Annotated in this window: 104 protein-coding genes, 3 tRNA genes and 2 pseudogenes (2 of these 109 only partly in view); 74 read left to right on the top strand and 35 right to left on the bottom strand. The window is 69.1% G+C overall.

Going from position 1 to position 115,343, the window contains the following annotated elements; translation table 11 throughout:
- Window positions 1–685, bottom strand: the start of a protein-coding gene (locus tag BR07_RS0111740) for an NADPH-dependent 2,4-dienoyl-CoA reductase (RefSeq protein WP_027505614.1). It extends 1,328 nt beyond the left edge of the window; only the first 685 of its 2,013 coding nucleotides appear in the window; the start codon lies at window positions 683–685; its stop codon lies off the left edge, out of view.
- Window positions 686–708: 23 nt separating this feature from the next.
- Between BR07_RS0111740 and BR07_RS0111745 the strand changes: the two genes are divergently transcribed.
- A complete protein-coding gene (locus tag BR07_RS0111745; protein WP_027505615.1) occupies window positions 709–2,040 on the top strand; it encodes an MFS transporter in 1,332 nt (443 codons plus the stop codon).
- Window positions 2,037–2,633, top strand: coding sequence for a GyrI-like domain-containing protein (locus tag BR07_RS0111750; RefSeq protein WP_027505616.1), 597 nt, complete (start codon window positions 2,037–2,039; stop codon window positions 2,631–2,633). Before BR07_RS0111745 ends, BR07_RS0111750 begins: the two co-directional genes overlap by 4 nt.
- Here the strand turns inward: BR07_RS0111750 and BR07_RS0111755 are convergent.
- Window positions 2,630–3,439, bottom strand: coding sequence for an alpha/beta fold hydrolase (locus BR07_RS0111755; RefSeq protein WP_027505617.1), 810 nt, complete (start codon window positions 3,437–3,439; stop codon window positions 2,630–2,632). The two genes, BR07_RS0111750 and BR07_RS0111755, sit on opposite strands and share 4 nt — an antisense overlap.
- A 20-nt stretch (window positions 3,440–3,459) precedes the next feature.
- Complete coding sequence (locus tag BR07_RS24290) at window positions 3,460–4,137, bottom strand: TetR family transcriptional regulator (protein ID WP_051613323.1); 678 nt, start codon at window positions 4,135–4,137, stop codon at window positions 3,460–3,462.
- 202 nt (window positions 4,138–4,339) lie between these two features.
- On the opposite strand from BR07_RS24290, the gene BR07_RS0111765 reads away from it, so the two are divergent.
- From BR07_RS0111765 to BR07_RS0111780, 4 genes are all read left to right on the top strand, one after another.
- The gene (locus tag BR07_RS0111765; protein ID WP_027505618.1) at window positions 4,340–5,461 is read left to right on the top strand and encodes a ferredoxin reductase; all 1,122 of its coding nucleotides are present in this window, start codon (window positions 4,340–4,342) and stop codon (window positions 5,459–5,461) included.
- A gap of 30 nt (window positions 5,462–5,491) precedes the next feature.
- Window positions 5,492–6,703, top strand: a complete 1,212-nt coding sequence (locus tag BR07_RS0111770; protein WP_027505619.1) for a fatty acid desaturase family protein — start codon at window positions 5,492–5,494, stop codon at window positions 6,701–6,703.
- Window positions 6,704–6,714: 11 nt separating this feature from the next.
- Entirely contained in the window at window positions 6,715–6,963 is a 249-nt protein-coding gene (locus tag BR07_RS0111775; protein ID WP_027505620.1) for a hypothetical protein, read from the top strand.
- Between the two features lie 211 nt (window positions 6,964–7,174).
- Complete coding sequence (locus tag BR07_RS0111780) at window positions 7,175–8,353, top strand: winged helix DNA-binding domain-containing protein (RefSeq protein WP_027505621.1); 1,179 nt, start codon at window positions 7,175–7,177, stop codon at window positions 8,351–8,353.
- Here BR07_RS0111780 and BR07_RS0111785 read toward each other — a convergent pair.
- Window positions 8,342–9,118, bottom strand: coding sequence for a helix-turn-helix transcriptional regulator (locus BR07_RS0111785; RefSeq protein ID WP_027505622.1), 777 nt, complete (start codon window positions 9,116–9,118; stop codon window positions 8,342–8,344). The genes BR07_RS0111780 and BR07_RS0111785 overlap by 12 nt on opposite strands.
- 66 nt (window positions 9,119–9,184) lie before the next feature.
- Here BR07_RS0111785 and BR07_RS24295 point away from each other — a divergent pair, with 66 nt between their 5' ends.
- Window positions 9,185–10,750, top strand: a complete 1,566-nt coding sequence (locus BR07_RS24295) for an AMP-binding protein (RefSeq protein ID WP_051613325.1) — start codon at window positions 9,185–9,187, stop codon at window positions 10,748–10,750.
- On the opposite strand, the gene BR07_RS0111795 is transcribed toward BR07_RS24295, so the two are convergent.
- On the bottom strand, window positions 10,714–11,133 hold the full coding sequence (locus tag BR07_RS0111795; protein ID WP_155957015.1) for a DUF732 domain-containing protein: 420 nt from the start codon (window positions 11,131–11,133) through the stop codon (window positions 10,714–10,716). The genes BR07_RS24295 and BR07_RS0111795 overlap by 37 nt on opposite strands.
- A gap of 40 nt (window positions 11,134–11,173) precedes the next feature.
- On the opposite strand from BR07_RS0111795, the gene BR07_RS0111800 reads away from it, so the two are divergent.
- Window positions 11,174–11,812 (top strand): YoaK family protein, encoded by a 639-nt coding sequence (locus BR07_RS0111800; protein ID WP_027505624.1) that lies wholly within the window; start codon window positions 11,174–11,176, stop codon window positions 11,810–11,812.
- Between the two features lie 6 nt (window positions 11,813–11,818).
- Here the strand turns inward: BR07_RS0111800 and BR07_RS0111805 are convergent.
- Window positions 11,819–11,894, bottom strand: a tRNA-Arg gene (locus BR07_RS0111805).
- 114 nt (window positions 11,895–12,008) lie between these two features.
- On the opposite strand from BR07_RS0111805, the gene BR07_RS0111810 reads away from it, so the two are divergent.
- Both BR07_RS0111810 and BR07_RS0111815 read left to right on the top strand, forming a co-directional pair.
- Window positions 12,009–13,100, top strand: a complete 1,092-nt coding sequence (locus BR07_RS0111810; RefSeq protein WP_155957029.1) for an XdhC/CoxI family protein — start codon at window positions 12,009–12,011, stop codon at window positions 13,098–13,100.
- A 147-nt stretch (window positions 13,101–13,247) separates the two neighbouring features.
- Window positions 13,248–15,284 (top strand): cytochrome c oxidase assembly protein, encoded by a 2,037-nt coding sequence (locus tag BR07_RS0111815; protein ID WP_027505626.1) that lies wholly within the window; start codon window positions 13,248–13,250, stop codon window positions 15,282–15,284.
- Here BR07_RS0111815 and BR07_RS0111820 read toward each other — a convergent pair.
- Entirely contained in the window at window positions 15,281–15,682 is a 402-nt protein-coding gene (locus BR07_RS0111820; RefSeq protein WP_155957030.1) for a GtrA family protein, read from the bottom strand. The two genes, BR07_RS0111815 and BR07_RS0111820, sit on opposite strands and share 4 nt — an antisense overlap.
- Before the next feature lie 47 nt (window positions 15,683–15,729).
- Entirely contained in the window at window positions 15,730–16,392 is a 663-nt protein-coding gene (locus tag BR07_RS0111825) for a TetR/AcrR family transcriptional regulator (protein WP_027505628.1), read from the bottom strand.
- Between the two features lie 125 nt (window positions 16,393–16,517).
- Between BR07_RS0111825 and BR07_RS0111830 the strand changes: the two genes are divergently transcribed.
- A complete protein-coding gene (locus BR07_RS0111830) occupies window positions 16,518–18,056 on the top strand; it encodes an MFS transporter (RefSeq protein ID WP_027505629.1) in 1,539 nt (512 codons plus the stop codon).
- 36 nt (window positions 18,057–18,092) lie between these two features.
- On the opposite strand, the gene BR07_RS0111835 is transcribed toward BR07_RS0111830, so the two are convergent.
- Window positions 18,093–18,533 carry a MarR family winged helix-turn-helix transcriptional regulator gene (locus BR07_RS0111835; RefSeq protein WP_027505630.1) on the bottom strand — a complete coding sequence of 147 codons (441 nt, stop codon included), beginning with the start codon at window positions 18,531–18,533 and terminating at the stop codon, window positions 18,093–18,095.
- Window positions 18,534–18,606: 73 nt separating this feature from the next.
- Between BR07_RS0111835 and BR07_RS0111840 the strand changes: the two genes are divergently transcribed.
- From BR07_RS0111840 to BR07_RS0111865, 6 genes are all read left to right on the top strand, one after another.
- Window positions 18,607–20,421, top strand: coding sequence for an ABC transporter ATP-binding protein (locus BR07_RS0111840; RefSeq protein ID WP_081821243.1), 1,815 nt, complete (start codon window positions 18,607–18,609; stop codon window positions 20,419–20,421).
- A 136-nt stretch (window positions 20,422–20,557) separates the two neighbouring features.
- Window positions 20,558–21,004 (top strand): single-stranded DNA-binding protein, encoded by a 447-nt coding sequence (gene ssb, locus BR07_RS24300; protein WP_051613327.1) that lies wholly within the window; start codon window positions 20,558–20,560, stop codon window positions 21,002–21,004.
- Window positions 21,005–21,146: 142 nt separating this feature from the next.
- Complete coding sequence (ettA, locus tag BR07_RS0111850) at window positions 21,147–22,826, top strand: energy-dependent translational throttle protein EttA (protein ID WP_027505632.1); 1,680 nt, start codon at window positions 21,147–21,149, stop codon at window positions 22,824–22,826.
- Between the two features lie 154 nt (window positions 22,827–22,980).
- Window positions 22,981–27,846, top strand: a complete 4,866-nt coding sequence (locus BR07_RS0111855; protein WP_027505633.1) for an NAD-glutamate dehydrogenase — start codon at window positions 22,981–22,983, stop codon at window positions 27,844–27,846.
- A 61-nt stretch (window positions 27,847–27,907) separates the two neighbouring features.
- A complete protein-coding gene (locus BR07_RS0111860) occupies window positions 27,908–28,339 on the top strand; it encodes an acyl-CoA thioesterase (protein ID WP_027505634.1) in 432 nt (143 codons plus the stop codon).
- Complete coding sequence (locus BR07_RS0111865; protein ID WP_442970320.1) at window positions 28,336–29,007, top strand: hypothetical protein; 672 nt, start codon at window positions 28,336–28,338, stop codon at window positions 29,005–29,007. Before BR07_RS0111860 ends, BR07_RS0111865 begins: the two co-directional genes overlap by 4 nt.
- A 21-nt stretch (window positions 29,008–29,028) precedes the next feature.
- On the opposite strand, the gene BR07_RS0111870 is transcribed toward BR07_RS0111865, so the two are convergent.
- Window positions 29,029–30,642 (bottom strand): glycoside hydrolase family 13 protein, encoded by a 1,614-nt coding sequence (locus BR07_RS0111870; protein WP_027505636.1) that lies wholly within the window; start codon window positions 30,640–30,642, stop codon window positions 29,029–29,031.
- Between the two features lie 214 nt (window positions 30,643–30,856).
- Here BR07_RS0111870 and BR07_RS0111875 point away from each other — a divergent pair, with 214 nt between their 5' ends.
- The gene (locus BR07_RS0111875; RefSeq protein WP_027505637.1) at window positions 30,857–31,288 is read left to right on the top strand and encodes a cupin domain-containing protein; all 432 of its coding nucleotides are present in this window, start codon (window positions 30,857–30,859) and stop codon (window positions 31,286–31,288) included.
- A 10-nt stretch (window positions 31,289–31,298) separates the two neighbouring features.
- On the opposite strand, the gene BR07_RS0111880 is transcribed toward BR07_RS0111875, so the two are convergent.
- Window positions 31,299–31,694 (bottom strand): globin, encoded by a 396-nt coding sequence (locus tag BR07_RS0111880; protein WP_037185780.1) that lies wholly within the window; start codon window positions 31,692–31,694, stop codon window positions 31,299–31,301.
- Window positions 31,695–31,714: 20 nt separating this feature from the next.
- Window positions 31,715–32,668 carry a mechanosensitive ion channel family protein gene (locus tag BR07_RS0111885; RefSeq protein WP_027505639.1) on the bottom strand — a complete coding sequence of 318 codons (954 nt, stop codon included), beginning with the start codon at window positions 32,666–32,668 and terminating at the stop codon, window positions 31,715–31,717.
- A gap of 236 nt (window positions 32,669–32,904) precedes the next feature.
- Here BR07_RS0111885 and BR07_RS0111890 point away from each other — a divergent pair, with 236 nt between their 5' ends.
- From BR07_RS0111890 to BR07_RS0111900, 3 genes are read left to right on the top strand one after another with little or no spacing between them, the layout of a single operon-like run.
- Window positions 32,905–33,627: an HNH endonuclease gene (locus BR07_RS0111890; RefSeq protein WP_231476311.1), complete on the top strand. Its 723-nt coding sequence runs from the start codon at window positions 32,905–32,907 to the stop codon at window positions 33,625–33,627.
- Between the two features lie 18 nt (window positions 33,628–33,645).
- On the top strand, window positions 33,646–33,921 hold the full coding sequence (gene ctaJ, locus BR07_RS0111895) for an aa3-type cytochrome oxidase subunit CtaJ (RefSeq protein ID WP_261769336.1): 276 nt from the start codon (window positions 33,646–33,648) through the stop codon (window positions 33,919–33,921).
- Entirely contained in the window at window positions 33,908–34,390 is a 483-nt protein-coding gene (locus tag BR07_RS0111900) for a DUF5130 family protein (protein WP_027505642.1), read from the top strand. The genes ctaJ and BR07_RS0111900 overlap by 14 nt, the downstream gene beginning before the upstream one ends.
- 82 nt (window positions 34,391–34,472) lie before the next feature.
- On the opposite strand, the gene pepN is transcribed toward BR07_RS0111900, so the two are convergent.
- Entirely contained in the window at window positions 34,473–37,055 is a 2,583-nt protein-coding gene (gene pepN, locus BR07_RS0111905) for an aminopeptidase N (protein WP_027505643.1), read from the bottom strand.
- A gap of 188 nt (window positions 37,056–37,243) precedes the next feature.
- On the opposite strand from pepN, the gene BR07_RS0111910 reads away from it, so the two are divergent.
- Entirely contained in the window at window positions 37,244–37,855 is a 612-nt protein-coding gene (locus tag BR07_RS0111910) for a DsbA family protein (protein WP_027505644.1), read from the top strand.
- Window positions 37,856–37,894: 39 nt separating this feature from the next.
- Here the strand turns inward: BR07_RS0111910 and BR07_RS0111915 are convergent, their stop codons facing one another.
- Window positions 37,895–38,605: a DUF429 domain-containing protein gene (locus BR07_RS0111915; RefSeq protein ID WP_231476312.1), complete on the bottom strand. Its 711-nt coding sequence runs from the start codon at window positions 38,603–38,605 to the stop codon at window positions 37,895–37,897.
- 16 nt (window positions 38,606–38,621) lie between these two features.
- On the opposite strand from BR07_RS0111915, the gene BR07_RS0111920 reads away from it, so the two are divergent.
- Window positions 38,622–39,119, top strand: coding sequence for a ribose-5-phosphate isomerase (locus BR07_RS0111920; RefSeq protein WP_027505646.1), 498 nt, complete (start codon window positions 38,622–38,624; stop codon window positions 39,117–39,119).
- A gap of 39 nt (window positions 39,120–39,158) precedes the next feature.
- A complete protein-coding gene (locus BR07_RS0111925; RefSeq protein ID WP_027505647.1) occupies window positions 39,159–39,956 on the top strand; it encodes an Fpg/Nei family DNA glycosylase in 798 nt (265 codons plus the stop codon).
- A 110-nt stretch (window positions 39,957–40,066) separates the two neighbouring features.
- Here the strand turns inward: BR07_RS0111925 and BR07_RS27360 are convergent, their stop codons facing one another.
- From BR07_RS27360 to BR07_RS0111945, 4 genes are all read right to left on the bottom strand, one after another.
- The gene (locus tag BR07_RS27360; RefSeq protein ID WP_027505648.1) at window positions 40,067–40,882 is read right to left on the bottom strand and encodes a hypothetical protein; all 816 of its coding nucleotides are present in this window, start codon (window positions 40,880–40,882) and stop codon (window positions 40,067–40,069) included.
- 37 nt (window positions 40,883–40,919) lie between these two features.
- The gene (locus tag BR07_RS0111935) at window positions 40,920–41,936 is read right to left on the bottom strand and encodes an iron-containing redox enzyme family protein (protein ID WP_051613383.1); all 1,017 of its coding nucleotides are present in this window, start codon (window positions 41,934–41,936) and stop codon (window positions 40,920–40,922) included.
- An 18-nt stretch (window positions 41,937–41,954) separates the two neighbouring features.
- Window positions 41,955–43,289, bottom strand: coding sequence for an EAL domain-containing protein (locus BR07_RS24305; RefSeq protein WP_197027782.1), 1,335 nt, complete (start codon window positions 43,287–43,289; stop codon window positions 41,955–41,957).
- A gap of 88 nt (window positions 43,290–43,377) precedes the next feature.
- Window positions 43,378–44,211: a universal stress protein gene (locus BR07_RS0111945; protein ID WP_027505650.1), complete on the bottom strand. Its 834-nt coding sequence runs from the start codon at window positions 44,209–44,211 to the stop codon at window positions 43,378–43,380.
- Between the two features lie 229 nt (window positions 44,212–44,440).
- Here BR07_RS0111945 and BR07_RS24310 point away from each other — a divergent pair, with 229 nt between their 5' ends.
- Window positions 44,441–44,857 carry an STAS domain-containing protein gene (locus BR07_RS24310; protein WP_051613329.1) on the top strand — a complete coding sequence of 139 codons (417 nt, stop codon included), beginning with the start codon at window positions 44,441–44,443 and terminating at the stop codon, window positions 44,855–44,857.
- Window positions 44,858–44,912: 55 nt separating this feature from the next.
- Here BR07_RS24310 and BR07_RS0111955 read toward each other — a convergent pair.
- Window positions 44,913–44,986, bottom strand: a tRNA-Gly gene (locus BR07_RS0111955).
- Window positions 44,987–45,178: 192 nt separating this feature from the next.
- Between BR07_RS0111955 and BR07_RS0111960 the strand changes: the two genes are divergently transcribed.
- The 6 genes from BR07_RS0111960 to BR07_RS0111985 all read left to right on the top strand — a co-directional run bounded on the left by BR07_RS0111960 (window position 45,179) and on the right by BR07_RS0111985 (window position 50,269).
- A tRNA-Pro gene (locus BR07_RS0111960) sits at window positions 45,179–45,252 on the top strand.
- 115 nt (window positions 45,253–45,367) lie between these two features.
- A complete protein-coding gene (gene tig / locus BR07_RS0111965) occupies window positions 45,368–46,786 on the top strand; it encodes a trigger factor (protein WP_027505651.1) in 1,419 nt (472 codons plus the stop codon).
- Between the two features lie 241 nt (window positions 46,787–47,027).
- Window positions 47,028–47,624, top strand: a complete 597-nt coding sequence (locus BR07_RS0111970) for an ATP-dependent Clp protease proteolytic subunit (RefSeq protein WP_051613384.1) — start codon at window positions 47,028–47,030, stop codon at window positions 47,622–47,624.
- Window positions 47,625–47,703: 79 nt separating this feature from the next.
- Window positions 47,704–48,369: an ATP-dependent Clp protease proteolytic subunit gene (locus BR07_RS0111975; protein ID WP_027505653.1), complete on the top strand. Its 666-nt coding sequence runs from the start codon at window positions 47,704–47,706 to the stop codon at window positions 48,367–48,369.
- Window positions 48,370–48,594: 225 nt separating this feature from the next.
- Window positions 48,595–49,875: an ATP-dependent Clp protease ATP-binding subunit ClpX gene (gene clpX, locus BR07_RS0111980; protein WP_027505654.1), complete on the top strand. Its 1,281-nt coding sequence runs from the start codon at window positions 48,595–48,597 to the stop codon at window positions 49,873–49,875.
- A 124-nt stretch (window positions 49,876–49,999) separates the two neighbouring features.
- Window positions 50,000–50,269, top strand: a complete 270-nt coding sequence (locus BR07_RS0111985; RefSeq protein ID WP_027505655.1) for a SelT/SelW/SelH family protein — start codon at window positions 50,000–50,002, stop codon at window positions 50,267–50,269.
- Here BR07_RS0111985 and BR07_RS0111990 read toward each other — a convergent pair.
- Entirely contained in the window at window positions 50,266–51,474 is a 1,209-nt protein-coding gene (locus BR07_RS0111990) for an acetyl-CoA C-acetyltransferase (RefSeq protein ID WP_027505656.1), read from the bottom strand. The two genes, BR07_RS0111985 and BR07_RS0111990, sit on opposite strands and share 4 nt — an antisense overlap.
- A 45-nt stretch (window positions 51,475–51,519) precedes the next feature.
- Complete coding sequence (locus BR07_RS0111995) at window positions 51,520–52,341, bottom strand: IclR family transcriptional regulator domain-containing protein (protein ID WP_027505657.1); 822 nt, start codon at window positions 52,339–52,341, stop codon at window positions 51,520–51,522.
- A gap of 107 nt (window positions 52,342–52,448) precedes the next feature.
- Here BR07_RS0111995 and BR07_RS0112000 point away from each other — a divergent pair, with 107 nt between their 5' ends.
- The 3 genes and pseudogenes from BR07_RS0112000 to BR07_RS24315 all read left to right on the top strand — a co-directional run bounded on the left by BR07_RS0112000 (window position 52,449) and on the right by BR07_RS24315 (window position 55,242).
- Window positions 52,449–53,195 (top strand): CoA transferase subunit A, encoded by a 747-nt coding sequence (locus BR07_RS0112000; RefSeq protein WP_037185784.1) that lies wholly within the window; start codon window positions 52,449–52,451, stop codon window positions 53,193–53,195.
- Window positions 53,192–53,836, top strand: a complete 645-nt coding sequence (locus BR07_RS0112005; protein ID WP_027505659.1) for a CoA transferase subunit B — start codon at window positions 53,192–53,194, stop codon at window positions 53,834–53,836. Before BR07_RS0112000 ends, BR07_RS0112005 begins: the two co-directional genes overlap by 4 nt.
- 18 nt (window positions 53,837–53,854) lie before the next feature.
- A pseudogene (locus tag BR07_RS24315) lies at window positions 53,855–55,242 on the top strand (amino acid permease).
- Here BR07_RS24315 and fdhD read toward each other — a convergent pair.
- Entirely contained in the window at window positions 55,211–56,059 is an 849-nt protein-coding gene (gene fdhD, locus BR07_RS0112015) for a formate dehydrogenase accessory sulfurtransferase FdhD (RefSeq protein ID WP_027505660.1), read from the bottom strand. The pseudogene BR07_RS24315 and the gene fdhD sit on opposite strands and share 32 nt — an antisense overlap.
- Before the next feature lie 164 nt (window positions 56,060–56,223).
- On the opposite strand from fdhD, the gene BR07_RS0112020 reads away from it, so the two are divergent.
- The 14 genes from BR07_RS0112020 to proB all read left to right on the top strand — a co-directional run bounded on the left by BR07_RS0112020 (window position 56,224) and on the right by proB (window position 74,046).
- Complete coding sequence (locus BR07_RS0112020) at window positions 56,224–57,213, top strand: iron-siderophore ABC transporter substrate-binding protein (RefSeq protein ID WP_027505661.1); 990 nt, start codon at window positions 56,224–56,226, stop codon at window positions 57,211–57,213.
- A gap of 40 nt (window positions 57,214–57,253) precedes the next feature.
- On the top strand, window positions 57,254–57,634 hold the full coding sequence (locus tag BR07_RS26260; RefSeq protein WP_051613335.1) for a dimethylamine monooxygenase subunit DmmA family protein: 381 nt from the start codon (window positions 57,254–57,256) through the stop codon (window positions 57,632–57,634).
- Complete coding sequence (locus tag BR07_RS0112030; RefSeq protein ID WP_051613336.1) at window positions 57,631–58,551, top strand: PDR/VanB family oxidoreductase; 921 nt, start codon at window positions 57,631–57,633, stop codon at window positions 58,549–58,551. The genes BR07_RS26260 and BR07_RS0112030 overlap by 4 nt, the downstream gene beginning before the upstream one ends.
- Window positions 58,548–59,519 carry a heme-dependent oxidative N-demethylase family protein gene (locus tag BR07_RS24325; RefSeq protein WP_037185707.1) on the top strand — a complete coding sequence of 324 codons (972 nt, stop codon included), beginning with the start codon at window positions 58,548–58,550 and terminating at the stop codon, window positions 59,517–59,519. The genes BR07_RS0112030 and BR07_RS24325 overlap by 4 nt, the downstream gene beginning before the upstream one ends.
- 18 nt (window positions 59,520–59,537) lie before the next feature.
- Window positions 59,538–61,592 carry a S9 family peptidase gene (locus tag BR07_RS24330; protein ID WP_051613337.1) on the top strand — a complete coding sequence of 685 codons (2,055 nt, stop codon included), beginning with the start codon at window positions 59,538–59,540 and terminating at the stop codon, window positions 61,590–61,592.
- Window positions 61,593–61,604: 12 nt separating this feature from the next.
- On the top strand, window positions 61,605–64,253 hold the full coding sequence (locus BR07_RS0112045; protein ID WP_027505663.1) for a valine--tRNA ligase: 2,649 nt from the start codon (window positions 61,605–61,607) through the stop codon (window positions 64,251–64,253).
- A 29-nt stretch (window positions 64,254–64,282) separates the two neighbouring features.
- Window positions 64,283–65,686 (top strand): bifunctional tetrahydrofolate synthase/dihydrofolate synthase, encoded by a 1,404-nt coding sequence (folC, locus tag BR07_RS0112050; RefSeq protein WP_027505664.1) that lies wholly within the window; start codon window positions 64,283–64,285, stop codon window positions 65,684–65,686.
- On the top strand, window positions 65,683–66,081 hold the full coding sequence (locus tag BR07_RS0112055) for a DUF4233 domain-containing protein (RefSeq protein ID WP_027505665.1): 399 nt from the start codon (window positions 65,683–65,685) through the stop codon (window positions 66,079–66,081). Before folC ends, BR07_RS0112055 begins: the two co-directional genes overlap by 4 nt.
- Before the next feature lie 46 nt (window positions 66,082–66,127).
- Entirely contained in the window at window positions 66,128–66,541 is a 414-nt protein-coding gene (ndk, locus tag BR07_RS0112060) for a nucleoside-diphosphate kinase (RefSeq protein ID WP_027505666.1), read from the top strand.
- Window positions 66,542–66,974: 433 nt separating this feature from the next.
- Complete coding sequence (locus BR07_RS0112070) at window positions 66,975–70,361, top strand: translation initiation factor IF-2 N-terminal domain-containing protein (RefSeq protein ID WP_027505668.1); 3,387 nt, start codon at window positions 66,975–66,977, stop codon at window positions 70,359–70,361.
- A gap of 247 nt (window positions 70,362–70,608) precedes the next feature.
- Window positions 70,609–70,920, top strand: coding sequence for a 50S ribosomal protein L21 (gene rplU / locus BR07_RS0112075; protein WP_027505669.1), 312 nt, complete (start codon window positions 70,609–70,611; stop codon window positions 70,918–70,920).
- Between the two features lie 104 nt (window positions 70,921–71,024).
- Window positions 71,025–71,288, top strand: coding sequence for a 50S ribosomal protein L27 (rpmA, locus tag BR07_RS0112080; protein WP_027505670.1), 264 nt, complete (start codon window positions 71,025–71,027; stop codon window positions 71,286–71,288).
- A gap of 188 nt (window positions 71,289–71,476) precedes the next feature.
- Window positions 71,477–72,928 (top strand): GTPase ObgE, encoded by a 1,452-nt coding sequence (obgE, locus tag BR07_RS0112085; RefSeq protein WP_027505671.1) that lies wholly within the window; start codon window positions 71,477–71,479, stop codon window positions 72,926–72,928.
- Window positions 72,925–74,046, top strand: coding sequence for a glutamate 5-kinase (gene proB, locus BR07_RS0112090; RefSeq protein WP_027505672.1), 1,122 nt, complete (start codon window positions 72,925–72,927; stop codon window positions 74,044–74,046). The genes obgE and proB overlap by 4 nt, the downstream gene beginning before the upstream one ends.
- 8 nt (window positions 74,047–74,054) lie before the next feature.
- Here proB and BR07_RS24335 read toward each other — a convergent pair whose 3' ends face one another.
- The 5 genes and pseudogenes from BR07_RS24335 to ectA form a co-directional block, all read right to left on the bottom strand.
- Window positions 74,055–75,233: an MFS transporter gene (locus tag BR07_RS24335; RefSeq protein ID WP_051613340.1), complete on the bottom strand. Its 1,179-nt coding sequence runs from the start codon at window positions 75,231–75,233 to the stop codon at window positions 74,055–74,057.
- On the bottom strand, window positions 75,230–76,009 hold the full coding sequence (locus tag BR07_RS0112100; protein ID WP_027505673.1) for a Sir2 family NAD-dependent protein deacetylase: 780 nt from the start codon (window positions 76,007–76,009) through the stop codon (window positions 75,230–75,232). The genes BR07_RS24335 and BR07_RS0112100 overlap by 4 nt, the downstream gene beginning before the upstream one ends.
- 136 nt (window positions 76,010–76,145) lie before the next feature.
- The gene (locus BR07_RS0112105) at window positions 76,146–76,544 is read right to left on the bottom strand and encodes an ectoine synthase (RefSeq protein ID WP_027505674.1); all 399 of its coding nucleotides are present in this window, start codon (window positions 76,542–76,544) and stop codon (window positions 76,146–76,148) included.
- Window positions 76,545–76,587: 43 nt separating this feature from the next.
- Entirely contained in the window at window positions 76,588–77,865 is a 1,278-nt protein-coding gene (gene ectB, locus BR07_RS0112110) for a diaminobutyrate--2-oxoglutarate transaminase (protein ID WP_027505675.1), read from the bottom strand.
- Between the two features lie 60 nt (window positions 77,866–77,925).
- Window positions 77,926–78,429 (bottom strand): annotated as a pseudogene (ectA, locus tag BR07_RS27605) (diaminobutyrate acetyltransferase); the annotation flags it as partial.
- A gap of 320 nt (window positions 78,430–78,749) precedes the next feature.
- Between ectA and BR07_RS26265 the strand changes: the two are divergent.
- Entirely contained in the window at window positions 78,750–80,291 is a 1,542-nt protein-coding gene (locus BR07_RS26265; protein ID WP_197027783.1) for a hypothetical protein, read from the top strand.
- Window positions 80,292–80,357: 66 nt separating this feature from the next.
- Window positions 80,358–81,002, top strand: a complete 645-nt coding sequence (locus BR07_RS24345) for an SDR family oxidoreductase (protein WP_051613342.1) — start codon at window positions 80,358–80,360, stop codon at window positions 81,000–81,002.
- Here the strand turns inward: BR07_RS24345 and BR07_RS0112125 are convergent.
- The 4 genes from BR07_RS0112125 to BR07_RS0112140 all read right to left on the bottom strand — a co-directional run bounded on the left by BR07_RS0112125 (window position 80,985) and on the right by BR07_RS0112140 (window position 86,575).
- Window positions 80,985–82,733 carry an ABC transporter ATP-binding protein gene (locus BR07_RS0112125; RefSeq protein ID WP_027505676.1) on the bottom strand — a complete coding sequence of 583 codons (1,749 nt, stop codon included), beginning with the start codon at window positions 82,731–82,733 and terminating at the stop codon, window positions 80,985–80,987. The genes BR07_RS24345 and BR07_RS0112125 overlap by 18 nt on opposite strands.
- A 100-nt stretch (window positions 82,734–82,833) precedes the next feature.
- Window positions 82,834–84,921 carry a RecQ family ATP-dependent DNA helicase gene (locus BR07_RS0112130; RefSeq protein ID WP_027505677.1) on the bottom strand — a complete coding sequence of 696 codons (2,088 nt, stop codon included), beginning with the start codon at window positions 84,919–84,921 and terminating at the stop codon, window positions 82,834–82,836.
- Window positions 84,918–85,811 (bottom strand): PfkB family carbohydrate kinase, encoded by an 894-nt coding sequence (locus BR07_RS0112135; protein WP_027505678.1) that lies wholly within the window; start codon window positions 85,809–85,811, stop codon window positions 84,918–84,920. Before BR07_RS0112135 ends, BR07_RS0112130 begins: the two co-directional genes overlap by 4 nt.
- Window positions 85,812–85,822: 11 nt before the next feature.
- Window positions 85,823–86,575, bottom strand: a complete 753-nt coding sequence (locus tag BR07_RS0112140; RefSeq protein ID WP_027505679.1) for an aspartate/glutamate racemase family protein — start codon at window positions 86,573–86,575, stop codon at window positions 85,823–85,825.
- Window positions 86,576–86,714: 139 nt separating this feature from the next.
- On the opposite strand from BR07_RS0112140, the gene BR07_RS0112145 reads away from it, so the two are divergent.
- The 10 genes from BR07_RS0112145 to BR07_RS0112190 all read left to right on the top strand — a co-directional run bounded on the left by BR07_RS0112145 (window position 86,715) and on the right by BR07_RS0112190 (window position 97,770).
- Window positions 86,715–87,128 (top strand): allophanate hydrolase-related protein, encoded by a 414-nt coding sequence (locus tag BR07_RS0112145; protein WP_027505680.1) that lies wholly within the window; start codon window positions 86,715–86,717, stop codon window positions 87,126–87,128.
- 3 nt (window positions 87,129–87,131) lie between these two features.
- Entirely contained in the window at window positions 87,132–88,193 is a 1,062-nt protein-coding gene (alc, locus tag BR07_RS0112150) for an allantoicase (protein ID WP_027505681.1), read from the top strand.
- Window positions 88,190–89,539, top strand: a complete 1,350-nt coding sequence (gene allB / locus BR07_RS0112155; protein ID WP_027505682.1) for an allantoinase AllB — start codon at window positions 88,190–88,192, stop codon at window positions 89,537–89,539. The genes alc and allB overlap by 4 nt, the downstream gene beginning before the upstream one ends.
- 45 nt (window positions 89,540–89,584) lie before the next feature.
- The gene (locus tag BR07_RS0112160) at window positions 89,585–90,901 is read left to right on the top strand and encodes an aspartate aminotransferase family protein (protein ID WP_027505683.1); all 1,317 of its coding nucleotides are present in this window, start codon (window positions 89,585–89,587) and stop codon (window positions 90,899–90,901) included.
- Entirely contained in the window at window positions 90,898–92,376 is a 1,479-nt protein-coding gene (locus BR07_RS0112165) for an NAD-dependent succinate-semialdehyde dehydrogenase (RefSeq protein ID WP_051613385.1), read from the top strand. Before BR07_RS0112160 ends, BR07_RS0112165 begins: the two co-directional genes overlap by 4 nt.
- Entirely contained in the window at window positions 92,373–93,059 is a 687-nt protein-coding gene (locus BR07_RS0112170) for a GntR family transcriptional regulator (protein WP_231476313.1), read from the top strand. Before BR07_RS0112165 ends, BR07_RS0112170 begins: the two co-directional genes overlap by 4 nt.
- An 82-nt stretch (window positions 93,060–93,141) precedes the next feature.
- Window positions 93,142–94,326 (top strand): M24 family metallopeptidase, encoded by a 1,185-nt coding sequence (locus tag BR07_RS0112175; RefSeq protein ID WP_027505686.1) that lies wholly within the window; start codon window positions 93,142–93,144, stop codon window positions 94,324–94,326.
- A gap of 5 nt (window positions 94,327–94,331) precedes the next feature.
- Window positions 94,332–95,558 (top strand): aminotransferase-like domain-containing protein, encoded by a 1,227-nt coding sequence (locus BR07_RS0112180; protein WP_027505687.1) that lies wholly within the window; start codon window positions 94,332–94,334, stop codon window positions 95,556–95,558.
- A complete protein-coding gene (locus tag BR07_RS0112185; RefSeq protein ID WP_027505688.1) occupies window positions 95,555–96,787 on the top strand; it encodes a M20 family metallopeptidase in 1,233 nt (410 codons plus the stop codon). Before BR07_RS0112180 ends, BR07_RS0112185 begins: the two co-directional genes overlap by 4 nt.
- Window positions 96,784–97,770: a D-2-hydroxyacid dehydrogenase gene (locus BR07_RS0112190; protein WP_037185708.1), complete on the top strand. Its 987-nt coding sequence runs from the start codon at window positions 96,784–96,786 to the stop codon at window positions 97,768–97,770. Before BR07_RS0112185 ends, BR07_RS0112190 begins: the two co-directional genes overlap by 4 nt.
- Here BR07_RS0112190 and BR07_RS24350 read toward each other — a convergent pair.
- A complete protein-coding gene (locus tag BR07_RS24350; RefSeq protein WP_081821249.1) occupies window positions 97,705–99,051 on the bottom strand; it encodes a DUF3533 domain-containing protein in 1,347 nt (448 codons plus the stop codon). The two genes, BR07_RS0112190 and BR07_RS24350, sit on opposite strands and share 66 nt — an antisense overlap.
- Window positions 99,052–99,126: 75 nt before the next feature.
- On the opposite strand from BR07_RS24350, the gene BR07_RS0112200 reads away from it, so the two are divergent.
- Window positions 99,127–99,777 (top strand): TetR/AcrR family transcriptional regulator, encoded by a 651-nt coding sequence (locus BR07_RS0112200; protein WP_027505690.1) that lies wholly within the window; start codon window positions 99,127–99,129, stop codon window positions 99,775–99,777.
- A gap of 1 nt (window position 99,778) precedes the next feature.
- Here the strand turns inward: BR07_RS0112200 and BR07_RS0112205 are convergent, their stop codons facing one another.
- Window positions 99,779–100,882: an NADH:flavin oxidoreductase/NADH oxidase gene (locus BR07_RS0112205; RefSeq protein ID WP_027505691.1), complete on the bottom strand. Its 1,104-nt coding sequence runs from the start codon at window positions 100,880–100,882 to the stop codon at window positions 99,779–99,781.
- Between the two features lie 156 nt (window positions 100,883–101,038).
- Between BR07_RS0112205 and BR07_RS0112210 the strand changes: the two genes are divergently transcribed.
- The 10 genes from BR07_RS0112210 (at window position 101,039) to holA (ending at window position 110,608) form a co-directional block, all read left to right on the top strand.
- On the top strand, window positions 101,039–102,316 hold the full coding sequence (locus BR07_RS0112210) for a glutamate-5-semialdehyde dehydrogenase (RefSeq protein WP_027505692.1): 1,278 nt from the start codon (window positions 101,039–101,041) through the stop codon (window positions 102,314–102,316).
- 41 nt (window positions 102,317–102,357) lie between these two features.
- Window positions 102,358–103,239: an AAA family ATPase gene (locus tag BR07_RS0112215; protein WP_027505693.1), complete on the top strand. Its 882-nt coding sequence runs from the start codon at window positions 102,358–102,360 to the stop codon at window positions 103,237–103,239.
- Window positions 103,240–103,242: 3 nt separating this feature from the next.
- Window positions 103,243–104,685 (top strand): vWA domain-containing protein, encoded by a 1,443-nt coding sequence (locus tag BR07_RS0112220; RefSeq protein WP_027505694.1) that lies wholly within the window; start codon window positions 103,243–103,245, stop codon window positions 104,683–104,685.
- Between the two features lie 58 nt (window positions 104,686–104,743).
- A complete protein-coding gene (nadD, locus tag BR07_RS0112225; RefSeq protein ID WP_268788579.1) occupies window positions 104,744–105,490 on the top strand; it encodes a nicotinate-nucleotide adenylyltransferase in 747 nt (248 codons plus the stop codon).
- Complete coding sequence (gene rsfS / locus BR07_RS24355) at window positions 105,487–105,942, top strand: ribosome silencing factor (protein ID WP_051613344.1); 456 nt, start codon at window positions 105,487–105,489, stop codon at window positions 105,940–105,942. The genes nadD and rsfS overlap by 4 nt, the downstream gene beginning before the upstream one ends.
- A complete protein-coding gene (locus BR07_RS0112235; protein WP_027505696.1) occupies window positions 105,939–106,580 on the top strand; it encodes a histidine phosphatase family protein in 642 nt (213 codons plus the stop codon). The genes rsfS and BR07_RS0112235 overlap by 4 nt, the downstream gene beginning before the upstream one ends.
- Entirely contained in the window at window positions 106,580–107,302 is a 723-nt protein-coding gene (gene octT, locus BR07_RS0112240) for a diglucosylglycerate octanoyltransferase (protein WP_027505697.1), read from the top strand. Before BR07_RS0112235 ends, octT begins: the two co-directional genes overlap by 1 nt.
- Before the next feature lie 77 nt (window positions 107,303–107,379).
- Window positions 107,380–108,099, top strand: coding sequence for a ComEA family DNA-binding protein (locus tag BR07_RS24360; protein ID WP_051613345.1), 720 nt, complete (start codon window positions 107,380–107,382; stop codon window positions 108,097–108,099).
- On the top strand, window positions 108,096–109,622 hold the full coding sequence (locus tag BR07_RS0112250) for a ComEC/Rec2 family competence protein (protein WP_027505698.1): 1,527 nt from the start codon (window positions 108,096–108,098) through the stop codon (window positions 109,620–109,622). The genes BR07_RS24360 and BR07_RS0112250 overlap by 4 nt, the downstream gene beginning before the upstream one ends.
- The gene (gene holA, locus BR07_RS0112255; protein WP_027505699.1) at window positions 109,619–110,608 is read left to right on the top strand and encodes a DNA polymerase III subunit delta; all 990 of its coding nucleotides are present in this window, start codon (window positions 109,619–109,621) and stop codon (window positions 110,606–110,608) included. Before BR07_RS0112250 ends, holA begins: the two co-directional genes overlap by 4 nt.
- A 137-nt stretch (window positions 110,609–110,745) precedes the next feature.
- On the opposite strand, the gene rpsT is transcribed toward holA, so the two are convergent.
- Window positions 110,746–111,006: a 30S ribosomal protein S20 gene (gene rpsT, locus BR07_RS0112260; protein WP_027505700.1), complete on the bottom strand. Its 261-nt coding sequence runs from the start codon at window positions 111,004–111,006 to the stop codon at window positions 110,746–110,748.
- Between the two features lie 266 nt (window positions 111,007–111,272).
- On the opposite strand from rpsT, the gene BR07_RS0112265 reads away from it, so the two are divergent.
- From BR07_RS0112265 to BR07_RS0112275, 3 genes are read left to right on the top strand one after another with little or no spacing between them, the layout of a single operon-like run.
- A complete protein-coding gene (locus BR07_RS0112265; protein ID WP_197027785.1) occupies window positions 111,273–112,937 on the top strand; it encodes a circularly permuted type 2 ATP-grasp protein in 1,665 nt (554 codons plus the stop codon).
- A complete protein-coding gene (locus BR07_RS0112270) occupies window positions 112,937–113,908 on the top strand; it encodes an alpha-E domain-containing protein (RefSeq protein WP_027505702.1) in 972 nt (323 codons plus the stop codon). The genes BR07_RS0112265 and BR07_RS0112270 overlap by 1 nt, the downstream gene beginning before the upstream one ends.
- 8 nt (window positions 113,909–113,916) lie before the next feature.
- The gene (locus BR07_RS0112275) at window positions 113,917–114,747 is read left to right on the top strand and encodes a transglutaminase family protein (RefSeq protein WP_081821251.1); all 831 of its coding nucleotides are present in this window, start codon (window positions 113,917–113,919) and stop codon (window positions 114,745–114,747) included.
- Here the strand turns inward: BR07_RS0112275 and BR07_RS24365 are convergent.
- Window positions 114,731–115,343: the end of an AAA family ATPase gene (locus BR07_RS24365; RefSeq protein WP_051613346.1), read on the bottom strand. Its footprint extends 821 nt past the window's final position; 613 of the gene's 1,434 nt are visible here — the last part of the coding sequence; its start codon lies beyond the right edge, outside the window — the gene reads right to left on this strand; it ends in the stop codon at window positions 114,731–114,733. The genes BR07_RS0112275 and BR07_RS24365 overlap by 17 nt on opposite strands.

Genomic DNA, 115,343 nt, shown 5'->3' on the forward strand with positions numbered 1-115,343 from the left:
ACGTCTGACCGTTCTCGACCAGATCGGCCAGCGAGATCCGGAACGAGAGCAGGAAGTCCGGTCCGACCGCTGCTCTGATGCGACGCACGATCTCCACCGGAAGGCGGCGCCGGTTCTCGGCGGACCCGCCCCATCGATCGGTGCGACGGTTCGTCCTCGGTGCGAGGAACTGGTTGAGGAAGTAGCCCTCGCCGCCCATGATCTCGACGCCGTCGTAGCCTGCGCGCTGCGCCAGGCGCGCGCACCGGACGTAGTGGCTGATCTGCCGTTCCACGCCCCGATCGGTGAGGCCGCGGGCGCGGAACGGGGTGATCGGCGACTTCCCACCCGACGCACTCACCGAGAGCGGATGGTAGGAGTAGCGGCCCGCGTGCAGGATCTGCAGCACGATCCGACCACCCTCGCGGTGCACGGCATCGGTCACGCGTCGGTGGCGACGGGCCTCGAGACGGTTGGTCAACTTGGCCGCGAACGGAAGCAGCCAGCCGGTGCGATTGGGGGAGTAGCCCCCGGTGACGACGAGTCCCACACCACCTCGGGCGCGCTCGGCGAAGTACGCGGCGAGCTTCTCGACGTCCTTCGCCCGATCCTCGAGTCCAGTGTGGATCGAGCCCATCATCACCCGGTTGGGCAACGTCGTACGACCGACCGTGATCGGCGACAGCAGAACAGGGAATTCGGTCATCTCGGCACCCTATGCTGCGAGACATGGTGGTCGTGGGCGCGCCCGGTGTCGTGACGAAGAAGCAGGTGCTGGCGTGGGGTTTCTGGGACTGGGGCGGCGCCGCCTTCCAGGCCGTGATCCTCACGTTCGTGTTCTCGGTATACCTGACCGACTCGGTGGGTGCCGATCTGCCCGGCGGAGTGTCCGCCACGTCGTGGTTGGGGTGGTCGCTCGGCATCGCCGGAGTTCTGGTCGCGGTCCTGGCTCCCGTCTCCGGTCAGCGCAGCGATGCCAGAGGTCGCCGCAAACGGCTCCTCTTCGTACTGTCGACCGCGACCGTCGTGTGCATGGCGGCACTGTTCTTCGTGAAGGACGACTACCACTACCTGTGGCTGGGCCTGATCCTGCTGTCCGTCGCCTCGGTGCTCTTCGAGGTGGCGCAGGTGCCCTACACCGCGATGCTGCGTCAGGTCTCGACGCCCGACAATCTGGGTCGGGTGTCCGGATTCGGCTGGGCAATGGGCTATTTCGGCGGCATCGTCCTGCTGTTGATGTGCTACTTCGGGTTCATCGCCGGCGCCGGCGACGAGCGCGGCCTGCTGGGCATCACCACCGAGGACGGCCTCAACATCCGGCTCGTGGCGCTGCTCGCGGCGGTGTGGTTTCTCGTGTTCTCGCTTCCCGTGCTCTTCGCGGTTCCCGAACTCCCCGTCACCGACCCCGAGGCGGCGGCCGCGCGAGCCGGCTACCTCGAGTCGTACCGCGTGCTGTGGCGCGACGTGTCCGAGCTGTGGCGCACCGACCGCCGCACCGTGTGGTTCCTCGTCGCGAGTGCTCTGTTCCGTGACGGTCTGGCCGGGGTCTTCACCTTCGGAGCGGTGTTGGCCGTCACCGTGTACGGCATCTCCAGTGCCGACGTGCTGCTCTTCGGGGTCGCCGCCAACGTCGTCGCCGCACTCGGCGCCGTCGTCGCGGGGCGTGTCGACGACGTGCTGGGGCCCAAGCTCGTCATCGTCGTCTCGCTCGTGTCGATGATCGTCGCCGGGCTGGTCCTGCTCGCCGTCTCGGGTCCCCTGATGTTCTGGATCTTCGGACTGATCCTGTGCCTGTTCGTCGGACCCGCACAGTCGGCGTCGCGCACCTTCCTGACCCGCATAGTCCCGCCCGGCCGGGAAGGCCAGATGTTCGGCCTCTACGCCACGACGGGACGCGCGGTCTCGTTCCTCGCTCCAAGCCTCTTCGGACTCTTCGTCTTCCTCTTCGACGCGGATCGGGCCGGCATCATCGGCATCGTGCTGGTGCTGGCGGCCGGGCTACTGGCCCTGCTCCGCGTCGCGGCACCCGAGGGTGATCGGGGGAGGGACGCGGCGGCGTGAAGGTCGACCACAAGAAGGAGATCGCGACGTACAGCGCTCGACTCGGGGTGTTCGACGTGGTCGAGGTGCCGCCCCTGCAGTACCTCACGATCGACGGGGACGGTGATCCGAACACGACCGCCTGGACCGACGCGGTGTCGTCTCTGTATCCGCTCGCGTACGGCCTGAAGTTCCTCGCCAAGCGTGAACTCGGCAGAGACCACGTGGTGATGCCGCTCGAAGCGCTGTGGTGGGCGGACGACTGGGCGTCGTTCACCCGCGAGCGGGACCCGTCGCGATGGCGATGGACCGCGATGATCATGACCCCCGACTGGATCACGGCCGAGCATCTGGAGACCGTCCGCGAACAGAAGGCGGGCCCGCGGACAGGCGACGTGCGCCTGATACGTCTCGACGAGGGGCTGTGCGTGCAGACGCTGCACGTCGGGTCCTACGACGACGAGGCGCCGGTGCTCGCGCACATGCACGACGTCGTCGTCCCGGCGCACTCGCTCCGGATGACGGGACGTCATCACGAGATCTATCTCGGCGACCCACGGCGTGTGGTGGCCGACAAGCTGAGAACGATTCTGCGACAACCGGTCACGCGCTAACGCGCGAGGACCTCGTCCGCCAGTCGGTCCGGATCGTCCTCCGGCACCCAGTGGCTGACACTCAATTCGACGAACTCGTAGGGGCCGGTGACGTGCTGGGCGCACCGCTCGGCGGCGGCGCGGCCGACCGCGGTGTCCTGGTTACCCCACACGTAGGTGGTCGGCACCTCGACGGACGGGAGATCCGCGAAGTCGCGCGTCATGGCGCGGTACCACTCCAGCGCGGCGGTGAGCGTCTCACGCCGGCCGACCACCGGAAGATGCTGCGAGACGATCGTCGGATCGGCGGCACCGGAGAACATGGCGATCAACCGGCGGGCGTCGTCCTCGAGCAGCAGATCCTCCGCCTTGCCGGGCTGACGGAAGAGAGTCATGTACTCGCTGCGCTTCTTCTGGTCCTCGTCTTCGCGGATCGCCCATCCGAAGGCGGCCGGGTGCGGGACGGACACTGCGGTGAGGGTGCGCACGCGATCCGGATGCAGCGCCGCGACGTACCAGGCGACGATCGACCCCCAGTCGTGCCCCACGAGATCGACTGCCGCGAAGCCCAGTTCGTCGAGCATTCCGATGACGTCGGCGACCAGCAGGTCGACGCGGTAAGCGTCGGTACCGGTCGGACGGGCACCGGGGGAGTACCCGCGCTGGTTCGGCACGACGACGTCGCGGCCCGCGTCCGCCATGCGGATCGCCACGTCGCGCCAACTCGCGGACGTCTCGGGAAAACCGTGCAGGAGAAGGGCCGGGCGGTCGCCGGGGGTTCCGTAGCGGTCCGCGTCGAAGGTCAGGTCACCGACTGAGATCTGCATGGGGAAAGGCTATCGGGTCCTCACGCTCCGAGTGCGGCTGCCGACGTCCGTGCGCCGCGGACGTTCCGAGGCTGCCACTGGCCCATTCCCAGCATGATCACGCGCAGCTGGGACAGCGCGCGTTCGACGATGTCGCGTTCGGCCGCGCCGGCGGGCGTCACCTCGACCAGGTCCACCACCGTCGCCAGCATCGTGTTGACGATGAGGTCGGCGACCATCTCGAGATCGTCGCCGGGCCACGACGACAGGGCGGGGGTCCGGGACAGGTCCTGGGTGAGCTCGTGCACGATCATTCGCAGCTCGGTCTCGATCGCGCGCCGGACCTCCACCACCCCGCCGGACCGCTCGCGGATCAGGAAGCGGAACTGGACGTCGTGTTCGCGGATCTCGCCCACCAGCAGTTCGAGCGACTCGCGCGCGTTGTCCGCGGACGGGTGACGACGGACGTCGCGCAGGATCTTGCGAAGGACGCGCATGCTGTCCTCGACGACCGCGACTCCGAGGTCCTCCATCGACGCGAAGTGGCGGTAGAACGCCGTCGGCACAATTCCTGCCGCGCGCGTGACCTCCCGCAGGCTCACGCTGGAGAAACTGCGGTCCGCGATGGCGTCCAGCGTTCCGTCCACGAGTGCCCGCCGGGTGCGTTCCTTGCGTTCGGCCCTGCTGGCCGTCGTGGAACCTACGGAATTCTCGGACATTCCTCGACATTAACCGACAACGGTGTATGGGTGTGCACTTCCGCCGCCCGAGAGCCTGGCGGGTCACTGCTGCTCACGGTACGTGTCCGTCGTCACATTGGCCTTGAAAGTTGCCGGTACGGGCTGTCACACTCGGTTCCAGTGAACGAGTGTGCACTGGAGAAGTGATCCGGTCACCGGCCCGTCATTCGAGGAGGACGACTTGAGCATCGCCACCACCCCCACATCGCGCGGCCGTCGCAGTTCGCTGCTGTCCAGGTTGCGGCCCCGGTTGCTCGAGACGCTGACGACGCCGCACGCGGTCGATCGGTACCTCGAACTCGTCGACCCCATGATGACTGTCGACGACATGCGCGCCGAGGTGGTGGCCGTCCGTCACCAGACTCCCGACACCGTCACGCTGACGCTGCGCCCCACGTGGCAGTGGAAGGGGTTCTCCGCCGGCCACTTCGTGCAGATCGGCGTCGTGGTCGACGGCGTCCGGCACACGCGTTGCTACTCCCCGGCAGGTACCGCCGGAACCGACGACGACACGATCGAGCTCACCGTCAAGGCTCAGCCCGACGGCATCGTGTCCAACTACCTGGTCGCCTCGGCGAAGCCCGGTCTCGTGGTCAATCTCGCGCCGGCCACGGGCACCTTCGAGCTCCCGAGCCCGCGGCCGGACCACGTTCTGCTGATCAGTGGTGGAAGCGGCATCACCCCGGTGATGTCGATGCTGCGCACGCTGGTGCACGAGGGGTACACCGGACGCGTGGCATTCCTGCACTACGCCTACACGGAGAACGACGTCTGCTACCGCGCCGAACTCGACCGCATCGCGGCCGAGAACGACAACGTGGACGTTCTGTACGCGTACACCGATCAGCAGAACGGTGGTCATCTGCACGGATTCTTCGACACCGAGCACCTGAACGCCGCAGCACCCTGGCACGCCTCGGCGCAGACGTTCCTGTGTGGTCCGCCCGGGTTGATGAAGGGTGTCAGGTCGGTGTTCGACGACCTCGGGCTCTCCGAGTCGTTGTTCTCGGAGGAGTTCGTCACCGCCGTTCCGGTCGTCGACGGGGATGCCTCGGGAACCGTGTCGTTCTCGGGTTCGTCCGTCGAGGCGGAGAACGACGGCGCCACCCTCCTGGAGCAGGCCGAGAATGCCGGGCTGACACCGGAATTCGGCTGCAGGATGGGAATCTGCTTCACCTGCACGGCAATCAAGAAGTCGGGATGCACCCGCAACGTCAAGACCGGTGAGCTCGACTCCGATCCGGACAACGAAATCCAGCTCTGCATCTCCGTCCCCGTGGGCGACGTCGACATCGACGTCTGACCCATCCACATACTCGAAGAGGAGGTCACCATGTTCGGACTCTCACTGTCCTTTCTCCCGTTCATCGGTTCCAGCTCGGCGCCCGACACCGCGACGTCCGGCGTCGACGTGATGGACGAGCCGGGAACCGACGGACCTGTCGTCCTGAGCTACGAAGCCGTGGAGGAACTCGGACGCAAGCTCGACGACCTGCGCGCCCGCACCGTCGCGGATCTGGGTCAGGAGGACCGCGACTACATCTTCAAGATCATCAAGGCGCAGCGCGGACTCGAGGTCGCCGGTCGCGGACTGATGTACTTCGGCTTCTTCCCGCCGGCCTGGATCGCCGCCGTCAGCGCCCTGAGCCTGTCGAAGATCCTCGACAACATGGAGATCGGCCACAACGTCATGCACGGCCAGTACGACTGGATGCGTGAGCCGGGCCTGAACTCCAAGGTCTTCGAGTGGGACAACACGTGCCCCGGTGACCAGTGGCGCCACTCGCACAACTACATGCACCACACGTACACCAACATCCTCGACATGGACCGCGACATCGGTTACGGCATCCTGCGGATGGACAGCGCGCAGAAGTGGAACCCGTACTACCTGGGCAACCCGATCTACGCGTTCCTGCTCATGACCTTCTTCGAGTGGGGCGTCATGATGCACGACCTGGAGGCCGAGAACGTCATCCAGGGCAAGCGCAAATGGCACGACGTCAAGCCCCTGCTCGAGGGCTGGTGGAAGAAGGCCGGACGACAGGTCCTCAAGGACTACATCGTCTTCCCCGCGCTGACCGGGCCGATGTTCGTCCCGACGCTGGTGGGCAACTTCACCGCCAACATCGTCCGCAACGTGTGGGCCTACTCCATCATCTTCTGCGGCCACTTCCCGACGGGCGTGCAGACGTTCACCGTCGAGGAGACCGCGCAGGAGACCCGCGGCCAGTGGTACGTGCGTCAGATGCTCGGCTCCGCGAACATCGAGGGTGGGGACCTGTTCCACATCATGTCCGGCAACCTCTCGCACCAGATCGAGCACCACCTTTTCCCCGACCTGCCCGCGCACCGCTACCCGCAGATCGCACCCGAGGTCAAGGCGCTCTGTGAGGAGTACGGCCTTCCGTACAACACTGGTGGCTTCTTCCATCAGATCGGTACTGTGTGGGGCAAGATCTTCCGACTCGCCCTTCCCGACCGGTTCACCGGTGTGGACAAGGTGACCGGTGTGATCATCGAGCGCGAAAAAGCTGCAGCCTGAGAGGTAGTGCCATGGTCGGCAAGTTCGAACGCAACAAGGACACCGTGCAGGAACTGACCGAGTCCGCGGCGACCCACGTCGGACGCATCGCGGTCATCATCGCCACGGCAGTCCGCGACGTCACCCGCGAGATCGGTGACCTCGTCACCGACGGCATCGAGATGAGGGAAGCGTCGCGCCGGGCACAGTCCGACACGCGCACCTTCGAGGTGATCGAGGGGGACTTCGAGGAGTCGTCCAGGCGGTCGAACGGTCGCTGACCCGGAGCCTCACGACGGCGCCGCACCCATGACGGGTGCGGCGCCGTTGTCGTGTGTGGGTGCCGGCTCGGTCGTTGCCGTTGGGCTGGGCTTCGCGCACCGCGGTTCGTCCCGTGCACTCCCCATCGGGGGAGCACCACGCGAACTGCGCCGCGGGGTATGTGCGCCCGGCATGGGTGCGCACGGCGGCGGGGTCGGTCACACTGTCCCGATGAAGGTGACGGACGAGGAGCGGCGCAAGATCCTGGTGCACCGGCATGCCGTGGGTCTGGGGTCGTCGCTGACGCCCGAGGACGTGGTCCAGCGCATCGTCGCGCTCCACGCCACGGATGCGGCGAGCGTGTCGTTGCAGGTTCTGGCGCGATCGACCACCGCGACCCTGGACGACGTGCGCGACGCTCTGTACACCCGCCGCTCGCTGGTGCGGGTCATGGCGATGCGCCGCACCCTTTTCGTCATCGACAAGCAGTTCATGCCCGTCGTGCAGTCCGGTTCGAGCGCCGGGGTGGCCAGAACCCTGAGAACGCGTCTGGCGAAGCAACTCTCGACCCTGCCCACCGACCCGGTGATCGATGATGTGCCGGCGTTCCTCGACCATCTCGAGTCGGGTGTCGATGCGGCACTGGCTGCGTCGGGCACCGCGACGGGAGCCGAGTTGTCCACCGCCGTACCGGAACTGCGCACCGCGTTCCTCCCGACCACGGACAAGAAGTACGACGTCCGTCGCTACGTGACGTCGTCGCTGCTGACGTTGCTGTCGGTGGAGGGGCGCATCGTGCGCGTGGAACCGCGGGGGAACTGGACCTCGCGCCACCACACGTGGGCACCGGTGAGCGCGTGGTGGCCCGACGGTGTGCCGCCGATCGAGGAGGCGGATGCGCGAGTTCGCCTGGCGCGCACCTGGCTGGAGGCGTTCGGTCCGGCGACTCCCGAGGACCTCCAGTGGTGGACCGGATGGAACAAGGGTCACACCGTCAAAGCCCTCGCCGCTCTCGACGTCGAGGAGGTCGAGCTGTCGTCGGGTGGGGGAATCATGCTGCGCAGCGGCGACATCAGCGGTGCCGACGGGGGTGTGGCGCTGCTGCCCGCGCTGGATCCGACGCCGATGGGGTGGAAGGATCGGCGATGGTTCCTGCCGGACGAGTACCGACCGGATCTGTTCGACACGTTCGGCAACGTCGGCCCCACGGTGTGGTCGAACGGCCGGGTGGTCGGCGGTTGGGCCGTACGCGGCGCCGGTGAGGTGGTGTTCCGGTTGTTCGAGAAGGCCGACGAGGAGCAGGTCGCGGCGGAAGCTGCACGTCTCGAGGCCCATCTCGACGGCGCGTCCATCACCCCGACCTTTCCGACTCCGCTCGAGAAGGCGCTGCGGACAGGATCAGGGAACTAGGCCTGCACGCCGGGCGGCGTGCGCGGCTTCGTGTCTGGTCGACGCGTCGAGCTTGGCCATGATCGACTTCATGTAGCTCTTGACTGTGGACACGGTGAGGCCGAGCTCCTCGGCGATGGCGATGTTCGACCGGCCCAGCGCCACCAGCGACAACACGTCCCGTTCGCGGGCCGTCACGTGCGGAGCGGACGGTATCGGTGCGGCGGGTTCCAGGAAGGCGCGCATCGAGTCGAGCACGGACGTGAGCTCGGGTGCGTCCGACCGTGCCGCGACCGCCCGCAGCCGCGTGTACGTCTGACGGACGTCCTCGCGCAGCCGGTCGGCATCGCGCCGCGCCTCGTCGACGGCGAGGTCCTGGCCCAGAACCCCCGCTTCGAGGGTCAGCACGTCGAGCACGCGATCCCCGATGTGGCCGGCCGTGTGCATCGCGCCGTAGAGCACGCCGACGGCTGTCCGCCCGACGACGACTGGGGCGGCGATCATGGCGCGCAGGCCCTCGGCGGAGATGATGGCGTCGTATCGGTGGCTGATCTTCGGAGTCCGCATGTAGTCGTCGAGCGCGACGGTGCGATTGACCTGCAACACCTTGCCGCCGAGACCGTGACCTGCCTCGAGTTCGACACCGTCGAGCGCCCCGACGGACTGCCCGGCGAAATGGCGCAGCGTCAATCGCCGTCCCGCGGTCATGACTCCGCCGAAAGCGAGCGTGACGCCCGAACCGGCGCGCAACCGGTCCACGGCGGCGTCGAAATGTGTGTCGATCATGGTCTCCGTCTTCCTACCCTCTTCGGAGGGTATCGGGCCGCGAGTGTTCCGCGCCACACTCTCACCATGACGACCTTGACCGACGATGTCGCACGCCTGCTGGCGACCTACGGATCCGCCGACGCCGACCTCGCCGCCCTGCTGTGCGACGACCACGACCCGGCGGCGATCGCGTTCACCTTCATCGAAGGCGATCTCACGGCGCGCGACCTCACCTACGGCGAGCTGCACGAGCTGTCGGCGCGATTCGCGACGGGCCTCGCCGAGATGGGCGTCGGCCGGGGTGACCGCGTGGGAGTGTTGATGAGCAAGCGGCTCGAACTGGTCGTCGCCCTGCTCGGGCTCTGGCGACTCGGCGCGGTGCACGTCCCGCTGTTCACCGCCTTCGCTACTCCGGCGATCGCGATGCGCGTCGAGGCCGCGCAGGCGCGCGTCGTCATCACCGAGACCGACCAGCGCGAGAAGCTCGACTCGATCGAGGGCATCACGGTGATCGAGACGGGGGAGGGCTTCGACGCTCTGGTTCGTGAGCACGAGCCGATGGCGGCCTCGGTGGCCGTGGGCGGCGACGGTGTGATGATCCAGCTCTTCACCAGCGGCACGACGGGAAAGCCGAAGGGCGTGCCGGTGCCTGTGTCGGCGCTGGCGTCGTTCGTCGCCTACATGACCTACGGCCTCGACGTGTCCGAGGACGACGTCTTCTGGAACGCCGCCGACCCCGGCTGGGCCTACGGGCTCTACTACGCCATTCTCGGCCCGATGGCGATGGGCCGTCGCAGTCTGATGCTGCACGCCGGCTTCACCCCCGCGCTCACGGTCGCGGTGATGCAGAAGTTCGAGGTCACCAACTTCGCGGCGGCGCCGACGGTGTACCGGAGCCTGAGCAAGGACCCGTCGGTCGGTGGCATCACGTTGCGACGGGCGTCGTCGGCGGGGGAGCCGCTGACGCCGGACGTTCTGGTGTGGTCGGAGACGGCGCTCGGCGTCCCGGTGCGGGATCACTATGGCCAGACCGAGCACGGAATGGTCATCGTCAACGCCTGGCACGACGCGGTGCGTGAGCCGCTGATCCCTGGTTCGATGGGAAAGCCGTTGCCGGGCTTCACCGCCGGAGTCGTCGAGGATCAGATCGGCTTCGAGGTGGCGGGCAGCCCGCTGATGTGGTTCACCGGATACGTCGACGCTCCCGACAAGACAGCCGAACGGTTCACCGACGACGGGTCCTGGTACCTGACGGGCGATGCCGGACGCATCGAGAACGGCTCCTACTTCTTCTCCGCGCGTAACGACGACGTCATCATCATGGCCGGCTACCGGATCGGGCCCTTCGACGTCGAAAGCGTTCTCGTGGAACACCCGTCGGTCATGGATGTGGCGGTGGTGGGCCAACCCGACGACATCCGCGGAGAGGTGATCGAGGCGTACGTCGTTCTGGCGGAGGGCGTCTCGGGTACCGCCGAGTTGGAGTCCGAGCTGCAGCAGCTGGTGAAGTCCAACTTCGCCGCGCACGCCTACCCGCGCACGGTGCACTTCGTCGACGCACTGCCCAAGACGCCCAGCGGCAAGGTGCAGCGCTTCCTGCTGCGCCGGAGCCGTCAGCCGGGCAGCAGCGCTCGGAACTCGGGGCAGTAGGCGCCGATCGCGGTACCGACGATGGCGCCCGCGGCGCTCTCGTCCCATGTGCCGCGGCTGCCCGTCGTGACGGCGTCCACCTCGGCGATCACCGGCTGCCCCTGCTGCAGTTCGGCGCAGATGCCGCGTCCGAGAATCTTCATCGTCTCCGGGTCGGTGTACTCGATGGCGCCACTGTCCAACCCTGCGATGAAGAGGTCGTCCGCGGCGACGGCGTCGGGCCCCGTCGGCACGGAGGGACCGGCCACCGACGGCGTGCTGGGCGCCTCGGACGTCGAGGTCGCCGGAGCCGGGTCGTCGGCCGGGGGGGTCGCCGGGTCACCGCCGCACCCCGCCACGCTCAGAGTCGCGAGGAGGAGAAGGGTAGCGGTGCGGCGGGTCACCGGTGCGACGTTACCGCTCTCGTGGTGATCCAATGACCGCGTGAAGCGCACCCACGACCGCCGCCGCGATGCCCACGTGGCGCTGGGTCTCGCCGCTGTGGCGGGCTTCGTCGACGCCGTCGGCTTCCTCGCTCTCGGCGGCTTCTTCGTCTCCTTCATGACGGGCAACACCACTCGGGCGGCCGTCGAACTCACTGCGGGACATCTCGGTGCGGCGTCCGTCGGGCTCGTGGTGATCGTGTCGTTCGTGGGCGGGGTCGTCACCGGGTCGCTCGTCGGCGACCTCGCCGGCCGGCGTCGTAAGACCGTCGTCCTCCTGCTCGTCGCGGTACTGCTGGCGGCGGCCGGCGTCGTGCACCTCGGCGGCGGCGCGACCCTGGTGTCCGCTCTGATCGTGGCGGCAGCGATGGGCGCCGAGAACGCGGTGTTCGAGCGGGACGGCGGCATCAGCCTCACGTACATGACCGGGACGCTCGTGACCATGGCACGCACGATCGCCGCTCGGATCCAGGGGCGCAGCTCGGAATCCTGGGTCCGCCCGCTGTTGATGTGGGCGGCGCTCGCGGGCGGAGCGATTCTCGGCGCCGCGGCCTTCGCGATCGTCGGACTCGGCGCACCCGTGGTGGCGCTGATCGCGGTGCTCGTGGCTGCCGTCGTCGTCTTCTCGATGGGCGAATGAGCGCCGTGGTGCCCCCGGCAGGATTCGAACCTGCGACCAAGGGATTAGAAGGCCCTTGCTCTATCCCCTGAGCTACGGAGGCGTGCAACGGTGTCCGATGCGCCGTCGAGTGTAGCGAGGCGCTGCGCCCTGCCCGGGCCGGAGGTGCGGCTTAGACTTCTCGCTCCGAGGGAAGGCAGCAGGCGTGCAGGACGTGATGGACCAGGTGCTCGCGGCATGGCGCGCGGGGGAGTCGGTGGGCGTGGGCACCGTGGTGCGCACGTTCCGATCGGCACCGCGTCCGCCGGGTGCGTCGATGGCTGTGCTCGCGGACGGCAGAGTCGTCGGGTCGGTGTCCGGTGGCTGCGTCGAGGGCGCGGTGTACGAGGCCGCGCAGAACGGTGAGGCGGGTCTGCATCGCTACGGAGTCAGCGACGACGATGCGTTCGCGGTGGGTCTGACCTGCGGGGGCATCCTCGACGTCTTCGTCGAGACCGTGTCCCGATCGACCTTTCCGGAGTTCGGCGCGGTGGCGTCGGCGATCGCGGAGCACCGGCCGGTCGCGGTGGCCACTGTCATCGAGCACCCCGATGCTGCGCGGGTCGGTTCTCGCCTGGTCGTCGACCCGGTGGCGGCGTCCGGCACGCTCGGGTCGCCCCGCGCGAATGCCGCGGTGATCGACGACGCCCGTGGTCTTCTCGAAGCGGGCCGCACCGACGTCCTGCACTACGGCCCCGACGGTCAGCGGCGCGGCGAGGGAATGACGGTGTTCGTGAACTCCTTCGCGCCCCGTGCTCGCATGATCGTGTTCGGTGCGATCGACTTCGCGTCGGCGGTGGCGCGTCAGGGTGCGCTGCTCGGCTATCGCGTGACCGTCTGCGATGCGCGGCCGGTGTTCACGACAACCGAGCGATTCCCGACGGCCGACGAGGTGGTCGTCGAGTGGCCGCACCGCTACCTCGAGCGACTGCTGGCCGAGGGTGAGATCGACGAGCGCACCGTGATCTGCGTACTGACCCACGACCCCAAGTTCGACGTGCCGCTGCTCGAGGTGGCGTTGCGGCTGCCCCGCGTCGGCTACGTGGGGGCGATGGGGTCGCGGCGGACCCACAACGATCGGGTCGCGAGACTGCGCGAGGTGGGAATCGGCGACGACGAGCTCGCGCGACTGTCGTCCCCGATCGGGCTCGACCTCGGCGCCCGGACACCGGAGGAGACGGCGGTGTCGATCGCGGCGGAGATCGTCGCGAGGCGGTGGGGCGGGAACGGACGGCCGCTGGGGGAGCGCGAGGGACGCATTCACCATTGACGCCCCTCGCGAGTACGTCCGAACTGCTGCTGCAGCACGGAGGATCACGACGTTTCCGGCGTACTCGCCGGAGGGGGTGACGTGTGAGTTGCGCGTCTACTACGTCCCGTAGGTGCTGCGATGCCGGTCACCTCCTACCCTGGAGGTATGGCAACGACTGAGGCACCGCGTTCCGCGACCGCGGAACCGGACGGTGGGGCGCGACGAGCCGGATCGGCAGGCGTGTTCGCGAGTGCCGGACTGATCGCCGCGGTGGTGGCCGGCCTGATCGTCGCGCTGTCCGCATCGCAGGCGTTGGTCCTGCTCGGCATCCCGGATCCGGGTCCGGTGACGACGTACGGTCTGCCCGCTGTGCGCGCGCTCGGGGAGGTCGCGGCCGTCATCGCCGTGGGCTCTCTGCTGCTCGCAGCCTTCCTCGTGCCGCCGCAGAGATCGGGCGTCCTCGACATCGACGGCTATCGCGCGCTGCGCACCGCGTCGTCGGCGGCAATCGTGTGGGCGGCCTGCGCGATCGTGCTGGTGCCGCTGACCCTCTCGGACACGTCCGGTCAGCCGGTGTCCGAGGCGCTGCGTCCGGAGAACCTGTGGTCGGGCCTGTCGCAGATCGAGTTGGCCCGCGCGTGGCAGTGGACCGCGATCATCGCGATCCTGCTCGCACTCGGGACACGTGCCGTGCTGCGGTGGTCGTGGACGCCGATCCTGCTGGTGGTCGCGCTCGGCTCGCTCATGCCTCTCGCACTGTCGGGGCACTCGTCGTCCGGTGGATCGCACGACGTCGCCACCAACAGCCTCATCCTGCATCTTCTCGCCGCGTCGCTCTGGGCGGGCGGACTGTTCGCCGTCCTGGCGCACGCCCGTCGCGCCGGCGCGCACACCGATGTCGCGGCGCGCCGCTTCTCCGCGGTCGCCACGGTGGCGTTCGTGGTCATGGGTGTCAGTGGAGTGGTCAACGCCTTCGTCCGCGTCGAGCCCGCAGATCTGTTCGACACCACCTACGGCCGACTCGTACTCGCCAAGGTCGTCGCCCTGGTCGTCCTCGGCGTGTTCGGCTACACCCAGCGTCGACGGGCCCTGCCCGCGCTCGCCGCGGACCCGACGTCGCGCGCGAATCTCGTGCGTTTCGCCGGTGCCGAGGTACTGGTCTTCGCGGCCACGATCGGGCTCGCGGTCGGACTCTCCCGGACACCGCCCCCGCTGGGGAGCGCTCGGGAGCTGACGCTCACCGAGGCGGAGTTGGGGTACGACCTCACCGCGCCCCCGAGCCTCGAGCGTTTCCTCTTCGACTGGCGGTTCGACCTGATCTTCGGCACCGCCGCCGTCGTCATGGCCGTCGTCTACCTCCTCGGCGTTCGTCGACTGCGGGCCCGTGGCGACGCATGGCCGGTGGGTCGCACGATCGCCTGGGTCCTGGGCTGCGCGACGCTGCTGTTCGCGACGTCATCGGGTGTCTACCGCTACTCGATGGCGATGTTCAGCGTGCACATGGGCTCGCACATGGTGCTGTCGATGCTCACCCCGGTGCTGCTCGCGCTCGGCGGCGGCGTGACCCTGGCCCTACGGGTGCTGCCGGCGGCCGGCCGGGACGGTGTGCCGGGACCGCGCGAGTGGATCCTCGAGGCCCTGCACAGCCCGGTGTCCCGGTTCCTCACCCAGCCCCTGGTCGCGGCCGTCATCTTCGTGGGTGGCTTCTACGCGCTCTACCTCGGCGGCATCTACGGCGCGACCGTCGACTCGCACGGCGCCCACCTGCTGATGAACGCGCACTTCCTGCTGAGCGGCTACCTGTTCTACTGGGTCGTCATCGGCGTCGATCCGGCACCGCGTCGATTGTCGCCCGTGACCAAGCTGGCGATGGTGTTCGGATCGCTGCCGTTCCATGCCTTCTTCGGTATCGCGCTGATGAGCACCGAGACGGTGATGGGCCAGACCTTCTTCCGCGGCCTGTCGCTGCCGTGGAACTCCGACCTCCTGGCGGATCAGCGACTCGGCGGCGGCATCGCGTGGGCGACGGGCGAGATCCCGCTGATCCTCGTCATGCTGGCGTTGCTGGTGCAGTGGTCCAACACGGACCGGAAGGAAGCAGTCCGCACGGACCGGGCGGCCGATCGCGACGACGGTGCGGACCTCGCGGCGCACAACGCGATGTTCGCGGAGCTGGCGCGCCGCGAGCGTGAGCGCAGTTAGAAGACCAGACCGCGCAGGGCGAGGAAGCGGAGCCCGCCGACGAGGGCGGTGACTCCGACCAGGATCAGGGCCGACAACGCGGCGCCGGCGGTCGGCAGTGCGACGTCGAGCGCTGTCAGCGCTGCGGTGCTGGCGCCCAGACCGATGAGTGCCAGTCCGCCGCCCTCCCACTGCGCGGTGAACCAGCCCACCCGATCGGCGGCGTGGAACGTGAGACGGCGGTGCAGTTCGTTGGCGAGAACGGTCGACGCCACTGCTCCGACGGCATTGGCTACGATGGAACCCTCGCTGTGCATCGCGACGAACACGGCGACGTAGAGGACGTTGCTGAGCCCGCCGACCAGTGCGAAGCGGACCAACTGGGGGAACGCTCCGTCACTGCGCAGCGCCACCAGCATCGGATGCCCGGGGTGCGAGGGAAGCACGGGGGAGACCACGTTGTCGATCACGACGCCCTCCCGTGCAATCTGCTCTTGACGCTGACGATCTCGTCCGGTGTCAGCGCTCGACCCGGCAGGGGCACCGACCTATCCGGCACCGCCGCGAGGGAATCGATCACCAGGGCGAAATAGCGTCGCCAGTTGTCCTCGTCCACCTCGTCTGCAACCTCGGCGCCGGCCACGATCATCCGCACCAGGGTGAAGAGGTCGCCGGGCTGCACGTCCGGGCGGAGCTTCCCGGCCTTCTGGGCGCGCTGGATGAGAGTGTCGATGGTCGGTTCGAGCTTGGACCGGACTGCCGCGATGCGGTCGAGGCCGTCGTCGCACCCGAGGACGACGTGACCGAGACCACGGTCCGCGGCCATGTGTCGACACATGAATTCGAAGAAATCGACCATCGCAGCCCAGGGATCGTCGGCCTCCGCGGCCACCTCTGCGCGGCTGAGCACGTCGACCAGACGCTGCTCGAGGATGCCGTCGATGAGTTCCTGTTTGTTGGCGAACCGCCGGTACACGGTGCCCACACCCACCCCGGCGCGCGCAGCGACGTCGTCGAGCGTGATCTCGAGACCCTTGCGTGCCAACAACTCTCGCGCACAGTCGATGATCTTGAGCTTGTTCCGCTCGGCGTCCGCTCGAAGCGGCTTCGCCGCTGTGGTGGGTTTCACAGTCCGTTTCGTCCTGGTTCGTCGGTTAACCGGAGGGCATACCTCCGCATCGCTGCTATCGTCTTGCTATCCGGAGCGTACGCCTCCGTATAGCTCCATTTCACGCCGTACCGAAGCGAGGATCAATGTCTTCCACCACATCCGACGTCGGAAACGTCCAACCGACGATTCGGTCGAGCGCGCACGACGCGCCCGACCGCACTCGCTGGCTCATCCTGGGCGTACTCGGCCTGGCCCAGCTGATGGTCGTGCTCGACGCGACCGTCGTGAACATCGCGCTTCCCGCCGCACAGCTCGATCTCGGCTTCGACAACGCGGACCGCTCGTGGGTGGTCACCTCCTACGCTCTGGCATTCGGCAGCCTCCTGCTGCTCGGTGGTCGACTGAGTGACCTCTTCGGTCGCCGCACCACCTTCCTCGTCGGACTCGTCGGCTTCGCGGTGATGTCCGCCGTCGGCGGCGCAGCCGTCAACTTCGGCATGCTGGTCGCGGCCCGTGCGGGACAGGGTGTCTTCGGCGCCCTGCTCGCTCCCGCAGCGCTGTCCCTGCTGACCACGACGTTCACGGATCCGAAGGAACGTGCGAAGGCGTTCGGCATCTTCGGCGCGGTCGCCGGTGCCGGCGGCGCCATCGGCCTGCTTCTCGGCGGTGTGCTCACGGAGTGGGCGAACTGGCGCTGGAGCCTGTACGTCAACTTGATCTTCGCGGGAATCGCGTTCGTCGGCGGCTTCCTCCTGCTGGCCAAGCACCGCGCCACCGAGCGTCCGGTACTCGACATCCCCGGCACCCTCACCGTGTCCGCGGCGCTGTTCTCCATCGTCTACGGATTCGCGCACGCCGAGTCCGACGGGTGGAGCAACGCGGTGACCATCGGTTTCCTCGCGGTCGGTGTGGTCCTGCTCGGTGTCTTCGTCTACCTGCAGACGCGGGCGACGCATCCGCTTCTCCCGCTGCGCATCGTGCTCGACCGCACCCGCGGCGGCGCGTACCTCGCGGTGTTCGTCATCGGTGCCGGCATGTTCGCGGTGTTCCTGTTCCTCACGTACTACCTGCAGAGCACGCTCGGCTACACGCCCATCACCACCGGGTTCGCGTTCCTGCCGATGATCGCGACCCTCGTGGTCACGGCCACCGTCGCGACGTCGGTCATCCTGCCGCGCTTCGGGCCTCGCGTTCTCATGTCCGCCGGCATGCTGATCGCGTCGGCCGGCATGGCCCTGCTGACCCAGATCTCGATCGACAGTTCCTACGCCGCGCACATCCTGCCGAGCCTGCTCGTCATGGGCGTGGGCATGGGCGCCACGATGGCCCCGGCCATGCAGGGCGCCGTGTCCGGAGTCTCGCCGGACGACGCCGGCGTCGCCTCCGCGACCGTCAACACGATGCAGCAGATCGGCGGATCCATCGGTACTGCGCTGCTCAGCACCATCGCGGCGACGGCAGCGACGAACTACGCGACCGACAACCAGGCGGCCGTGGCTCAGGCCGCGGATCCGCAGGCCGCCGCGACGCTGCTCCGGATGAACGCGGAGATCGCCAGCTACACCACGACGTTCTGGTGGGCGTCGGGCATCTTCCTCGCCGGCTCGGTGATGGCAGCGCTGCTCGTCCGCTCGGGCAAGCTGCCCGACGGACCCGAGGGTGCCACCGTCGTCTCTCACTGACGTACACAGTCACCGGATCCGGTGCAGAGAACCGTGTCAGACGCGGTTCTCTGCACCGGATTCGTCGTGGATGCGAGTGAGCAGGTCGGTGAGGGTCGCTCGGTCGTCCGCGCTCAGGCCGGCGAACATCGCCTCGGACGCGCTGCGCTGCGCCTGTGCGATGGTGTCCGCGAGTGCCCGCCCCTCGTCGGTGAGGTCGAGGAGAACCGCGCGACGATCGGTGGCATCGGCGTGCCGTGCGACGTAGCCGGCCGACTCCAGCGCGTCGACGACATCGGTTGCCGATCGGGGTGCGATGCGTAACCGTTCCGCCAGATCTCCGGGCCGAAGTGGTCCCGCCGCGCCGGACAGCACGCGCAGTGCCCGTCCGTGTGAGGGCGAGAGTCCGAAAGGTTCGAGTGCGGCCATGTGGCGGCGCCGCATCGACCTGGCCACCATCATGACCAGATCGGCCGGGTCCTTCTCGTGGGAATGCACGGGACGATACTAGCGTTGCAGCGGTCGACCTCATAATGAGGTAACCTCAGTTCTACCCGATCAGGGAGGTCATATGCGTTCCTCCACCACACCGGCAAGGCCGGTGCAGTCCCCCGTGACATCTGCGGACCACCAGCCCGCACCGCTCGGGCGCGTCGTCGCCCTCTTCCGGCCCTATCGCGGCCGGGTCGCCGCGGTGAGCGCGGTCATCACCCTCAGCGCCGTCGTGGCACTGGGATCGCCGCTGCTCCTGCGCGACATGCTCGATCACGCCATCCCGAACGCCGACGTCACGCTGGTGACGATCCTCGCGGCCGGCATGATCGCGATCGCCGTCGTCACCAGCTGTCTCGGCGTCGCCCAGACCTGGATGTCCAACAGCATCGGGCAGGCCCTGATGCATCAGCTCCGCGTGCAGGTCTATTCGCACCTGCAGCGTCAGTCGCTCGGCTTCTTCGCGCGCACCCGCACCGGCGAGGTGCAGTCGCGCATCGCCAACGACATCGGCGGCATGCAGTCCGTCGTCACCAACACGGCCACGTCGATCGCTCAGAACGCGACCACCGTCATGGCCACCGTCGTCGCGCTCTTCCTGCTCGACTGGAAACTGGCCCTCTTCTCGCTCGCCATCCTGCCGGTGTTCGTCCGCATCGCTCGGCGGGTCGGCGACGAGCGTCGCCGTATCTCCACCGTGCGACAACGCCTGCTCAGCGATCTGTCCGTCCAGGTGGAGGAGTCGCTCTCGGTGAGCGGCATCCTGCTGGGCAAGACGACCGGCGCGTCGTCGGTCCTCACGAATCGGTTCACCGAACGCTCGTCCGAGGTCGCCGACGTCGAACTCCGCTCGATGATGGCGGGCAAGTGGCGCATGGCGACCATGTCGATCAGCTTCGCCGCAATGCCGGCCCTGGTCTACTGGTTCGCCGGCATCACCATCGGCAACGGCAGCGCGTTGACGGTGGGAACGCTGGTCGCGTTCACCACCCTTCAGACTCAGCTGTTCCGCCCCACGATGATGCTGCTCAACACCGGCGTCGAGGTGCAGAGCTCCCTGGCTCTGTTCGGCCGAGTCTTCGAGTACCTCGATCTCCCGGTGGACATCGACGAACCCGCCGTACCGACGCCGATCGATCCGACGGCCCGACGCGGTGAGGTGCGCTTCCGCCACGTGGGCTTCGACTATCCGGGTGCGGCACATCCGACGCTCACGGACATCGACCTCACGGTCCCCGCCGGGAGCACCCTGGCGATCGTGGGAGCGACCGGCGCCGGCAAGACGACACTCGGGTATCTGACGGCGCGGCTCTACGATCCGACGTCCGGGTCGGTCGAGGTCGACGGTGTCGATCTCCGCGATCTCTCGCTCGCCGACGTGTCTGCGACGGTCGGGGTGGTGTCGCAGGAGACCTATCTCTTCCACGACACGATCCGCGAGAACCTCCGCTTCGCGCGGCCCGACGCCACCGACGCGGACATCGAGAATGCCGCTCGCACAGCGCAGATCCACGATTTCATCGCCTCGCTCGACGACGGCTACGACACGATGGTGGGGGAGCGTGGCTACCGGTTCTCCGGCGGCGAGAAGCAGCGCCTCGCCATCGCGCGCACCGTACTGCGCAACCCGCCCGTCCTCGTTCTGGACGAGGCCACCAGCGCCCTGGACACCACCACCGAACGTGCTCTCGCCGACGCGATCGACCAGCTCGAGCAGGACCGCACCACCATCGTGGTGGCCCACCGACTCTCCACCGTGCGGTCGGCCGATCGCATCGTGGTGCTCGATCACGGGCACGTCGTCGAATCGGGAACCCACGACGAGCTCGTCGCCCGCGGCGGTGCCTACGCCGCACTGCTGGAGGCGTCCGGCGACTCGCTGGTCACTGCCTGACCACTCCTCTTGTCAACCCCCGCGGCGCTCCTGTGGACGGCCGTCCACAGGTGCTCGCGGGCCCTTCTGTCCGCGCTGCGAGCGGCGCAGAGTCGGGGGCGCGGTCGGTACCGGATCGACTGCGAGAGGGGGAACGATGTACGAGTCGTATCTGACCGTGGTGGGCACCGTCATCACCGATCCGATCAAGCGCACCACGCCGTCCGGCGACGAGGTGCTCAGCTTCCGCGTGGCCAGCAATTCGCGCCGCATGGACCGCGAGAGTGGGGAGTGGCAGGACGGGGACACGCTCTACGCCTCGGTCAGCTGCTGGCGACGTCTCGTGTCGGGGGTCGGAGCGTCGCTGATGAAGGGCGATTCGGTCATCGTCTTCGGGCAGGCGCACACCAACGAGTACACGACCAAGGAGGGCGTGGGCCGAGCCGATCTCGAGATCCGAGCCACCGCGGTGGGACCCGATCTCGCTCGGTGCCACGTCAAGGTGGACCGGCCGCGTCAGGCGGCCGAGCGGCAGGAGTCCGGCGAGACCGTCGCCGAGGCCGCGGTGGACACGGCGGAGCCCGAGCCGGTGCCGGTGGGCTGACCGCGAACGGTTTCACGGGCACCGGTCGGTCCCGGTAGACTTCCGCGTCGAGCACATCTCCCAGTTGTCGGCCCCGTCGTCGGCATCTCAGCCGGCGCGATCCGCCCGGCACACACGCTGGTGAGCACATCGAGAGGAACTCGTGGCGGAATTCATCTACACCATGAAGAAGGTGCGCAAGGCGCACGGCGACAAGGTCATTCTGGACGACGTGACGATGAGCTTCCTGCCGGGAGCGAAGATCGGCGTCGTCGGCCCCAACGGCGCCGGCAAGTCTTCGATCCTCAAGATCATGGCCGGGATCGACCAGCCCGGAAACGGTGAGGCGTTCCTCGCGCAGGGCGCCACCGTCGGCATCCTCATGCAGGAGCCCGAGCTCGACGAGAACAAGACGGTTCGCGAGAACGTCGAGGACGGTCTCGGCGAGACGATGGTCCAACTCAAGCGGTACAACGAGATCGCCGAGCTGATGGCCACCGACTACTCCGACGAGCTGATGGAGGAGATGGGCGAGCTGCAGGAGAAGCTCGACCACGCCGACGCGTGGGAGATCGACTCGCAGCTCGAGCAGGCCATGGACGCACTGCGCTGCCCGCCGCCGGACGAGGGTGTGACCCACCTGTCCGGTGGTGAGAAGCGTCGTGTGGCGTTGTGCAAGCTGCTGCTGAGCAAGCCGGACCTGCTGCTGCTCGACGAGCCCACCAACCACCTCGACGCCGAGTCGGTTCTCTGGCTCGAGCAGCATCTGGCCGCGTACCAGGGTGCCATCCTGGCCGTGACCCACGACCGGTACTTCCTCGATCACGTCGCGCAGTGGATCTGCGAGGTCGACCGTGGTCGCCTCTACCCCTACGAGGGCAACTACTCCACCTACCTGGAGAAGAAGGCCGAGCGTCTCGAGGTCCAGGGCAAGAAGGACCAGAAGCTGCAGAAGCGCCTCAAGGACGAACTCGCCTGGGTCCGCTCCGGCGCCAAGGCTCGCCAGGCCAAGAACAAGGCACGTCTCGATCGCTACGACGAGATGGCGGCCGAGGCCGACAAGATGCGCAAGCTCGACTTCGACGAGATCCAGATCCCCAACCCGCCGCGCCTCGGCGACGTCGTGGTCGAGGTCAAGAGCCTCGACAAGGGCTTCGACGGCCGCGTGCTGATCAAGGACCTGTCGTTCACGCTTCCGCGAAACGGCATCGTCGGTGTCATCGGCCCCAACGGCGTCGGAAAGACCACGCTCTTCAAGACCATCGTCGGTCTCGAGGAGCCGGACGGCGGCGAGGTCAAGATCGGTCAGACGGTCAAGCTGAGCTACGTCGACCAGAACCGCTCGGGCATCGACCCGGCGAAGACGGTCTGGGAGACGGTGTCGGACGGCCTCGACTTCATCACCATCGGTACGCAGGAGTTCCCGTCGCGGGCGTATATCAGCTCGTTCGGGTTCAAGGGCCACGACCAGCAGAAGGCTGCCGGCGTGCTGTCCGGTGGTGAGCGCAACCGCCTGAACCTGGCGATGACGCTCAAGCAGGGCGGCAACCTGATCCTGCTCGACGAGCCCACCAACGACCTGGACGTCGAGACCCTCGGTTCACTGGAGAACGCCCTCGAGGAGTTCCCCGGTTGCGCCGTCGTGATCTCGCACGACCGGTGGTTCCTCGACCGGACGTGCACGCACATCCTGGCGTGGGAAGGTGGCTTCGGCGACAACGAGGCCGCTTGGTACTGGTACGAGGGCAACTTCGAGGGCTACGAGGCCAACAAGGTCGAGCGCCTCGGTCCCGACGCCGCTCGCCCGCACCGCGTGACGCACCGGAAGCTCACGCGCGACTGAAATGTACTGGTAAGTAACCTATTTTCATCGCACGCCACGTCACCGCGGTGTTCGGCTCCCGGCCTCGCGAGGCTAGGGTCGGGAGCCGAACCCCACGGACAACGTCGCCCCGACCGGTGGATCCGCCGCTCGTGGTGATCGAAAGGCGACAGCGATGACTTCAGCGGGAGAGCACTCCGAGGCGGCAACGGCGCCGAACTCGGTGCTCGATCGGGCGGACGACCTCCGCGCGGTGTACTTCGGGCACGTCGATCTGGACGTGTTGCGGACCACCACGGGAGCCGACCCGACCGCGGTGGTGCACCGACATCTGGAGCTCGCCGAGCGTCGTGATCCCGGCGTCGCCTCTCTCGCCCTGCACCGCGGACCCGACAGCACCGTCGGCGTGGCCCTGCAGATCGTCACCGACGACATGCCGATGCTGGTCGAGTCGGTCACCGCCTGGCTCACCGGAGCCGGCATCGCGGTCGTCGAGGTGGTGCACCCGATCCTGCGCGTCGTGCGCGACGAGTCCGGCGCGCTCCTCTCCATCCGAGGCGGAGCCACCCCGTCCGATGTCGAGACCGGCGATCTCGCGGACGGCAGCATCCTCGAATCGTGGATCCACGTGGCTCTGCACCCCGCGGCGAGCGAGGAGGCCTTCGCCTCGCTCGAGAGCTCGCTGGCCGACGTGCTCGCCGACGTCCGTCGCGTCGTCGACGACACCGAGGCCATGCAGCGTCGCCAGCTGGAACTGGCCGATCGTCTGGAACGACCACGCCGCGGAGACGCGGACGGAACCGAGTCCGTCACCCCCGAGGCGCGGCACGACGCCGCCCGCCTGCTGCGGTGGTTGTCCGAGGGCAACTTCCGCGTGCTCGGCAGCCGCCGGTACACCGCGACGGAGGCGGGTCTCGAACCCGTCGCCGAGTCCGCGCTGGGCATCCTGCGATCCGACGATCCGGGCGCCGTCGCGGGCTTCGACCTGCCGATCGACCGAGTGGTCGCTCGCGAGGACCTTCTCGTGCTCACCCGCGCCTCGAGCTCCACGTCGGTGCACCGCGCCGTGCACCCCTACTTCGTCGGTGTCCACGACCTGGACGACGAGGGAAACACGGTGGGAGAGCACCGGTTCACGGGGCTGTTCACCATCTCCGCACTGCACGGCAACGTCCTCGACATCCCGGTCGTGGGTGATCGCGTGCGCACCGTCATCGAGCGCGCCGGGCACACCCTGTCGTCGTACTCCGGCCAGGCCATGCTCGAGTCGATCCAGTCCTTCCCGCGCACCGAACTCTTCTCGGCGGACAGCAGGTCGCTCTTCGACACCATCTCGGCCGTGGAGCGCAGTGCCCTGCGCCGCGAGGTGCTGCTCTTCCTGCGCCGCGACGGGTACGGCCGGTTCGTGTCGGCGCTGGTCTACCTTCCGCGCGACTCCTACACCACCCGCCTGCGTCTCGAGACCCGCAGGATCCTGCTGCACGAGCTCGGCGGTACCGACGTCGAGTACGAGGCACGCGTCTCGGACAGCCCACTCGCGTTGGTGCACTTCACTGTTCGCTTCGACGGACAGAGCGCGGACGCCGTCGACGTCTCGGACGCCAACCGCGACCGCATCCGGGCCCTGATCGCCGACGCCACCCGCACGTGGGATGACGCTCTGCGTGAGGCGGCCGCGGCCGACCCGTCGGTGTCGCCCGACAACGCGGCGCGCTATGCCGTCGCCTTCCCCGAGGCCTACAAGCAGGACTTCGACGCGGACCGGGCGCTCGTCGACATCGCTCGACTCGACGCGCTCGTCGGCGACGACATCGACATGTGCCTGTACCGCCCGCGCGACGCCGAGGCGGGTCACTGGCGTTTCTCCCTCTACGTGACCGGCAGCGAGGTCTCGCTGAGCCAGGTGCTGCCCGTCCTGCAGAGCCTCGGTGTGGAGGTGGTCGACGAGCGGCCGTACGCCGTGGTGCGCAAGGACGGAACGCGCTGCTGGATCTACGATTTCGGCCTGTCCGCGGAGCCCGAGGTCATCGAGGGCGCCGAGAACCAGACGAGTGTGGTCAGCCGACGATTCACCGACGCGTTCGCTGCCGTGTGGAACGGCCACGCGGAGGCCGACCGCTTCAACGAACTGGTTCTGCGGGCCGGTCTCGAGTGGCGCCGCGCGGTGGTGCTGCGGGCGTACGCGAAGTACCTGCGCCAGGCCGCATTCCCTTTCAGCCAGACCGGCATCGAGGGTGTTCTCCTCGCCAACCCGGTGACGGCTCGACTGATCGTCGACCTGTTCGACGCGCAGTTCGATCCCGCCTCGGCGTCCGAGGAGCGTGCCGACGAGATCGCGTCGGAGCTCGCCGAACTGATCGATCAGGTGGTCAGCCTCGACGCCGACAGGGTGCTGCGTGCCCTGTTCACCCTCGTGCGAGCGACGCTGCGCACCAACCACTTCGTCGTCGACGAGCAGGGTCGCGAGCGCGATTTCCTGTCCCTGAAGTTCGACCCTCGCGGCATCGACGTGCTGCCCAAGCCGCGCCCGCGTTTCGAGATCTTCGTGTACTCGCCGCGCGTCGAGGGCGTGCACCTGCGCTTCGGCACGGTCGCGCGCGGTGGTCTCCGCTGGTCCGACCGGCGCGAGGACTTCCGCACCGAGGTGCTGGGACTGGCCAAGGCGCAGGCCGTCAAGAACGCGGTCATCGTGCCGGTGGGGGCGAAGGGCGGCTTCGTCGTCAAGCAGCCGCCGTCTCCGACCGGCGATGCTGCGACCGACCGCTCCGCGACCACCGCCGAGGGGAGAGCCTGCTACCGCATGTTCATCGCGGGGCTGCTGGACGTCACCGACAACCTCGACCGCGCCACCCGCGCCGCGATCCCACCGCAGCGCGTGGTGCGACGTGACGACGACGACTCGTACCTCGTGGTGGCGGCGGACAAGGGCACTGCCACGTTCTCCGATCTCGCGAACGAGGTGTCCGCCGAGTACGGCTTCTGGCTCGGTGACGCCTTCGCCTCGGGCGGGTCGGTGGGGTACGACCACAAGGCGATGGGCATCACCGCCAAGGGTGCCTGGGAGAGCGTGAAGCGTCACTTCCGCGAGTACGGCATCGACACGCAGTCCGACGAGATCACCGTGGTCGGTATCGGTGACATGAGTGGCGACGTGTTCGGCAACGGGATGCTGCTCAGTGAACATCTCCGCATCGTCGCCGCGTTCGACCACCGGCACATCTTCCTGGATCCCGCACCCGACGCGGCCGCCTCCTTCGCGGAGCGACGGCGACTGTTCGAACTGCCGCGCTCGTCGTGGGCGGATTACGACACCTCCCTGATCAGCAGGGGTGGCGGAGTACACGAACGCACCGTGAAGTCGGTACCGGTCAGCGCCGAGGTGCGCGCGGCTCTCGGACTGGCGGACGACGTCACCGCCCTGTCACCGCCCGAACTGATGCGCGCCATCCTCACGGCGCCGGTGGACCTGCTGTGGAACGGCGGCATCGGCACCTACGTGAAGTCGCGCACCGAGAGCGATGCCGACGTGGGCGACAAGGCCAACGACCCGGTGCGCGTGAACGGTGCGGACCTGCGGGCGCGCGTGGTCGGAGAGGGCGGCAACCTCGGGGTGACCGCGCTCGGCCGCATCGAGTACAGCGCCGCGGGCGGCAAGATCAACACCGACGCCGTGGACAACTCCGCCGGCGTCGACTGCTCCGATCACGAGGTCAACATCAAGATCCTGCTCGATTCCACCGTGACGTCGGGTGACCTGGCCGCAGAGGACCGGGAGTCCCTGCTGGCCTCCATGACGGACGAGGTGGGCGCCCTCGTTCTCGAGGACAACGTCGCGCAGAACGAGCTGCTGGGTGTCTCACGGGCACACGCCCCCGAACTGCTGGGCGTCCACGCTCGACTGATCGCCGACCTGGTGGCGTCGGGCCGGGTGGACAGGTCGCTCGACGCGCTGCCGACGAAGTCGGAGATCTCGCGGCGCCTGCAGAACGGCCTGGGTCTCACCTCGCCCGAGCTGTCGACTCTCATGGCTCACGTGAAGTTGGCGCTGCAGGAAGACCTGCTGGCATCGGATCTGCCGGACAACGACGTGTTCGCCCCGCTCATGACGGACTACTTCCCGACGCCGTTGCGCGAACGTTTCGCCGGTGCCATCAAGGCGCATCCGCTGCGCCGGGAGATCGTGGCCACGCGGGTGGCGAACGAGACGGTCGACCACGGCGGCATCACCTACGCCTTCCGCCTCGCGGAGGACTCGGGAGTCGGGAGCACGGACGCGGCGCGAGCGTTCGCGGCGACGAGCGAGATCTTCGGTCTGCACGACATCTGGGCCGCGATCGCCGCGGCCGACATGCCCACGGACGCGTCCGACGAACTGGTGCTCGAGTCTCGTCGCCTCCTCGACCGAGGATCCCGCTGGCTGTTGTCGAACCGGCCGCAGCCCATCGCTGTCGGTGCCGAGATCACGAGGTTCGCGCGCAAGGTGCGGATCCTGGAATCGCAGCTTCCGACCTGGCTGAAGGGTCGGCAGGCACGCAGCGGACTCGACCGTGCCACGTCCGCCATCGAGAAAGGCGCACCGGAAGAGCTCGCGCACAGAGTGTTCCGGCTCCTCGACGTGTTCTGCCTGCTCGACGTCATCGAGACGGCGGACATCGCGAACGAGGACGACGAGGTGATGGCGAGCCTCTACTACGCCCTCAGCGAGCACCTCGGCATCGACTGGCTGCTGTCTGCAGTGTCCACGCTCGAACGCGGCGACCGCTGGCACTCCCTGGCGCGGTTGGCGTTGCGGGACGACCTGTACTCGTCGCTGCGTGCCCTCACGCTCGACGTGACGGGCGGCGGCGAACCGGGGGAGACGGCGGACGAGATGATCGCCGACTGGGAGTCCACCAATGCCTCCCGGCTCGCTCGTGCCCGAGCGGCCCTGACGGAGATCGGCGAGTCCGGAACGCTGGATCTGGCGACGCTCTCGGTGGCGGCGCGGCAGATCCGCAGCATGGTGCGAGGGGCGGGTGCGCGGACCGACGTCTCGCGTTGACCACGCCCGGGGGACGGACGTGCCCGGCCCGGCGCCGGGCCGGGCCGGATAGGTTGGGGGAGTGACAGACGACGAGCTCATCGGCTTCCACTGCCCCGTCGAGGTGCGCTGGTCGGACATGGACGTGTACCAGCACATCAACCACGCACGCATGGTGACGCTGCTGGAGGAGGCCCGCATCCCGTGGCTCATGGCCGACGGTGTCCCCACCGCGACCCTGCGGAACAGTGCGGTGATCGCCGACCTGCACGTGCGCTACCGCGGCCAGTTGCGCCACGAGGACACGCCTCTCGACGTGTTCATGTGGGTGGAGCAGTTGCGGGCCGTCGACTTCACGGCGGGATACGAGGTGCGCCCGCACGGCGCACCGATGAGTACTCCGCCGGCCATCGTGGCGTCGACGCAGATCGCAGCCTTCGACATCGACACCCAGCGCCTGCGCCGGCTGTCCGGCGACGAGCGTGAGTACCTGCAGCGCTGGCAGCGGCCGTGACGGGTGCGCTGGCCGAGCGGTCGGTGACCGTCCCGGACTCGCGGGACCGGGACGATCTGTCGACCTTCCTGACCCACGCCGCGCGGCTCGACCCGGGCGCGGTGGTGCGCCTCCGGCGCCGCGGTGACAGTCACGTGGTCGCGTGGATCGAGACCGGATTCGACGTCCTCGCCGCCCGCGTGATCCGCGCCCGGGTGCTGCCGTCGGACGTCACCGTGGCCGCGGACGGGCTCCTCTCGGCGATGCGATCCGCCGGACCTGCACCGTTCGATCCCGGCTTCGGCATGGACTCCGCCTGGCGCGGTCCGGTGCCGCCGGACGTTGGGTGGACCCATGTGGACGACGTCCCCGGTCCGGTGTTCGTGGAGCTGGCCGAGCGTGGTGTCGCCCTGGCCCGCGAACACGGAACCGATCACGGCCCGCCCGTGTCGCTGCTCGATCAGGGCGTGGTGACCGTCGAGGCCGACGGCGAGGCGGTGCCCGTGTCGATGCGCATGATCTTCGCGCTCAACGCCATGAAGTTCGTGCCCACGGTGTCCGACTCGTCGCGGAGTGCGGACGACGCGCGCGTCCGGGTGCGAATCGCTCGGTCCTGGATCCGGCTCGACGCCCGCTACGGATCGGTGTTCCGCAGCCGGGGCGCCACGATCCCGCTCATGGTGTCCTGACCGACCCGCACCGCGACTCGCTCAGACGAGCCAGGCCGCCGCGTCGGCCGGAAGCAGCCCGTCCTGCAGCGGTGCGCTGGCGAGCAGCAGCGCTCCCGGCGGCAGGGTGATGGGCTCGGACGTGGTGTTCAGAGCGCAGATGACGCCGCCGCGGCGCCGGAACGCCAGACACCCGGGAGGGCTCCCGTACCACTCGACTCCGGGCTCGCTGAACTCCGGCCGCGCGGCCCGCAGGCTCAACGCCGTCCGATAGAGGCTCAGCATGGACTCCACGTCCTCGAGTTGGCTCTCCACGGTCAGCGGGGCCCACTCGGCGGGAATCGGCAACCAGGTCTCCCGCGCCGTCGAGAATCCGAACGGCGGCTCGGTGCCCTCCCACGGCAGCGGGACGCGGCACGCGTCTCGTCCGCGTTCCTGGCCGCCGGATCGGAACCAGGCGGGATCCTGCAGAGCGGAGTCGGGGAGGTCCGCGTTGGGCAGCCCGAGCTCGGAGCCGTTGTAGACGAACACGACACCGGGGAGCGCCAGCAGGACCAGGGCCATCGCGCGTGCGCGCTGCAGACCCTGCTCACCTCCGCCGTACCGGGTGACCTCGCGGTCGACGTCGTGGTTGGACAGGGTCCACGTCGGCGTGCCGCCGACACGGTCGACCGCGTCGAGCGAGTTGTCGACGGCGTCCCTGATGGCCGAGGCGTCGAACGCGGACTCGGCCAGCCGGAAGTTGAAGCCCAGGGTGAGCTCGTCGGGACGGATGTAGCGACTGAAGCGTTCGTTGTCCTGGACCCACACCTCGCCGACCGTCATCGCGCCGTCGTACTCGTCCACGACCCGGCGGATGGCGCGGTGGATCTCGTGCACCCCGTCGTCGTCGAAACGGGGGTCTCCGTCCTCGTTGCGCATCAGCTCGTTCACGGACAGATCCATGTCCGGGAGATCCGCCGGCTTGGCCATGCCGTGGGCCACGTCGATGCGGAACCCGTCGACACCGCGGTCGAGCCAGAACCGGATCGTCGCCTCCAGGTCGGCGAGCACCTCGGGTTCGGTCCAGTTCAGATCCGGCTGCTCGGGCGCGAAGATGTGGAGGTACCACTGACCGGGTGTGCCGTCCGCCTCGGTGACGCGGTGCCACGCGGGACCGCCGAAGATGCTGGGCCAGTTGTTCGGCGGCTCGGAGCCGTCGCCCTTGCCGTCCCGGAACACGTAGCGGGCCCGCTCCGGGCTCCCGGGCGCCGCGGCCAGAGCGGCCTGGAACCATTCGTGCTGATCGCTCGTGTGGTTCGGCACCAGGTCCATCGTGACCTTCATGCCCCGCGCGTGCGCCTCCGTCACCACGGCGTCCATCGTCTCGAGAGATCCGAACAGCGGATCGATGTCGCGGGGATCGGACACGTCGTATCCGTGGTCGACCATCGGCGACCGCATCACCGGGCTGAGCCAGAGTGCATCGACGCCGAGCAGTTCCAGGTATCCGAGCTTGTCCCGGATGCCACCCAGATCACCGATCCCGTCGCCGTCGGAGTCCGCGAACGAGCGGGGGTAGATCTGGTAGAAGACGGCGTCGGACCACCAGGGGGCCGGGGCGGACGGGCCGTCGGCGGGGGACGGGCCGGCAGACGCGTCGATCGGAGTGCTCACAGGCGCAATAGTGCCAAAGGCCGAGCCGCGAGGGGCGGTGCGCCCGTCACCACGACCCCTCCGGCCTGCCCGGCTCCCACGAGAATCACCACGCGTCCGCTGTTCATGCCATGGGGAGGTCAAGAAAATCGGAACGATCGGCGTGAAAACTACCCAAAGTTTGTTTGGTGGGGTATTTTCAGGCGGAACTTCAAGCGACGGTAAAGGAACCTCCATGACGACTCCTGTTTTCGAAGCCGTGAGTCTCGACTCCGTCGAGCTCCTGCCGGCTCCGATCGATCCTTCGTGGATCCTCGAGGGTGCTCCCGTCGCGCGCAGCGGTCAGTGGTCCTGCAGCCCGGACACCACCACGTCGTCGTGGGTCTGGGACTGCACCGCCGGCACCTTCAACTGGTACTTCGAGCAGGACGAGACCATCCACGTGATCGAGGGCGAGGTCGTCGTCCAGTCCGCGGGCAACGAGCCCCGCGTGCTCCGCGCCGGGGATGCCGCTCTGTTCTACGCCGGCACCTGGGCCGAGTGGCACGTGCCGCACTACGTGCGCAAGCACGCCATCCTGCGCCCGCACATCCCGCGTCCCCTGTGGTTCGCGATGCGTGTCGCCCGCAAGCTGCGGGGCAAGGGTCGCCCCGGCGCCCTCGGCTGAGCGCGCAGCACTACAACGGCGAGTTCACCATCGAGTTCGCCGCCATCTCGATGTAGTCGACGAACTGCTGTCGATGCACATCGTCCATCGTGTCCGAGTCGATCGACGCCAGGGCCGTGTGCATCGCGCGCAGCCAGGCGTCGCGCTCGAACGGCCCGATGACGAACGGCGAGTGCCGCATCCGCAGACGCGGGTGGCCGCGCTCGTCCGAGTAGGTACGCGGACCACCCCAGTACTGCTCGAGGAACATGCGCATCCGGGACTCCGCCGGGCCCAGGTCCTCCTCCGGGTACAGCCGCCGCAGAATCTCGTCCCGCTCGACCTCGGCGTAGAAGCGCGCGGTCAGGGTGCGAAACGTCTCCGCACCGCCGACCGCGTCGTAGAAGGTCTGTGCCGGCTCGGTCATGGCTCCATTGTTCTCCACGATCACGTGCTCATACTCGGGGCGGGTCCGAAGGGCCGCCCGTTGGGGTAGGGCGCCGCGATGCCGGACTCGTCGAAGGCGTCCAGGATCTGACGATGCAACTGGCGCTGCACGGCCCACTGCCGGCCGGGTCGGACCTTGATGGTCAGGCGCAGCGTCACCGTGTCCGACGTGACGGCGTCGACGCCGAGCATCTGCGGGGCCTCGAGAATGTCCTCCTGGAACTCGCCACGCTCGATGGACTCGCGCGCCGTGCGCTCGGCCACCTCGCACGCGACGTCGATGTCGGCGGAATGACTGACGGGGAGGTCCAACACCGCGACGGCGTGACCCTGGCTCATGTTGCCGACACGCAGCACCTCGCCGTTGCGGACGTACCAGAGCGTCCCGGAGATGTCGCGGACCGTGGTGACCCGCAGGCCCACGGTCTCGACCGTGCCCGATGCCTCGCCGAGATCGACGATGTCGCCGACTCCGTACTGGTCCTCGAGCAGCATGAAGATGCCGGAGAGGAAGTCGCGGACGAGGTTCTGCGCGCCGAAACCGAGCGCGACACCCACGATGCCTGCGGACGCGATGAAGGGGGCGACGTTCACACCGACGATGGAGAGCGCGGAGAGCACGAACCAGACCAGGATGCCGACGGAGACCGCCGACTTGAGCACCGAACCGATGGTGCGGGCGCGCTGGTTGCGGCGCTCGTTCAGGATGGTGGTGGTGACGCCGGCGGGGGCACGTTCGCGCAGCGGCCTCAGCAGGGGCGGTTTACCCGCAGCGCTGCGACCCGCGCCGGGTGAGCGGCTGGTGAACCGGTCGATCATGCGGTGCAGGATGTAACGCAGAACCACGGCGAGCAGGGCGTACCCCAGAACCTGGAGCGGGCGTTGGATCAGCCAGTCGCGACCGGTGTCGGAGAGCGAGAGGGCGAGGACGTCGTTCGGGTCGAAGGAATACACCCGAAAAGTCTACGGATCTCCTCGGCGCACGCCACCTGTCACCACCCGTCTCGGCACCCACCCCGCCACCCGTGCGGGGGGACACCCGGAGTTCACCGCGTGGCCGTCGGCCGGACCTCGAATGAGCGTGCGAACGGCACCGATTCGTGATGCACTGTGGTTGGTCTTCACGTGCGGGCGGTGGCTGTCGCAAACCAGTGGTAGTCGCGCCGCGCGCAGTGGTCACTGGAGGTGGCATGAAGAAGAGCGGGACTGTCGCGAAGGTTCGGGCCGGGCATCGACAACTGTCGCCCACCGACGCCGTGCAGGGCGGCGCGTCGGGGGCGCGACCCCAGTCCGAACACCCTGTCGTCTTCGGCGGCGCGTCGTTGCACGCCGTCACCGATCACTCCGATCCGGCCGACGTCGACGGGCACCTCGATCACGAGGACGCCGTCCCCGCCTGGGTGAAGCGGCGCGTACTCCTCCTGAACGCCACGTTCGAACCACTCACCGCGCTGCCCATGCGGCGTGCCGTCGTCCTGCTGGTCTGCGAGAAGGCCGTCGTGGTGCACGACGACGACGACGGTCCCGTCGTTCACTCGGCGGACATCGCTCTGCAGGTGCCGTCGGTCATCCGCCTCCGCTCGTACGTGCGGGTGCCCTACCGGGCGCGCATCCCGATGACGCGGGCGGCTCTGATGCATCGGGACCGTTTCCGGTGCGCGTACTGCGGTTCCAAGGCCGAGACCATCGACCACGTGGTGCCGCGCAGTCGCGGCGGCGGTCACTCCTGGGAGAACTGCGTCGCGTGCTGCGCTTCCTGCAATCACCGCAAGGCGGACAAGATGCTCAGCGAGCTGGGGTGGACCCTGCGCGCCGCGCTGGTCCCGCCGAAGGGTCCGCACTGGCGACTGCTCGCGAGCATCAAGGAACTCGATCCCACCTGGCTGCCGTACCTGGGTGAGGGCGCGGCCTGACACCCGTCCACTAAGGTGATGGGCGTGAGCATCCTCGAAACCGCGCTGATCTTCGGACTGATTCCGTTGGCACTGTTCCTCGCGCTCTTCGTGTTCGCGAAGATCACGTCGACCGATCCCGCGCCGCGTCCCGCCCCCTACCGACTCGGGCAGCAGTGGGACCACGCCCCGGTGCTGTGGTCGGCCACGGACGAGGTGACGCCGTACTCGCAGCACGCTGCGCATTCGACACACGCCGAACTCACCGCGGGTTCGGCTTCGCTGGTAGGAGGCCGGGCAAGTGGCAAGTGGTGAACTCTCGACCCGTCGGATCGACGAGGAGAACCTTCCCGTCGGCCATGTGGTGACCGCGAGCGGTCGAGTCTCCGGTGTGCACCAGGTGGGCACCGTCAACCCCGACCTGTCCCCGTTCGCGACCGACGAGCTGATCCAGCTCGACGAGTCGCTCATCGAGGCCACCCGCCGTACGGGCATCCGCTTCAACGTGCTGGTCGGTGACCTCGGCTCCGACACCGCCGCGGGTGCGGACGCCGCTCTCGCGGGAACGCCCGAGGCCGAGTACTCGGTGCTCATCGCGGTCTCACCGAACCAGCACGCCATCGAGGTTCGTTCCGGTCGAGGCGTCGCCCATCTCGTCGACGACCGCATCGCGCAGCTCGGTATCACCGCGGCCACGGGATCCTTCCGTGACGGCGACCTGATCGACGGCCTCGTCGCCGCCGTGCGCGTCATGAGCGCGGCGATCACCGGCCCGTCCGCCTGACACGGCGCCACCCCGGCACAGAGACAAGGGCCCATCATCCGCGAGGATGATGGGCCCTTGTCCGTGCGCGAGTCAGGTGCGGTCAGGCACCGTCCGCCGCTCGAGCGGCGAGCGACCGCACCACGGACGCGCGACCCTCGACGACGAGGCGCGCGAGGGCCGGCGGGTGGTCGCCCGCGAGGAACTCGTCCGCCGCCGCCACCGACTGCTCACTGATGGACCAGGTCGGGTACAGACCGACGACGACGGTCTGCGCGACCTCGCTGGAACGACGTGCCCAGACATCGGAGATGGCGTCGAAGTAGCGGGAGACGAACGGCTCCAACAACTCTCCCTGGCCCGCACCGGGAAACGCGCCGATGATGGCACGTGCGGTGATGTTGGGTAGGGAGTCGTTGTCGATGACCGTGGTCCACGCCTCCTCCTTGACCGAGGCCTGCGGGCGGGCAGCTCGTGCCGCCGCCGCGTTGCGGGCACCGGCCGCGGTGTTGTCCTTCTCGGCCTCGGCGTCGATCACGGGTGTGTCGGACCCCGCGTCGATCGCGCCGCTGCGAGCCAGAGCGGTGACGAACCGCCAGCGCAGATCGGTGTCGACGGTGAGGCCGCCCAGATCCTGGCCGTCCACGTCTCCGTCGAGCAGCGCCTGCATCACTGTCGTGTGGCGCTCGGCCAGCACGGACGAGGCCAGCGCGTTGACGTAGGCCAGCTGATGATCCGACCCACCGTCGGCCGCGCGCGCCAGCTCGAGGAGGCGGTCGGCGAACTCGGGCCATCCCGTGGACTGCGCCCACCCCGGCTCGGCGTAGCTGCCGAGCGCGGTCTGCGCCTGCAGCAGGAGCCGCTGCACGACTCCGACCTCGGTCTCGGAGGTGATGCCGCGCTGCACCAGTGCGACGAAGTCGCGTGCCTTCAGATCGGCCTGCCGGGTCATCTCCCACGCCGCCGACCACGCCAGGGTGCGAGGAAGCGACTCGGTGATGTCGCCGATGCGCGCGATGAGCGTCTCGAGCGAGGTTGGATCCAGCTGCAGCGAGCAGTACGTCAGGTCGTCGTCGTTGACGAGCACCAACCGACCGGCGGGCGTGCCCACCAGCGCGGGAACCTCGGTGCGCTCCTGCGGCTCGACGTCGAGCTCGACCCGCTGGGTGCGAGTGAGCGCGCCGGAGTCGTCACCGTCGTAGATGCCGACGGCGATGCGGTGCACGCGGCGCTCACCCTTGCCGGGTGCCGCGGCCCCCTGCACGACGGAGAAGGACGAGTAGTTGCCGTCGTCGTCGATCTCGAATTCCGGTGTCAGGGTGTTCAGGCCGGTGGTGCGCAGCCACTGATCACCCCAGTCCGACAGGTCGCGACCGGACGAGGCCTCGAGAGCCGACAGCAGATCCGAGAAGGTCGCGTTGCCGAAGGCGTGGTCGCGGAAGTAGCTGCGCAGGCCCGCGAGGAAGTCCTCGAGCCCGACGTAGGCGACGAGCTGCTTGAGGACGCTGGCGCCCTTGGCATAGGTGATGCCGTCGAAGTTGACCTCGACTGCGGCGAGATCGGGAATGTCCGCGGCGATGGGGTGCGTCGACGGCAACTGGTCCTGGCGGTAGGCCCAGCTCTTCTCGACGTTCGCGAACGTGGTCCACGCGCTGGTGTACTCGGTGGCCTCCGACTGGCAGAGCACCGACGCGAACGTGGCGAAGGACTCGTTGAGCCACAGGTCGTCCCACCACCGCATGGTCACGAGATCGCCGAACCACATGTGGGCCATCTCGTGCAGCACGGTCTCGGCGCGGCGCTCGTAGGAGTAGCGCGTCACCTTGGACCGGAAGACGTAGTCCTCCAGGAAGGTCACCGCGCCGGCGTTCTCCATGGCGCCCGCGTTGAACTCGGGCACGAACAGCTGGTCGTACTTGCCGAAGGCGTACGGGACACCGAAGTTACGGTGGTAGAACTCGAAGCCCTGCTTGGTCTCGGTGAAGAGGCGATCGGCGTCCATGTACTCCGACAGCGATGCGCGGCAGTAGATTCCGAGCGGAATGGTGCCGTGGTCGTCCGAGTAGGAATCGGTCCACTGCGCGTACGGGCCGGCGATGAGCGCGACGAGGTAGGTGCTCATCACGGGAGTCGTCTCGAACACGTGCGTCGTGGCACCGGACGCCTCGGAGGTCTCCGCGGCAGCCGCGTTGGAGATGACGGCCCAGTCCCTCGGTGCCGTCACCGTCACGTCGAAGGTCGCTTTGAGATCCGGCTGATCGAAACACGCGAACATGCGCTTGGCGTCCGCGGTCTCGAACTGGCTGTACAGGTAGACGGAGCCGTCCGACGGATCGACGAAGCGGTGCAGGCCCTCACCGGTATGGGAGTAGACGCACTCCGCGACCACGGTGAGCTCGTTGTGCTCCGCGAGGTCGGTGAGCGCGATGCCCGTCGACTCGTCGTAGGAGGAGACGTCGACGTCGGTTCCGTTGAGCGTCGCGGAGCTCACCGAGGCGGCGACGATGTCGACGACACTGGAGGCTCCGGCGGTCGCGTCGAAGGTGACGGTGGTGGTCGAGGAGAAGGTCTTCTCGCCCGGGCCACCGGCTCCGTCCGTCAGGTCGAGAGTGATGGAGTAGTGCGTGACCGTGAGCAGCGAGGACCGTTCCTCTGCCTGGTCCCTGGTCAAATTGGGGGCAACCACGTGCACCCTTTCTGTCGATTTCTTCTGCCACCGCCGAACTGCGGTCGCGGCTGTGTCCATCCCATCATGACGCCGGTCGCCGCGGGCGGGTAGAACAGGTGTGCAGAGTTCGTGTCACCGGCCCACTGTGCGGGACGCTCCGCAGACCAGCCGAACACCGAGCACTACCCGACGACGAAAGGACCGACGTGAGCGATAGCAAGGACGTGGCAGATTTCTGGTTCGACCCGCTCTGCCCGTGGTGCTGGATCACCTCGCGCTGGATTCTCGAGGTGGCGAAGGTTCGCGACATCGAGACGAACTTCCACGTCATGAGCCTGGCGGTCCTCAACGAGGGACGCGATCTTCCCGACGAGTACCAGGACATGATGAAGAAGGCGTGGGGTCCCGTCCGCGTCGCGATCGCGGCCGCGCAGGAGAAGGGCGACGAGATCCTCGCGCCGCTCTACACCGAGATGGGGACGCGAATCCACAACGAGGGCAACAAGGACTTCCCGGACGTGATCCAGAAGTCGCTCGCTGCACTGGACCTCCCGGCCTCGTTGGCCGAGGCGGCCGCGAGCAGTGAGTTCGACGACGCGCTGCGCAAGAGCCACCACGCGGGAATGGACAAGGTGGGCAAGGACGTCGGCACGCCGACCATCCACGTCAACGGTGTCGCCTTCTTCGGTCCCGTGCTGTCGAGGATCCCGCGCGGCGAGGAGGCCGGCAAGCTGTGGGACGCGTCGGTGATCTTCGCGTCGTACCCGCACTTCTTCGAGCTCAAGCGTTCTCGCAACGAGGACCCGCAGTTCGACTGAGTCGACCGCGCACCCCGTCGGTGATTCCGGCGGGGTGCGTCAGACCACGATGAGGTCGGGACGGCCGCGGCGATCGCGAGTGCCGTCCCCGAACTCCAGTGCCTCGCCGCCGAGCCAGCGACGCGCGGACCAGGCGGCCGCCACCGCGTCGAGTACGTCGTCCATCGCGGGCCCGTCCTCGATCGCACTCGTGGCCTCCAGCAGCGCCGGCACGTCCACCACCACCGAGAGTGCTTGCAGCCGTTGCGCGATGCCGCGGGCTCGTTTCTTCGACGTGAAGCGGGTGGCGGGGGCGAGTGCCCGGAACGACGATTCCGGGTGCACCTCGATCACCCGCGCGATGTCGGGGTCGGCCGCGTCCCAGGCCCGGATGTGGTCGGTGAGGTACCAGGACTGCTTGCTGATGGCCTTGCCCGTGCGGGCGCGGGCGATCACGCAGGCGTCCTCCCAGGAGGCCGCCCACACCGCGTCGCGTACCGGCGTGGGGAAGAGCGACGATCGCGCCGGGCCCAGGAACGTCCGAACCTGGAGTTCGCTCGCCCGCACTCCGGCGTCGGGAACGGTCAGCGGCATGTCGACCCCGACGGCCGCGCAGTCCCGGGTGGTGTCCAGGACGGCCGCGACGGTGTCGACCAGGGTCAACGACACTCGTCCCTCGTGGAGGCGAGCCACCACCCACCGGCCCGCGGCGCCGTCCACCCCGGCGACGGGGCCCCACCCGCACGGTGGCGTCGGGGCGGAGGGGGGCACCTGTCAAACTCTAGCCATGCGCGTATACCTGGGTGCCGATCACGCCGGCTTCGAGTTCAAGAATCAGATCATCGACCACCTGCGGGAATCGGGACACGAGCCGATCGACTGCGGTGCGTTCACGTATGACGCGGTGGACGACTACCCGGCGTTCTGCATCGAGGCGGCTCGCCGCACGGTCGCTGACCCGGAGAGCCTCGGACTGGTGCTCGGTGGCTCCGGCAACGGTGAGCAGATCGCGGCCAACAAGGTCCCCGGCGCGCGGTGTGCTCTCGCCTGGAGCGTCGAGACGGCCCAGCTCGCGCGTCAGCACAACAAGGCGCAGCTGATCGGCATCGGCGGCCGCATGCACACGCTGCCCGAGGCGCTCGCGATCGTGGACGCGTTCCTCGAGACCCCGTGGTCGGGCGAGGAGCGCCACCAGCGCCGCATCGACATCCTGTCCGAGTACGAGCGCACCGGCGACGCGCCGGCCGTTCCCGGTGCACCCTCGGCCGACGGCGGCTCCGAATAAGAGGGTCCGCACCACAGCCCGAGTAGTCAGGTACCACCCATGCCCGAGGGGCACACTCTCCATCGTCTGGCGCGACTGCACCAGAAGCGTTTCGGCGGCCAGGTCATCGAGGTGTCCAGTCCGCAGGGACGTTTCGTCGACGGCGCCGAGTGGGTCTCCGGGCATGTCCTGAAGCGCGCCGACGCCTGGGGCAAGCATCTGCTCCACCGGTACGACAACGGGGCGATCGTCCACGTCCACCTGGGGCTGTACGGAAAGTTCGGCGAGCAGTCCGTTCCCATGAAGGAGCCCGTCGGCCAGGTGCGGATGCGCATGGTGGGGGAGGAGTACGGCACCGACCTGCGCGGCCCCACCCGCTGCGAGATCTTCGACGACACTCAGGTCGACGCGCTGGTGGCGCGCCTGGGTCCCGATCCGCTGCGCAAGGAGTCCGACCCGGAGAAGGCCTTCCACCGGATCCACAAGTCGGCCATGGCGGTCGGCGCGTTGCTGATGGAGCAGGACGTCATCGCCGGCATCGGCAACGTCTACCGAGCCGAGCTGCTGTTCCGGCACCGCGTGAGCCCGTTCCGCACCGGCAAGCACCTCGACCACGAGGAGTGGGACGAGATGTGGACGGATCTCGTCGAGTTGATGAAGGTGGGCGTGCGACGCGGGCGCATCATCACGCTGGACAAGGAACACGACTCGGGCACCGGGTCGCGAGGACCGGGACGCCCGCGTTCCTACGTCTACAAGCGGAACGGCCAGCCGTGCCTGATCTGCGGCACGACGATTCTCACCGCGGACATGAAGGGCCGCAACCTCTTCTGGTGCCCGACGTGTCAGGCGACGTGAGGTCGGTCGAGCGCTGATCCGTCCGCACACGTTCCGGGGGCGCGCACCCGGTTCCGCTGACTGGACGGGGTGCACGGCACCGGGGGTGTGCGGACCGGCGCCCGTGGAGGTCAGAAACCTCCGAAGTCGCCGCCGCCCCCGAAGTCGCCACCACCGCCGAAGTCGCCACCACCGCCGAAGTCGCCACCACCGAAGTCGCCCCCGGCATCGCCGCCCATGTCGCCGCCACCGTCACCCGTGTCGCCGCCCATGTCGCCGCCGTCGCTCATGTCGGTCCCGTCGCCCTCACCGCTGGCGAAGTTGTCCGCCCCGTAGCCCACGCCGGCCATCCCGGAGAACATCGCGGAGAACAGGAACATGGATCCCATGCCCCACGCGCCGGCCACGAGGGCGGGCTTCCACCACGGCTCGGAGTACCAGCCCGCAGGGACGGGGCGACCCGCCACGCGTCCGCCGGGGTAGTAGTTCGGCGTCTTCTCGGACGGTCCGGGGCTCGCGGTCACGGCCCGACCCTCGTAGTCGACGGTGCGTTCCTCGGTGACCTCGCCCGCGGACTTCTGTCCGTCGATGGTGGGGACCTCGGGGCCGGGGTCCATGCCCATCGCCAGCCGGGCAGCGCGGATGTAGTAGAGCCCTTCCAGCGCAGTCTGTTTGGCCAGACGCGCCTGGGTGGGGGACTGCGCCTGATCGATCTGTGAGCCCGCGGCCGTGTAGCGCTCGGACGCGTCGGCCAGAGCCTGCTTGGAGGCAGTGTCCGAGCCCACCAGGTTGTACACCTGGCCGCCGAGGCGCTCGATGGCCTGACGCGCGTCGGCCTTGGCGTCGTCGAGCGACTCGAGACTCCGTCGGCCGGACCTGCGCTGGGACACGACGACGACGCCGACGACCAGAGCCACGACGACGATGATCAGGAGCAGAGGTTCCATGGTCCCAGTGTACGGAGAGTCCGGTTCCGGTCGCGGATCACGACGCGGGGCGCAGCGACTCCCGGCCGTTGCTCCACGCGTCCATGAGATGGTCCGCCAGGACGTTCTCGACATGGTCGATGGCGCGCATCCCGAAGACGACGTCCGCCTCGAGTTCCGGTTCGCGCGCGACGAGGTCGCCCACCACGTCGTGTCGCATGACCTGCTCGTGCACCGCGTCCGCCTCGACGTGCTCGGCGTAGAACGCGACACACTCGGCCGGGAACTCCAACCGCTGCAACGCTTTCACCAGCCGCTGCGATCCGGGTGAGGAGGTGATCTCGGTCGCGGCGAGGTGTCCGACGGCGGCACCCCGCAGCGATCGGTGCAGACCGAACATCGACATCAGGTTGACCGGTGCGAGGGTCGGTGCACCCACCCGGTCGAGGTAACCGAGGTAGGTCGCGTCGAGTCCCGCCGCTGCCAGGAGGTCGCGAAAGAGGTTCTGGTGCATCCGGCTTCCGCGCCCGCCGCCGAATTCGTCGAACTCGACGGCGACGTAGGAGGCCTTGGCCTGACCCTGCAGCCGCGGGATCGTCCACGCGTGGGGGTCGGCCTCCTTGAGGTGGTACAGCGACCGGTGCGCGAGGTACTCCCGCATCTGCTCGGCGGTGCCGGTGTCGCGGAGGTGGAAGGACGGGCCGGACCCGTCGACGTGCTCCGTCGACAACAGGTCCATCTCGTCGGCCGCCGAGCCGCCCACCGTCACGTGCGCACGGACGTCGGCGAGGAATGCGCTCTCCATCTCGGCACGCAGACGCAGGAGGTCGGGATTCCACTCCCAGGCGTCGTCCACACCGGGGAGCCCGCGGTAGTGCAGTTCGTAGCAGAGGTACAACGCGAGATGAAGGTCGTCGCCGTAGGGATCGGCGTCCGTGAGGGGGGCGACGACGCTGCCCGCGTCCGACGGGGACTGCACGAGTGTGGACAGGACGGCGGAGGACAGCGGCCCACGCGCCGTCGGCAGCGCGGCTGCGGTCGGCGGGGTCGAGGTGGTCGGGGTGTCGTTCAGCATCGCGGTCACCTCGTCCGACTACCCGTTTCGACCGTGTCCGAACATGCGCGGCGGTCGCTGGGGTCCGAAGACGGGCAGCGGACCCGATCCGGGTTCGGTCGGTACGGGCGTGGTGCGGCGGAGCAACAGGGTGGCCGCGTCGAGCACCAGTTCGCGGTCGTACGTCAGGCGGTAGTCGAACACCGGGTCCGACTCGGTCGATCCGTCGCCGTCCGTTTCGGCTCCGATGACGGCGGCGGTGAAGTGCGGGCTCACGACGATCACCGACAGTTCCCGCAACAGCGGGTCCGCGGCGGGCAGCCTCATGGTGTGCAGGCCGGGCACCGGCGGTGTGGTCGCGGCGCCGCCTCGTCCGAACAGGGCGACGAGCGTCCCAGACGCGGCGAGGTGCGCGGCCTGATGCATCTGCTCGGCGGACACCTCGAACGAGTGCGGAACCGTGGCCAGCACGATGGTCGACGGTCCGGTGGCCGCCGCGTGGAGCGCGAACTGGTCGATGATCGTGGAGAGCAGGGACAGACGCCCGCGGCGGATGCCACCGGTGGCCGCGGCGAGTGCGAAGGGCGTCGGCGCGGACGGCATGCGGTGGGTGAGCCCGACGGCGAAGGGGGAGTCCGACGGCAGGTCGGCGGCGGTCGGGCCGGCGTGTGGCTCACGGCGCGGCAGCGGAGCGGGCGTGCCGAAGAGCCAGCCCTGGCCGAGAGCAGCGCCCATCTCACGCGCGAGATGGAGGTGTTCCTCGGTCTCGATGCCCTCGGCGAGGACCACCGCGCCCGTGCGGTCGGACTCCGCCGAGACCGCCGCGAGCACCCGCGCGGTGTCCGCCGTCGCCCGCTGCTGGGTGAACGTCATGTCCAGCTTGATGATGTCGGGCCGCAGGAACGGCAGCAGGGCCAGGCTCGCCGTCTCGGCTCCCATGTCGTCCACCGCCACGAGCCACCGTCGGTCGCGCACTCGTTCCACTGCCTCGAGCAGCGATGCGGGGTCGGCGAGCAGGTCACGTTCGGTGATCTCCACGACCACCGACAGTCGCGACGCCTCGGCGAGCAGAGCGGCCACCCCCGCGGGAGGCGCGAGGTTCATCGCGCTGGGTTCCATGTTGACGAACAACTGCAACCCGGTCGGCAGATTGGCCTCCAGCGCCCCCCGGAGCGCACTGACGCGGCACATCCAGTCCAGCTGACCGACGGTCCCGTGCGCACGCGCCGACTCGAACAGTGCAGCGGGTGACTCCCAGGGTGTGCCGACGGGGCCGCGGGCGAGGGCCTCGTAGCCGACCAGCGCGCGCGTCGAGAGGTCGACGACGGGTTGGTAGAGGGAGTGGACCGTCAGGCCTGCGGGGATCTCTTCCACGCCCGGTCCTCTCGTCGGCGGACCGAGTCCGCGTGCCTGCAGCATCTGAAACAGTAGGCCGATCACCCCTCGCGAGGGCGAGGAAGGATCAGACGGGCGACGGCACGACGGTGACAGGGACGTCCACCGAGTGCATCACGGCTCGGCTGGTCGATCCCAGCAGGAGCGAGGTGAATCCACCCCGCCCGCGGCGACCCACGACGACGAGGTCCGCCTCGGCCGATCTGGCCACGAGTTCCCGCACCGGCCGGTCCTGGACCACCACGCGCTCCACCTCGACGTCGGGGTAGTCCTGCGACCACCCGGCCATCGTCTCCGCGAGGACGGCCTCCTCGTCCTCGGCAGACCGACCGCGGCCGCCGGGAACGTCGATGTCGCTCCACGCGTGCACGGCGATCAGCGATGCCCCGCGTGACGAGGCGATCTCGAACGCCCAGCGGACGGCGGGCACGCTGTTGTCCGTGCCGTCGACGCCGACGACGACGGCGTGTCCCGTGCCCTCGTTCGGCGGCGTGTCCAGAGGCACCACGGTGACGGCGCACGAGGCGTGTGTCGACACCGCCGTGCTCACCGACGCGGAGAGTCCTCCGGTGAACTCGCCGAGCCCCCGCGTCCCCACGACGATCATCGCGGCGTCCGTCGATCGTTCGACCAGTACTCCGGCGGGGGTGCCGTGGTGGGTCTCGGTGGAGACCGACACGTCGGCCGCCACGGCCCGCGCCGCGTCCACTCCGTCGGCGAGAATGCGGTCGAGTGCACTCGCTGCAGTGCCGTCGACGTCCGCGAAGGCCGGCGCGGACACCGCCGTGACCAGCACGAGGGGCAGGCCGCGAGCGGTGCAGAGCCGCGTGGCCCATCGCACGGCCGCGAGCGCTGCGGACGATCCGTCGACTCCGACGACGACGGGGTGGGACACGGGCATGCAGGCCTCCAGCGGTTCGAACGGACGGTGCCGAGATGACCACAGTGTTCCCGACGCGAGGCGATGTCATGCCCGGAACAGGCAGTTGAGTGTGCAACGGCGTTATCTCGATGTGCTGTGAACGTTACCGGATCGTGATGCTCTGCACGCAGCCTCGTCACTCTGGCGGGCGAATCTAAGGCAGACGCCGAGGAACGAGATCGACGCACACGAACCGGGAGACACAGAAATGACCGCACACGGACTCGACACCCACTTCTCTTTCGACGCTGCCGATCTCACCGTCCTCGAATACGAACGCGGCGACGTCGCCGTGGTGTCGGTCGGCGGCGAGATCGACATGAGCACCACGCCCGAACTCCGCGAGGTCCTGGCACGCGTGGCCGCTCGCGGCCACGAGGACGTGGTTCTCGACCTGTCGGACGTCACCTTCCTGGGCAGCGCCGGCGCCGTCCTTCTCCTCGGCGCGGCGTCCTCGCTGTCGGTCCGTCCGATGGTGCTGGTGGCCACCGACCCCGCAGTGCGGCGCCCGCTCGAGCTCCTCGGCGTCTGCTCGCCGATCACCGTGTGCGGAAGCATCTTCGAGGCAGTGTCGCTGGTCACCTCGGCGCGCGACGGCGCCGGAGTCCTGTCCGACGCCGGCTGACCCCCGAACACACGAGAGCCCCCCGATTCGGTGAATCGGGGGGCTCTCGCGTTCGTGGAGCGGGCGACGGGAATCGAACCCGCGTAATCAGTTTGGAAGACTGAGGCTCTACCATTGAGCTACGCCCGCATGCCTGCGGCGGTGCTGGGATCGCCAGCTCCTGCCGCCTGCGTTGAGGAACTGTACCGAACGTCGCGCGCGATCGAGAAATCGGCCCGCCGTCGGCGCCTCCGCGGTACCGCCGTAGGATCGTCGGCGCACGTCGCTGTGGCCTTGCCGGTGCGAATCGCCACGATCGAGGGTGACGGCGTGCACGAGGAACGGGATGTGGCGCAGCTTGGTAGCGCATCCGCTTTGGGAGCGGAGGGTCGCAGGTTCGAATCCTGTCATCCCGACAGACGTCGGTCGCCGCGATCGAATGGTCCAGATCCACCTTCCCACCGGAACCACCCCGCACCACCACAGTCCGACAACGAATCACTGCAGTCGAGCAGATGAAGGAGCACGTTCGTGAAGAGCACTGTCGAGCAGCTGAGCCCGACGCGAGTCCGTATCAACGTCGAGGTGCCCTTCGAGGAGCTGAAGCCTGATTTCGACCGCGCCTACAAGACGCTCGCGCAGCAGATCCGCCTGCCCGGGTTCCGGCCCGGCAAGGCGCCCGCGAAGCTTCTCGAGGCACGCGTCGGCCGCGCGAACGTCCTGAACCAGGTGGTCAACGACGCGTTGCCCGCCAAGTACAACGACGCGCTCAGCTCGACCGAGCTGAAGCCCCTCGGCCAGCCGGACATCGAGATCACCAAGCTCGAGGACGGCGAGGAGATCGTCTTCACCGCCGAGGTCGACGTGCGTCCCGAGATCACGCTGCCCGACTTCTCGAGCGTCACCGTCACCGTCGACCCGGTCGAGATCACCGACGAGGCCGTCGACGAGCAGCTGCTCTCGCTGCGTCAGCGTTTCGGCACCCTCACCGGTGTCGAGCGCGCTGCGCAGACCGGCGACTTCGTCTCCATCGACCTGTCGGCCACGGTCGACGGCGAGGACGTCGCGGAGGCCTCGACCGAGGGCCTGTCCCACGAGGTCGGCTCCGGCCAGCTCATCGAGGGTCTCGACGACGCGATCGTCGGCCTGTCCGTGGGTGACTCCAAGGAGTTCCCGACGACGCTGCTCGCCGGTGAGCACGCCGGCCGGGAAGCGCAGGTCACCGTCACGGTGAAGTCGGTGAAGGAGCGCGAGCTGCCCGAGCCCGACGACGAGTTCGCCCAGCTGGCGAGCCAGTTCGACACGTTCGACGAACTGATGGCCGATCTGCGCGAGCGCGTGGCCCGCGTCAAGAAGGTCGAGCAGGCCGGACAGATCCGCGACAAGGTGCTCGAGGCTCTGCTCGAGTCCGTCGAGGTCCCGGTTCCCGAGGCCTTCGTCAAGGCCGAGGTCGATTCCGCGCTGCACGACGCGATCCATCCGCTCGACCACGACGAGGACAAGCTCGCGCAGCAGCTCGAGGCCGCAGGCTCCTCGCGCGAGGAGTTCGACACGAACGCGCGTGAGAGTGCCGAGAAGTCCGTGCGCACCCAGCTGTTGCTCGACACCATCGCCGACGCCGAGTCGGTCCAGGTCGGACAGGAAGAGCTGACCCAGAACATCGTCTTCCAGGCGCAGCGGTACGGCATCGCACCGGAGGAGTTCATCCAGCAGGTGCAGCAGGCCAACCAGCTGCCCGCACTGTTCGCCGACATCCGACGCAGCAAGGCACTCGCCGCGATCGTCGATCGCGTCTCCGTGACCGACACCGCCGGTGCGAGCGTCGACACCAAGGAGCTCTTCGGAGATCCCGAGGACGAGGCCACCGACGAGACCGAGTCGACGGAGATCGAGTCGTCCACGGACGAGTCGGCTGCGGACGATTCGTCTGCGGGCGAACAGCAGAAGTAACGCTCACAGCGAACGACGGCGGTTCCGGGACTCCGGGGCCGCCGTCCTTCGTTAGTGTCGGTGACAGAGAACGTGAGCGTTCCGTCCACAGGGAATGTTCGCGCTCACGGCGAGAAACTCGTTCAGGCGAGACCACATCGAGCACGAGAAGGCAGGTACCGTGACCACCACGAACCCGGCGACCAACACCGACCAGGCAGGGCCGTCCCGTCAGGCAGGGTCGATCGTGACCGCTCCGGCCATGACGTCCGCGACCGCCGGACTCAACCTCAGCGACTCCGTCTACGAGCGTCTGCTCCGTGAGCGCATCATCTTCCTCGGCACACAGGTCGACGACGACATCGCGAACAAGCTGTGCGCCCAGATCCTGCTGCTCTCGGCAGAGGACCCCACTCGCGACATCGCGCTCTACATCAACTCGCCCGGCGGTTCCGTCTCGGCCGGCATGGCGATCTACGACACGATGAACTTCGCCGAGTGCGACGTCGCGACCTACGCGATGGGCCTGGCGGCGTCGATGGGCCAGTTCCTGCTCACCGCCGGGACCAAGGGCAAGCGCTACGCCCTGCCGCACGCCCGCATCATGATGCACCAGCCGTCCGCCGGAATCGGTGGCAGCGCGGCGGACATCGCCATCATGGCCGAGCAGTTCGCCCTCACCAAGCGCGAGATGGCCGAACTGATCGCACAGCACACCGGCCAGTCGTTCGAGCAGGTCACCGAGGACTCCGACCGCGACCGGTGGTTCACGGCGCAGCAGGCCCTCGAGTACGGCATGGTCGATCACGTCATCACACGCGCCGAGCAGGCCGGCGGCACCAGCGGAGCCGACAACTGATCGGACCGGACAGCGCAGTGCGCGACGCGCTCGCTCCTGTCGGTCGTCCGATCTCTTCACCCACACCCTTGGAGTACTGATGTCCCAGCTCTTCGATCCCCGTTCTCTCCCCGGCTCCAGCTCGCCCGCCGGGCCCGATTCCCGCTACATCCTCCCGTCCTTCGTCGAACACTCCAGCTACGGCGTCAAGGAGTCGAACCCGTACAACAAGCTCTTCGAGGAGCGCATCATCTTCCTCGGCGTGCAGGTCGACGACGCCTCGGCGAACGACATCATGGCGCAGCTGCTCGTGCTCGAGGGTCTCGATCCCGACCGCGACATCACGATGTACATCAACTCGCCCGGTGGCTCGTTCACGTCGCTGATGGCGATCTACGACACGATGCAGTACGTGCGCGCCGATGTCGCGACCGTCTGCCTCGGTCAGGCCGCGTCGGCCGCCGCCGTGCTGCTCGCAGCGGGTGCCCCCGGCAAGCGTGCGGCACTACCGAACGCTCGCGTCCTCATCCACCAGCCGTCCACCGGCGGTGTGCAGGGCCAGGTGTCGGACCTCGAGATCCAGGCTCGGGAGATCGAGCGCATGCGTCGTCTGATGGAGACCACCCTCGGTCGCCACACCGGCAAGGACGCCGACGTCATCCGCAAGGACACCGATCGCGACAAGATCCTCACGGCCGAGGAGGCCAAGGACTACGGGATCATCGACACCGTCTTCGAGTACCGCAAGCTCTCCGCACGCAAGTGACGCCGGCCGGCCGGAGGCCGCTCCCGACACGCCCGGACGACGGGTCGTGGATGGGTGGCTCCGGCCGGTTCCGAGCCCCCGGACTGCATCGATTCACCCACGTCCGAGGGGGTGCGACGCCGCTCCGACATGCCTGCTCGGGTTGCGTCAGAAGTCGACCTCCGACCGCGAAGGCGGGTACGGTCGCACGCAGAGATTCTCTTTCACTAGTGAGGACTAACGCTCATGGCACGCATCGGTGACGGTGGTGATCTGCTCAAGTGCTCTTTCTGCGGTAAGAGCCAGAAGCAGGTCAAGAAGCTCATTGCCGGACCAGGTGTCTACATCTGTGACGAGTGCATCGATCTGTGCAACGAGATCATCGAGGAAGAACTGGCCGAGTCGAGCGAGGTCAAGCTCGACGAGTTGCCCAAGCCCGCGGAGATCCGCGACTTCCTGGAGAACTACGTCATCGGTCAGGACACGGCGAAGCGTCGTCTCGCCGTCGCGGTCTACAACCATTACAAGCGCATCCAGGCCGGCGACAAGGCCCGTGACGCCCGTGGTGAGACCGTGGAACTGGCCAAGTCCAACATCCTGATGCTCGGCCCCACCGGCTGCGGCAAGACGTACCTCGCGCAGACGCTGGCGAAGATGCTGAACGTCCCGTTCGCCATCGCCGACGCCACCGCGTTGACCGAGGCCGGGTACGTCGGTGAGGACGTCGAGAACATCCTCCTCAAGCTGATCCAGGCCGCGGACTACGACGTCAAGCGCGCCGAGACCGGCATCATCTACATCGACGAGGTCGACAAGATCGCTCGCAAGAGCGAGAACCCGTCTATCACGCGCGACGTCTCCGGCGAGGGTGTGCAGCAGGCCCTGCTCAAGATCCTCGAGGGCACGCAGGCCAGTGTCCCGCCGCAGGGTGGACGCAAGCACCCGCACCAGGAGTTCATCCAGATCGACACGACCAACGTGCTCTTCATCGTCGCCGGTGCGTTCGCCGGGCTCGAGAAGATCGTGTCGGACCGCATCGGCAAGCGCGGCCTCGGCTTCGGCGCCGAGGTCCACTCCAAGGCCGAGATCGACACGCAGGACCACTTCGCCGAGGTCATGCCCGAGGATCTGATCAAGTTCGGTCTGATTCCCGAGTTCATCGGTCGCCTGCCGGTCGTCGCGTCGGTCACGCACCTCGACAAGGAGTCCCTCGTGACCATCCTGTCGGAGCCGAAGAACGCTCTGGTGAAGCAGTACACGCGCCTGTTCGACATGGACGGTGTCGAATTGGAGTTCACCCCGGACGCGCTGGACGCGATGGCCGAGCAGGCCATCCATCGCGGCACGGGCGCTCGTGGACTGCGCGCGATCATGGAGGAAGTGCTCAACCCGGTCATGTTCGACATCCCCAGTCGTGACGACGTGGCGAAGGTGGTCGTGACGGCGGAGACCGTGAACGACAACGTGCTCCCCACCATCGTGCCGCGCAAGCCGGACCGGCCGGAACGGCGCGAGAAGAGCGCCTGACCCCCTCAGTTCGATCGAGAGCCCCGACGACCGCTGGTCGCCGGGGTTCTCGTGCGTCGGGGCTCTGGAGCGTCGGGGCTCTGGAACGTCGGGGCTCTGGAACGTCGGGGGTAGGGTCGCCGCCATGCGCGTCGCGATCACGTACTGCACCCAGTGTCAGTGGCTCCTGCGAGCCGGATGGATGGCGCAGGAACTGCTGCAGACTTTCGGATCCGACCTCACCGAGGTGGCGCTGATTCCCGGCACCGGCGGAGTCTTCCGCGTCGTGGTGGGGGAGTCCGTGGTGTGGGATCGCAAGGAGCGCGGCGGTTTTCCCGAGATCACCGTCCTGAAGCAACTCGTTCGAGACGAGGTCGACCCGGAGCGCGACCTCGGGCACGCGGACCGTCCCTAGACGCGCTCGAACACCGCCGCGAGTCCCTGGCCGCCGCCGATGCACATCGTCTCGAGGCCGTACCGCACGTCTCGTCGCACCATCTCGTGAGCGAGGGTGGTCAGGATGCGTGCGCCGGTCGCGCCGACCGGGTGGCCGAGGGAGATGCCCGAGCCGTGCGGGTTGAGCCGAGGGTCGGCGGGGTCCATCGACCACTCGGTCAGCACCGACAACACCTGGGCGGCGAACGCCTCGTTCAGTTCGACGACGTCCATGTCGTCTAGGGTGAGGCCGAGCCGGCCGAGAACGGCGGCCGTCGCCGGGACCGGGCCGATGCCCATCGTCGCCGGCGCGACACCGGCCACCGCCCATCCGGCGAGTCGGACCAGGGGTGTCAGCCCCAGCGCTGCGGCCCTGTCCGCCGTGGTGACGAGGCAGAGCGCGGCGCCGTCGTTCTGGCCGCTGGCGTTGCCGGCGGTGACCGTCGATTCCGGATCGATCGTTCCGCGGATCGGGCGGAGCCGGGACAGCGACTCGAGGGTGGTGTCGGCTCGGGGGTGCTCGTCGTCGATGACGACGACGGGATCGCCCCTGCGCCGAGGCACTGTGACGGGCACGATCTCCTCGGCGAAGACGCCGCTCCGTTGCGCCGCGACGGCGCGCTGGTGGGACTGCACCGCGAAGGCGTCCTGGTCGGCGCGGGGCACACCGTACTGCTCGCGGAGGTTCTCGGCCGTCTCGATCATCCCACCGGGCACGGGAAAGTGTGTGCCGCCGGCCGTGATCCGGGCCCGTGCGAGCCTGTCCTGGAGGGGCACGGAGTCGGCGCCGACGCCCCACCGCACACCGTCGGTGTAGAACTCGGTGGAGCTCATCGACTCCACGCCTCCCGCGAGCACGACGTCGCTCACGCCCGTGGAGACCTGCATGCAGGCGTCGAGAACGGCCTGCAGCCCGGACCCGCAGCGGCGGTCGACCTGGCGGCCGGGAACGCCGATGCCGAGCCCCGCATCGAGTGCGGCGACGCGTCCGATCGCCGGTGCCTCGCCGTTCGGTGAGCCCTGCCCGAGGATCACGTCGTCGATGTCGGCGCCGGACAGCCCGGTGCGCGAGAGGATCTCGATGATCACGGCAGACGCGAGGTCCGCTGCGGGAACGGTCTTCAGGGCCCCGCCGAAGCGGCCCACGGGGGTGCGCAGCGGAGCGCAGATGACGGCGTCGAGCATGGCGTGGTCTCGTCTCGTGTGTCGGTGTTCGGGTGGGGGGAGAGGTCAGGAGGTGCGGGCTGCGTCCGACCGCGACGCGACGCGGGCGAGATCGGCGTCGATGGCGGCCGCGGTGCTCAGCAGCGCCGGCACGACGGTGGTGCTCAACTCGTCGAGCGAGTAGCGCGCCGCGGGCGTGCTGATGTTGACCGCGGCGGTAACGGCTCCGCCGTGCCCGTGCAGCGGCGCGGCGACCGAGCGGAGTCCGATCTCGAGTTCCTGATCGACGATGCAGAAGCCCTGTTTCCGAACGAGATCGAGTTCGGCGCGCAGGCTCGACTCCGTCGTCACCGTTCGTCCCGTGAGGTCGCGGAGGTCGGTGCGCGCGAGAAGGTCCGCGAGAGCGTTCTCGTCGACACCGGCCCACAGGACTCTGCCCATCGAGGTGGCGTAGGCGGGGAAACGGGTGCCGATGGTGATGGACACGGTCATGATGCGGCTCACCGGGACCCGGGCGACGTAGACGACGTCGAGGTCGTCCAGGACGGACACCGACGAGGACTCGTGCACGCGCGCGGTCAATGCCTCGAGATGCGGTCCGGCGATCTCGGGGAGCGAGAGCGACGAGAGGTACGAGTAGCCGAGATCGAGGACCCTCGGAGTCGGCGCGAAGGTGGTGCCGTCGGTGCGGACGTACCCGAGTTCGACCAGGGTGAGCAGGAAGCGACGGGCCGTGGCGCGGGTGAGATCGGTGGCTCGGGCGACCTCGGACAGCGTGCGACGGGGATGGTCCGCGTCGAAGGCCCGGATCACCGCGAGTCCGCGGGCGAGGGACTGCACGTGATCCGCGGCGGCAGCGCGGGTCTGCGGCGGTGCGGGCTCGGTCATGGGGTCCACTCCTCGTCGGCTCGGATGCGCGTGTCTCATTGAAGCACAGTGTTCGCATCGCGGACTTCGGTTCACTTGTCGAACAGTGCGTTAGGGTCACGGTCATGATGAACAAGGTGGTGGCCTCGGCCGCCGAGGCGGTGGCCGACATCCCGAGCGGATCGTCGATCGCGGTGGGCGGATTCGGTCTGGTCGGTGTGCCGGAACTCTTGATCGCTGCGCTGCTCGATCAGGGTGCGACCGATCTCGAGACCATCAGCAACAACTGCGGGACCGACGGCTTCGGGTTGGGGATCCTGTTGGAGCAGGGCCGGATCCGCAGGACCGTCAGCTCGTACGTCGGGTCGAACAAGGAGTTCGCCCGCCAGTACCTCGGCGGTGAACTCGAAGTGGAGCTGACACCGCAGGGCACGCTCGCCGAGCGGCTGCGAGCGGGCGGCGCCGGAGTCCCGGCCTTCTTCACCCCCGCGGGGGTGGGGACCCAGGTCGCCGAGGGCGGGCTGCCACAGCGGTACGACGGCGCCGGCGGGGTCGCTCTCGCCTCGGCCCCGAAGGAGACGCGCGAGTTCGACGGTGTCACCCATGTCCTCGAGCGCGGGATCGCCGCCGACTTCGCACTGGTGCACGCCTGGAAGGGTGATCGGTACGGCAATCTCGTCTACCGGGCCAGCGCCCGCAACTTCAATCCACCGGCAGCGGAGTCGGGGCGCATCACCATCGCCCAGGTGGAGCATCTGGTCGAGCCGGGGGAGCTGACGCCCGAGGACGTGCACACGCCCGGAATCCACGTTCAGCGCGTCGTCGTCGTCGGGCCCGTGACGGTCGGGATCGAGCGCAGGACGGTGCGGTCATGACCCCGACTCCCCGCACACGGGACGAGATGGCGGCACGGGTGGCCGCCGAACTCGAGGACGGGCAGTACGTGAACCTGGGCATCGGTATGCCCACGTTGATCCCGGCCCACATTCCCCCCGACAGGACCGTGATCCTGCACTCGGAGAACGGAGTTCTGGGCGTGGGCCCGTACCCCACCGAGGACGAACTCGATCCCGAGCTGATCAATGCCGGCAAGGAGACCGTCACCGTGCTCCCGGGGGCCTCGTTCTTCGACTCGGCACAGTCCTTCGGCATGATCCGCGGCGGCGCCGTGGACGTCGCCGTCCTCGGCGCGATGCAGGTGGACAGCCGCGGTGATCTCGCCAACTGGATGATCCCCGGCCACATGGTCAAGGGGATGGGCGGCGCGATGGACCTGGTCCACGGAGCGCGACGCGTCATCGTGATGATGGAACACGTCTCCCGCAGCGGGGAGCCCAAGATCGTCGAGAGGTGCACGCTCCCGCTCACCGGTCGCGGCTGCGTGCACCGCATCATCACCGATCTGGCGGTCATCGACGTCACGGCGGACGGGCTCGAACTGATCGAGACCGCACCCGGCGTGGGGGTCGACGACGTCCTCGCGGCGACGGGCGCCGAGGTCCGCGTCCGGACGTAGCGTTACCGTTTCCTTCTCATGGTCGACTCACTCACCGACGGACTGAAGGTCCGCCATCTGACGATGATGGGCCTCGGCTCCGCGATCGGCGCCGGGCTGTTCCTGGGCACCGGCGCCGGCATCGCCGCCGCGGACCCGCCGTCCTCCTGTCCTACGCCATCGCCGGCTTCCTCGTGATCCTCGTCATGCGCATGCTCGGCGAGATGGCCGCCGCCTCGCCGTCGTCGGGATCGTTCTCGACCTACGCCGAGATGGCGTTCGGCCGCACCGCCGGCTTCGTCACCGGCTGGCTGTACTGGTTCACCCTCGTCATGGTCATGGGCGCCGAGATGACCGGCGCCGCAGCCTTCATGGGTGCATGGTTCGGTGTGGATCCGTGGATCCCCGCCCTCGTGGCCATGGTCGTCTTCGCCGCGATCAACCTCGCGAAGGTGTCGAACTTCGGCGAGTTCGAGTTCTGGTTCGCCGCCATCAAGGTCACCGTCATCATCGGGTTCCTCGTCGTCGGGACGTTGCTGGTGTTCGGCCTGCTCCCCGGTTCGGACCCTGTCGGCGCCGCCAACTTCACCGGTCTCGGTGGGTTCGCGCCCAATGGCGTCTCGGGCATCGCCGCGGGCTTGCTGGTCGTGGCGTTCGCCTTCGGCGGCATCGAGATCGTGACCATCGCGGCGGCCGAGTCGAAGGACCCGGCCCTGTCGGTGGGGCGCGCGGTGCGCAGCGTCGTGTGGCGCATCAGCGTCTTCTACCTCGGGTCGATCCTGGTGATCACGTTGCTGCTGCCGTGGAACCGCCTCGACGAGGCGCAGTCGGCCGCGGAGAGCCCGTTCACGCTGGTGCTGCAGCAGGCGAACCTCTCCGGGGTGGTCGGCTTCATGGAGGCCGTCATCGTGCTGTCACTGCTCAGTGCCTTCAACGCGCAGATCTACGCGACCAGCCGGATGATGTACTCGCTGGCGTTGCGGGAAGGCCGGAGGCCGGCCGGTGGTGGGCGGGAAGGCCGGAGGGGGCCGTTGGCGCGGGTGGATGCGTCGGGGGTCCCGCGTGCCGCGCTGCTCGTCTCGGTGTTCTTCGGCTTCGTGGCCGTGCTGCTGAACTATCTCGACCTCGACGGTCTGCTGACGTTCCTGCTGAACGCTGTGGGCGCGTCCCTGTTGGCGATCTGGGCGGTGACGGTGGCGTCGCAGCTACGACTACGACGCCGTCTGGAGGCGGCAGGTCCACTGCCCGTCCGCATGTGGGCGTTCCCATACCTCAGCTGGGTGGCGCTCGCGCTCCTCGTGGGCCTGACCGTGCTCATGCTGACGGACGCGTCGTCCCGTCGTCAGGTACTCGCCACCCTCGCGGTGGTCGTGCTGTTGACCGTCGTCGGTCTGATCACCGGGCGTCGTCGGGCGGCGGCTCGCTGATCACACGGTGGGCGTGGGTGTAGACGTTCATACCGTCTCCGCGGAGGAAGCCGACGACAGTCAGGCCGGACTCGTCGGCGAGGTCGACGGCGAGCGACGACGGCGCGGACACCGCGGCGAGGATCGGGATCCCGGCCATGACGGCCTTCTGCGCGAGCTCGAAGGACGCGCGTCCGCTGACCATGAGCACCGTTCCCGTGAGGGGAACCCGTCCCTCGAGCACCGCCCACCCGATCACCTTGTCCACGGCGTTGTGTCGGCCGACGTCCTCCCGCACCGCGAGAAGCGTGCCGTCCGTGTCGAAGAGCGCGGCCGCGTGCAGCCCGCCCGTGGACGCGAAGATGCGCTGGTGCTCGCGGAGGGTGTCCGGGAGCGTGGTCAGGACGGTCGTCGTGACTGTCGCGCCGTCGGCTCCGGGGGAGTGGCGGGTCTTGAGCCGCACCGCATCGAGTGACGCCTTGCCGCAGACGCCGCAGGACGACGTCGTGTAGAAGTTCCGTTCGACCCCGGGGTCGGGTGGTGGGACGTGCGCTGCCAGAGCGAGATCGAGCACGTTGTAGGTGTTGAGCCCCTCGTCGTCGACACCGTCGCAGTACCGTGCGGCCAGAATGTCGTCGCGGCCGCCGATGACGCCCTCGGTGGCGAGGAACCCGTGCGCGAGTTCGACGTCGTGTCCGGGCGTACGCATGGTGACGGCCAACGCCTTGCCGCCGACGCGTAACTCCAACGGTTCCTCGGCGACCACGGTGTCGGGCCGTGACGAGCGGTGCGGTCCGCGGATGCGGACGACCGGTCGGCGGACGGTGGCGCGGCCCATCAGTGGTGGCTCTCGTGCGACGTGCTCATCACTCCATAGTGGACCCGCGTCGGCCCGGCGCGCGGACGGACCCGTGTCCGAGGCGGCGGTGCATAAGTTAGCCTTGCCTACACCAGGGGGGCTGGGTCCCCGCCGTCCATCGAAGGGACCACCTCACCATGGCCATGTCGGCCGGCGTCTCACGTCGTTCTTTCCTCCTCGGTGCCACCGGCGCGATCGTCGCGGTGGCCGCTGCGTGCAGCAGTTCGGACTCCGGCGGATCGCAGGACTCCGGCGCGACCGTGTCCATGAAGTACGGCGAGGTCAGCGTGCCGTCGGATCCGCAGCGCGTCGTCAGCGTCGGGTACAACGACCAGGACACCCTGCTCGCGCTGGGTGTCGTTCCGGTCGGAGTGTTCGACTGGTACGGCGACTACCCGTCCGCGACCTGGCCCTGGGCGCAGTCTGCGCTGGGGGGCGCCGCACCGGCGATCGTCGGGACCGCGTCCGAGGGCATCGACGTGGAGAAGGTGGCGTCGGCAGGCCCCGATCTCATCGTCGGTACCTATGCCGGTATCACGCAGTCGGAGTTCGACTCGCTGTCCCAGCTCGCCCCGACCGTCACCCAGCCGACCGGTTTCGTCGACTACGGCATTCCGTGGCGCGACCAGACCGCACTGCTCGGCCAGGCGCTCGGTCGGGCTGATCAGGCGAGCACGCTGATCACCGATCTCGAGCGCGAGTTCGCCGACACGGCTGCCGCCAACCCGTCGTTCGCCGGCAAGACGGTGCTGCTCGGAGCGCTGCAGGGCCCCGGACAGTTCGGTGTCTACGGCGCGCAGGACCCGAAGGTGCGCTTCCTCAACGAACTGGGCTTCGTGAATCCGCCGGTCGTCGACCAGGTGGGCGAGCGCAACTTCGCCACCGTGAGCACCGAGCAGTTGTCTCTCGCCGACGTCGACGTGCTCATCTGGTACGCCGGTGGCGGCTTCGGTGACAAGCTCCGTGCCGAGCTGGCGGCCACTCCCGTCTACCAGCAGCTGTCCGCCGTCCAGGAGAATCGCGTGATCATTCTCGAGGACGAGGCGGCCGAGGCCATGGCGTGGAGCACCGTGCTCAGCCTGCCGTTCGCGTTGCAGGAGATCCCCGGTCGGCTGGCACCTCTCGTGCGCTGACACGCCCGGTCGCGGATCGGCCGGCGGTACTGTCGGCGGCGTGACCGTGCTGATCATCGGCGACGCCGACCGTCCGGACTCGGCCGGTGAGAGCCCGGGCCGATTCGCGGTGCGAGGTCCGGAGTCGGACGCGTGGTTCGACGCCGAGACGGACCGTGCGGTGGTCGGCTGGCGCTGTGTGCTGATCGGTTCCGCAGCCGATGTCGCGGTCTACCGCGAGCGAGCGCTGCGGGCGGGCGCAGAACCCGACGAGATCTCCGTCGTCGTCACGCAGGACGGCAGTGTCGACGTCTACTGCCCGGTGTGCGGAACGGTCGGACCGGCACCGCCCTGTGGGTCCTGCGGTGCGAATCTCGTGGTGACCGACCATGTCTCGAGCCGTCTCGCTGCTCGCCTCGGCGTTCCGGACGCCGCGTCGTGACACTGCGGGTGGTCCACTCGACCGCGGTCACTCCGGACGGTGCGGTGCGGCGCATCGACCTCGCGCCGCTGCGCTCGGGGGACGCGCTGCCGTCGTTCGTGCCCGGAAGCCACGTGGTGGTGCGCTGCGGCGACGACGCGTCCGCCCCGTACAACGCCTACTCCCTGATCGGATCGCCGCACGTCCCGTCCCTCTACTCGTGCGCGGTACTCGCCGTCGGCGCCGGGTCGCGATGGCTGCAGAGCCGGCGCTTGGGTGACCTCGTCGAGGTCGACACTCCGCGCAGCACCTTCGCTCCGGTTCTTCGTGCGCGGAGGCACCTGCTGGTGGCCGGCGGGATCGGCATCACGCCGATCCTGTCCCTGGCGCGGTGGCTCGGGTCGACCGCCGAGGTGCACTACGTCCACCGGCCGGAACGCGGCGCGTTCGCCGAGGACGTGGCCACGTCGTGCGATGCGCGGATCAGCACCACCCGCGAGGACTTCACGAGCGGACTGGCGGACGCGCTCACCCGGCAACCACTGGGAACTCACCTGTTCGTCTGCGGGCCACCCTCTCTCGTCGAGGCGACGCTGACTGCCGCGCGTGCGGTGGGCTGGCCGGAGAGCCGTCTGCACACCGAGGCGTTCATCCGCCCCGATACTCCTCGCCGGTCGTTCGTGCTCGAACTCGCGCGCAGCGGTCGCACCCTGCCGGTGTCGGCCGACGAGTCGGTGCTGGACGTCCTCGACACTGCCGCCGTGTCCGTCGACCGGCAGTGTCGTCACGGTGTCTGCGGTCGGTGTCGGACGCCCGTGCTCGCGGGCGCCGTCGATCATCGCGACCTGTTCCTGTCCGACGACGAACGCACACGGTCGGATTCGATGATGGTCTGCGTGTCCCGCGCCGCGGGGGACCGTCTGGTGGTGGACCTGTGACCGACCTACGGGCCTTCCCGTTCCCCTTCGACGGTGACACGTACCGGTACAGCACGAATCTCGAACCGGCGCGCACGGCTCATCGGACCGCCGCGGGCGGCTGGGGTGAGCACGTCGTCGAACCGGGCACCGACTATCGGGGCGCGCTGGCCGAACGCGCCCGCATCCTCGCACGGGACCCCCGGCGAGCGGTGTCGTTGCCGCACATGGCGCCGGCCGGGTGGGACGCGCTCGAGACGGTGCTGACCGAACTGCACCGCAGCGTGCCCGACGAGACGACGCTCGATCTCGACGACGGGCGTGTCCGTTTCTCGAACAGATTGTCCGGCACCAGCATCGACGTCGCCAGAGGTGACCCGAGCGTCGACCCACTGCTGCTGGCGGCGGGGGAGACCCCGGACGATCTCGTCCTGCTCGACACCCGCAGGGGCGAGCTGTTCGCCGACGCGGGCGTGGTGACGTTCGCGTCGGGGTGGTCCGTGAACTTCGCTCTGGGTGCGAGCTTCGAGGACATCCACGGTCCCGTCCCGCGTGTGCGGGAGGAAGGGGTCGTGGCGCGGGCGCGCGCGTTCCTCCTCGGGCTGGGTGCGGGAGCGATCGTGCGGCGCACCAACTGGTCGCTCGGTGTCGATCATCGGCTCGACGCCTCTCTGGAGACGCGCGGGGAGTGGGCACCCGCGCGACGGCACCTCGAGACCGCGTCCGTCGACGAGGTCGGCCGGCGCCTCTGCCTGCGGGTCGAGGTGCAGCACCTGACGCGCCTCGCTCCGTCCGGTGCGATCCTCTTCCTCATCCGCACCCATCAGGCCTCGCTCGACGAACTCGCCGCGGTGCCCGGCTGGGCGGAGCGCGTCGTCGCGGTCACCGCGGAGCTGCCGCGTGACATGGCCGACTACAAGGGGCTGACCGCGCTGCGACCGGCGATCGACCGCTGGTGGCGGAGCAGACGTCGCGCGGTGCTCGGGTGATCGCCTAGGTTCGGGGGCATGACCGACGCGAGCGCTTTCCGGACTCCCGACGCCTACCTCGACCTTCCCCGCATCGCGGGCCTCGCACTGTCCGTCGACGGAGCGTCGCTCGTCACCACGATGTCCGAGCTGAATGCCGCACGGACGAAGTACGTCTCGAGTCTGTGGTCCATCGCGACGGACGGCACGTCGGCGCCGCGCCGGCTCACCCGGTCCGCCACCGGTGACTCCGCACCGACCTTCGCCGCGAACGGCGACCTGCTCTTCGTGCGAGCGGAGTCCGGTGACGACGACGCACCGTCCGCGGTGTGGGCGCTGTCCGCGCGGGGCGGAGAGGCCCGCAGAGTCGCGCACCGCGGCGGAGGGGTCGGGGGAGTCGTGGCCGCGTCCGACGCGCCGGTGTTCGCCGTCTCCGGTGAGGTTCTGGGCGACGTCGACCGTGACGAGACGCTGCGCGCGCTGCGGAAGGACAAGGCCGTCTCCGCGATCCTGCACAGCGGATATCCGATGCGGCACTGGGACAGCGACCTCGGTCCGGCGTCCACGCACGTCTTCGTGGGGAACCTCGGCGACACCGAGGACACCGACGTCGCTCTGCGGACGGTGACGCCGCGACCCGGCGGCTCGGCGGGCGGCGGCGCGTACCGCGACACCTCCGTCGCGGTGGCTCCCGACGGCTCGTGGCTGGTGGCCACACGCAGGGTCGCGGGAGCCGATGCCACCACACGGCACGTGCTCGTCCGGATCGACACCTCGGACGGTGCCGACGCCGTGCTGGTCGACGACCCGGTGGCCGACGTCGGTGCCCCTGCCGTCTCGCCGGACGGAACGCGCGTCGCCTATGTGCGCGAGACGCATCCGGAACCGGATGCGGCGCCGCGGACCACGCTGCACGTCCTCGACCTGACGACCGGGCTGCCGGAGCAGTGGGCGGCCGGGTGGGACCGGTGGCCGTCGTCGCCGGTGTGGTCCGCCGACGGGCACAGCATCCTGGTGACGGCGGACGACGACGGCCGGGCACCGATCTTCGTCGTGACGCCCGACGCGGCCCTCCGCCTGACGCACGACGACCACGCCTACACCGACCTGCGCCCGGCTCCGGACGGTGATGTCGTCCACGCGCTGCGCTCGTCGTATCTCGTTCCGCCGCATCCGGTCCGGATCACGCTCGTCGACGGTGCGGTGACCGAGCTGCGATCACCGGCCGCCACGCCGACACTGCCGGGCACCCTCGAGGACGTCGAGACCACCGCCGAGGACGGCGTGCGGGTGCGCGCCTGGTTGGCTCTGCCCACGGGCACGTCCGCCGACTGGCCCGCGCCGCTGGTGCTGTGGGCGCACGGCGGACCGCTCGGATCGTGGAACGCCTGGTCGTGGCGCTGGAATCCGTGGATGCTGGTGGCACAGGGATTCGCCGTCCTGCTCCCCGATCCGGCACTGTCCACCGGGTACGGACAGGCGTTCGTGCAGCGCGGCTGGGGCCGATGGGGGACGGAGCCCTACACGGACCTGATGGCCGTCACCGACGCCGTCGAGCAACGCGAGGACATCGACTCCACGCGCACGGCGATGATGGGCGGCTCGTTCGGCGGCTACATGGCCAACTGGGTCGCAGGTCACACCGACCGCTTCCGGGCGATCGTCTCGCACGCCGGTCTGTGGGCGCTGGACCAGTTCGGTCCCACCACCGACGAGGCGTCGTACTGGGCGCACGAGATGACGCCGGAGATGGCGTTCGAGAACTCACCGCACCTGGCCGTCGCGGACATCGTCACCCCGATGCTGGTGATCCACGGCGACAAGGACTATCGCGTGCCCGTGGGCGAAGCGCTGCGGTTGTGGTGGGAGCTGTTGTCCGAGTCCGGTTCTCCCGCCGACGAGAACGGGGAGACCGTGCACCGGTTCCTGTACTTCCCCGACGAGAACCACTGGATCCTCTCGCCGCAGCACACCGCTGTCTGGTACGGCGCCGTGCACGCCTTCCTGGCCGAGCACGTACTCGGACAATCCACTCCGATGCCCGAGATCCTCGCGGCGCGACCGGGCCGGACCGTCGATCCCGACGCGCACTAGAATCACCCGGTGATCAGATCGACGACAGCGCCCGACGAGAACCCTGCCGACCGCCTGCCCAAGGCCTGGAATCCCGGTGACGTGGAAGCAGGCCTCTACCAGGGATGGGTCGACTCCGGGTACTTCGTCGCCGATCCGGACAGCGCGAAGCCGGGGTACTCGATCGTGCTCCCGCCGCCCAACGTCACCGGCAGCCTGCACATGGGCCATGCCCTCGATCACACACTGATGGACGTCCTGTCCCGTCGCAAGCGGATGCAGGGCTACGAGGTGCTGTGGCTTCCCGGCATGGACCACGCGGGCATCGCCACGCAGTCGCTCGTGGAGAAGCAACTCGTCGCCGAGGGAACGTCCAAGGACGAACTGGGCCGGGACGCCTTCATCGAGAAGGTGTGGGAGTGGAAGCGTGAGTCCGGCGGCACCATCGGCGAGCAGATGCGCCGGATCGGTGACGGCGTCGACTGGAGCCGCGAGCGGTTCACGATGGACGAGGGCCTCTCGCGTGCCGTCCAGACCATGTTCAAGCTGCTCCACGATCGTGGCCTGATCTACCGCGCCGAGCGCCTCGTCAACTGGTCGCCGGTGCTGAAGACGGCGATCTCCGACATCGAGGTCAAGTACGAGGACGTCGAGGGCGAACTGGTCTCGCTGCGCTACGGATCGTTGAACGACGACGAACCGCACGTGGTGGTCGCCACCACTCGTGTCGAGACGATGCTCGGCGACACCGCCGTCGCCGTTCACCCCGACGACGAGCGCTACCGGGACCTGGTGGGAACGACGCTTCCGCACCCGTTCCTCGACCGCGAGATCCCGGTCGTCGCCGACGACTACGTCGACCCCGAGTTCGGCACCGGCGCCGTGAAGATCACGCCGGCACACGACCCCAACGACTTCGAGATGGGTCTCCGGCACAGCTTGCCGATGCCGTCGATCATGGACACGTCGGGCCGGATCGCCGACACCGGAACGCAGTTCGACGGTATGGACCGCTTCGAGGCTCGTGTCGCCGTGCGCGAGGCACTCGCGGAGCAGGGCCGCGTCGTCGCCGAGAAGCGTCCGTACGTCCACAGTGTCGGCCATTCCGAGCGCAGCGGCGAGCCCATCGAGCCGCGACTCTCCCTCCAGTGGTGGGTGAACGTCACCACGTTGGCGGCCTCCGCCGGCGACGCCGTGCGCGACGGGCGCACCGTGGTGCACCCGAAGAGTCAGGAACCGCGGTGGTTCGCCTGGGTCGACGACATGCACGACTGGTGCATCTCGCGCCAGCTGTGGTGGGGGCACCGCATCCCCATCTGGTACGGACCCGACGGTGAGACGGTCTGCGTGGGCCCCGACGAGACGCCGCCCGAGGGCTGGGTGCAGGACCCGGACGTGTTGGACACGTGGTTCTCGTCCGGCCTGTGGCCCTTCTCGACGATGGGCTGGCCCGACCGCACTCCCGACCTCGAGAAGTTCTATCCCACCAGCGTTCTCGTCACGGGTTACGACATCCTGTTCTTCTGGGTCGCCCGCATGATGATGTTCGGCACCACCGTCGGCGACGAGCTGCCCGGTCCGGTGCCGTTCCGCGACGTGTTCCTGCACGGGCTGGTGCGTGACGAGTTCGGCCGCAAGATGTCGAAGTCGAAGGGCAACGGCATCGACCCTCTCGACTGGGTCGACCGATTCGGTGCGGATGCACTGCGTTTCACGCTGGCGCGCGGCGCGCATCCCGGCGGTGACCTCTCGGTCGGCGAGGACAACGCGCAGAGTTCGCGCAACTTCGCCACCAAGCTGTTCAACGCCACCAAGTTCGCGTTGATGAACGGCGCTGTGGTGCAGGATCTCCCGGCCCGCGAGACGCTCACGGACGCCGACCGCTGGATCCTCGACCGGCTGGCGACGGTACGCGCCGAAGTGGACGACGCGCTGGACCGCTACGAGTTCGGCAAGGCGTGCGAGGCGCTGTACCACTTCGCCTGGGACGAGGTCTGCGACTGGTACCTCGAACTGGCCAAGGTGCAGTTCTCGTCGGAGAGCGCGGCGGAACCCACTCGTATCGTCCTCGGTGTCGTGCTCGACTCCATTCTCCGCCTGCTGCATCCGGTCGTCCCGTTCGTCACCGAGACGCTCTGGAAGGCGCTCACGGGCGGCGAGAGCATCGTGGTCGCACCGTGGCCGAAGGAGACCGGGGTCGGAGCCGATCCCGTCGCGTTGCAACGCGTGTCCGACATGCAGAAGCTCATCACCGAGGTGCGCCGCTTCCGCAGCGACCAGGGCGTGAAGCCGAAGCAGAAGGTCCCGGCGCGGCTGCTCGGGGTCGAGGAGGCGGACCTCACGGCACAGATCCCCGCGACCCGTGCGCTCGCCTTCCTGACGGAGCCGGAGGAGGACTTCGCCGAGACGGCGTCCATCGAGGTTCGACTCTCGCTCGGTACCGTCGTCGTCTCCGTCGACACGTCCGGCACCGTCGACGTGGCGGCCGAGCGCAAGCGCGCCGAGAAGGATCTCGCGGCCGCGGAGAAGGAACTCGCCGCCACCACGGCCAAGCTGGGCAACGAGGCCTTCATCGGCAAGGCCCCCGAGGCGGTCGTGGACAAGATCCGCGCACGGCAGCAGATCGCCCGCGAGGACGTCGAGCGCATCACCGCACGTCTGCGTGAGATGGGGCCGGCGTGAGCTATCCGGGAAACTCCGGGCCGGAGGGGGTGACGGGACCCTCGCCGGTCGATCTCGCCGAGTTCACGCTGGTGGAGTCCGAACTGGACCAGCGCTGGGGCGAGACGACCATCGAGCCGTCGCTCACGCGCATCAGTGCGCTGATGGACCTGCTCGGGTCCCCGCAGGCGAGCTACCCGTCCATCCACGTCGCGGGCACCAACGGCAAGACGTCGGTCACCCGGATGATCGAGTCGCTGCTGCGGGCGTTCCACCGGCGCACCGGTCGCACCACCAGCCCCCACCTGCAGTTGGCCACCGAGCGGATCGCGGTCGACGGGGTGCCGCTGACCCCTCGCCAGTACGTCGACACGTACCGCGACATCCTGCCGTACGTCGAGATGATCGACGCGCAGTCGGAGGCCGCGGGCGGGCCCAGAATGAGCAAGTTCGAGGTGGTGACCGCGATGGCGTTCGCGGCGTTCGCGGAGGCCCCGGTCGACGTCGCCGTCGTCGAGGTGGGTCTCGGCGGGCGGTGGGACGCCACCAACGTGGTGGACGCGCAGGTCTCCGTCATCACCCCGATCGGTATCGACCACATCGAGTACCTCGGTACCGATCTGGCCGGTATCGCCGAGGAGAAGGCCGGCATCATCAAGAAGGCCCCCGAACGGCTCGATCCGGTCGACACGGTGGCGGTTCTCGACGAGCAGCAACCCGAGGTCACCGACGTCCTGTTGCGGCGTGCCGTGGAGATGGACGCGGCGGTGGCCCGCGCCGGGTCCGAGTTCGTGGTCCTGGCCCGTCGCGTCGCGGTCGGCGGTCAGCAGCTCGAGCTCCGCGGCCTCGGCGGCGTGTACGACGACATCTTCCTTCCGCTCCACGGTGAACACCAGGCGCGCAACGCCTCGCTGGCCCTCGCGGCGGTCGAGGCGTTCTTCGGCGCGGGTGCCGACCACGGACTCGACGTCGAGACGGTGCGCGAGGGTTTCGCCTCGGTGGTGAACCCGGGCCGACTCGAGCGGGTGCGCAACGCACCGACGGTCTTCGTCGACGCCGCGCACAACCCGCACGGCGCCGCCGCACTCGCCGCGACGCTGACGGCCGAGTTCGACTTCCGCAAGCTCGTCGGCGTCGTGTCCGTGATGAAGGACAAGGACGTCGACGGCATCCTGCAGGCACTCGAACCCGTACTCGACGAGATCGTCGTGACCCACAACGGCTCCCCGCGCGGGCTCGACGTCGAGGCACTCGCCGACGCCGCCGTGGCCAAGTTCGGCGACGAGCGTGTCGTCGTCGCGGAGACGCTCCCGGACGCACTCGAGATCGCGATCGGCATCGCGGAGGACGTCGCGGACGAGGGTGAGGCCGTCTCCGGTGCCGGCGTCGTCGTCACGGGATCCGTGGTGACCGCCGGTGCGGCACGCACTCTCTTCGGGAAGGACCCGGTATGACAGTCCCCGAGGCGGGCCAGGTCCCGCCGCCCGCACGCGATCCGTGGAAGGGGTTCCGCGGCGTCTGCGCCGGCACCCTCGTCCTCGAGGCGATCGTCGTCTTCCTGTCCCTCCCGGTCGTCGCGACCGTCGGCGGCGGACTCACGTGGATCAGTGGGACGTACATCATCGCGCTGGGCGTGGTCATGCTGCTCGGTGCAGGACTGCAGGGTCGGTCGTGGGCTCTGTCCTTCGATCTCGCGCTGCAGGTCCTGGTGATCCTCGGCTTCTTCGCGCACCCGTCGATCGCCGTCGTGGGCGTGCTGTTCCTCGCCGTGTGGGTGTACCTGCTGTATCTGCGCCGCGATCTCCGCAAGCGCATCGCCGAGGGCCGGTTGCCGAGCCAGCGAGAATGACGCCGGTGCTCCGGGGCCGATCGAGGGTCCTCTAGGCTCAGCGCTCGTGACCGAACGCACTCTCGTACTGATCAAGCCGGACGGCGTCGAACGTCGCTACGTCGGCGACATCCTCGGCCGTATCGAGCGCAAGGGGCTCGACCTCGTCGCCCTGAAGCTCCTGACGGTGGACCGCGAGGTGGCGGAGAAGCACTACGCCGAGCACGCCGAGCGGCCGTTCTTCCCCGACCTCATCGAGTTCATCACCTCGGGACCGCTCGTCGCGGCGGTGCTCGAGGGTCCTCGTTCCATCGAGGCCTTCCGTCAGATCGCCGGTGGCACCGACCCCGTGGCCAAGGCGACGCCCGGCACCATCCGCGCCGACCTCGCGCTGGACGGACAGAAGAACCTGGTCCACGGCTCCGACTCGCCCGAGTCCGCTGCTCGTGAGATCGCGCTCTGGTTCCCCGAGCACGGCTGACGCTCCACCTCGAGTACCACCCCCGACCGCCGGGCCGCACCGCGAACCCCGCAGTGGCACGCGGCGGTCGGGGAGTGTGGGATACTGGCCTAGGTCGCGACGCGCACCACGCGAACGTGACCGGATGACAATCACGGACCGAAGCCCGTCATCGCGAACACGCGCAGGCATCGATGCGAGTCTCCTTCTCGCACCGCCGACGCGTCCCGCTGAAGATCAGGTGCTCGGATCGGCCATCCGCCCAGGCAGTGCGGTGACAGTCGCCGACCGTTCCGGTCGACGACCTGACGCAGTGCGAACCCGCTTTTTCGTCGGATCGTCCGATCCCGCGAACGAACCATGACTCCCGCGTGGCCGCGTGCCATTCGACGGACGACGCCCGATCGGGCACCTCGACCGTGGATGTTCGCGCCCGGGAGCCCGAGGAGAACACGTGGCCGACACCGTGCCGCCCCAGGAGCCGCTCGATCAGGGCGCCCCCACCTTTCCCGAGCGCATCCGCGTTCACGCGCTCGCCAAGCTGCTGGGAGTGACCAGCAAGCAGGTCGTCGCCCAGCTGGCCGAGATGGGCGTCGACGTCCGCAGCGTCCAGTCCAGCGTCGTTCGTGACGACGCGCAGACCGTCGCCTCCGCACTGGGTGCTCCGGCGCTCGACGCCGCCGACGTGGCAGGTCTGCCCGCTGCGGAGAGCGCACCTCCCGCCGCCGAGGAGACCAGCTCGGCGTCCACGGCCGACGAGAGTCCGGCGTCTCCCACCGAGCCGGACCTCTTCACGAACATCGAGACGGCCGAGGCGACGGCCCCGTCGTCCGCCGACCCCGCCACCGCGCCGCTGTTCCTGCAGCCCGAGGTCACCGAGGCGCCGAAGGCTCCCCGGACGCGGGCACGTCGCGCTCGATCCGCGCCGAAGAAGGCGGAGGTCGACGAGACCACGACAGCGGACGCACCCGAGGCCGAGGGCACTGCCGACGTGTCCACCCCTGTCGAGGTGTCCGCCCCCGCCGAGAGCACCCCCGCCGTCGAGACGGCGACCGAGTCCGACACCTCCTCGTCCGATGCCTCCGCGTCCGACGAGGGCACCGACGACGACGCGAACGAGCAGGACGGATCGTCCGGTCCTCGCCGCCGCCGCCGTGGCCGTCGTGGCCGTGGTCGTGGACGCGGCGACAACCAGAACGACGATCAGAGCGACGACGACGAGTCGGACGAGTCCGCCGCGGATCGCTCCGATGCGCCTGCCGCCGAGAACGCGACGGCGGAATCGGAGACCACGGACACGGATGACGCCGCGGAGGGCGACGACGCGCCGAAGCGCTCCTCGAGCCGCCGCTCGCGCAGCCGTCGTGGGTCGCGGGCGGACACGTCCGCCGACTCGGACGCGCCAGAGACCACCGATTCGACCGACGCGTCCAGCACGACCGACACCACTGCCGCCGAGACGGAACCGTCCGCGGAGGACACCGACGGTGCCTCCGGGGAGAACGACGGCGCCTCCGGGGACAACGACGACGACTCGACCGGGGACAGCGCGAGCCGTCGCCGGCGCCGCCGTCGTCGCCGCAAGAGCGGTGGCGAGAGCGCGGACGCCGAGACCACGACCGACGACGATCCACCCAACACGGTGGTGCACGAACGCGAGCCACGTCAGCGCGCGGCCAAGTCCAAGGACGAGGTCCAGGGCATCACCGGGTCGACCCGGCTCGAGGCGAAGCGTCAGCGTCGCCGCGACGGTCGTGACGCCGGCCGTCGCCGTCCGCCGATCCTGACCGAGTCCGAGTTCCTCGCGCGCCGCGAGTCGGTGGACCGGACGATGGTCGTGCGCGAGAAGTCGCTGGCCGGGCACCCGGACCTGACCCAGGTCGCGGTGCTCGAGGACGGCGTTCTCGTCGAACACTTCGTCACCAGCACGGCCTCGGGCTCCATCGTGGGCAACGTCTACCTCGGCCGCGTGCAGAACGTGCTGCCCAGCATGGAAGCCGCGTTCATCGACATCGGCAAGGGCCGCAACGGTGTGCTGTACGCCGGCGAGGTCGACTGGGACGCCGCCGGTCTGGGCGGCAACAGCCGCAAGATCGAGCAGGCGCTCAAGCCCGGTGACCAGGTGCTCGTGCAGGTCAGCAAGGATCCCGTCGGGCACAAGGGCGCCCGGTTGACCACGCAGATCTCGCTCGCCGGCCGCTTCCTGGTCTACGTGCCCGGTGGCTCGTCCACCGGCATCAGCCGCAAGCTGCCCGACAACGAGCGCAAACGTCTCAAGGACATCCTGCGCGACATCGTCCCGTCCGAGGCCGGGGTCATCATCCGGACCGCGTCGGAGGGCGTCAGCGCCGAGGAGCTCGAGCGCGACGTCACCCGTCTGCAGGCGCAGTGGGCCACCGTCTCGGAGCGCTCGACGGGTGCCGAGGCGTCCAAGTCGTCGGCTCCGGTCACGCTGTACGAGGAGCCCGACCTCCTGGTCAAGGTGGTCCGCGATCTCTTCAACGAGGATTTCTCCAAGCTGGTCATCGAGGGCGACCGTGCCTGGTCGACGGTGCAGAACTACATCGAGACCGTCGCCCCCGACATGCTGCCCCGCGTCGAGCGGTACACCTCGGAGTCCAAGGACGTCGATGTCTTCGGTGCCTTCCGCATCGACGAGCAGCTGGCCAAGGCGCTCGACCGCAAGGTGTGGTTGCCGTCCGGCGGCACGCTGGTGATCGACCGCACCGAGGCCATGACCGTGGTCGACGTCAACACCGGCAAGTTCACCGGTGAGGGCGGCAACCTCGAGGAGACCGTCACCCGGAACAACCTCGAGGCGGCCGAGGAGGTCGTGCGGCAGATGCGCTTGCGCGACATCGGCGGCATGATCGTCGTCGACTTCATCGACATGGTGCTCGAGTCCAACCGCGACCTGGTGCTCCGTCGCCTGACCGAGGCCCTGGGCCGCGATCGCACACGGCACCAGGTGTCCGAGGTGACGTCGCTCGGACTGGTCCAGATGACGCGCAAGCGCATGGGTACCGGTCTCATCGAGGCGTTCTCCACGACGTGCGAGCACTGCCACGGGCGTGGGCTGATCATGCATCAGTTCCCCGTCGAGCCGGCCAAGGACGAGGGTGGGCGCTCCCACTCCCGCTCCGATCGGTCGCGGTCCGACAACTCCCGTTCGGACACCACCTCCCGCTCCGACAGCCAGGCCTCCGAGGGCGGCTCGCGTCGCAAGCGCGGCGGCCGGGACCGTTCGGAGAATCGAGTCGACGAGACGACGACGGCCGAGACCACCGAGTCCGAGTCGGGAAGCGACACGGCTGTGCGTCGTGCTCATCCCGTCGCTCTGGCCATGGCGGCGCACCTGCATCCGGACGATGTCGCCGAGGTGGCGGACACCGTGTCGGATCCGATCGAGGACGCGACGGCCGCCGTGGCAGCGGTGCGCGACGCCGCCGGCCGCAACGGCCGATCGGACTCGGCCGCCGAGGTGACCGAGACGTCGGACACGCCGTCGACACCCGATTCCGCCACACCCGAACCCGCGGCGCCGGAGCCTGTCGCTCCCGAACCCACCGCCGCGACGCGTCCGCGCCGCAGTCGTCGGGTGTCCCGAGCGGCGTCCGCGCCGGCCGGGGACTCCGCCGGCACGGTCATCGTGGTGCCCTCGGCACTCGAGACGTCCACGGCAGCACCGACTTCCGGCAGCGGCGACGAGGGCGGCGCTGCCGAACCCGTTGCAGTGACCGTCGGGGGCGGCGCCTCCGTGGAGCCCGTCGCACCGGTCCGGCGTCCGCGCCGTCGGGCAGCGGGTCGGCCGGCCGGGCCGCCGGTGGACGACGAGGCCTGAGCTGCGGCCGAGCACCGGGCCCGGCGGTTTGACCGGGCCACGGGCTCTACCGTAATCTTGGACAGTCGCTGCCGGCGACGTGGCTCCGTCCTGTCCTCCGCGAGGTGAGCGGGCGCAGCCACCCGAACTTCGGTTCGCCGGCGCAAGAGTGTGACCAGCAGGGGCTGCGGAACCGCAGCCACGAGACCAGTCACGTCCCCGACCAGGGACGTGAGAACGCATCAAAGAAGCAAGGGGTAGCCCTCCGATGGCAACGTACGCGATCGTCAAGACCGGCGGAAAGCAGTACAAGGTCGCTGTAGGTGACCTCGTCAAGGTCGAGAAGATCGAGGGAGCGCCCGGAACGGCTGTCTCGCTTGCTCCCGTTCTCGTCGTCGACGGGTCCGAGCTGACCACCGGGGCCGACAAGCTGGCCGGCATCACCGTCACCGGTGAGGTCGTCGAGCACACCAAGGGCCCGAAGATCCGCATCCACAAGTTCAAGAACAAGACCGGGTACCACAAGCGTCAGGGACACCGGCAGAAGCTGACCGTCCTGAAGGTCACCGGCATCAAGTAAGCCCTGACACCGGTCTCCATCCGGCGTCTCTGCGTCACCACGGCTCGTTCCACCAGGGCTCGTCCATCACGGCACCGGCTCCACCAACCCCGGGAGGGTTTCTCATGGCACACAAGAAGGGCGCGTCCAGCTCACGCAACGGTCGCGATTCCAATGCTCAGCGTCTCGGCGTCAAGCGCTTCGGCGGACAGTCGGTCAGCGCGGGCGAGATCCTCGTCCGTCAGCGCGGCACCCACTTCCACCCGGGTGTGAACGTCGGCCGTGGCGGCGACGACACGCTCTTCGCCCTCTCGGCGGGTGCAGTTCTCTTCGGCACCAAGCGTGGCCGCAAGACCGTCAACATCGTCCCGGCCGCCGCGGAGGCCTGATTCTCCTGCGGCGCCCGCGAGGCCCGGCTTCGGCCGTTCCTGCGACGTCAGTGCACGTTCCCGTCAGGGGCGGTTCGGAGGGCTCGTCCTCCGTCCGCCCCTGACGGCGTTTCACCCCTCGGCGCCCTGTCGGCCGCCGATCTCTCAGCAGTTCAGCATCATCTGCCTTTCGGAAGGACCCTCCACCCATGTCGCGTTTCGTCGACCGTGTCACCCTGCACGTCAGTGCGGGAAAGGGCGGTAACGGGTGCTCCTCCGTCCACCGGGAGAAGTTCAAGCCCCTCGGTGGTCCGGACGGCGGCAACGGCGGCCGCGGCGGCGACGTGGTCCTCGTGGTGGATCCGAGCGTGCACACCCTTCTCGACTTCCACTTCCACTCTCATGCGAAGGCAGGAAACGGCACGCAGGGGGCCGGCAGCAATCGCGACGGCGCCGTCGGCGAGGACCTGATCCTGGGTGTCCCGGACGGCACCATGGTTCTCGACAGCGACGGCCGGATCCTCGCCGACCTGGTGGGCGAGGGCACGCGTTTCGACGCGGCGGCCGGCGGTCGCGGCGGCCTGGGCAACGCCGCCCTCGCATCACGAGCACGCAAGGCGCCCGGCTTCGCGCTGCTCGGCGAGGACGGGGTCGAGCGCGACCTGGTCCTGGAGCTAAAGTCCGTGGCCGACGTCGGTCTGGTCGGCTTCCCGAGCGCCGGAAAGTCGTCTCTCGTCTCCGTGCTCTCGGCCGCCAAGCCGAAGATCGCCGACTACCCGTTCACGACACTGGTCCCGAACCTCGGCGTCGTCTCGAGCGGCGACACCACGTTCACCGTCGCCGACGTCCCCGGCCTCATCCCCGGCGCCAGTCAGGGCAAGGGGCTGGGCCTGGACTTCCTGCGTCACCTCGAGCGCTGTGCCGTGCTCGCCCACGTCGTCGACTGCGCGACCCTCGATCCGGGTCGCGATCCCGTGTCCGACGTCGACGCTCTCGAGGCCGAACTGGCCGCGTACACGCCCGCCCTGTCGAGCGACGCCGGCCTGGGCGAGTTGGCCGATCGCCCGCGCATCGTCGTGCTCAACAAGGTGGACGTTCCCGAGGCGCAGGAACTGGCCGACATGGTGCGCGAGGACTTCGAGGCCCGCGGCTGGCCCGTCTTCGCCATCTCCGCGGTGAGTCGGGAAGGTCTGCGTCCCTTGACCTTCGCTCTCGCGGAGCTGGTCGCGCAGTACCGCATCGATCATCCCAAGGCCGTCGCGCGTCGGCAGGTCATCCGGCCCGTCGCCACCGACAAGGCGGGCTTCAGCGTCATCTCCGATCCTGACGAGCCGGGCGGCTTCATCGTGCGCGGCGAGCGCCCGGAGCGGTGGGTCATGCAGACGGCCTTCGACAACGACGAGGCCGTCGGTTACCTCGCCGACCGACTCGCTCGTCTCGGTGTCGAGGCGGAACTGGTCAAGCAGGGCGCGCAGCCCGGGGCGTCCGTGACCATCGGCGACGTCAGCTTCGAGTGGGAGCCGCAGACCCCCGCCGGTGTCGACGTCACCATGACCGGCCGCGGTACCGACTCGCGCATCGACCAGGTCGAGCGCATCGGCGCGCCCGAGCGCAAGCACGCCCGCCGTGTCCGTCGAGGGCTGGAGAGCGACGAGCAGTGACCGCGACGCAGCCGCACGGGAGTACGCGGGAGATCATCGCGTCGGCGCGCAGCATCGTCGTGAAGATCGGGTCGTCGGCTCTCACCAGCATGGAGGCCGGACTCGACCTCGCCCGGCTGGACGCGTTGGCGGATGCGATCGAGGCGCGGATGCGTGCCGGGTCCGACGTCGTCGTCGTGTCGTCCGGAGCGATCGGTGCCGGTATGGCGCCGTTGGGTCTCAAGCAGCGGCCTCGTGACCTGGCGACGAAGCAGGCCGCGGCCAGTGTCGGCCAGTTGGCGCTGGCGCACGCGTGGGGCACCTCCTTCGGCCGCTACGGTCGGACCGTCGGTCAGGTGCTGTTGACGGCGGACGACATCGCCCGTCGGTCGAATCACCGCAACGCTCAGCGCACCTTCGACCGACTGCGCTCACTCGGCGCCGTGGCCGTCGTCAACGAGAACGACACCGTCGCGACGGCCGAGATCCGCTTCGGCGACAACGACCGTCTCGCAGCCCTGGTCGCGCACCTCGTCGGCGCGGACGCGTTGCTGCTGCTGTCCGACGTCGACGGCCTCTACGACGGCGACCCCCGCAAGGACCCCGACGCGACCTTCGTCCGCGAGGTCGCGAGTCCCGAGGATCTCGACGGCGTCGTCGCCGGATCGGGCGGCTCCCTCGGCACCGGCGGCATGGCGTCCAAGTTGTCCGCGGCCCGCCTGGCAGCGGACGCGGGTGTTCCCGTCCTGCTGGCGGCGGCGTCCGAGGCGGCCTCCGCGCTCAGTGGCGGACCGGTGGGGACCACGTTCACCGCGCGCCCGAACAGGTTGTCGGCCCGCCGATTCTGGGTTCGTCATGCCGCGGACACCGCCGGCGCCCTCACGCTCGACGACGGCGCCGTCACCGCGGTGATCGGCCGGCGACGCTCGTTGCTGTCGGCAGGAATCGTCTCGGTCAGTGGCTCGTTCGACGCCGGCGACGTGGTGACCCTGCACGGCGTCGACGGCACCGTGGTCGCGCGCGGAGTCGTCGCGTACGACGCGGCGGAGCTCGCCGGCATGATCGGTCGCTCGACGGGCGATCTCGCCCCCGAGGCCCGACGCCCCGTGGTGCACGCGGACGACCTCGTCCCGGACTGAGCGACCGGTCAGGCCGGAGCCGAGGCGGCGAGCACGCGCCGGAGTGCGAGGGCCAGCAGCGCCACCGCGACACCGGCCGCGACCATCGACCACAACGCCCAGCCGAAGCCGGTCAGCTCCGCGAGAGAGCCGAACGCGACGGGTGCCAGCAGCACCCCGATCCGGGCGATCAGCGACACCACTGTGAGGGCCGTGCCCGCGGTGATGCCGGGGAGTCGTCCGGCCAACCCGAACGCAGCCGGAAAGATCGGTGCCGCACCGAATCCCGCGACGGCGAACATCACCGGGGCGATCACGGGCGAACTCACCACGGGTGCCGCCAGGAACGCGGCCGCGATGAGCAGTGCGCCGCCCATCAGCACGGCGTGGCGTCCGACGCGGTCCACCACGGCGTCACCGACGAGGCGTCCGACGAACATCGCGGACGAGAAGGCCACGACGGTGAGACCCGCCAGTCCCGGCCCGGCCCCGAGATCGGTGGAGTAGATCGCACCCCAGGACTGCGGCACGTCCTCGACCAGGGCGCACACCAACACGAGCCCTCCGAGCAACGCCAGGGCGCCGGAGAACACGCGCCGTGGCCCTCGGCCGGACGGTCGAGGGACGGTGTCGGGCACGGCGCGTCCGTCGGGAACCAGCGAGCGGTGAGCCACCAGCGCGAGCGCCAGCAGGACCCCACCGACGAGAGCGAAGTGGACGAGCACGGCGAGTCCGATCCCGGCCGCGGCGGCGCCCGTGAGGCCGCCGGTGACGGCCCCTGCGCTCCACGCCGCGTGGAATCGGTTGAGAAGCGAACGCCGCCGGTTCTTCTCGACGATCACCCCCTGCGCGTTCATCGCCACGTCCATGACGGCGTCGGCCCCGCCCAGGACGGCGAGAGCGAGTGCCAGTGCCCACCACGTCCCGGCGAGTGCCGGGAGTACGAACGCCAGGCACAGCACCGTCGCGGAGAGCAGGACGACTCGGTGACTGCCGAGCCGCCGGATACCGACGGCGGCCAGGGGAGTGGCGAGAAGGCCGCCGGTGCCGACTCCCGCGAGCGCCAGACCGAGCACCGACGCGTCGAGTTCGAGAGCATCGCGGATCGCAGGCAGGCGCGGCGCCCAGTTACCGAGCACCGCACCGTTGACGAAGAAGATCGCCGCGACGGCCCACGGGGCACCGCCGACGGTCCTGCCGTCCGTCACAGAAAGGACGCCAGGACCTCGGAGCAGCCGGCCTCGATCTTCTGGGCGGCGAACTCGTCCCCGCGGGTGCGTCCTCGGTTGACGATGAACACCGGGATGTCGTTCTTCCACGCGTGCCGGACGAAGCGCAGTCCGGACATGACGGTGAGCGAGGACCCCAGCACCACGAGCGAGCGCGCGGCGTCGACCATGTCGTAGGCGCTCCGGACGCGCGGCTTGGGCACGCTCTCACCGAAGTAGACGATGTCGGGTTTGAGGATGCCGCCGCACACCTCGCATCCGACCATGCGGAAGTGGGCGGTGCTCTCGATGATCGCGTCGGCGTCCGGGGCGATCTCGACGCCGTCGGCACCGACGACGGACTCGATGAAGCCGGGATTGGCAGCGGTCAGACGTTCGTCGAGAGCCACGCGGGAGACGAGGCGATCACAGTCGAGGCAACGGACCCGGCCGTACACACCGTGCAGGTCGATCACCGAGCGGGAGCCGGCCTTGGTGTGCAGCATGTCGACGTTCTGCGTGATGACGCCGGAGACGGTACCCACGCGCTCGAGCTCGGCGAGGGCGCGGTGCCCGGCGTTGGGGCGGGTGGCGTCCATGTGGCGCCAGCCGACGTGGTTGCGAGCCCAGTAGTGACGTCGGAAATCGTCGTCGCCGATGAACTGCTGGAACGTCATCGGGTTGCGCGGCGGAGAGTCCGGGCCCCGGTAGTCGGGAATTCCCGAGTCCGTGGACATCCCGGCACCGGTCAGCGCGACGACGCGGCCGTCGGCCATCGCGTCCTGTAGAGAGAGGGCGCTGCGCGGCGACCGATCGAGAGAGCGTGGGGAAACCGAGGTCACGTCTCCAGAGTAGGTCGCCGCGCGGGCTGGGGTGGAGCGGCGGGGTGGGATGTCCGGTCGGCCCGTGGCGTCAGGCAGGAACCTCGATCAACGGGTAGACGCCGTTCTCGTCGTGACGCTCGTTGCCGACGACGGGCGGGTTGAACACGCACAGCATCCGCATGCGGGTCCGCGTCTCCACCGTGTGACGCTCGTGCCCGTTCAGCAGGTACATCGATCCCGGACCCAGGTCGTACGTCTCACCGGTCTCGCGGTCGGTGAGCGTGCCCTCGCCCTCGATGAGCCAGACGGCCTCGACGTGGTTGGCGTAATGGAAGTTGTTGACGGTGTTCGGCTCGATGGTGGTCTCGTGGAACGAGAACCCGACCTTGTCACCGCCCAGGACGATCCGCTTGGACCGCCACTGGCCGTCCTCGCTCGCGATGTCGCGCTCGGTTCCGGTGATGGCCTCGGTGGTGCGAACGATCATGTGGTCCTCCTCGTGCTGTGCGGACGTGCGGAACGCGATTCGGTCAGGAGCAGACGGTCGCGGTGGCGTCGGCCAGGATGCCGAGGCCGTGATCGAGATCCTCCTCGGTGATGGTGAGCGGCGGAAGCAGCTTCACCACCTCGTCGGAGGGTCCGGACGTCTCGGCGAGCAGGCCCTTGTCGTAGGCGAGCGCGGTGACCTTCGACGCCTTCTCCGCGTCGTCGAACACGAGACCCTGGACCATGCCGCGACCGCGGGTGCTCAGACCCTCGAAGCGGGCCGAGAGATCGATGAACGCGTCCTGGATCCGCTCGCCCTTGGCCAGGATCGACGCCTCGAACGCGCCGTCGGCCCAGTAGTGGTCGAGCGCGGCCTTGCTGGTGACGAAGGCCGGGCTGTTGCCGCGGAACGTGCCGTTGTGCTCGCCGGGACCCCAGACGTCGAGTTCCGGGCGCATGAGCGTCAGTGCCATCGGCATGCCGTAGCCGCCGATCGACTTCGACAGCGTGACGATGTCCGGCACGATGCCGGCGTCCTCGAAGGAGAAGAACGGCCCGGTGCGGCCGACGCCCATCTGCACGTCGTCCACGATGAGCAGGATGTCGCGGCGCTTCAGCAGATCTGCGAGCCCGCGCAGCCACTCGGCACGGGCGACGTTGACGCCGCCCTCACCCTGGACCGTCTCGACGATGACGGCCGCGGGGCGGTTGATGCCGCTTCCCGAGTCGTCCAGCACTCGTTCCATCCACTGGAAGTCGTCCGTGGCACCGCCGAAGTAGTTGTCGAACGGCATCGGGGTCGCGTGGACCAGCGGGATGCCGGCGCCGGCGCGCTTCATGGAGTTGCCGGTGACGGACAGAGCGCCGAGCGTCATGCCGTGGAACGCGTTCGTGAAGTTGATGACCGAGGAACGGCCGGTGACCTTTCGCGCCAATTTGAGCGCGGCTTCCACGGTGTTCGTTCCGGTGGGTCCGGGGAATTGCACCTTGTAATCCAACCCGCGGGGCTCGAGAATGCGCGTGGTGAACGACTCGAGGAATTCACGCTTCGCGACGGTGGACATGTCGAGACCGTGCGTGATGCCGTCCCGCATGATGTAGTCGACCAGTGCCTGCTTGAGCACGGGATTGTTGTGGCCGTAATTGAGCGCACCGGCTCCGGCGAAGAAGTCGAGGTAGCGACGGCCGTTCTCGTCGGTGATCCACGAACCCTGCGCGGTGTCGAACACTGCGGGCCACTGTCGGCTGTAGCTGCGGACCTGCGACTCGCGGGCCTCGAAGATGTCGGTGGTGGTGTCGGTCGGGGTGATGCTGGTGGTCATCGAGGTCCTTCGGGTGTGGTCGTCGGAAGTGTCGGCGAGCGTGCCGTCGAACGGGCCGACCGTGTAGAGGTCCTCCGGCTCGTGGCTGTCGGGAAAGTCGTTCGCTGCGAACAGATCTCGTCGGGTGATGGTGGTGTCGCGTCGTCGCGCCAAAGATGTGAAGAGGGCGATCGACGCGTCGTTGTCGGGGCTGATGGTGGTCTCGAGGAGGCGTGCTCCGCGTGGGGTGGTGCGGTCGACGAGGCCCTGCAGCATGCGCACGGCCAGGCCGTGCCCGCGCTGGTCGGAGTCGACCGCCACCTGCCAGACGAACAGGGTGTCGTCGGCGTCGGGACGGATGTATCCGGTGACGAAGCCGACCGGACGGTCGTCGGCGTCCACTGCCACGATCGAGGTGTCGGAGAAATCGCGGCACCACAGCACGTACGAGTAACTGGAATTGACGTCCAGTACTCGGGAGTCCCTCGCGATCTCCCACAATCGCGTCCCGTCGGCCACGCGTGGTGGGCGGAACGAGAAATCGATGTCGTCGGTCGGGGCGGCTCTCTGTAACACTGGCGTCATATTGCAGACGAACGTAACAAGGCTGACCGGACATGTCAGGCGCCCTCGTCGTCAGGCACGAGAATGGCACGCCTATCGCCAGTACGTTCGCCCCTTGTGAGTGTGGTCACACGACGATGCGTTCGCCGGCGACTCGGGGGCCTGCCGCGGCCCGCGGGAGGCGCGGGAACCCTCGCAGCGGCACCGCGGCGTGGGGCTGCTGTGACCAGTGTGAACAGGGTGATCAAGACTGAATGGTCTCGACGACGGTGAAATAAATGGTCAGAGCCCGGCGAGGCACCCACCGTTCCCGTTCGGTGATGGCTAATGTCCGGCACACTATGACTCCCACGGTCAGACTTCCCCGGCCCGCCCGACTGCGAGGCGCCGCTGCACGTGTCGGTGCAGCCAGCTCGACCCCCGTCGCGATGGTGCTCGCCGTTCTGCTCCCCACCGTGGCGGCCGGAGTGTTCTGGGTCACGCAGACCGATCGCCCCGCCACCACCGGCACCGTTTCCGTCGCCGCCACTGCGGGCGGGTCGACGACGGACCCGCTCGGGTCGAGTCGTGCCGCCCTGACCAACACGGTCCTGCCGCTGCAGATCCTGAGTGGCGGTATGGCCGAGCTGTCCGACGGCAGCGTGGAGCTGGACGACGGCGCTCACCAGATGTCCGACGGCCTGCACCAGGCCCGCGACGGCTCGGCCGAACTAGCCGACGGCATGACCCAGCTCCGAGCCGGCCTCTGGCAGCTCGGTGACGGCTCGTCGCAGGTGAGCGGAGGAGTGGATCGCGTGGTGGGTGCGCTCACCGGCGTCGGAGCCGCGCAGGGCCAGATCGAACTGATCGTTCAGCAGACTCTCGACTCGCTCGCCGCGTCCACCGATCCGGGCGCCGCCGCGTCCGCGGATCAGCTGCGGCCGGTCCTCGACCTGCTGCGCACCCAGGGACTGAACGCCGGGGTGATGACCGACCTGCAGACGCTGCGCGACGGTGCGCGCACCGTGGCGTACCAACTCGACGACCCGTCCTCGGAGTTCGTCGACGGCATGGTGCGTGCCACCGACGGATCCGCGCAGCTGCGCGACGGCCTCGTCCTGCTCGACGACGGCGGGGTACGCCTCGTCGACGGCACCACGCGCCTGGTCGGGGGAGTCGGCCCGATGGAGACCATGTTCTCCACCCTGCGCACCAACGTGGAGAAAGCGTCCACCTCGCTGCCGGCAGCAGAGCGGATCGAACCCGACCCGGCCGGCGGCGGTACCTCGTACGTGGTGCGGTCCGCCTCGGACGCGTGGCCGTACCTCGCGGCGGCGTTCGCGCTCGTCGCAGCAGCGCTCGTCGGATTCTTCGTCCCGCGCGCCCGCGCCGCGGTCCTGGGGGCGGTGGCCACCGCGTCGACGATGGTGCTGGCCCTGACGTTCGCCGACACCGGCGCGAGTCTCTCGGGCTCGATGGTCTCGACCGTCCTGATCGGAGTCTGGGTCGCCGCGGTGGCCACTGCGGCGCGTGCACTGCGCACCGCACTCGGAGCCGTCCGTGCCGGAGTGGTGCTCGGGGTCCTCGGGCTCGTCCAGGTGGTGCTCGGCGGGTTGGTCCTGCGCGGGGTCGGTGGTCTGCCCGACACGGTCGGACTCTTCACCCCCCTCGGCCAACTGGTCCGGTCGTTGGAGAACGCCGCCGCGGGCGGAAGCATCGTCACCTCGCTCGTGTCGGTGATCGCCGCACTGGTCACGGTGGCTGTATCGGTGGCCGTCCTGGCCGCGCATCGCACGATCGACGACGCGGAACCGGTCGACCACGGCGCCGATGCGGCTGTCGAGAACGACGCCGACGAGGCCGACCGAACCGAGGACGACAGCGTCTCGTCCTCCGTACGCTAGGACCACCGGCCGGACGATCCCGCGGCAGGAATACCTGTCGGCGCCGGGTGGGCGGAGGAGCGTGACGTGCTGCTCGACGGAGCCAACGCACTGATCTACGGGGGCGGCGGTGTCGTCGGGAGCCGGCTGGCCGTCGCCCTGGCCCGCGACGGAGCGCGCGTGCACCTCGCGGGCCGCTCCCGGACGAAGATGCAGCACGTCGTCGACATCATCCGCGCGGACGGTGGCCACGCCGAGGCGGCCGTCATCGACGTGCTGGACGAGGTCGACGTCGACGAGTACGTGGACGTCGTCGCCGCCTGCTCCGGGAGCATCGACGTGTCGATCGACGTCATCATCCCTGGCCGGGCGTCGCGTTCGACCCACTCCGAAGCGTCGGCGCGTCGGCTCGATCGCACCGAGGTCGCGGATCTCGAACGTCCGGTCCTGGACGCGCTGCGTGCCCACTTCATCACCGCGCGGGCGGCCGCACGGCACATGGTGTGCCAGCACTCCGGTCTCATCCTCGTTCCGCGCTGCCTGCCGACCGCAGGCGACGCGGGGCTGGACGCGTCGTCGCTGGCCTCCGTCGTCATCGATCGGCTCGCCGCGCAACTTGCCGGCGACCTGGTCGGCACCGGGGTGCGCGTCACCGCCGTCGACACCGATCCGACGTCGGCCGACGAGACGGCCCGACGGCTGGTGGCCGCGGCGTCAGACGGCGATACGTAGCGCCTCGACGAGATCCCGGTACAGGGTGTCGGTGTCGAGCAGCTCGCGGTGCGTTCCCTTCGACCGGACACGTCCGCGCTCGAGCACGAAGATGGTGTCCGCGTCGATGACCGTCGACAGGCGGTGCGCGATGGTCACCACGGCACCGTGCACCGACAGGTCGCGGATGGCGTCGTGGATGGCGGCCTCGGTGATGCCGTCCACCTGCGCGGTGGCCTCGTCCAACAGCAGGATGTCCGGTGGGCGGACGATGGCACGGGCCAACGCGATGCGCTGACGCTCGCCGCCCGAGACCGCCGAGTCGCGCAACTCGGTGGCGAGACCGGCCGGCAACAGCTCGATCTTCTCGGCCAGCCGCACGCGTTCGAGTGCCGCCCACAGCTCGGCGTCGGTCGCGTCCGGGTGGGTGAGCCGGAGATTGTCGGCGATCGTGCCCGGCAGTGTGGGTGTGGCCTGCTCGACGTAGCCGATGCGCGCGCGGATCTGACTGTGGGACAAGGCCGAGTACGGGACACCGTTCAGGGCGAGTTCGCCGTCCCGCGGTTCGAGGAAGCGCAGGATCAACGAGAACAGCGTCGTCTTGCCGGCGCCCGACGGCCCGACGACGGCGGTGTGGCCGCGCGACGGAATGCTCATGTCGATCGCGTTCACCGCGGCGCCCTCGTCGCCGTACCCGGCCGTGACCCGAGTGAGGGTGAGCGCCGAGACCTCCGCGCTCGCCGGCAGGTCCGCGACCGCGGTGGGCGCCTCCTTCTCGAGGTCCATCACCTGCACCTCACGAATGCGGGCCGCGGCGGCGATGCCGCGCTGCAGCTGCGAGACGTAGAGCGTGAGCTGGGCGACCGGGCCCACCAACTGGAACGCGTAGAGCAGGAACGCGACCAGGCTGGAGACGGCCAGCGCTCCCGAGCTCACCCGATACGCGCCCACGCCGAGCACCGCGATGATGGTGAGCTGGATCCCGGAACCGGTGATGGTCCACGCCCAGGCTTCGAGACGCACTGCCCGGATACCGTAGGACGCCGAGACGCGGGCCTCCTCGATGACCAGCTCGCTCGAACGACTCTCCGCCCGACTGGCCTTGACCGTGCGAACGGCGCGCAACGCGCCCTCCAGGATGCCGCCGAGCCGACCCATCGCCTCCTGTGCATTGCGTTGAGCGCGAGCCACCTTCGGCATGAGGAACCCGGCGGCGACACCGATGAGACCGATGCCGAGCAGAGCCGTCCCGAGGAGGGGGAGGTCGAGGGTCGCCATGAGCACGATGACACCCACGATCGCGATGCTGCCGTTGACGATCTCGACCAGCGCCCAGGACGACGCCTCGCGGAGCAGCATCGTGTCGGACGTGACCCGCGTGAGCATCTCGCCCGCGGGACGAGCGGTGACCGCCGGGATGGTGGCGCCGAAGAACCGCCGCACCATCGATGATCGCGCCTCGAGCACGACGCGTTCGGCCATGGTTCCCAGGAGCAGGCGTTGAGCCAGACCCACGATGATCCCCACGACGAGGAGCCCGACCAACAGGACGATGGCCGACCGCGTGGCGCCCGGGACGTCGAAGGAGTCCAACAGTCGTTTGGTGACCAGCGGAGTGGCCAGGGACGACGCGGTGACCAGCAGACCGAGAAGCAGACCGAACCGGAACAACCGGCGATGCGGGCGGATGAAGGTCCAGAGGAGGCGGAGATTGGGGAGCCGACCAGGTGCATCGGGAGTAGCTGTCGTCACCTCGTCACACTAGTCGCGCGCCGACAGACACCCCTTCTGTCCATCCTCGGCCTACCTGCCCGTCCCCGGCCTACCCGACCACCCGCGGCCGGCCTCCGGCCTACCCGCGACCGATCAACGCGAACGGAAGCACCGCATCGGCCCCCGCCTGCCGGAGCGCCCGCGCCGCCACGGTGAGCGTCCACCCGGTGTCGGTGGAGAGATCGAGCAGCAGGACGGGTCCGCGATGCGCCGTCAGATCGGGTGCCTCGAAGGCGTCCACCAATGAGGCGACGCGGAACGCGGAGTTCGCGCCCGAGACGGGCCGGGCATCGGGCCGACGGTGCAGAACGCCCAGTGGCTCCAGCCTGCCGACCCTCGCCAGACGCTCCCCGAGGTCGTTCAACAGCGCCGGTCGGGAGTCGCTCTCCATGACCATCAGCCCGGTGGGCCGCTCGTCCCACGTCCACTCTGCGAGGACCTTGATGCACGCGGCCTCCAGCCCGTCGGGTGCCGGACCGTCCTCGCCGTCCGTCAGCGCGCGCAGGCGTGGTCCCCACACCGGGTCGGTGAGGCGGCCGAGGATGCGGCCGGTCTCCGGGCCGTCGCTGATCTTCCCCGACAGCTCGACGCCGACCTTCTTCAGTCCTGTCGGCCACTGCTTGCGGATGGCGAGGTCCAGCCCGGGTCGATCGAGACGCCGCCGGGTCGACTCCACGTGATCGGCCGACACGTCCGCGGAGAGGTGCTGCCCGGTGCAGTTGTCGCAGCGCCCGCACCGGTCCGCCTCCGCATCCCCGGTGAGGGACGGATCGTCGAGTTGCCGGCGCAGGAACGCCATCCGGCACTCGTCGGTGCTCTGGTACTCGATCATCGCGCGCTGCTCGGACAGCCGTGCCTCGTCGAGTCGTTCGTAGCGCTCCCGGTCGTAGTGCCAGTGTTCCCCGGTACCGAGCCAACCGCCCTTGACCCGCCGGACGGCGCCGTCGACGTCGAGGACCTTGAGCACCATCTCGAGCCGAGTGCGTCCGAGCTCGACGAGCGGTTCGAGAGCCTGGGTGGACTGGGCGCGCTCGGTGTCCAGCACCTCGAGCACCCGACGTACGACGTGTTCGCGAGGGAAGGCGACGGACGCGAAGTAGCTCCAGATCTCCCGGTCCTCCGGACCGGGCAGGAGGACGACGTCGGCGCGCTCGGTGGCGCGTCCCGCGCGGCCCACCTGCTGGTAGTAGGAGATGGGCGACGACGGTGCACCCACGTGCACGACGAACCCCAGATCGGGTTTGTCGAAACCCATGCCCAACGCCGAGGTCGCGACGAGCGCCTTGACACGGTTCTGCAGCAGATCCTGTTCCGCCGCTTCGCGTTCCGTCGGATCGGTCTGGCCGGTGTAGGCGGCCACCTCCATTCCTCGATCGCGCAGCAGCGCCGCGAGGTCGTTGGCTCCCGCGACCGTCAGCGAGTAGACGATGCCCGAGCCGGGCAGGGTCTCGAGATGGTCGGCGAGCCAGGCGATGCGCGCCGTCGGATCGGGGATGGTGACCACGGACAGGTGCAGCGACTCGCGCTGGAGACCGCCACGCAGGACGGTGGTGTCGGCCCCGCCGACACCGAGCTGTGCCGCGACGTCCTCGACCACCCGATCGTTCGCGGTGGCCGTGGTGGCGAGAACGGGGACCCCCTCGCGCAACTCGGCGATGAGCGACCTGATGCGGCGATAGTCCGGCCGGAAGTCGTGACCCCAGTCGGAGACGCAGTGCGCTTCGTCCACCACGACGAGCCCCGCGTCCGCGGAGAGCGAGGGCAGCACCTGATCGCGGAAGTCCGGATTGTTCAGCCGCTCCGGGCTCACCAGCAGCACATCCAGTTCACCGGCCGCGACGCGTGCGTGGACGTCGTCCCACTCGGTGACGTTGCCCGAGTTGATGGTGGCGGCGGTGACCCCGGCGCGCTCGGCCGCAGCGACCTGGTTGCGCATGAGCGCGAGCAGAGGCGACACGATGACGGTCGGTCCGAGCCCCTGCTCGCGCAACAGGCGTGCGGCGATGAAGTACACGGCCGACTTTCCCCACCCGGTGCGCTGCACGACGAGTGCGCGTCGATGATGGACGACGAGCGCCTCGATCGCCGTCCACTGGTCCTCACGGAGAACGGCATCGGGGCCGGCGAGGTCGGTCAGCAGCTCCTGTGCGCGCTCACGGGTACTCATGCGTCACGCGTCCCGGCGAGAGCCCGGTCGACCTCGGTGACGGTGGGAGCCGAGGACCCCGCGCCGTCGCGCGTGGTGGCCACGGCTCCTGCCGCACACGCGCGCCGAACCGCGGCGGCGGGGCCGTCGCGCCACGCGGCGGCCAGCGTGCCGGCGAAGACGTCGCCGGCGCCCGTGGTGTCGACGGCCTCGACGGCGGGCGAGGGATGGGCGGTGACGACGCCGTCGGCGCTGCGATGGCGGGCACCGTCGGCCCCCAGCGTGGTGACCACGTGCGGAATGCGGGCGAGTGCGTCGACCCCCAGGGCGTTCTCCTCGTCGCGGTTGACGATCGCGACGTCGACGAGAACCAGCAGATCGTCGGAGAGCGGTTGCACCGGTGACGGATTGAGGAACACGAGCGTGCCGTTGGCCCGCGCGTGTCGCGCCGCCGCGACGACCGTCGCGACGGGCGTCTCGAGTTGGCACAGCAGGACGTCGGCTTCGGCGACGGCAGCCAGTTCCTCCGCCGTGAGCTCGGTCAGGGTCTCGTTGGCACCGCCCACGACGACGATGGAGTTCTCCGCGGCGTCGTCGACCGTGATGACCGCGACGCCACTCGCGCCCTCGACCTCGCGCAGCAGCGACGCGTCGACCTCGGCCCCGACAAGGGTCTCGCGCAGTTCGAGCGCGAAGGTGTCGGAGCCGACTGCTCCGACGAAGACCACCTCGGCGCCGGCCCGAGCGGCGGCGACCGCCTGATTGGCGCCCTTGCCGCCGGGGGAGGTGCGGAACGCGCTGCCGAGGACCGTCTCACCCGGTGCGGGCAGCGTGGGGGTGCGGGCGACGAGGTCCATGTTGATGCTGCCGACGATGGTGATGCGGGGACGTGCGGTGTCAGGATCGGCCATGGTGCACGACACTAACGGGTGGTTCGGACACCCGAGCCGTCTCGACGAGCGGGCGGCCAGTCCACGAACGACTTGCTCCGCGGCGGCGCGAACGTGCGCACCTTGGACGTGCGGAGACCCTGCCGGACCAGCCCCTCGGCGACGGTGATCGCCGCGGTCACCCCGTCGACGACGGGAACGTCGACCCTGGCCCGCACGGCGGCGTCGAGACCGGACATTCCGCCGCACCCCAGGACGATCACCTCGGCTCGGTCGTCGCGCACCGCGCGCTCCGCCTCGTCGACGACGGCGCGCACCGCCGCGTCGGGATCACGGTCGAGGTCGAGCACCCCGAGGCCGCTGGCGCGGACCGACGCGCAGCGGGTGTGCAGGCCCGCGACGAGCAGTCGGTCCTCGATCAGCGGGACCGTGCGATCGAGGGTGGTCACCACCGAGTACGAACGCCCCAGGAACATCGCGGTGCTCGCCGCGGCCTCGGTGATGTCGACGACGGGAACGTCGAGCAGCTCCTGCAGGCCCTCGCGGCCGTGCTCGCCGTAGCCGGCCTGCACGACGGCGTCGAACGGTTCCGCGTACGCGCGGACGGTCTCCATGACCGCGACGGCGGCGAGGTACGACTCGTAGTTGCCCTCCACCGACTCGGCCCCGAACGCCGGCGTCAGCGCGACCACGGTGGTGCCCGGCGACGCGATCTCGCGGGCGCGCGCACCGATGGCCTCGGTCATGGATCGCGTCGTGTTGACGTTGACGACGAGGATGCGCACGGCAGCTCCGGAGTTCGACGGGAACGGGGTTCGGCGTCGCTCAGAGTAGACCCGCTCCGCAGGCCGGAAGATATATCGCGAACTCGGTTACGTTGGCAGCGCACGAGCGTGAACCGAACGAGAGGACCGGACCCACACCATGGCCGAACTGTTCTGCAACGGAGGCGCCATGCGTGGCGGCAACCTGCACCACAACGTCTCCAGTCACACCTTCCTCGGCTCGGTGCGGACGGCGCCGAACTACCGGTTCTTCGCGGTGCGCGACGAGTTCCCCGGCCTGCTGCTGACCGAGACCGGTGGCGCCTCCATCGCCGGTGAGCTGTACGACGTCCCGATGGAGAACATCCGCACCGACTTCCTGCCGGAGGAGCCCGTCGAACTCGAACTCTCGGTCATCGAGCTCGCCGACGGACGGTCGGTGATGGCCGTGGTGCTGCGACCGGGCCTGGTCGACTCGCTGTCCGCCGAGCTCACCGAGATCACGGATCTCGGTGGGTGGCGTGCCTACCGCGGGCTTCCCGATCCGGACGAGACCGTCTCTGCGGGAGCATGAGTCGTGTCCGCCGCTGCTGACTTCCTCCTCTTTCCCGATCTTGCCTCGCGCGCTCTGGGCGGGTCGGTGAGCGCCGCCAACGACGAGTTGTTCGCGCAGCGCGAGAACCTGATCAAGCCGACGGCGCCGTTCTTCGATCCGTCGGAGTTCGGCCACAAGGGCAAGGTGTACGACGGCTGGGAGACCCGCCGCCGACGCGACGACGGGCACGACTGGGCTCTCGTGCGGCTGGGTGCGGCGGGCATCGTGCACGGCGTCGTCGTGGACACCGCGTTCTTCCGCGGCAACTATCCGCCGTTCGTGTCGGTCGAGGCCGCGTCCGTCGAGGGCTACCCCTCGGCCGAGGAACTGTCGACGGTGCAGTGGCACACCATCGTCGAGAAGTCGCGGGCCGACGGCGACACGGCGAATCTGTATCCCGTGACCGACACCCGTCGCTGGACCCACGTCCGGTTGTCGATCTATCCGGACGGGGGAGTGGCGCGGTTGCGGGTGCACGGCGAGGTGGTGCCCGACCCGCGGTTCCTGACCGGAACGGTCGATCTGCTGGCGGCGGAACACGGTGGGCGGCTCGTGGAGTGCTCGGACGCGTTCTACGCGTCTCCGGCCAACATCATCCTGCCCGGCCGTGCCCGGAACATGGGTGAGGGGTGGGAGAACTCGCGTCGGCGAGGCGGCGGAAACGACCACGCGACGTTCGCTCTCGGTGTCGCCGGGGTGCCGCGGCACGTGGAGGTGGACACGTCGTACTACGTCGGCAACGCCCCGGGCTGGGTGCGACTGAGCACCGTCGACGATCGGGTCGCCGACGTCGCGGATCCGTCCGCGTGGGCCGAGGTCCTGCCGCGTACGGCGGTCCAGCCCGACACGCGGCACCTGTTCCTTCTCGACGGCGCCCCTGCCGCAACACATCTGCGCCTCGACGTCTACCCGGACGGGGGTCTGTCCCGGCTGCGGTTGTTCGGCGATCCGGACGAGCGTGGCCGCGTCGACGCGCGCGCCGCCTGGTGGGACGGGCTTCCCGCCGAACACCGCGCACTCCTCGCCGAGCAGGCCCCGGCATGAGCGCGTGGGATCTCGCGTTCCGCGCGCGCCGTGCGGTCGTGACCGCGGCCGACGGTTCCCGTACCGAGACGGCGTGCACGGTGGGGGTGCGGGACGGCCGCATCGTCGCCGTCGTGGGTCACGACGATCCCGTCGATGCGGACGTCGTCGTGGACCTGGCCGACGACGAGGTACTGCTCCCGGGTCTGGTGGACACCCACGTGCACGTGAACGAGCCCGGTCGCACCGAGTGGGAGGGTTTCGCGAGTGCGACGGCCGCCGCGGCCGCCGGGGGCATCACGACCCTGATCGACATGCCGCTCAACAGTATTCCGTCGACGGTCTCCACCGACGCACTCGACGTCAAACGAGCGGTGGCCGAGCCCGAGGCTCGCATCGACGTCGGCTTCTGGGGTGGCGCCGTACCCGGCAACGTCCCGGACCTGCGCGCGATGCACGAGGCCGGTGTCTTCGGCTTCAAGTGCTTCCTGCTGCACTCGGGTGTCGACGAGTTCCCGCCTCTCTCGCCCGACGAGCTCGAGGAGGCGATGCGGGAGATCGCCTCGTTCGACGGACTGCTGATCGTGCACGCCGAGGACGCGCAGATCATCGCCGACTCCGAGAACGCCGGCGGCCGGGACTACGCAGGTTTCCTGGCGTCGCGACCGCGCGCCGCGGAGAACACGGCCATCGCCGACGTGATCGCGGCGTCGCGGCGGACGGGATGCCGCGTCCACATCCTGCACCTGTCGAGTGCCGACGCCGTGCCGCTCGTGGCGGCGGCGAAGAAGGACGGTGTGCGGATCACTGCCGAGACCTGCCCGCACTACCTGTCGTTCGCGGCGGAGGAGATCGCGGACGGGGCGACCCAGTTCAAGTGCTGCCCGCCCATCAGGGAGGCCGACAACCGGGACGCGTTGTGGCAGGCGTTGTCCGACGGCGTGATCGACACGGTGGTCACCGATCACTCGCCGTGCACCACGGAGCTCAAGCGGTTCGACATCGGCGACTTCGGTGTCGCGTGGGGCGGCATCGCCTCGCTGCAGGTGTCCTTGGCCGCCGTGTGGTCCGAGGCCCGTCGGCGTGGGCACTCTCTCGCCGACGTCGTCGGGTGGATGTCCGCGGCGACGGCGGCTCAGGTCGGACTGGAGAGCAAGGGCGCGATCGCGGTGGGCAAGGACGCCGACCTGGCGGTGTTCGCACCGGACCAGGAGTTCGTGGTGCACGCGGAGGAACTGAGGCACAGGAATCCGGTGAGTGCGTACGACGACCGCACGGTGACGGGCTGTGTGCGCTCGACCTGGCTCGCCGGACGACGCATCGATTTCGACGGTCCACCGCAGGGAAGGCTGCTGACGCGCGGCTGATTGCAGATTGTTGACAATCGGACGATCGTCCTCGACAGTGAGGGCATGACTGCAGCAGCATTCGTGCCTCGAACAGCCGACGCCTCCACCAGTGCTCCCACCGCTCGGCTGTCGCCCGCCCTGAAGCAGGCCACACCCATCGTCGTGGATCACGCGTCGGGAAGTTGGATCACCGGGACCGACGGGCGCCGCTACCTCGACTTCACCACGGGTATCGGCGTGACCAGCACCGGACACTGCCATCCGCGCGTGGTCGCGGCGGCGCGCGAGCAGGTCGGCAAGATCATCCACGCGCAGTACACGACCGTCATGCACACGCCTCTGCTCGAGTTGACCGAGAAGCTCGGCACCGTCCTGCCGGTCGGCCTGGACAGCGTGTTCTACGCCAACTCGGGGTCCGAGGCCGTCGAGGCGTCGATTCGTCTGGCGCGCATGGCCACCGGCCGCCCGAACATCATCGCGTTCCACGGCGGCTTCCACGGTCGCACCGTCGCCGCGGCGACACTCACCACAGCCGGGACCAAGTTCCGGTCCGGCTTCGCTCCGATGATGGGCGGCGTCCACATCGCGCCGTTCCCGTACGCGTTCCGATACGGCTGGGACCTCGACACCGCGGTGACCTTCGCCTTGCGCGAGCTCGACTACCTGCTGCAGACCGTGTCCGCCGTCGCCGACACCGCGGCGTTCATCATCGAGCCGGTCCTGGGCGACGGTGGTTACCTTCCCACCCCGCCGGCGTTCCTGGACGGACTCCGAGAGCGAGCCGATCGGCACGGCATCGTGCTCATCGTGGACGAGGTCCAGGCGGGAGTGGGCCGCACGGGGAAGTTCTGGGGTCACCAGTTCTCCGATTCCACCCCGGACGTTCTCATCACGGCCAAGGGTCTCGCCAGCGGCTTCCCGATCTCCGCGATCGCCGCCTCGACCGCCCTCATGAGTACCGCCCTGCCGGGATCGCAGGGCGGCACCTACGGCGGGAACGCGGTGGCCGCGGCGGCCGCCGTCGCCACGCTCGACGTGGTCGAGGACGAGGGCCTGGTGGAGAACGCCCGTCTGCGCGGGGAGCAGCTTCTCGGTGGACTGCGTGAGATCGCGGCTCGGCACGACGAGATCGGAGATGCCCGCGGGCTCGGTCTGATGGCGGCATTCGAGTTCGTCGACGACGCCGGGGACGCCGATCCGGGCGCCGCGCTCGCTCTGCAGAAGGCAGCTCTGGACCGCGATCTCCTGTTGTTGACGTGCGGTGCGCTGGGCAACGTGGTGCGCATCATCCCGCCCCTCGTGGTGACGCGGGACGAGGTCGAGCTGGGACTCGAGCGCATCGCGGAGGCGTGCGACGCGGCGCTGGGAGTTCGGTCGTGACGACGACGGTCGACCGACCCGTGCCGGTGGCCGATCGCAGCATTCTGATCGGTGGTCGATGGCGGGACGCGGTGGACGGCCGCACGTTCGACGTCGAGAACCCTGCCACCGGCGAGACCATCGCGCGCGTCGCCGACGGGGGGCCCGCCGACGCCGCTCTGGCGCTCGATGCCGCGAGCGCCGCCCAGTCTGCGTGGGCGGCGACGTCGCCGCGGGAGCGGAGCGTCGTGCTGCGCCGTGCGTTCGACCTCGTGGTCGAGCGGACGGAGGACCTCGCCGCCGTGATGACCGCCGAGATGGGCAAGCCGCTCGCCGAGGCGCGCGGCGAGGTCGCCTACGCAGCCGAGTTCCTTCGCTGGTTCTCCGAGGAGGCCGTCCGCATCGCCGGCGATCACACCCTGACCGGCGACGGGTCGACGCGCATGGTGGTCACACGAGTACCGGTGGGACCGTGTGTGCTGGTGACGCCCTGGAACTTTCCGCTTGCCATGGGTGCCCGCAAGATCGGGCCCGCTGTGGCCGCCGGATGCACCATGGTGTTCAAGCCGGCCGAACAGACACCGCTCACCTCGCTCGCTCTGGCCCGCATCTTTCAGGAGGCCGGACTGCCGGACGGCGTCCTCAACATCGTCACGACCTCGGACGCGGGTGGCGTCGTCGAACCGTGGTTGCGCAGCGGTGTGGCTCGGAAGCTGAGTTTCACGGGCTCCACCGCCGTCGGCAGGCTGTTGCTCGGCCAGGCGGCGTCCACCGTCATGCGGACGTCGATGGAACTGGGCGGGAACGCGCCCCTCGTCGTCTGTGCGGACGCCGATCTGGGGACGGCGCTCGACGGAGCCATGATCGCCAAGATGCGCAACATGGGGGAGGCCTGCACCGCCGCCAACCGGTTGTTCGTCCATCGGTCCGTCGTCGACACCTTCGCGGAGCAGCTGACCGCGCGGATGGCCGAGCTGACCGTGGGAGACGGTGCGCACGAGGGTGTCCGGGTCGGCCCGCTGATCGATGCGGAGGGCCGCGCGAAGGTGCAGCGCCTCGTCGACGACGCGGTGAGACGCGGGGCGCGAGTCCTGACCGGCGGTGCCACGCCGGAGGGGCCGGGATACTTCTACCCTCCGACGGTGCTGGTGGACGTTCCACCCGACGCCGAGATCGTGCACACCGAGATCTTCGGGCCGGTCGCCGCGATCATCACCTTCGACGACGAGGACGAGGTGGTGCGCATCGCCAACGACACCGAGTGGGGTCTCGTGGGCTACGTGTTCACTCGCGACGTCGACCGGGCCTTCGATCTGGGCGAGCGTCTCGAAGTGGGCATGGTCGGTCTCAACACCGGGCTGGTGTCCAACCCCGCGGCACCCTTCGGCGGGGTCAAGCAGTCCGGACTGGGGCGTGAGGGCGGGCGTCTCGGCATCGACGAGTTCCTCGAGGTGAAGTACTTCGCCGTGCCGCGTCGGCCGGGGCGGACGCTGTGACGGCCACTCGACGGCTGACACCCCTCGACGCCCGCACCACGTCGATCGTCATCGCGGACCAGTTGCGCGAGCGCATCATCGACGGATCGTTCGCACCGGGGGAGCAGGTCCACGAGGCGACGGTCGCGACCGAACTCGCCGTCTCCCGCGGACCCGTTCGCGAGGCGCTGCAGCGGCTGAGTCAGGAGGGGCTGCTCGTCTCCTTCCGCAATCGCGGCGTCTTCGTCGTCGAGCTGGGTGAGTCCGACGTCGCCGAGATCTACCAGGCGCGCGCGGCCATCGAGATCGGTGCCGCGTTCACCGTTCTGCGGCGTGGTGACTCCGGACGCGTCGCGGACGCGTTGTCGCGCATCGTGGTCGAGATGCAGCCGGCCATCGACCGGGGCGACTGGCGGTCGGTGGCGGAGCGGGATCTCGCGTTCCACACCGCACTGGTCGCGGCGACGGGCAACAGCCGGATGGGCCGGATGTACGCGACGCTCGCGGCCGAGGCCCGCATCTGCATGGCCAACCTCGAGACCGCGTACCACCGGCCCGACGCGTTGATCGAGGAGCACACGCTGCTCGTCGATCTGCTGCGAGCGCAGGACTGGGCCCGGCTCGAACCTGCTCTGCGCGAACACATGGACACCGCCGTGCACGATCTGACGGCGTCGCTACGTGAGTCGGCGGAGACCGCGTAGTCACTCGCGCTGCGCCCGTGGGTGCGAGCACCTACGCTCGCTCCAGGAACCCGGATAACCTCGAAACTGTCAGGGGTACAGCATGATCGACACGATCAGTACGGCCGAACACAGCTCCCGCCTCGCTGCCGTGCGTGCCGTCATGGCCGAGCGGGGTCTCGCGGCGCTCATGATCACCGATCCGTCGAACATCTACTATCTGACGGCCTACAACGCCCTGTCGTTCTACACCCCGCAGGTGCTCTTCGTGCCGGCCGAGGGCGACATGCTGTTCTTCGCCCGCGCCATGGACGCGCACGGCGCCTCACGCACGTCGTGGCTTCCCGACGACCAGGTGTTCGGCTATCCGGAGACCCTGGTCCAACGGCCGGACACCCATCCCTTCGTCTGGGTGGCCGACACGCTGCGCGGACTGAGCCTGGTCTCGAACTTCGAGCACGGCCAGGTGGGGCTCGAGATGGACTCCTACTACTTCAGCCCGAAGGCGTTCGAAGCACTCGTGAAGTGCCTGCCGGAGTACCGGTTCGTCGATTCGCGTGAGCTGGTGAACTGGGTGCGATCGGTGAAGTCGGACACCGAGATCGAGCTGATGCGCGGGGCGGCGGCGATCTGCGAGAGCGCCATGGCGACCGCGATGGACGCGATCGCCGTCGGTGTGCGCCAGTGCGACGCCGCCGCGGCGATCTCCGCGGCGCAGGTGCGCGGCACGGACGACTTCGGCGGCGACCACCCGGCCATCGTTCCGATGCTGCCCACCGGTGAGGGTGCGGACACCCCGCATCTCACCTGGACCGACCGGCCGTTCCGGGACGGGGAGTCGACCGTGGTGGAACTGACCGGGGTGTTCCGCCGCTACCACGTCCCGATGGCGCGGACGGTCTCGCTCGGGCGACCGGACCCGCGCATGGCCGGTCTCGCCGCCGCCACCGACGACGCACTCGGAGCCGTGCTCGCGGAGATGAGGCCCGGAGTGCAGACCAGTGACCTCGCGGCGACGTGGAACCGTGAACTGGGCCGGGCGGGATTTCACAAGCCTTCCCGCATCGGGTACTCGATCGGCATCGCGTACGCGCCGGACTGGGGCGAGCGCACCATCAGCCTGCGCAGCGACGACGCCACGATCCTGCAGCGCAACATGACGTTCCACGTCATCGGCGGTATGTGGCTCGACGGTTACGGATACGAGGTGTCCGAGTCAGTGGTGGTCACCGACACCGGTATCGACACCTTCACCGCCTACCCGCGATGCCTGACAGTCAAGGAGTGACGGACATGCACGCACAGACGTACGAGACGACCACGCTTCCGTGGGCGCTGCGCACCGATCACCTCGTCGGGTCGATGATCGACTCGTCGACCTCGCTGCTCGCCGCGCAGAAGCACGACATCGTGCGCTTCGCCATGGGATCGCCCGCCGCCGAGGCGGTTCCGCACGCGGCGATGGCGGAGATCGCGGGCCGGGTCCTGACCGCAGATGCCTTCGACTACGGTGCGACAGAGGGTGATCCGGCTCTGATCGAGCAGCTGGTGGCCTTCTGCGACGCCTTCGGTGAACCGACGTCTCCCGATCGGTTGGTCATCACGTCGGGTGGCATGCAGGGGCTCGATCTCGCGTGCACGCTGTTCGTCGACCCCGGCGATCTGGTGATCGTCGAGAGCCCGACGTACACGAACGGCACCGCGACCGTGCTCAGCTACGGTGGCGACATCCTCGAGGCGCCGATGGATTCCGACGGGCTGATCGTCGAGGCGCTTCCCGAGTCGGTCGCCCGCGCGGGCCGACTGCCCACGATGATCTACACCATCCCGACGTTCCAGAATCCGTCCGGGACGACCATGTCGCTGCCGCGCCGACTGGCGCTCTTGGAACTCGCCCGCGAGTGGGGCGCCGTGGTGCTCGACGACGACCCCTACGGCCACCTCCGCTTCCAGGGAGATCCGGTTCCGAGCCTGCGAGCGCTCGCTCCCGACGACCCGCTCGTGTTCTCCGTACGCACGTTCTCGAAGCTCATCGCCCCGGGTCTGCGCGTCGGGTGGGTGGACGCGGACCCCGCCGCTCGCCGGTTGATCATCAACGCGAAGCAGGCGATGGACACGTGCACCAACGTGCCGAACCAGCGGATCGTGGCCGAGTTCCTGCGACAGGGACTGCTCACCGAGCACCTGGCGTCCCTCGCGGACATCTACCTGCCCCGCAAGATCGCGATGCAGACGAGCCTGGAGCGGCACCTCGGTGGGAGGGTGCGCACCACCGATCCCGAGGGCGGTTTCTTCCTGTGGGTCACGCTGGTGGGTGACGACGCCGCTGTGGACACGCGGCGGCTGTTCGAGATCGCACTCGCGCACGGTGTCGCCTTCATCCCGGGTCCGGCGCTGTCCGCGAACGGCCTCTTCGGCGATGCGATGCGACTGTGCTTCGCGTCCTCGACGCCCGAGCGCATCGACGTCGGGGTGCAGCGGTTGGCGGGTGCGCTGGACGCGGCCCGAGCCGAACTGTGACGGCGGCCGACCTCCAGCAGGATCGCGCGTCGACCGACGTCGCGACGGTCGAGCGGATCACGAGAGCGCTGATCGACGCCGGTCCCGACGAGTCCGCCGTGGTGGCCGAGATCTGCCGCATCGCAGAGAGTCTCGGTCTGCAGACCGTCGTCACCGACGCGTCGCCGGGGCGGCCGAACGTCGAGGTGGTCCTTCCCGGCGAGCCCGGCCCGGGCCTGCTGTTCCTCGGGCACTCGGACGTGGTGCCCGCCGGGGAGGGCTGGAGCGGGAACCCGTTCCGCTCGCGGGTGCACGACGGTCGGATCGTGGGACGCGGCGCCTGCGACATGAAAGGTGGTCTCGCCGCTGTACTCGCCGCGATGGGGTCACTGGCCCGGCGCGGTGTGGTCCCGGCGCGCACCGTGACACTCGCCTGCGTGGTGGACGAGGAGGACACGGGCCTGGGCATCCGGGCATGGGTGTCCGACCGTACCGACCAGACCGGCCGGCCTCCGGCCTTCACGGTCGATGGCGGCCGGCCTCCGGCCTTCAGGGTCGATGACGGCCGGCCTCCGGCCTTCACGGGATGCGTCGTGGCGGAACCCACGGCCGGCACCGTGATCGTCGGGTGCCGCGGAGCGGCGAACATCGTGCTCACCGTCACCGGTCGGAGCGCGCATGCCGGCCGGCCCGAGAACGGTCGCAGTGCCGTGGTCGCGGCGGCCCGTGTCGTGGGCGAGATCGACGGGCTGCACGCGGAACTGGCCACCGTGCCGCACCCGGTGCTCGGCGCCGCGTCGTGGAACGTCGGCCGGATCGACGGTGGGACCGGACCGTCGATCGTCGCGGGCCGCTGCCGGCTGGAGATCGATCGCCGCCTGCTGCCGGACGACGACGTGGACGCCGTCGTCGCGGACCTGCTCCGCCGGGTCCGCCCCGTTACTGATCTGGACGTCGACGCGTACGTCGAGATGGAGATGCCAGGATTCCTCACCGACGAGTCGAGCCAGCTCGTCGAGTCGGCGCTGGCGGCGCTGCGCTCCACGGGTGCGCCGGACCCGTCGACCGCGGTGTGGACGGCGTCCTGCGACGGGGGGTTCGTCGCCCGTGACCTCGGAGTGCCCACCATCGTGCTGGGTCCCGGTGATCTCGAGGCGCAGGCCCATCAGCCCGACGAGTCCGTGGACCTGCTCGAGGTCGCTCGCCTCTCCCGGGCCTACGCTCGACTGATGACGGAGCAGCGACCGTGAGCCCCTCCCGCACGAACGGCGGAGCGAGGCCGATCATCACCGTCCTGCACGACGGACTCCTTCCCGACCGGGTGCAGGAACTCGACACCTCGTACGAGGTGCGGCATGCCACCGCCGACACGTTCGGCGATGCGGTCGACGGCGCGCAGGCGGTCCTGCTGTGGGACTTCTTCTCGTCGGCGCTCCGGGACCAGTGGTCGCGCTGCTCCGCACTCGAATGGGTGCACGTCGCCGCAGCAGGGGTGGACAAGCTGTTGTTCGACGACCTCGCGGCGTCCGACGTCGTGGTGACCAACGCGCGCGGGGTGTTCGACGTGCCGATCGCCGAGTTCGTGCTCGCGTCCGTGCTCGCTCTGGCGAAGGACGTGCGCGGCACCGTCGAACTCGGCCGACAGGCGCGATGGTTGCGCCGGGAGACCGAGAACATCGCGGGGCGTCGAGCTCTGGTGATCGGAACGGGCAGTATCGGCCGGGCCACGGCGCGCATGTTGCGTGCCGTCGGTATGGACGTCGCCGGGGTCGGACGGACGGCTCGCACGGGTGATGCGGATTTCGGAACCGTCTACGCCAGTACGGATCTCGCGTCGGTGGTACCCGGCGCCGACTACCTCGTTCTCATCGCACCGCTGACACCGTCGACACGGGGCATGGTCGGCCGCGACGTTCTCGCGGCGGCCGATCCCGGGGTGCGCGTGATCAACGTGGGTCGTGGCGAACTGCTCGACACCGACGCGCTGGTCGACGCTCTGCGCAGCGGCCACGTCGGGGGAGCTGCCCTCGACGTGTTCGACACCGAGCCGCTGCCACCCGAGCACGTGCTGTGGACCCTCGACCACGTGCTGCTGACCGCACACATGAGCGGTGACACCGTGGGGTGGCGCGACCGGCTCTACTCCGGTTTCGCCGAGAATGCCGAACTATTCGCGGCCGGCCGACCGCTGCGCAACGTCGTCGACAAGTCCCTCGGGTTCGTCGCCGGGTGACCCGGTGACCGCGGGCGTCCGGTCGTATCCCTTGCGGTCGTAGATCGCGATCACCAGAGCGCCGAGGACCAGGCCGATGACGTGCCCGAGCAGCGTCATGCCGAGTCCGTGGGCGAGACCCGAGTTCCAGCGTGAGTCGAAGTAGAGGATCGAGCGCACGGCGAGATACACCTGATGCATCGGTTCGAATTGGGCGAGCCACCCGAAGAGCGCAGGTGACGCCTGGATCGGGATGGTGGCGCCGGCGGACGGCAGGCCCAGGATCACGAAGACGACGAGGTTGAGGATCAGCCCCGGAGTGCCGAAGATCGACAGCACCGACACCGCGGTGATCCCGACGGCCGAGATCGCCAGCACTCCGAAGAGCCACAGACCCAGCGCATTCGGGATCGGCATGCCCAGTGCGGTGGCGATCGCGACGTAGAGACCGGACACCACGAACCCGATCACCACCATCGTGAGCCATTTCGCGGCGAGCACGCGCAGGCGACTGTCGGTGGATCGGCGACGCTGCAGGAAGGTGGGGCCGAACTCGAGCGGCACGAAGCCGAGTGCGCCGTCGACGAGAGCGCTGGCGATCATCGCGCCGGTGAATCCGGCGAGCACGAGCAGCAGGGCGTAGTAGAAGGCGGACAGCCCGAGCCCCGTGCCGTCCGGAAGTGGGTCGTAGGGAGTGACGACGATGTCGACCGGCGCAGCCAGTGTGAGGGCCGCGGCCCCGGAGAGGGTGGCGCCCGCGGGCAGTGCCTCGATCACTTGCGTCGTGAGTCGTTCTCCCAGAGTGCCGTTCGCGGAGTCGAGCGCCGTGTCGCCGATGGTGGTCATGAGGGAGGAACCGAGTGTGCCGGCACGCGGATTGGTCATGATCGTCACGATGGGTCGCTCGATGTCGCCCGCCACGACGGAGGCCTGCGTCAGGATCGACACTCGTTTGGTGAAGTCGCTCGGCACGACGATCGCGCCGTAGACGTCGCCGTTCGCGAGGAGGTTCTGCGCCTCCGCGATACCGACCTGCTTCAGATCGATCTTCTCCGCGTCGATGCCGTCCGCGATGCCCTGGCCGATCTGCTGCCCCAGGTTCGCCTGCTCACCGTTCGGCAGCACGTCGCCCTCGTCGCTGACCACCAGTGCCACCGGGAAGTGGCGGAGGTTCTCCTTGGGGTCGAGGATGCCGCCGAGGTACAGCGCCGCGAGCAGCGACATGACGACGGAGACCGCGACGACCGGCAGCACCCAGGTGGTGGGGCGCCGGAATGCGGGCGCAGCGGCTTCGGGGGACATGGCGGGCCTTCCGTCGGCAAGTTCTCGGGTGACCGATACACATCTGTATCGTCTCGTTCGATACGATAGTGCATCATGGCGGCGACTTCAGGCAACGTGACCGCGAGAACAGGCAGGACCGCCACTCGCAGCAGAGCACAGACTCGCGAGCGAGTGCTGGACGGCGCCCTCGAGGTGTTCGTCGAACGGGGTTTCGGGCGATCGACCCCGGAACAGATCTGCGAGCGAGCGGGATTCACTCGCGGAGCGTTCTACTCGAACTTCTCGTCGATGGACGAGGTCTTTCTCGAACTGTGGACGCGACAGGCGTCGGGACTGATCACGCGGGTACGCGGAGTGGTCGACGCCCTGGAGTACGACGCGTCCGACGGACGGTCCTTCGAGGAGATCGTCGTGGCAGCGCTGAGCGGACTGGTCGGCGACGTGTCGTGGCACGTACTCATGGCGGAGTTCGGCGCCCACGCGGCGCGGAACCCGGGGCTGGCGGCCGTGGTGACCGGGCACCGGGCCGCGCTCCGTGACGCCCTGCGTCCCATGATCATTCACGGTCTCGCGATCCACGGGCGCGAGGTGGCGGTGGACGACGACACCCTCGGTCGGGGTGTCGTCGCCGCCTACGAAGGAGCGATGGCCCAGGCGATGATCGAGCCGGCCAACCCGGTACCCGCGCGACTCGCCCTCGAGCTCGTGGCCGCGGTCATATGGTCGTTCTCGCGCGAGCGCTGACTCAGAACGCCCGCTCGTACTGCGGAGGTGTGGCCGGGGTGATGTCCGCGCCGAGCTCGCGTGCCGCACGACGGGCCCAGTAGGGGTCGCGTAGCAGTTCGCGCGCCAGGAACACGGCCACGGCCTCGCCGGACCCGATGATGTCCTCGGCCTGCTTGGGCTCGGTGATCAGTCCGACAGCGGCCGCGGGGATGCGCGTCTCGCTCTGGATGCGCCGGGCGAACGGCACCTGGTAGCCGGGTTCGACGGGGATGGACGCCTTCGCGACGTTGCCACCCGTGGAGACGTCGACGAGGTCGACACCGTGATCCTCGAGCTGCTGGGTGAGCAGAACGGTCTGGTCGGGCGTCCAGGCCTCGGAGTCGACGCCGCGCTCCTCGCCGGTCCAGTCGGTCGCGGACACGCGCACGAAGACGGGCTTGTCGGCCGGCCACACCTCGCGGATCGCGTCGACCACGCGCAGGGTCAGGCGGATACGACCCTCGAAGCTGCCGCCGTACTCGTCGGTCCGGTGGTTGCTGGCCGGGGACAGGAACTGGTGCAGCAGGTAACCGTGCGCCGCGTGCACCTCGGCCACGTCGAAGCCGGCGGCCAGCGCGCGTACCGCGGCGGAGCGGAAGTCGTCGACGACCTTGTCGATGTCCGCGGTCGTCATCTCGCGCGGAGCCGGGTAGTGGCCGAACTCGACAGCGCTGGGTCCGACCGTCTCCCACGCGAGGGAGTCGTCCGCCGCCAGCGGCTTTCCGCCACGCCACGGTGCGTCGGTGGACGCCTTGCGACCGGCGTGGGCCAACTGGATCGCGGGCACACTGCCGTGCTGCCGGATCTCGGTGACCACCTCGGCCAACGCGTTCGCCTGTTGGTCGTTCCAGATGCCGAGGTCCCACGGCGTGATGCGGCCCTCCGGGCTCACCGACGCCGCCTCGGTCATCACCAGGCCGACGCCGCCGACGGCACGCGAGACGAGGTGAGTCCGGTGCCACGGCGTGACCGCGCCCGTCGAGGGTCCCTCCGCGTCCGCCGAGTACTGGCACATCGGCGACATCCACACCCGGTTGGGAAAGGTGACCTCACGCAGGGTCAAGGGCTCGAACAGCAGGCTCACAGTCATCTCCTCGTCTCGTCCGACACGCGCGCCGTCCACGACGACAGCGCTCAGGATGAACGAACAATCGGGCCGGGCGATCATTCCCGTCGGCCGGATCGTCCCGGGTGCGCTCGGGCGTACGGGCTGGTGGGAGCGTGACCTACCCTGGACGGCGTGACTGCCACCACCAGCGCCGAGGTGTCCACCCCCGATGCTCTCGAAGCGGACGTGCACGACGCTGCTGCCCGCGCCCGGGCCGCCGCGCGCGCGCTCGCTCTGCTGACGACCGCGCGCAAGGACGACGCGCTGCACGCCGCGGCGGACGCCGTCCTGGCCTCCGCCGACGCGATCCTCGCCGCCAACAGCGAGGACCTCGCACTCGCCGAGGCGTCCGGCACCCCGCCCTCGCAGCTCGACCGACTGCGGCTGACCCCCGACCGCATCGACGGCATCGCCGCCGGACTGCGCCAGGTGGCGTCTCTGCCGGATCCCGTGGGGGAGTTCCTCGAGGGTCGGACCCTGCCCAACGGACTCGAGATCCGGCAGCTCGCGGTGCCGCTCGGCGTCGTCGGCATGATCTACGAAGCCCGGCCCAACGTCACGGTCGACGCGTTCGGGCTCACTCTGAAGTCGGGCAACGCCGTCCTCCTGCGGGGGTCGTCCTCCGCCGCGCGATCGAACGCCGCGCTGGTGGGTGTTCTGCGGGCGGCCCTGTCGGCGCTGGACCTTCCCGCCGACGCCGTCCAACTCCTGTCCAGCGAGGATCGAGCGACGGTCACGCACCTCATCCGGGCTCGCGGACTCGTCGACGTCGTCATCCCGCGCGGTGGGGCCGGCCTCATCTCGGCGGTGGTGCGCGACGCGACGGTGCCCACCATCGAGACCGGTGTCGGCAACTGCCACGTCTACGTGCACGCGTCCGCGGACCTCGACATGGCCGAGCGCATCCTGCTCAACGCGAAGACACGTCGAGTGAGCGTGTGCAACGCCGCGGAGACGGTGCTGATCGACGCCGCCGTGGCCGACGTGGCGGTGCCGCGTCTGGTGCAGGCGTTGTCGGACAACGGCGTACGTGTCCACGGCGATCTTCCCGGTCTCGTTCCGGCCACCGAGAACGACTGGGCCGACGAGTACCTGTCCGACGACATCGCCCTCGCCGTCGTCGACGACCTGGATGCCGCCGTCGCGCACATCGACAGGTACGGCACGGGACACACCGAGGCGATCGTGGCATCGGATCTCGCTGCCACACGGGCGTTCTCGGCTCGGGTGGACGCAGCGGCCGTCATGGTCAACGCCTCCACCGCGTTCACGGACGGTGAGCAGTTCGGCTTCGGAGCCGAGATCGGCATCTCCACCCAGAAGCTCCACGCCCGCGGCCCGATGGGGCTGCGGGAACTCACCTCGACCAAGTGGATCGTGCAGGGCGACGGGCACATTCGTCCGGCCTGACCCGCCTCCACCACCTCTCTGGAACAACCGAAAGGCCCGGCGTGACGCAGACGTACTCCGACATCGTTCCGTTCTTCTCCGACGTCGACGACGTGGCGACCCGCCTCGCCGCCACGGGGTACCTCGCCGACAAGGCGACCGCCACGGCGGTGTTCCTCGCCGATCGTCTGGGCAAGCCGCTGCTCATCGAGGGCCCGGCAGGTGTCGGCAAGACGGAGCTGGCTCGCGCCGTCTCGCAGGCCGCGGGAGCCGAACTGGTCCGCCTGCAGTGCTACGAGGGCGTCGACGAGGCGCGGGCACTGTACGAGTGGAACCACGCGAAGCAGATCCTGCGCATCCAGTCGAGTTCCGGCGCGGGGTGGGACGAGACACGCCACGACGTGTTCTCCGAGGAGTTCCTGCTGTCGCGGCCCCTGCTCACGGCGATCCGTCGATCGGATCCCACCGTGCTGCTGATCGACGAGACCGACAAGGCGGACATCGAGATCGAGGGCCTGCTCCTCGAAGTGCTCAGCGACTTCGCGATCACCGTGCCGGAGCTCGGCACCATCTCGGCGACCAGGCGGCCGTTCACGGTGCTGACCTCCAACGCGACACGCGAGTTGTCGGAGGCGCTGAAGCGTCGCTGCCTGTTCCTGCATCTCGACTTCCCGGACGCCGACCTGGAGCGGCGCATCCTGGCCAGCCGGGTCCCGGAGCTGCCGGAGGCGATGGCCGAGCAGATGGTGCGCATCGTGCAGGTGTTGCGGGACATGCAGTTGCAGAAGTTGCCGTCGGTCGCCGAGACCATCGACTGGGGCCGCACCCTGCTGGCTCTGGGCATGGACGAGGTGAGCGACACGGCCGTGCGGTCGACGCTCGGCGTCATTCTCAAGCACCGCTCCGATCAGGACCGCGCCGTCGCCGAACTCCGACTCGGCTGACCCGTGACCGGGACGGTGGACATCTCCGGCATCCCCGCACACCTGGTGGGGTTCGTGGAGGCGCTGCGTCGCCGCGGTATCGACGTCGGCCCGTCGGAGACGGTCGACGCGGGCGCGGTGCTGGCCGTTCTCGACATCCTCGATCGGGTGGTGGTGCGGGAGGGTCTCGCGTGCGCGCTGGTGCGCCGACCCGGCCATCGCCCCGCGTTCGACGCGCTCTTCGATCTGTGGTTCCCGGCCGCGATCGGTGCGCGGACCGCCGACGAGGAGAACACGGTCGGCCCGCCTCTCGCCGAGGACGGCACCGTCGATCTCGACGCTCTGAAACACGTGCTGGCGGAGCTGCTCGCGGACGGTTCCGCGGAGGCCATGGCGCAGGTCGAGCGCCTGGTGGGCGACATCGTCGAGACCTACGGCAAGTACAGCTCCAGCCGCGGCGAGTCGTTCTCGGAGTACCAGACGCTGCGCACGGTGGAGCCGTCGACGCTGCTGGCGAAGATTCTCGACGGACTGATCGGCCGCTCCAGCGGTCCCGGTGCACCCACGACCGGCGAGTTCGAGTCCGAACTGGCCCGTCGGACGGCCGCGGTCCGCATCGCGGAGTTCCGGTCGATGATCGAGAAGGAGACCCGTCGCCGCACCGCCGAGGTGCTGGGCAAGGAACGGGTGGCGTCCTACGGCGTCCCGCGCCTGGCCGAGGACGTCGACTTCCTCCGCGCGTCCGAGTCGGAACTGGCGGCCCTCCGCAAGAACGTCGCTCCGTTGGCGCGGCTCCTGGCGAGCCGACTGGCGGCCCGTCGACGGCGGTCGCGAGCGGGGTCGATCGACCTGCGGCGCACCCTGCGCAAGTCCTTGTCGACGGGCGGCGTCCCCATCGACCTGGCCAACCGCAAGCCCCGCACCGCGCGGCCCGAACTGGTGATCTTCTGCGACGTCTCGGGATCGGTCGCCGGCTTCAGCCAGTTCACCCTGCTGCTCGTGCACACGTTGCGCGAACAGTTCTCCCGAGTGCGTGTCTTCGCGTTCATCGACACCGCCGACGAGGTGACCCGGTTCTTCGACGCCTCGGCCGGACGCGCGTCGCTCGCCGAGTCGATGTCGCGCATGATCGCGGAGTCGGAGCTGATCACCTACGACGGCCATTCCGACTACGGCCACTCCTTCGAGACCTTCACCGCGCATCACCTCGATGCCATCGGTCCTCGGGCGTCGCTGTTGATCCTGGGCGATGCCCGCACCAACTACCGCGATCCGCGCACCGAGTCCCTCGCCCGCATGGTCACCGTCGCCCGGCACGCGCACTGGCTCAACCCCGAGCCGAAGGCGCAGTGGGGGACCGGTGACTCGGCCGCCGACGTCTATCGGCGGGTGATCTCGATGCACGAGTGCCGGTCGGCGGCGCAACTGGCCGAGGTCGTGTCGCGGCTCCTTCCCACGGGATCCTGACGTCTCTCGGTTCGGCCGAATCCTCTGTTCGGGGCAGGTCCACGTAGAGTCGTCACTCGTGCAGGAACCGACGACGCCGCCCGAGGGCCGACGCCCGCGACGTCTCGGCGTCATGGGTGGCACGTTCGACCCCATTCACCACGGGCACCTCGTGGCCGCCAGTGAGGTCGCCGACCGGTTCCAGCTCGACGAGGTCGTCTTCGTTCCCACCGGCCAGCCCTGGCAGAAGCAGGACCGGACGGTGAGCCCGGCGGAGGACCGCTACCTCATGACGGTCGTCGCCACCGCGTCGAACCCTCGCTTCTCCGTCAGCCGCGTCGACCTCGACCGTGCCAAGCCGACGTACACCGTCGACACGCTTCGCGATCTCGCCGACCAGCATCCCGGTGACCAGTTGTTCTTCATCACCGGGGCCGATGCTCTCAGCAGCATCATCGGCTGGCAGAACTGGCAGGAACTGTTCGAGCTGGCCCGCTTCGTCGGCGTGTCCCGCCCCGGGTACGAACTGGGTGCCGACCATCTGGCCGAGTACCTCGATCGGTTGCCGAAGGACGTCCTGACCCTCGTGGAGATCCCGGCTCTGGCCATCTCGTCCACGGAATGTCGACGGCGTGCCGCCGAGAACCGTCCCGTCTGGTACCTCGTGCCGGACGGCGTCGTCCAGTACATCTCGAAGCGGGACCTGTACCGACCCGCCGGGGAGGAGCGTCACGACGGCATCGCGACCGTCTCCGAGCCCGCACCCCAGCACACCGGCACTTCCGCCACCACCGCATCAGCCCTACCAGGAGAGAACACCACGTGAGCGCTACACCCGAGGCCATCAGGGTCGCCAGCATCGCCGCACTCGCGGCGGACGAGAAGCTCGCCGCCGACGTCATGGCCCTCGACGTCTCCGACCAGCTGGTCATCACCGACTGCTTCGTCATCGCGTCGGCACCCAACGAGCGCCAGGTCAACGCCATCGTCGAGAACATCGAGGAGAAGCTCCGCGAGGCGGGCAGCCAGCCCGTTCGTCGTGAGGGCACCCGCGAGGGCCGATGGGCACTGCTCGACTACGTCGACGTGGTCGTCCACGTGCTCCACAACGACGAGCGTCACTTCTACGCCCTCGAGCGTCTGTGGAAGGACTGCCCGGTCCTCGAGATCGAGGGTCTCGGAGCCACGGACACCTCGACGCAGTACGGCACCGACGATCACGGTGTCGACGACGCCCTCGACCACGGTGTCGATCGCGTCACCGAACCGGACGAGTGACGTCCGTTCGTCGGTTGGTGCTGCTCCGGCACGGTCAGACCGAGTACAACGCGGCCTCGCGCATGCAGGGTCATCTCGACACCGACCTGACCGAGCTGGGTCGCACACAGGCCGAGGTCGCCGCTCGAGCGTTGGCATTGCTGCAGCCGCATCGCATCGTCTCGTCCGATCTGCGACGGGCACACGACACGGCGACCGCGCTGTCGACGGCCACGGGTGTTCCCGTCGAGCTCGACCAGCGGCTCCGGGAGACGCACCTCGGTGACTGGCAGGGGCTGACGCACTTCGACGTCGACGACGTCTCACCCGGCGTCCGCGAATCGTGGCGCGCCGACGCCGAGTTCCGTCCGCCGGGCGGCGAGTCGCGCGTGGACGTCGCCGAGCGCTCGATGCCGCTGATCCAGGAGCTGCTGAAGGACCCGGAGTGGACCACGGCGCCCGTCGTCGTGGTCGCCCACGGTGGAACCATCGCCGCGCTCACGGCCGCACTGCTCGATCTGCCGGTCGACCGGTGGCCGGTGCTCGGGGGACTGGGGAATGCCAGCTGGGTGCAGGTCGCCGGACACGGAACGGACGACGTCTCCTGGCGCCTGGACGTGTGGAACGCGACGGCCGCCGTGGCGGGTGACGTTCTCTGATGTCCGCCGCGGATCGCCCGGTCCTGCTCGTCCTCGCGGATTCGCTCGCGTACTACGGTCCCGAGGGCGGTCTGCCGGCCGATCATCCCCGCATCTGGCCCACCCTCGTCGCGCGCGAACTGGGGTGGGACGTCGAGCTCGTCGGTCGCATCGGCTGGACCTGCCGCGACGCCTGGTGGGCACTCACCCAGGATCCCCGTGTGTGGGCGTCGATACCGCGTGCCGGGGCGGTGGTCCTCGCGACCGGCGGGATGGACTCGTTGCCGTCACCTCTGCCGACGGCCCTGCGGGAGCAGATCCGCTACGTCCGACCGCCCATCCTGCGGCGCGGTGTGCGCGCCGCCTACGGGTGGCTGCAGCCGCGGCTCTCACACCTGGGCCGTCCGGTGGCCCTGCCGCCGCATCTGAGTGTCGACTACCTCGAGCAGATCCGCGCCGCCCTCGCGGCAGTGCGTCCGGAGATACCCGTCATCGCGACGCTCCCGTCGGTGCATCGATGCGACGCCTACGGACGAGTGCACACCGGCCGCGAACCAGCGGTGCGCGCGACTACGGCGTGGGCGGTGGGACACGATCTCCCGCTCGTCGACCTCAAGGCGGCCGTCGAGGAGAACATCGTGTCCGGGAACGCGAATCCCGATGGTATTCACTGGGGTTGGGACGCACACGTGCGCGTGGCCGAGTCCGTCGTCGCTGCCGTGCGCGCCTCCGCCCGCATCTGATCCACAGGGTCGTGGCCGTCCACAGATGAGCCCGGCGGCGGCTCGTCTCGTCCTGGCCCGGGCCTACCGTCGCGGGCATGGCACCCGAGATCGCTGCTCCCGAGCCGGCCGACCCCGACGGCGGCCGGTCCGACGCGGTGCATCGCCGCGCGGGTCTCGTCGGCTCGCGCTTCCGGATCGATCCGGGGTCCCGCGGCGTCCGTGCGCTCGCCGTGGCCGCCGTCCTTCTCGTGGGCGCCGTGGGGGCGGTGGTGATGCGAGATTCTCCGCAGGTCACCGCGGTGCCGCCGCTTCCTCCTCTGGTCACGGAGTCCGAGACGCCGACGACGTCGGCACCGGAGTCCGCGGGAGTCGTGGTCAGCGTGCTCGGCGCGGTGGTGCGCCCCGGACTCGTCACCGTTCCCGCCGAGTCCCGCATCGCCGATGTCGTCGCGGCCGCGGGTGGGCGCCGGGACGACGCGGACCTCTTCGGGCTCAACTGGGCGGCGAAGGTGTCGGACGGTGACCAGGTGGTGGTGGGGTCGACGACGGGGTCGGTACCGCTCGCTCCAGCGCCCGTGTCCGTGGCCGGTGAGGGGTCGTCCGATGCCGGCGGGAAGGCCCCGGGTCTGGTGTCGCTGAACGAGGCGACGGAGGCAGAGCTCGATGCCCTGCCCGGTGTCGGTCCGGTGACCGCGGGCGCGATCGTGCAGTGGCGCACCGAGAACGGCGGCTTCACGTCCGTCGATCAGCTGTCCGAGGTGAGCGGTGTCGGCCCCGCTCGGCTCGAGAAGCTGACGCCCCTGGTCACGGTGTGACCGACGCACCGGCCGTGGATCTGCGGCTCGTCCCGAGTGCGGTGGGGGCGTGGGCTGCGACCGTGGTGGCCGTCGGCGCGGGGTGGCGGCCCGCGGCGGCTCTGGCCGCGGTGTGCGTGCTCGTGGCGGTCGTCGGCTGGTGGTGCCGGCGTCGGCACGGCTGGGGATCGGTGGTGATGCTCGTCGTCGTGGCGGCCTGCTGCGTCACCGCGGCGTTCGCGGCGATGTCGTCCCTGCGGATGCACGAGGTGACGACGGGCCCGGTCCGCGAGGGCGCGCTGGGCGGTGCGTACGCGACGGTCGAGGGCGTCGTCACGGACGATCCACGTCCGATCACGGGCTCGTTCGCGAATCAGGTGCTCGTGCCGATACGAGCAAGCCGAGTGGCGCTGCGCGGCACCGTCGTCGATGGGTCGGCACGGATCACCGTGTTCGCGCCCCCGGATCCGTGGCGGGCACTGGAACCGGGTGTCTCGGTGACGTTCCGGGCGCGGCTCGCGGCTCCCGATCGTGTGGGCGCGGTGGATGCCGTCGCACGTGCCACGGGGCCACCCGAGGTGGGGAGCGCGCCGGCCCTGCTCCGGTGGTCGGGCGTGGTGCGACGTGCTCTCGCGGAGGCCGCTGCCATCGCTCTGCCACGTGAGGAGGAGGGGCTGCTCCCGGGGATGGTGGTGGGGGACAGGTCGGGACTCGACGTCTCCGTCCAGGACTCGTTCACGGCGGCCGGAATGTCCCACTTGACCGCTGTGTCGGGTGCGAACTTCACCTTCGTCGTCGGGTGTGTCGTCCTCGGCGCTCGGCTGCTCTCGGCCGGCCCTCGGACCACCGCGGCGCTCGCGGGAATCGTCCTCGTCGCGTTCGTCGTGGTGGCGAGACCGTCACCCAGCGTCCTGCGTGCGGCGGTCATGGGTGTGCTGGGTCTGCTGGCGGTGATGACCGGCCGCCGTCGCCATGTGATGCCGGCCCTGTGCACCGCGGTGCTGGTGCTGCTGGCCGTCGATCCGGGACTGGCGGTGTCGTGGGGGTTCGCGCTGTCGGTGACCGCGACGGTCGCTCTCGTGCTGCTCGCCCCGGTGCTGACGGCGATGGTGAGCCGCGCCGACGCACCGCCCGGTCGCCGACGTCCGGTGCTCGACGCCGTGGCCGTGGCGCTGGCGGCGCACCTGGTGACCGCGCCGCTGGTCGCCGCCATGGCCGGAACGTTCTCCGTCTACTCGGTGGCGGCGAACGTGCTCGCCGCACCCGTCGTCGGGCCGGTCACCGTGATCGGAGCGCTGGCGGCCGTGGTGGCCGTCGTGAGCGTGGAGGCCGGGGCCGTCGTCGCCGGGGTGGCGTGGGTGCCGCTGCGGTGGTTGCTGGCCGTGGCCGCGTACACGGCGGACGCTCCCGGTGCGACGGTGCTCACTCCGACCGGGCCTCGGGGCGCCGCCGTCGTCGGGGGATGTGTCCTCGTCGCGGCGGGCGCGGCGGTGATGGTCCGGCGTCGGTGGCTGTCGGCGCACCGTGGCACCATCGACCGGTGAGTTCGACAGCGAGCAGCACCCGTCCCGAGCCCCTGCACCTCGTCCTGGGCGACGAGGAGCTCCTCGTCGAGCGTGCGGTGTCGTCCATCGTGGCCGCGATGCGCGCGGCAACGGTGGGGGCCGGGGCCGAGGTGCCGGTCGACCGTCTGCGGGCGGGGGACACGACGGTCGCCGAGCTCGCGGAACTGCTCAGCCCCTCCCTCTTCGCCGAGGATCGCGTGGTCGTCTTCGAGGCGGCCGCGGAGGCCGGTAAGGACGCGATGACGCTGGTTCTCGACGCCGCGGCGACGCCGGTGGACGGTGTGGTCCTGGTCGTTCTGCACTCCGGTGGAGGCCGGGCCAAGGCCATGGTGGGGGCGCTGCAGAAGTCCGGTGCCGTGGTCCACGAGTGCGCGAAGCTGTCCAAGGCGTCGGAGCGCGTCGACTTCGTGCGGGCCGAGTTCCGCTCCCACTCGGAGACACGCGTCGCTCCCGATGCGATCGCCGCGCTCGTCGACGCGGTGGGGTCCGATCTCCGCGAACTGGCCGCCGCGTGCTCGCAACTGGTGTCGGACACGGCGGGGAAGGTCGATGTCGCGGCGGTCCGCCGCTATTACTCGGGCCGTGCGGAGGTCACGGGCTTCGACATCGCCGACAAGGCCGTGTCGGGTGACCGTGCCGGCGCCCTCGAGGCACTGCGGTGGGCGATGTTGGGCGGCACACCGCACGTGCTGCTCGCGGACGCACTGGCCGAGGCCGTTCACACGGTGGCGCGGGTCGGTTCGGCGGGCCGCGGCGATCCGTTCCGGATGGCGTCCGAACTGGGGATGCCGCCGTGGAAGATCAAGAAGGCGCAGGCGCAGGCCCGCATGTGGGATCCGCAGCGCATCGCCGAGGCACTGCAGGTGGTGGCCGCGCTCAACGCGGACGTCAAGGGCCAGGCCGCCGATGCGGACTACGCGGTGGAACGCGCCGTGAACGTGGTGGCGGGGCTGAGTTCGCGCTGACAGCGCCGCCCGGGCACACGACTACGCCCCGGGCATCGTGCTCGCCCGGGGCGTAGTGCTGACAAGCTACTGCACAGGAACTCTCGAGAAGAACTGCACAGGGACTCTCGAGAGGAGCCGCGAGGGCTCGGGAGAGATCAGAGCTTGTTGAAGGCCAGCGACAGTGCCGACTTCTTGTTGGCAGCCTGGTTCTTGTGGATGACGCCCTTGCTGGCTGCCTTGTCGAGCTTGCGGCTCGCAGTCAGCAGGATCTCCTCGGCCTTGGCCTTGTCGCCGGCTTCGGTCGCCTCACGGAAGGAGCGAATCACGGTGCGGAGCGACGACTTCACCGACTGGTTGCGCAGGCGCTGACGCTCGTTGGTAGCGATTCGCTTCACCTGGGACTTGATGTTGGCCACGCGTAGTTATCCTTCGTCTCTTCTCGGTCCGGGACGGCTGACTCCGGGGAACACTCTCGAGCCGTACGTGCAGTGCTTGTGAAAGCTGGTGACGGTGGGTGCGCACGAGCGTGCCCACGTCCGACGTACGAGACTACCAGCGTCGGTCCGGTAACCCAATTCGGTGATCTCGCTGCAGGGAGTCGGTGTGCACGTGACTCGTGAGGTTGCATGGAATTAACGTGTCCACCGTGCTCCAGGGGTACCTGTGAGGCAGCATGGCGACCATGAGTCCCCGATCAAGCGCTGCACCACAGGCGAAGAAGAGCCGTTCGCAGTCGCAGTCCTCGTCCGGGCCGAGCGTCTTCGACGGTTACCGGGACATCGGGAAGTACGGACTGGCGTTCGACGAGATGTTCGACGGCGACGGCGGGCTGCGTGGACCGTACAAGGGAATCCACAAGGCGCTCGCGCCGTCGGACGCCGCGGAACTGGACGCCCGCTCGGACGCCCTCGGCCGCGCCTTCGTCGATCAGGGCATCACGTTCGCGCTCGAGGGGCAGGAGCGTCCGTTCCCTCTCGACCAGGTGCCCCGGGTCATCGCGGCGTCCGAGTGGAACAAGCTCGAGCGCGGGATCAAGCAGCGGGTCAAGGCACTCGAGTTCTTCCTGGCGGACATCTACGGGGAGCAGGAGATCCTGCGTGACGGCGTGGTCCCGAAATCTCTGGTGACGTCGTGCGAACACTTCCACCGCGAGGCGTTCGGCATCGTGCCGCCCAATGGTGTGCGCATCCACGTCGCCGGTATCGACCTGATCCGGGACGCCGAGGGCACGTTCCGTGTCCTCGAGGACAACCTGCGCTCGCCGTCGGGGGTCTCGTACGTGATGGAGAACCGCCGCACCATGGCGCGCGTGTTCCCCGACCTGTTCGCCAGCCACCGGGTGCGTGCGGTCGGTGACTACGCCACGCACCTGCTGCGCGCCCTGCGTGCCGCTGCCGCGATCAACGAGGCGGACCCCACCGTCGTCGTCCTCACACCCGGCGTCGCGAACTCTGCGTACTTCGAGCACTCCCTCCTCGCCCGGCTGATGGGCGTCGAGCTGGTCGAGGGCCGCGACCTCTTCTGCCGCGACAACGTCGTCTACATGCGCACCACCGAGGGCGAGCGCCAGGTCGACGTGATCTACCGCCGCATCGACGACGACTACCTCGACCCCATGCAGTTCCGACCCGACTCCGTTCTCGGTGTGGCCGGACTGGTCAACGCCGCACGTGCCGGCAACGTCGTCATCTCCAGCGCCATCGGCAACGGTGTCGGCGACGACAAGCTCACCTACACGTACGTGCCGACCATCATCGAGTACTACCTCGGCGAGAAGCCGCTCCTGGCCAATGTCGACACGTACCGGTGCTGGCTGCCGGACGAGTGCGAGGAGGTGCTCGACCGTGTCGACGAACTGGTGATCAAGCCCGTCGAGGGCTCCGGCGGATACGGCATCGTGTTCGGTCCGGACGCGTCGCCCAAGGAACTGGCCACGATCAGCAAGAAGATCCGGGCCGATCCGCGCGGATGGATCGCGCAGCCGGTGGTGCAGCTGTCGACGGTGCCCACCAAGATCGGTGACCAGCTCGCACCGCGGCACGTCGATCTGCGGCCCTTCGCCGTGAACGACGGCGACGACGTGTGGGTGCTGCCCGGCGGTCTGACCCGCGTGGCGCTGCCCGAAGGCTCCCTGGTGGTCAACTCGAGCCAGGGCGGCGGCAGCAAGGACACGTGGGTGCTGGCCGGCCGCGCCACCAAGGAGGACGAGCGTGAGCTCGGCGGGGCGGAGATCGTGTCCGAACCCCCGTCGTCACCCACCGCGGAGCAGGGCCCCGAGCTCAACAGCCAGCAGATTCAACAGCAGCAGCAACAGCTGACCCACTCCCCGAAGGACGGTGCCCGCTGATGTTGGCTCGTAACGCCGAATCGCTGTACTGGATCGGCCGCTACGTCGAACGCGCCGACGACACCGCGCGCATCCTCGACGTCACGGTGCACCAGCTGCTCGAGGACGCGACCGTCGATCCCGACCACACCTCCCGAGTGTTGCTGCGCGTGTTGGGGTTCGAGCTCCCCGACGAGCGCCTGGACGTGTGGTCGTTGACGGAACTCGTCGCGTTCTCCCGCGAGGGCAACGGCTCCATCGTCGACTCGTTGTCCAGCGCCCGCGAGAACGCTCGCGGCGCACGCGAGGTCACCTCGAGCGAGATGTGGGAATGTCTCAACACGACGTACAACGCACTGGGTGAACGCATTCGAGCGTCGAAGCGTCTGGGACCCCACGAGTTCCTGGGGTTCATCGAGGAGCGCGCCGCGATGTTCGCCGGGCTCGCCGACTCGACGCTCAGCCGCGACGACGGCTACCGGTTCCTGCTGCTCGGTCGCTCCGTGGAACGCATCGACATGACCGTCCGCCTGCTGCTCGCCCGTGCCGGCGACCGACCGTCGTCGCCGGCGTGGGTCACGGTGCTGCGGTCGGCCGGTGCACACGACACGTATCTGCGTACCTACCGTGGCGCTCTCGACGCTCAACGCGTCCTGGAGTTCATGCTCCTCGACCGGCTGTTCCCGCGCTCGGTGTTCTACGCACTGAGCGAGGCCGAACACTCGCTCGACAGCCTCGACCATCACCCCGACATGCGCGTCGGATCCCGTGCCGAGGCGCAGCGACTTCTCGGCCGCGCTCGCAGTGAACTCGAGTTCCTGCAGCCGGGTGTTCTGCTGGAGGACCTGCAGGACCGTCTGATGTCGTTGCAGGAGACCTGCCGCGAGGTGGGTGAGGCGATCTCCAAGCAGTACTTCCACGCAGCGCCCTGGGTCGCCTGGACGGACGCCGGAAGCCGAACGGACGAAGCACAATTGGAGGGTGAACTGTGAGCTGGCGGATGCGCGTCGTGCACACCACGGGGTACAACTACGACGCACCGGTCACGTCCTCGTACAACGAGGCGCGACTGACGCCGCGGAGCGACAACCGGCAGAACGTCATTCTGAACCGTGTCGAGACCGATCCGGCGACGAGGTCGTACCGGTACACCGACTACTGGGGCACCGCGGTCACGGCGTTCGATCTGCACGCTCCGCACACGTCCCTCGAGGTGGCCGGGTCCTCCGTCGTCGAGACGGACGCGTTCGTCCCGCCGGAGGAGACCCTCGACTGGGAGGACCTGGCCGCAGACCCCGTGGTGGACAGGTTCAACGAGCTGCTCGGCCACAGCACCTACGTCCCTCGGAACCGTCAGCTGACGTCCGTCGCGAAGAAGTTGGCGAAGGATCTGGGGCCGTACGACGCCGTGGTGGCCGTCTGCGACTGGGTGAACCAGGAGATGTCCTACGTTCCCGGCACCACCGGGGTGCACACGTCCGCGGTGGAGGCGTGGGCCGAGAAGAAGGGCGTCTGCCAGGACTACGCACACCTCACACTGGTGTTGCTCCGCAGTATCGGCATTCCTGCGCGCTACGTCTCGGGCTACCTGCACCCGAATGCCGAAGCGGTGGTCGGTGATTCGGTCGAGGGTCAGTCACACGCGTGGATCGAGGCGTGGACCGGATCGTGGTGGGGCTACGACCCGACCAACGGTGTGCCGGTGAACGAACAGCACGTCTCGGTGGGAATCGGACGCGACTACGCCGACGTGCCACCCCTCAAGGGAATCTTCTCCGGTGGCGGCTCCACGGAACTCGACGTCGTCGTGGAGATCACCCGGCTGGCCTGACGCCCGATCCGCCCAACAGCGAGCGCGTCAGTCTCTGACGCTCGTCCACGCAGGCGGTGAGCACCGCGGCGATGTCGTCGTCGGTGATCACCGTCGGGTGCCCGTCGGCGCCATGGTCGTCGCGTTCGATCGCGGCCACCACGGTGCGGCGCACGAGTTCTCGGACGTACGAGGCCGTTCCACCCTCGGTCGCCTCCACCAGCGGTGTGAGATCGGCTGCCACGTTCACGGCCGACAGGTAGAGCCGTGCCAACCGTTCGCGACCGCGGGTGTCGGGCAACGGGATCTCGACCGCGAGGTCGATACGGCCGGGCCTGTCCCGGACCGCTCGCTCGATGGAGTCCGGTCTGTTGGTGGTCAGGACGAACGTGACGTCCGCGTCGCCGTCCATGCCGTCCATCTCATCGAGCAAGGCGAACAGGAGCGAGTTCACACCCGTTTCCTCGCGCTCCCGGGCGATGAGATCGACGTCCTCGACGACCACGACCGACGGGGTGAGTCGACGCGCGAGCGCGGCGGCTTCCGAGATGTGCCGCATCGCGGACCCGGTAAGTACGATCACCGTGCTGGTCGGCACCAGTCCCAGCAGGTGACGG

The organism is Rhodococcus sp. UNC23MFCrub1.1, assembly GCF_000686025.1.
In the GTDB taxonomy this organism is placed as follows: Bacteria; Actinomycetota; Actinomycetes; order Mycobacteriales; family Mycobacteriaceae; genus Rhodococcoides.

What these genes read in the sequence shown, in the direction of transcription:
- BR07_RS0112265 (WP_197027785.1), top strand. Translation starts at nt 111,273, where the DNA reads ATGAGTCCCCGATCAAGCGCTGCACCACAGGCGAAGAAGAGCCGTTCG.
- BR07_RS0111880 (WP_037185780.1), bottom strand. Translation starts at nt 31,694, where the DNA reads ATGACCGAGCCGGCACAGACCTTCTACGACGCGGTCGGCGGTGCGGAG.
- BR07_RS0111780 (WP_027505621.1), top strand. Translation starts at nt 7,175, where the DNA reads ATGAAGGTGACGGACGAGGAGCGGCGCAAGATCCTGGTGCACCGGCAT.
- BR07_RS0112145 (WP_027505680.1), top strand. Translation starts at nt 86,715, where the DNA reads ATGGCCGAACTGTTCTGCAACGGAGGCGCCATGCGTGGCGGCAACCTG.
- BR07_RS0111985 (WP_027505655.1), top strand. Translation starts at nt 50,000, where the DNA reads ATGCGCGTCGCGATCACGTACTGCACCCAGTGTCAGTGGCTCCTGCGA.
- BR07_RS0112100 (WP_027505673.1), bottom strand. Translation starts at nt 76,009, where the DNA reads ATGGCCGACGGCCGCGTCGTCGCGCTGACCGGTGCCGGGATGTCCACG.
- BR07_RS0112000 (WP_037185784.1), top strand. Translation starts at nt 52,449, where the DNA reads ATGAACAAGGTGGTGGCCTCGGCCGCCGAGGCGGTGGCCGACATCCCG.
- BR07_RS0112055 (WP_027505665.1), top strand. Translation starts at nt 65,683, where the DNA reads ATGACAGTCCCCGAGGCGGGCCAGGTCCCGCCGCCCGCACGCGATCCG.
- BR07_RS0111995 (WP_027505657.1), bottom strand. Translation starts at nt 52,341, where the DNA reads ATGACCGAGCCCGCACCGCCGCAGACCCGCGCTGCCGCCGCGGATCAC.
- BR07_RS0111830 (WP_027505629.1), top strand. Translation starts at nt 16,518, where the DNA reads ATGTCTTCCACCACATCCGACGTCGGAAACGTCCAACCGACGATTCGG.
- BR07_RS0112020 (WP_027505661.1), top strand. Translation starts at nt 56,224, where the DNA reads ATGTCGGCCGGCGTCTCACGTCGTTCTTTCCTCCTCGGTGCCACCGGC.
- fdhD (WP_027505660.1), bottom strand. Translation starts at nt 56,059, where the DNA reads ATGGGCCGCGCCACCGTCCGCCGACCGGTCGTCCGCATCCGCGGACCG.
- ectB (WP_027505675.1), bottom strand. Translation starts at nt 77,865, where the DNA reads ATGACCACCAGCATCACCCCGACCGACACCACCACCGACATCTTCGAG.
- BR07_RS0112135 (WP_027505678.1), bottom strand. Translation starts at nt 85,811, where the DNA reads ATGGCCGATCCTGACACCGCACGTCCCCGCATCACCATCGTCGGCAGC.
- BR07_RS0111855 (WP_027505633.1), top strand. Translation starts at nt 22,981, where the DNA reads ATGACTTCAGCGGGAGAGCACTCCGAGGCGGCAACGGCGCCGAACTCG.
- BR07_RS0111920 (WP_027505646.1), top strand. Translation starts at nt 38,622, where the DNA reads ATGCGCGTATACCTGGGTGCCGATCACGCCGGCTTCGAGTTCAAGAAT.
- BR07_RS0112130 (WP_027505677.1), bottom strand. Translation starts at nt 84,921, where the DNA reads ATGAGTACCCGTGAGCGCGCACAGGAGCTGCTGACCGACCTCGCCGGC.
- BR07_RS24290 (WP_051613323.1), bottom strand. Translation starts at nt 4,137, where the DNA reads ATGTCCGAGAATTCCGTAGGTTCCACGACGGCCAGCAGGGCCGAACGC.
- rplU (WP_027505669.1), top strand. Translation starts at nt 70,609, where the DNA reads ATGGCAACGTACGCGATCGTCAAGACCGGCGGAAAGCAGTACAAGGTC.
- allB (WP_027505682.1), top strand. Translation starts at nt 88,190, where the DNA reads ATGAGCGCGTGGGATCTCGCGTTCCGCGCGCGCCGTGCGGTCGTGACC.
- BR07_RS0112275 (WP_081821251.1), top strand. Translation starts at nt 113,917, where the DNA reads ATGCGCGTCGTGCACACCACGGGGTACAACTACGACGCACCGGTCACG.
- BR07_RS0112180 (WP_027505687.1), top strand. Translation starts at nt 94,332, where the DNA reads ATGCACGCACAGACGTACGAGACGACCACGCTTCCGTGGGCGCTGCGC.
- BR07_RS0111990 (WP_027505656.1), bottom strand. Translation starts at nt 51,474, where the DNA reads ATGCTCGACGCCGTCATCTGCGCTCCGCTGCGCACCCCCGTGGGCCGC.
- BR07_RS24350 (WP_081821249.1), bottom strand. Translation starts at nt 99,051, where the DNA reads ATGTCCCCCGAAGCCGCTGCGCCCGCATTCCGGCGCCCCACCACCTGG.
- BR07_RS0111755 (WP_027505617.1), bottom strand. Translation starts at nt 3,439, where the DNA reads ATGCAGATCTCAGTCGGTGACCTGACCTTCGACGCGGACCGCTACGGA.
- octT (WP_027505697.1), top strand. Translation starts at nt 106,580, where the DNA reads ATGTCCGCCGCGGATCGCCCGGTCCTGCTCGTCCTCGCGGATTCGCTC.
- BR07_RS0111815 (WP_027505626.1), top strand. Translation starts at nt 13,248, where the DNA reads ATGGCAACGACTGAGGCACCGCGTTCCGCGACCGCGGAACCGGACGGT.
- BR07_RS0111785 (WP_027505622.1), bottom strand. Translation starts at nt 9,118, where the DNA reads ATGATCGACACACATTTCGACGCCGCCGTGGACCGGTTGCGCGCCGGT.
- BR07_RS0111840 (WP_081821243.1), top strand. Translation starts at nt 18,607, where the DNA reads ATGCGTTCCTCCACCACACCGGCAAGGCCGGTGCAGTCCCCCGTGACA.
- BR07_RS24310 (WP_051613329.1), top strand. Translation starts at nt 44,441, where the DNA reads ATGACCGCACACGGACTCGACACCCACTTCTCTTTCGACGCTGCCGAT.
- BR07_RS0111970 (WP_051613384.1), top strand. Translation starts at nt 47,028, where the DNA reads ATGACGTCCGCGACCGCCGGACTCAACCTCAGCGACTCCGTCTACGAG.
- BR07_RS27360 (WP_027505648.1), bottom strand. Translation starts at nt 40,882, where the DNA reads ATGGAACCTCTGCTCCTGATCATCGTCGTCGTGGCTCTGGTCGTCGGC.
- ssb (WP_051613327.1), top strand. Translation starts at nt 20,558, where the DNA reads ATGTACGAGTCGTATCTGACCGTGGTGGGCACCGTCATCACCGATCCG.
- BR07_RS0112005 (WP_027505659.1), top strand. Translation starts at nt 53,192, where the DNA reads ATGACCCCGACTCCCCGCACACGGGACGAGATGGCGGCACGGGTGGCC.
- BR07_RS0111775 (WP_027505620.1), top strand. Translation starts at nt 6,715, where the DNA reads ATGGTCGGCAAGTTCGAACGCAACAAGGACACCGTGCAGGAACTGACC.
- BR07_RS0111935 (WP_051613383.1), bottom strand. Translation starts at nt 41,936, where the DNA reads ATGCTGAACGACACCCCGACCACCTCGACCCCGCCGACCGCAGCCGCG.
- rpmA (WP_027505670.1), top strand. Translation starts at nt 71,025, where the DNA reads ATGGCACACAAGAAGGGCGCGTCCAGCTCACGCAACGGTCGCGATTCC.
- BR07_RS0111890 (WP_231476311.1), top strand. Translation starts at nt 32,905, where the DNA reads ATGAAGAAGAGCGGGACTGTCGCGAAGGTTCGGGCCGGGCATCGACAA.
- BR07_RS0112175 (WP_027505686.1), top strand. Translation starts at nt 93,142, where the DNA reads ATGATCGACACGATCAGTACGGCCGAACACAGCTCCCGCCTCGCTGCC.
- BR07_RS0112160 (WP_027505683.1), top strand. Translation starts at nt 89,585, where the DNA reads ATGACTGCAGCAGCATTCGTGCCTCGAACAGCCGACGCCTCCACCAGT.
- BR07_RS0111925 (WP_027505647.1), top strand. Translation starts at nt 39,159, where the DNA reads ATGCCCGAGGGGCACACTCTCCATCGTCTGGCGCGACTGCACCAGAAG.
- ctaJ (WP_261769336.1), top strand. Translation starts at nt 33,646, where the DNA reads ATGGGCGTGAGCATCCTCGAAACCGCGCTGATCTTCGGACTGATTCCG.
- BR07_RS0111945 (WP_027505650.1), bottom strand. Translation starts at nt 44,211, where the DNA reads ATGCCCGTGTCCCACCCCGTCGTCGTCGGAGTCGACGGATCGTCCGCA.
- BR07_RS0111745 (WP_027505615.1), top strand. Translation starts at nt 709, where the DNA reads ATGGTGGTCGTGGGCGCGCCCGGTGTCGTGACGAAGAAGCAGGTGCTG.
- obgE (WP_027505671.1), top strand. Translation starts at nt 71,477, where the DNA reads ATGTCGCGTTTCGTCGACCGTGTCACCCTGCACGTCAGTGCGGGAAAG.
- BR07_RS0111770 (WP_027505619.1), top strand. Translation starts at nt 5,492, where the DNA reads ATGTTCGGACTCTCACTGTCCTTTCTCCCGTTCATCGGTTCCAGCTCG.
- clpX (WP_027505654.1), top strand. Translation starts at nt 48,595, where the DNA reads ATGGCACGCATCGGTGACGGTGGTGATCTGCTCAAGTGCTCTTTCTGC.
- BR07_RS26265 (WP_197027783.1), top strand. Translation starts at nt 78,750, where the DNA reads ATGACTCCCACGGTCAGACTTCCCCGGCCCGCCCGACTGCGAGGCGCC.
- BR07_RS0111810 (WP_155957029.1), top strand. Translation starts at nt 12,009, where the DNA reads ATGGACCAGGTGCTCGCGGCATGGCGCGCGGGGGAGTCGGTGGGCGTG.
- BR07_RS0111875 (WP_027505637.1), top strand. Translation starts at nt 30,857, where the DNA reads ATGACGACTCCTGTTTTCGAAGCCGTGAGTCTCGACTCCGTCGAGCTC.
- BR07_RS24295 (WP_051613325.1), top strand. Translation starts at nt 9,185, where the DNA reads ATGACGACCTTGACCGACGATGTCGCACGCCTGCTGGCGACCTACGGA.
- BR07_RS0111975 (WP_027505653.1), top strand. Translation starts at nt 47,704, where the DNA reads ATGTCCCAGCTCTTCGATCCCCGTTCTCTCCCCGGCTCCAGCTCGCCC.
- BR07_RS0112105 (WP_027505674.1), bottom strand. Translation starts at nt 76,544, where the DNA reads ATGATCGTTCGCACCACCGAGGCCATCACCGGAACCGAGCGCGACATC.
- BR07_RS0111820 (WP_155957030.1), bottom strand. Translation starts at nt 15,682, where the DNA reads ATGCTGGTGGCGCTGCGCAGTGACGGAGCGTTCCCCCAGTTGGTCCGC.
- BR07_RS0112200 (WP_027505690.1), top strand. Translation starts at nt 99,127, where the DNA reads ATGGCGGCGACTTCAGGCAACGTGACCGCGAGAACAGGCAGGACCGCC.
- BR07_RS0112270 (WP_027505702.1), top strand. Translation starts at nt 112,937, where the DNA reads ATGTTGGCTCGTAACGCCGAATCGCTGTACTGGATCGGCCGCTACGTC.
- BR07_RS24360 (WP_051613345.1), top strand. Translation starts at nt 107,380, where the DNA reads ATGGCACCCGAGATCGCTGCTCCCGAGCCGGCCGACCCCGACGGCGGC.
- BR07_RS24330 (WP_051613337.1), top strand. Translation starts at nt 59,538, where the DNA reads ATGACCGACGCGAGCGCTTTCCGGACTCCCGACGCCTACCTCGACCTT.